At 55.4% G+C, this 115,343-nt stretch carries 107 protein-coding genes and 1 tRNA gene (2 of these 108 only partly in view); 60 read left to right on the forward strand and 48 right to left on the reverse strand.

Translation table 11 applies throughout. From position 1 onward, the window contains the following. Window positions 1-1,183, forward strand: partial view of a 4-hydroxybutyrate CoA-transferase gene (locus KJZ99_07245; protein ID MCL4305694.1) — the 3' portion only. 128 nt of this gene lie to the left of the window's left edge; the window shows 1,183 of its 1,311 coding nt (coding positions 129-1,311); the start codon falls outside the window, past its left edge; the stop codon is at window positions 1,181-1,183. Window positions 1,184-1,263: 80 nt separating this feature from the next. On the opposite strand, the gene KJZ99_07250 is transcribed toward KJZ99_07245, so the two are convergent. Beyond that, a complete protein-coding gene (locus KJZ99_07250) occupies window positions 1,264-3,024 on the reverse strand; it encodes a T9SS type A sorting domain-containing protein (protein ID MCL4305695.1) in 1,761 nt (586 codons plus the stop codon). A 242-nt stretch (window positions 3,025-3,266) separates the two neighbouring features. On the opposite strand from KJZ99_07250, the gene KJZ99_07255 reads away from it, so the two are divergent. From KJZ99_07255 to KJZ99_07350, 20 genes are all read left to right on the forward strand, one after another. Next, entirely contained in the window at window positions 3,267-3,644 is a 378-nt protein-coding gene (locus KJZ99_07255; protein MCL4305696.1) for a hypothetical protein, read from the forward strand. 270 nt (window positions 3,645-3,914) lie between these two features. After that, window positions 3,915-4,565, forward strand: a complete 651-nt coding sequence (locus KJZ99_07260; protein ID MCL4305697.1) for a DUF4159 domain-containing protein — start codon at window positions 3,915-3,917, stop codon at window positions 4,563-4,565. Between the two features lie 140 nt (window positions 4,566-4,705). Next, window positions 4,706-4,960 (forward strand): zf-TFIIB domain-containing protein, encoded by a 255-nt coding sequence (locus KJZ99_07265; protein MCL4305698.1) that lies wholly within the window; start codon window positions 4,706-4,708, stop codon window positions 4,958-4,960. Continuing rightward, window positions 4,960-5,631, forward strand: a complete 672-nt coding sequence (locus KJZ99_07270; GenBank protein MCL4305699.1) for a type 1 glutamine amidotransferase domain-containing protein — start codon at window positions 4,960-4,962, stop codon at window positions 5,629-5,631. Before KJZ99_07265 ends, KJZ99_07270 begins: the two co-directional genes overlap by 1 nt. Window positions 5,632-5,711: 80 nt before the next feature. Then, window positions 5,712-6,056, forward strand: coding sequence for a hypothetical protein (locus KJZ99_07275; protein MCL4305700.1), 345 nt, complete (start codon window positions 5,712-5,714; stop codon window positions 6,054-6,056). A 12-nt stretch (window positions 6,057-6,068) separates the two neighbouring features. Beyond that, window positions 6,069-6,293 (forward strand): hypothetical protein, encoded by a 225-nt coding sequence (locus tag KJZ99_07280; GenBank protein ID MCL4305701.1) that lies wholly within the window; start codon window positions 6,069-6,071, stop codon window positions 6,291-6,293. 17 nt (window positions 6,294-6,310) lie between these two features. Further along, window positions 6,311-9,694 (forward strand): hypothetical protein, encoded by a 3,384-nt coding sequence (locus tag KJZ99_07285; protein MCL4305702.1) that lies wholly within the window; start codon window positions 6,311-6,313, stop codon window positions 9,692-9,694. Beyond that, on the forward strand, window positions 9,669-10,874 hold the full coding sequence (locus tag KJZ99_07290) for a hypothetical protein (protein ID MCL4305703.1): 1,206 nt from the start codon (window positions 9,669-9,671) through the stop codon (window positions 10,872-10,874). The genes KJZ99_07285 and KJZ99_07290 overlap by 26 nt, the downstream gene beginning before the upstream one ends. A 5-nt stretch (window positions 10,875-10,879) precedes the next feature. Continuing rightward, the gene (locus tag KJZ99_07295; GenBank protein MCL4305704.1) at window positions 10,880-11,221 is read left to right on the forward strand and encodes a hypothetical protein; all 342 of its coding nucleotides are present in this window, start codon (window positions 10,880-10,882) and stop codon (window positions 11,219-11,221) included. Window positions 11,222-11,263: 42 nt separating this feature from the next. Continuing rightward, the gene (locus tag KJZ99_07300) at window positions 11,264-12,337 is read left to right on the forward strand and encodes a T9SS type A sorting domain-containing protein (GenBank protein MCL4305705.1); all 1,074 of its coding nucleotides are present in this window, start codon (window positions 11,264-11,266) and stop codon (window positions 12,335-12,337) included. Further along, the gene (locus KJZ99_07305; GenBank protein MCL4305706.1) at window positions 12,334-14,199 is read left to right on the forward strand and encodes a tetratricopeptide repeat protein; all 1,866 of its coding nucleotides are present in this window, start codon (window positions 12,334-12,336) and stop codon (window positions 14,197-14,199) included. Before KJZ99_07300 ends, KJZ99_07305 begins: the two co-directional genes overlap by 4 nt. Before the next feature lie 106 nt (window positions 14,200-14,305). Further along, window positions 14,306-14,845, forward strand: coding sequence for an HXXEE domain-containing protein (locus KJZ99_07310; protein MCL4305707.1), 540 nt, complete (start codon window positions 14,306-14,308; stop codon window positions 14,843-14,845). Continuing rightward, complete coding sequence (locus tag KJZ99_07315) at window positions 14,842-16,101, forward strand: asparagine synthetase B (protein ID MCL4305708.1); 1,260 nt, start codon at window positions 14,842-14,844, stop codon at window positions 16,099-16,101. The genes KJZ99_07310 and KJZ99_07315 overlap by 4 nt, the downstream gene beginning before the upstream one ends. Before the next feature lie 32 nt (window positions 16,102-16,133). Continuing rightward, window positions 16,134-16,646: a hypothetical protein gene (locus KJZ99_07320; protein MCL4305709.1), complete on the forward strand. Its 513-nt coding sequence runs from the start codon at window positions 16,134-16,136 to the stop codon at window positions 16,644-16,646. Further along, complete coding sequence (locus KJZ99_07325; protein MCL4305710.1) at window positions 16,646-17,311, forward strand: O-methyltransferase; 666 nt, start codon at window positions 16,646-16,648, stop codon at window positions 17,309-17,311. Before KJZ99_07320 ends, KJZ99_07325 begins: the two co-directional genes overlap by 1 nt. A 3-nt stretch (window positions 17,312-17,314) precedes the next feature. Then, entirely contained in the window at window positions 17,315-17,617 is a 303-nt protein-coding gene (locus tag KJZ99_07330) for a DUF1330 domain-containing protein (protein ID MCL4305711.1), read from the forward strand. 32 nt (window positions 17,618-17,649) lie between these two features. Then, on the forward strand, window positions 17,650-17,964 hold the full coding sequence (locus tag KJZ99_07335; protein MCL4305712.1) for a hypothetical protein: 315 nt from the start codon (window positions 17,650-17,652) through the stop codon (window positions 17,962-17,964). 532 nt (window positions 17,965-18,496) lie between these two features. After that, window positions 18,497-19,039, forward strand: coding sequence for a metal-dependent transcriptional regulator (locus tag KJZ99_07340; GenBank protein ID MCL4305713.1), 543 nt, complete (start codon window positions 18,497-18,499; stop codon window positions 19,037-19,039). Window positions 19,040-19,114: 75 nt separating this feature from the next. Further along, on the forward strand, window positions 19,115-20,431 hold the full coding sequence (locus KJZ99_07345; GenBank protein ID MCL4305714.1) for a glycosyltransferase family 39 protein: 1,317 nt from the start codon (window positions 19,115-19,117) through the stop codon (window positions 20,429-20,431). A 77-nt stretch (window positions 20,432-20,508) separates the two neighbouring features. Beyond that, the gene (locus KJZ99_07350; protein MCL4305715.1) at window positions 20,509-20,811 is read left to right on the forward strand and encodes a T9SS type A sorting domain-containing protein; all 303 of its coding nucleotides are present in this window, start codon (window positions 20,509-20,511) and stop codon (window positions 20,809-20,811) included. A 74-nt stretch (window positions 20,812-20,885) separates the two neighbouring features. Here KJZ99_07350 and KJZ99_07355 read toward each other — a convergent pair whose 3' ends face one another. The 5 genes from KJZ99_07355 to KJZ99_07375 form a co-directional block, all read right to left on the reverse strand. Beyond that, complete coding sequence (locus KJZ99_07355) at window positions 20,886-22,148, reverse strand: aminotransferase class I/II-fold pyridoxal phosphate-dependent enzyme (GenBank protein ID MCL4305716.1); 1,263 nt, start codon at window positions 22,146-22,148, stop codon at window positions 20,886-20,888. Between the two features lie 31 nt (window positions 22,149-22,179). Next, the gene (locus KJZ99_07360) at window positions 22,180-22,542 is read right to left on the reverse strand and encodes a carboxymuconolactone decarboxylase family protein (protein MCL4305717.1); all 363 of its coding nucleotides are present in this window, start codon (window positions 22,540-22,542) and stop codon (window positions 22,180-22,182) included. A 13-nt stretch (window positions 22,543-22,555) separates the two neighbouring features. Further along, window positions 22,556-23,575 (reverse strand): hypothetical protein, encoded by a 1,020-nt coding sequence (locus KJZ99_07365; GenBank protein ID MCL4305718.1) that lies wholly within the window; start codon window positions 23,573-23,575, stop codon window positions 22,556-22,558. A gap of 150 nt (window positions 23,576-23,725) precedes the next feature. Continuing rightward, on the reverse strand, window positions 23,726-24,370 hold the full coding sequence (locus tag KJZ99_07370) for a hypothetical protein (GenBank protein ID MCL4305719.1): 645 nt from the start codon (window positions 24,368-24,370) through the stop codon (window positions 23,726-23,728). Window positions 24,371-24,400: 30 nt separating this feature from the next. Then, entirely contained in the window at window positions 24,401-24,862 is a 462-nt protein-coding gene (locus tag KJZ99_07375; GenBank protein MCL4305720.1) for a hypothetical protein, read from the reverse strand. A gap of 105 nt (window positions 24,863-24,967) precedes the next feature. On the opposite strand from KJZ99_07375, the gene KJZ99_07380 reads away from it, so the two are divergent. Next, entirely contained in the window at window positions 24,968-25,183 is a 216-nt protein-coding gene (locus KJZ99_07380) for a hypothetical protein (GenBank protein ID MCL4305721.1), read from the forward strand. A 451-nt stretch (window positions 25,184-25,634) separates the two neighbouring features. On the opposite strand, the gene KJZ99_07385 is transcribed toward KJZ99_07380, so the two are convergent. The 11 genes from KJZ99_07385 to KJZ99_07435 form a co-directional block, all read right to left on the reverse strand. Next, window positions 25,635-26,354: an alpha/beta hydrolase gene (locus KJZ99_07385; protein ID MCL4305722.1), complete on the reverse strand. Its 720-nt coding sequence runs from the start codon at window positions 26,352-26,354 to the stop codon at window positions 25,635-25,637. Window positions 26,355-26,394: 40 nt separating this feature from the next. Then, window positions 26,395-27,360: an aldo/keto reductase gene (locus KJZ99_07390; protein MCL4305723.1), complete on the reverse strand. Its 966-nt coding sequence runs from the start codon at window positions 27,358-27,360 to the stop codon at window positions 26,395-26,397. Window positions 27,361-27,363: 3 nt separating this feature from the next. Next, entirely contained in the window at window positions 27,364-27,687 is a 324-nt protein-coding gene (locus KJZ99_07395) for a ferredoxin family protein (GenBank protein MCL4305724.1), read from the reverse strand. 211 nt (window positions 27,688-27,898) lie between these two features. After that, a complete protein-coding gene (locus KJZ99_07400; protein ID MCL4305725.1) occupies window positions 27,899-29,437 on the reverse strand; it encodes a T9SS type A sorting domain-containing protein in 1,539 nt (512 codons plus the stop codon). After that, the gene (locus KJZ99_07405; GenBank protein MCL4305726.1) at window positions 29,428-29,901 is read right to left on the reverse strand and encodes a hypothetical protein; all 474 of its coding nucleotides are present in this window, start codon (window positions 29,899-29,901) and stop codon (window positions 29,428-29,430) included. Before KJZ99_07405 ends, KJZ99_07400 begins: the two co-directional genes overlap by 10 nt. Before the next feature lie 145 nt (window positions 29,902-30,046). Further along, the gene (locus KJZ99_07410; protein MCL4305727.1) at window positions 30,047-30,541 is read right to left on the reverse strand and encodes a ferritin; all 495 of its coding nucleotides are present in this window, start codon (window positions 30,539-30,541) and stop codon (window positions 30,047-30,049) included. A gap of 71 nt (window positions 30,542-30,612) precedes the next feature. Further along, window positions 30,613-30,975 carry a hypothetical protein gene (locus KJZ99_07415; GenBank protein ID MCL4305728.1) on the reverse strand — a complete coding sequence of 121 codons (363 nt, stop codon included), beginning with the start codon at window positions 30,973-30,975 and terminating at the stop codon, window positions 30,613-30,615. A 118-nt stretch (window positions 30,976-31,093) separates the two neighbouring features. Then, complete coding sequence (locus KJZ99_07420; GenBank protein MCL4305729.1) at window positions 31,094-32,317, reverse strand: hypothetical protein; 1,224 nt, start codon at window positions 32,315-32,317, stop codon at window positions 31,094-31,096. A 19-nt stretch (window positions 32,318-32,336) separates the two neighbouring features. Then, window positions 32,337-33,440: a hypothetical protein gene (locus tag KJZ99_07425; protein ID MCL4305730.1), complete on the reverse strand. Its 1,104-nt coding sequence runs from the start codon at window positions 33,438-33,440 to the stop codon at window positions 32,337-32,339. A gap of 272 nt (window positions 33,441-33,712) precedes the next feature. Next, window positions 33,713-36,004, reverse strand: coding sequence for a T9SS type A sorting domain-containing protein (locus KJZ99_07430; GenBank protein ID MCL4305731.1), 2,292 nt, complete (start codon window positions 36,002-36,004; stop codon window positions 33,713-33,715). Window positions 36,005-36,063: 59 nt separating this feature from the next. Next, entirely contained in the window at window positions 36,064-37,371 is a 1,308-nt protein-coding gene (locus KJZ99_07435) for a DUF1015 family protein (protein MCL4305732.1), read from the reverse strand. A 226-nt stretch (window positions 37,372-37,597) separates the two neighbouring features. Here KJZ99_07435 and KJZ99_07440 point away from each other — a divergent pair, with 226 nt between their 5' ends. The 3 genes from KJZ99_07440 (at window position 37,598) to KJZ99_07450 (ending at window position 41,493) form a co-directional block, all read left to right on the forward strand. Next, window positions 37,598-38,848, forward strand: coding sequence for a CBS domain-containing protein (locus KJZ99_07440; protein ID MCL4305733.1), 1,251 nt, complete (start codon window positions 37,598-37,600; stop codon window positions 38,846-38,848). Further along, window positions 38,848-40,122: a DEAD/DEAH box helicase gene (locus KJZ99_07445; protein MCL4305734.1), complete on the forward strand. Its 1,275-nt coding sequence runs from the start codon at window positions 38,848-38,850 to the stop codon at window positions 40,120-40,122. The genes KJZ99_07440 and KJZ99_07445 overlap by 1 nt, the downstream gene beginning before the upstream one ends. A 108-nt stretch (window positions 40,123-40,230) precedes the next feature. Beyond that, window positions 40,231-41,493, forward strand: a complete 1,263-nt coding sequence (locus KJZ99_07450) for an Nramp family divalent metal transporter (GenBank protein MCL4305735.1) — start codon at window positions 40,231-40,233, stop codon at window positions 41,491-41,493. 90 nt (window positions 41,494-41,583) lie between these two features. Here the strand turns inward: KJZ99_07450 and KJZ99_07455 are convergent, their stop codons facing one another. The 7 genes from KJZ99_07455 to KJZ99_07485 form a co-directional block, all read right to left on the reverse strand. Next, window positions 41,584-42,090: a hypothetical protein gene (locus tag KJZ99_07455; protein MCL4305736.1), complete on the reverse strand. Its 507-nt coding sequence runs from the start codon at window positions 42,088-42,090 to the stop codon at window positions 41,584-41,586. Beyond that, window positions 42,087-42,974: a DMT family transporter gene (locus KJZ99_07460; protein ID MCL4305737.1), complete on the reverse strand. Its 888-nt coding sequence runs from the start codon at window positions 42,972-42,974 to the stop codon at window positions 42,087-42,089. Before KJZ99_07460 ends, KJZ99_07455 begins: the two co-directional genes overlap by 4 nt. A 70-nt stretch (window positions 42,975-43,044) precedes the next feature. Next, on the reverse strand, window positions 43,045-43,956 hold the full coding sequence (locus KJZ99_07465) for a D-2-hydroxyacid dehydrogenase (protein MCL4305738.1): 912 nt from the start codon (window positions 43,954-43,956) through the stop codon (window positions 43,045-43,047). Between the two features lie 45 nt (window positions 43,957-44,001). Further along, a complete protein-coding gene (locus tag KJZ99_07470; protein ID MCL4305739.1) occupies window positions 44,002-45,465 on the reverse strand; it encodes a T9SS type A sorting domain-containing protein in 1,464 nt (487 codons plus the stop codon). A gap of 57 nt (window positions 45,466-45,522) precedes the next feature. Beyond that, window positions 45,523-47,916, reverse strand: a complete 2,394-nt coding sequence (locus KJZ99_07475) for a TonB-dependent receptor (protein MCL4305740.1) — start codon at window positions 47,914-47,916, stop codon at window positions 45,523-45,525. Window positions 47,917-47,919: 3 nt separating this feature from the next. After that, window positions 47,920-49,380 carry a T9SS type A sorting domain-containing protein gene (locus KJZ99_07480; protein MCL4305741.1) on the reverse strand — a complete coding sequence of 487 codons (1,461 nt, stop codon included), beginning with the start codon at window positions 49,378-49,380 and terminating at the stop codon, window positions 47,920-47,922. A 254-nt stretch (window positions 49,381-49,634) separates the two neighbouring features. Continuing rightward, a complete protein-coding gene (locus KJZ99_07485) occupies window positions 49,635-50,723 on the reverse strand; it encodes an alanine--glyoxylate aminotransferase family protein (protein ID MCL4305742.1) in 1,089 nt (362 codons plus the stop codon). A gap of 537 nt (window positions 50,724-51,260) precedes the next feature. On the opposite strand from KJZ99_07485, the gene KJZ99_07490 reads away from it, so the two are divergent. From KJZ99_07490 to KJZ99_07535, 10 genes are all read left to right on the forward strand, one after another. After that, window positions 51,261-51,506, forward strand: a complete 246-nt coding sequence (locus tag KJZ99_07490; protein MCL4305743.1) for a TM0996/MTH895 family glutaredoxin-like protein — start codon at window positions 51,261-51,263, stop codon at window positions 51,504-51,506. Between the two features lie 2 nt (window positions 51,507-51,508). Continuing rightward, on the forward strand, window positions 51,509-51,940 hold the full coding sequence (locus KJZ99_07495) for a hypothetical protein (GenBank protein MCL4305744.1): 432 nt from the start codon (window positions 51,509-51,511) through the stop codon (window positions 51,938-51,940). Continuing rightward, window positions 51,941-52,636: a sulfite exporter TauE/SafE family protein gene (locus tag KJZ99_07500; GenBank protein MCL4305745.1), complete on the forward strand. Its 696-nt coding sequence runs from the start codon at window positions 51,941-51,943 to the stop codon at window positions 52,634-52,636. A gap of 136 nt (window positions 52,637-52,772) precedes the next feature. Further along, window positions 52,773-54,506, forward strand: coding sequence for a Na+:solute symporter (locus tag KJZ99_07505; GenBank protein MCL4305746.1), 1,734 nt, complete (start codon window positions 52,773-52,775; stop codon window positions 54,504-54,506). Next, the gene (locus KJZ99_07510) at window positions 54,503-55,252 is read left to right on the forward strand and encodes an RNA methyltransferase (protein ID MCL4305747.1); all 750 of its coding nucleotides are present in this window, start codon (window positions 54,503-54,505) and stop codon (window positions 55,250-55,252) included. The genes KJZ99_07505 and KJZ99_07510 overlap by 4 nt, the downstream gene beginning before the upstream one ends. A 34-nt stretch (window positions 55,253-55,286) precedes the next feature. Beyond that, on the forward strand, window positions 55,287-56,801 hold the full coding sequence (locus KJZ99_07515) for a SpoIID/LytB domain-containing protein (GenBank protein MCL4305748.1): 1,515 nt from the start codon (window positions 55,287-55,289) through the stop codon (window positions 56,799-56,801). 9 nt (window positions 56,802-56,810) lie between these two features. Continuing rightward, on the forward strand, window positions 56,811-58,073 hold the full coding sequence (locus KJZ99_07520; protein MCL4305749.1) for a cation:proton antiporter: 1,263 nt from the start codon (window positions 56,811-56,813) through the stop codon (window positions 58,071-58,073). 25 nt (window positions 58,074-58,098) lie between these two features. Beyond that, window positions 58,099-58,878, forward strand: coding sequence for a TatD family hydrolase (locus KJZ99_07525; protein ID MCL4305750.1), 780 nt, complete (start codon window positions 58,099-58,101; stop codon window positions 58,876-58,878). Window positions 58,879-59,180: 302 nt separating this feature from the next. Continuing rightward, complete coding sequence (locus KJZ99_07530; GenBank protein MCL4305751.1) at window positions 59,181-60,512, forward strand: T9SS type A sorting domain-containing protein; 1,332 nt, start codon at window positions 59,181-59,183, stop codon at window positions 60,510-60,512. A 68-nt stretch (window positions 60,513-60,580) separates the two neighbouring features. Then, entirely contained in the window at window positions 60,581-61,573 is a 993-nt protein-coding gene (locus KJZ99_07535) for a T9SS type A sorting domain-containing protein (GenBank protein ID MCL4305752.1), read from the forward strand. 79 nt (window positions 61,574-61,652) lie between these two features. Here KJZ99_07535 and KJZ99_07540 read toward each other — a convergent pair whose 3' ends face one another. Genes KJZ99_07540 through motA form a run of 3 tightly spaced genes read right to left on the reverse strand, consistent with a single transcriptional unit; the run spans window position 61,653 to window position 64,575 of the window. Further along, the gene (locus KJZ99_07540) at window positions 61,653-62,795 is read right to left on the reverse strand and encodes a hypothetical protein (GenBank protein MCL4305753.1); all 1,143 of its coding nucleotides are present in this window, start codon (window positions 62,793-62,795) and stop codon (window positions 61,653-61,655) included. Then, window positions 62,795-63,697, reverse strand: a complete 903-nt coding sequence (locus tag KJZ99_07545) for an OmpA family protein (GenBank protein ID MCL4305754.1) — start codon at window positions 63,695-63,697, stop codon at window positions 62,795-62,797. The genes KJZ99_07540 and KJZ99_07545 overlap by 1 nt, the downstream gene beginning before the upstream one ends. 11 nt (window positions 63,698-63,708) lie before the next feature. After that, window positions 63,709-64,575, reverse strand: coding sequence for a flagellar motor stator protein MotA (gene motA / locus KJZ99_07550; GenBank protein MCL4305755.1), 867 nt, complete (start codon window positions 64,573-64,575; stop codon window positions 63,709-63,711). Window positions 64,576-64,760: 185 nt separating this feature from the next. Here motA and KJZ99_07555 point away from each other — a divergent pair, with 185 nt between their 5' ends. Continuing rightward, the gene (locus KJZ99_07555) at window positions 64,761-67,799 is read left to right on the forward strand and encodes a PD-(D/E)XK nuclease family protein (GenBank protein ID MCL4305756.1); all 3,039 of its coding nucleotides are present in this window, start codon (window positions 64,761-64,763) and stop codon (window positions 67,797-67,799) included. Then, the gene (locus KJZ99_07560) at window positions 67,792-71,001 is read left to right on the forward strand and encodes a UvrD-helicase domain-containing protein (protein MCL4305757.1); all 3,210 of its coding nucleotides are present in this window, start codon (window positions 67,792-67,794) and stop codon (window positions 70,999-71,001) included. The genes KJZ99_07555 and KJZ99_07560 overlap by 8 nt, the downstream gene beginning before the upstream one ends. A gap of 58 nt (window positions 71,002-71,059) precedes the next feature. On the opposite strand, the gene KJZ99_07565 is transcribed toward KJZ99_07560, so the two are convergent. Continuing rightward, a complete protein-coding gene (locus KJZ99_07565; GenBank protein ID MCL4305758.1) occupies window positions 71,060-72,142 on the reverse strand; it encodes a T9SS type A sorting domain-containing protein in 1,083 nt (360 codons plus the stop codon). A gap of 337 nt (window positions 72,143-72,479) precedes the next feature. Continuing rightward, on the reverse strand, window positions 72,480-72,905 hold the full coding sequence (locus KJZ99_07570; GenBank protein ID MCL4305759.1) for a type II secretion system GspH family protein: 426 nt from the start codon (window positions 72,903-72,905) through the stop codon (window positions 72,480-72,482). A 222-nt stretch (window positions 72,906-73,127) separates the two neighbouring features. Here KJZ99_07570 and sthA point away from each other — a divergent pair, with 222 nt between their 5' ends. Further along, entirely contained in the window at window positions 73,128-74,564 is a 1,437-nt protein-coding gene (sthA, locus tag KJZ99_07575) for a Si-specific NAD(P)(+) transhydrogenase (GenBank protein ID MCL4305760.1), read from the forward strand. 130 nt (window positions 74,565-74,694) lie between these two features. On the opposite strand, the gene KJZ99_07580 is transcribed toward sthA, so the two are convergent. The 16 genes from KJZ99_07580 to hemW form a co-directional block, all read right to left on the reverse strand. Continuing rightward, window positions 74,695-75,177: a response regulator gene (locus tag KJZ99_07580; GenBank protein MCL4305761.1), complete on the reverse strand. Its 483-nt coding sequence runs from the start codon at window positions 75,175-75,177 to the stop codon at window positions 74,695-74,697. A gap of 304 nt (window positions 75,178-75,481) precedes the next feature. Continuing rightward, window positions 75,482-76,129 (reverse strand): methyltransferase domain-containing protein, encoded by a 648-nt coding sequence (locus tag KJZ99_07585; protein ID MCL4305762.1) that lies wholly within the window; start codon window positions 76,127-76,129, stop codon window positions 75,482-75,484. A gap of 29 nt (window positions 76,130-76,158) precedes the next feature. Then, complete coding sequence (locus KJZ99_07590; GenBank protein MCL4305763.1) at window positions 76,159-78,609, reverse strand: glycosyltransferase; 2,451 nt, start codon at window positions 78,607-78,609, stop codon at window positions 76,159-76,161. A 38-nt stretch (window positions 78,610-78,647) separates the two neighbouring features. Beyond that, entirely contained in the window at window positions 78,648-79,220 is a 573-nt protein-coding gene (locus KJZ99_07595) for a lysophospholipid acyltransferase family protein (GenBank protein ID MCL4305764.1), read from the reverse strand. A 26-nt stretch (window positions 79,221-79,246) separates the two neighbouring features. Beyond that, window positions 79,247-79,690 (reverse strand): hypothetical protein, encoded by a 444-nt coding sequence (locus KJZ99_07600; protein MCL4305765.1) that lies wholly within the window; start codon window positions 79,688-79,690, stop codon window positions 79,247-79,249. 86 nt (window positions 79,691-79,776) lie between these two features. Beyond that, the gene (lpxB, locus tag KJZ99_07605) at window positions 79,777-80,925 is read right to left on the reverse strand and encodes a lipid-A-disaccharide synthase (protein ID MCL4305766.1); all 1,149 of its coding nucleotides are present in this window, start codon (window positions 80,923-80,925) and stop codon (window positions 79,777-79,779) included. Between the two features lie 207 nt (window positions 80,926-81,132). Then, window positions 81,133-82,134, reverse strand: a complete 1,002-nt coding sequence (locus KJZ99_07610; protein MCL4305767.1) for a Gfo/Idh/MocA family oxidoreductase — start codon at window positions 82,132-82,134, stop codon at window positions 81,133-81,135. Next, a complete protein-coding gene (locus tag KJZ99_07615; GenBank protein ID MCL4305768.1) occupies window positions 82,127-82,360 on the reverse strand; it encodes a hypothetical protein in 234 nt (77 codons plus the stop codon). The genes KJZ99_07610 and KJZ99_07615 overlap by 8 nt, the downstream gene beginning before the upstream one ends. A gap of 47 nt (window positions 82,361-82,407) precedes the next feature. Beyond that, entirely contained in the window at window positions 82,408-83,874 is a 1,467-nt protein-coding gene (locus KJZ99_07620) for an oligosaccharide flippase family protein (GenBank protein ID MCL4305769.1), read from the reverse strand. A 137-nt stretch (window positions 83,875-84,011) separates the two neighbouring features. After that, entirely contained in the window at window positions 84,012-84,389 is a 378-nt protein-coding gene (locus tag KJZ99_07625) for a response regulator (protein MCL4305770.1), read from the reverse strand. A gap of 217 nt (window positions 84,390-84,606) precedes the next feature. Continuing rightward, window positions 84,607-85,461: a chemotaxis protein CheX gene (locus tag KJZ99_07630; GenBank protein MCL4305771.1), complete on the reverse strand. Its 855-nt coding sequence runs from the start codon at window positions 85,459-85,461 to the stop codon at window positions 84,607-84,609. Between the two features lie 290 nt (window positions 85,462-85,751). Further along, window positions 85,752-86,897 carry a PLP-dependent aspartate aminotransferase family protein gene (locus KJZ99_07635; GenBank protein ID MCL4305772.1) on the reverse strand — a complete coding sequence of 382 codons (1,146 nt, stop codon included), beginning with the start codon at window positions 86,895-86,897 and terminating at the stop codon, window positions 85,752-85,754. Continuing rightward, window positions 86,894-87,586, reverse strand: a complete 693-nt coding sequence (locus tag KJZ99_07640; GenBank protein MCL4305773.1) for a hypothetical protein — start codon at window positions 87,584-87,586, stop codon at window positions 86,894-86,896. Before KJZ99_07640 ends, KJZ99_07635 begins: the two co-directional genes overlap by 4 nt. Further along, window positions 87,574-89,004: a hypothetical protein gene (locus KJZ99_07645; protein MCL4305774.1), complete on the reverse strand. Its 1,431-nt coding sequence runs from the start codon at window positions 89,002-89,004 to the stop codon at window positions 87,574-87,576. Before KJZ99_07645 ends, KJZ99_07640 begins: the two co-directional genes overlap by 13 nt. Before the next feature lie 8 nt (window positions 89,005-89,012). After that, window positions 89,013-89,615: a penicillin-binding protein activator LpoB gene (locus KJZ99_07650; protein ID MCL4305775.1), complete on the reverse strand. Its 603-nt coding sequence runs from the start codon at window positions 89,613-89,615 to the stop codon at window positions 89,013-89,015. Window positions 89,616-89,726: 111 nt separating this feature from the next. Then, window positions 89,727-90,881 (reverse strand): radical SAM family heme chaperone HemW, encoded by a 1,155-nt coding sequence (gene hemW, locus KJZ99_07655; protein ID MCL4305776.1) that lies wholly within the window; start codon window positions 90,879-90,881, stop codon window positions 89,727-89,729. 147 nt (window positions 90,882-91,028) lie between these two features. On the opposite strand from hemW, the gene KJZ99_07660 reads away from it, so the two are divergent. The 10 genes from KJZ99_07660 to KJZ99_07705 all read left to right on the forward strand — a co-directional run bounded on the left by KJZ99_07660 (window position 91,029) and on the right by KJZ99_07705 (window position 100,235). Continuing rightward, a complete protein-coding gene (locus tag KJZ99_07660) occupies window positions 91,029-92,678 on the forward strand; it encodes a PAS domain-containing sensor histidine kinase (protein ID MCL4305777.1) in 1,650 nt (549 codons plus the stop codon). A gap of 168 nt (window positions 92,679-92,846) precedes the next feature. Then, entirely contained in the window at window positions 92,847-93,869 is a 1,023-nt protein-coding gene (locus tag KJZ99_07665; GenBank protein MCL4305778.1) for a 6-phosphofructokinase, read from the forward strand. Window positions 93,870-93,968: 99 nt separating this feature from the next. Beyond that, window positions 93,969-94,973: a type I glyceraldehyde-3-phosphate dehydrogenase gene (gap, locus tag KJZ99_07670; protein ID MCL4305779.1), complete on the forward strand. Its 1,005-nt coding sequence runs from the start codon at window positions 93,969-93,971 to the stop codon at window positions 94,971-94,973. Between the two features lie 84 nt (window positions 94,974-95,057). After that, on the forward strand, window positions 95,058-95,615 hold the full coding sequence (locus tag KJZ99_07675; GenBank protein MCL4305780.1) for a DUF1232 domain-containing protein: 558 nt from the start codon (window positions 95,058-95,060) through the stop codon (window positions 95,613-95,615). After that, a complete protein-coding gene (locus KJZ99_07680) occupies window positions 95,615-95,998 on the forward strand; it encodes a DUF1232 domain-containing protein (GenBank protein ID MCL4305781.1) in 384 nt (127 codons plus the stop codon). Before KJZ99_07675 ends, KJZ99_07680 begins: the two co-directional genes overlap by 1 nt. Before the next feature lie 64 nt (window positions 95,999-96,062). Further along, a complete protein-coding gene (locus KJZ99_07685; protein ID MCL4305782.1) occupies window positions 96,063-96,509 on the forward strand; it encodes a DUF4920 domain-containing protein in 447 nt (148 codons plus the stop codon). Between the two features lie 162 nt (window positions 96,510-96,671). Further along, window positions 96,672-97,187: a hypothetical protein gene (locus KJZ99_07690; protein MCL4305783.1), complete on the forward strand. Its 516-nt coding sequence runs from the start codon at window positions 96,672-96,674 to the stop codon at window positions 97,185-97,187. Window positions 97,188-97,400: 213 nt separating this feature from the next. Beyond that, complete coding sequence (locus tag KJZ99_07695) at window positions 97,401-98,594, forward strand: phosphoglycerate kinase (protein ID MCL4305784.1); 1,194 nt, start codon at window positions 97,401-97,403, stop codon at window positions 98,592-98,594. Between the two features lie 6 nt (window positions 98,595-98,600). Then, window positions 98,601-99,377, forward strand: a complete 777-nt coding sequence (tpiA, locus tag KJZ99_07700) for a triose-phosphate isomerase (GenBank protein MCL4305785.1) — start codon at window positions 98,601-98,603, stop codon at window positions 99,375-99,377. Window positions 99,378-99,380: 3 nt separating this feature from the next. Continuing rightward, window positions 99,381-100,235 carry a glycosyltransferase family 2 protein gene (locus KJZ99_07705; protein ID MCL4305786.1) on the forward strand — a complete coding sequence of 285 codons (855 nt, stop codon included), beginning with the start codon at window positions 99,381-99,383 and terminating at the stop codon, window positions 100,233-100,235. A gap of 11 nt (window positions 100,236-100,246) precedes the next feature. Here the strand turns inward: KJZ99_07705 and KJZ99_07710 are convergent, their stop codons facing one another. Next, window positions 100,247-101,233, reverse strand: coding sequence for an NAD-dependent epimerase/dehydratase family protein (locus KJZ99_07710; protein ID MCL4305787.1), 987 nt, complete (start codon window positions 101,231-101,233; stop codon window positions 100,247-100,249). A 213-nt stretch (window positions 101,234-101,446) separates the two neighbouring features. On the opposite strand from KJZ99_07710, the gene secG reads away from it, so the two are divergent. The 8 genes from secG (at window position 101,447) to KJZ99_07750 (ending at window position 108,912) form a co-directional block, all read left to right on the forward strand. Further along, complete coding sequence (gene secG / locus KJZ99_07715) at window positions 101,447-101,869, forward strand: preprotein translocase subunit SecG (GenBank protein ID MCL4305788.1); 423 nt, start codon at window positions 101,447-101,449, stop codon at window positions 101,867-101,869. A 23-nt stretch (window positions 101,870-101,892) separates the two neighbouring features. Next, window positions 101,893-101,974, forward strand: a tRNA-Leu gene (locus KJZ99_07720). A gap of 73 nt (window positions 101,975-102,047) precedes the next feature. Then, a complete protein-coding gene (locus KJZ99_07725) occupies window positions 102,048-102,761 on the forward strand; it encodes a DUF1801 domain-containing protein (GenBank protein MCL4305789.1) in 714 nt (237 codons plus the stop codon). Between the two features lie 33 nt (window positions 102,762-102,794). Next, entirely contained in the window at window positions 102,795-104,027 is a 1,233-nt protein-coding gene (locus KJZ99_07730; GenBank protein ID MCL4305790.1) for an amidohydrolase, read from the forward strand. 64 nt (window positions 104,028-104,091) lie between these two features. Then, window positions 104,092-104,454: a VOC family protein gene (locus tag KJZ99_07735; protein MCL4305791.1), complete on the forward strand. Its 363-nt coding sequence runs from the start codon at window positions 104,092-104,094 to the stop codon at window positions 104,452-104,454. A gap of 277 nt (window positions 104,455-104,731) precedes the next feature. Continuing rightward, window positions 104,732-105,592: a DMT family transporter gene (locus KJZ99_07740; GenBank protein ID MCL4305792.1), complete on the forward strand. Its 861-nt coding sequence runs from the start codon at window positions 104,732-104,734 to the stop codon at window positions 105,590-105,592. 75 nt (window positions 105,593-105,667) lie between these two features. Further along, on the forward strand, window positions 105,668-108,037 hold the full coding sequence (locus KJZ99_07745; GenBank protein MCL4305793.1) for a carboxypeptidase regulatory-like domain-containing protein: 2,370 nt from the start codon (window positions 105,668-105,670) through the stop codon (window positions 108,035-108,037). Between the two features lie 434 nt (window positions 108,038-108,471). Next, window positions 108,472-108,912, forward strand: a complete 441-nt coding sequence (locus tag KJZ99_07750) for a CBS domain-containing protein (protein MCL4305794.1) — start codon at window positions 108,472-108,474, stop codon at window positions 108,910-108,912. 100 nt (window positions 108,913-109,012) lie between these two features. On the opposite strand, the gene KJZ99_07755 is transcribed toward KJZ99_07750, so the two are convergent. After that, complete coding sequence (locus KJZ99_07755) at window positions 109,013-109,651, reverse strand: hypothetical protein (GenBank protein MCL4305795.1); 639 nt, start codon at window positions 109,649-109,651, stop codon at window positions 109,013-109,015. Window positions 109,652-110,093: 442 nt separating this feature from the next. Here KJZ99_07755 and KJZ99_07760 point away from each other — a divergent pair, with 442 nt between their 5' ends. From KJZ99_07760 to KJZ99_07775, 4 genes are all read left to right on the forward strand, one after another. Continuing rightward, complete coding sequence (locus KJZ99_07760) at window positions 110,094-111,041, forward strand: glycosyltransferase family 2 protein (GenBank protein MCL4305796.1); 948 nt, start codon at window positions 110,094-110,096, stop codon at window positions 111,039-111,041. Then, window positions 111,038-112,219: a glycosyltransferase family 4 protein gene (locus tag KJZ99_07765; protein ID MCL4305797.1), complete on the forward strand. Its 1,182-nt coding sequence runs from the start codon at window positions 111,038-111,040 to the stop codon at window positions 112,217-112,219. The genes KJZ99_07760 and KJZ99_07765 overlap by 4 nt, the downstream gene beginning before the upstream one ends. A gap of 186 nt (window positions 112,220-112,405) precedes the next feature. Then, on the forward strand, window positions 112,406-114,763 hold the full coding sequence (locus tag KJZ99_07770; GenBank protein MCL4305798.1) for a carboxypeptidase regulatory-like domain-containing protein: 2,358 nt from the start codon (window positions 112,406-112,408) through the stop codon (window positions 114,761-114,763). A gap of 103 nt (window positions 114,764-114,866) precedes the next feature. Then, window positions 114,867-115,319 carry an acyl-CoA thioesterase gene (locus KJZ99_07775; protein MCL4305799.1) on the forward strand — a complete coding sequence of 151 codons (453 nt, stop codon included), beginning with the start codon at window positions 114,867-114,869 and terminating at the stop codon, window positions 115,317-115,319. Here KJZ99_07775 and KJZ99_07780 read toward each other — a convergent pair. Further along, window positions 115,309-115,343, reverse strand: partial view of a fatty acid--CoA ligase family protein gene (locus KJZ99_07780; protein MCL4305800.1) — the final stretch only. The gene runs 1,237 nt beyond the window's last position; only the last 35 of its 1,272 coding nucleotides appear in the window; its start codon lies beyond the right edge, outside the window; its stop codon occupies window positions 115,309-115,311. The two genes, KJZ99_07775 and KJZ99_07780, sit on opposite strands and share 11 nt — an antisense overlap.

Below are 115,343 nucleotides of genomic sequence, written 5' to 3' on the forward strand. Positions count from 1 at the left end.
GTTAGTGGACGCGCTCGCGATGCGGGCGAACGAGCTGGAAGGTGTGGAAGTCACACATTTAATGACATTTGGGCCGGCACCTTATGCCGAACCCGGGATGGAGAAAAGTTTTAGGACGAATGCTTTGTTTACGGGGGCGAATGTTCGGCCGGCGGTGAATGCGGGCAGGGCAGACTATACACCGATATTCTTATCCGAAATTCCGGCCTTGATCCGCAGCGGTGCATTCAACGTGGATACTTGCCTGGTTCAGGTGACGCCTCCCGACCATCACGGCTACTGCAGTTTGGGAATTGACTGCGCGTGCACACTTGAAGCAGCGCGTCACGCCAAGAATGTGATTGCGCTCGTGAATGCCGAGATGCCGCGCGTGTATGGCGAGAACTTTTTACACAAGTCGGTGTTTCGGGCGATGGTGCAATACGATCATGAATTGCCGGAGCTGCCGCGCAAGACTCCGTCGGCACAGGAGAAGTTGATCGGATTATTCTGCGCGGAACTGGTTCCGCACGGCGCGTGTCTGCAGTTGGGAATCGGCGCGATACCGGACGCGGTGCTGGCAAGTTTGCACAACAAACGCGACTTGGGAATGCACACGGAGATGTTTTCGGACGGCGCGGTCGAGCTTGTGAATGCGGGTGTGATCACGTGTCGCGCGAAGAATCTGCATAAGGACAAGATGATCGCGAGCTTCGTGCTCGGATCAAAACTGCTCTATGATTTTGTGAAGAGCAATCCATTGGTGGAGTTTCGTCCGGTGGATCACACGAACGATCCATTTGTGATTGCGCGCAACGACAAGATGATTTCGATCAACAGCGCGCTGCAGGTGGACTTGACCGGTCAAGTGTGCGCGGATTCGATCGGGCATTCGATCTTTTCGGGATTCGGCGGACAGGTGGACTTCGTGCGCGGGGCATCGCGCTCGAACGGCGGGAAACCGATTATTGCGCTTGAGTCCACAGCCAAGGGCGGCACCGTGTCGCGCATCACACCGACGCTGTCGCCCGGAGCGGGCGTGGTGACGTCGCGCGCGGACGTGCACTATGTCGCGACGGAATACGGCGTGGCCTATCTGCACGGGAAGACGATACGTGAGCGGGCGCTGGCATTGATCCGCATCGCGCATCCGCAGTTCCGCGACGAGTTGAAGTATGCGGCACAGCAGCGACAGTTGATTTAGAGAACTTGTTTACTCCGTCGCTTATGGAAGCGGGCCGGAAATTCCGGCCCGCTTTGCTTTTTGGAAAAGAGGCCAAGCGGCTATTTGACGAGCACGAGTTTGCTGCTGGAAGTGAACGAAGGTGAAGTCACGCGCAGGAAATAGACACCGGTGCTTGCGCTCGCCGCGTTCCATTGCAGAGTGTGCGAACCGGCGGAGAATCTGGAGCGCGCGAGCGTGTTGACAAGGCGACCCTGCACGTCGAAGAGCTGCGCGGTTACCTCCGAGCTTTCCGGAACGTTCAAGCGGATGTTTGCGAGCGCATTAAACGGATTTGGAAAGATTGAAACGGAGAAGTCCTGCGGCACGGGTGCAGAGGGCGAAACGGAAATGGCTTCTTCGACTCCAACGCCGCGGCGCACGACGAGTTTGTGCTGCACATTGGCGGGAATCACGCCGGACAAGCCTTCATAGATTTCCGGCAGCATGACGTCACCGTTGGCGAAGAAGAGCCGGAGGTCGTAGGACGCGTTGCCGTTTAGAGTGAAGTAGTGATCCAATCCGTCGCGGCGTGCACCACCGTAATTGGATTCGGCGGCGGCGACAAGCGTCTCGGTGCCATGTTCGTAGACTTCGACGCGGGTCATCCAGCAGTCGCGTTCACCATCCGGGCCGACGACGCTGACAAGCAGTCTATCCTGTGAGCCGACATTGTTGCGGTAGAGCCGCGAGGGTTCGCCGTACATTCTCAGGAAGAGGTCGAGGTCGCCGTCCTGATCGTAGTCGTAGAAGTGCGGCTTGGTGTCCGCGTAAAAGTCGAGATTGAGCTCGGGTGCGATGTCGGTGAAGTAGATATTCAATCCGACGATGCTGTCGCAGCGGAAGAACTGATTGGGTTTTGCTCCCCACCATCCGCCGTCGGGCTGTCCGGCATAGATGTCGAGGTCGCCATCCATGTCGAAATCGGCAACGGCATAGTTTGCGGCGTAGGCATGCACGTCAAAGACGACGCCGGTGCCGTGCACGGTCATCTCGGTGAACGTGAGATTGCCGTTGTTATGCCAGATGGTGTGTTTCTGATTTCCGCCGGTGAGCAGGTCGAGATATTTGTCGTTATCAAAATCCGCCCACAGACAGCCGCCGCGACCCATCGCCTGACTGAGACCGGAGGAAAGCGTTCGATCTTCAAATTCTCCGGCGAAGTTGACGAAGAAGTAGTCCGTGCCATCGGTGCGGGTCATGAACAGGTCCACGTCGCCGTCGAGATCCACGTCCGATTCACAGAAGCGATGGAAACTTGAGATCGGCGGCAATCCGGTTTGTGCGGTGATGTCGGCGAACAACGAGTGTCCTGTGTTGCGATAGACTTTCCATCCGGCACTGCCGTAGCCAAGAATGATATCCATCCAGCCGTCGTGGTCGAGATCGGCGCAAGCTATGTCGCGATTGCCGGTACTGGACGAGAGTCCCCACTGCTGAGCGCGGTCGACAAGGAATCCGTCCTCGTTGATCATCAGCGCGACGCGATAGTGGTAACAGCCGATTAGCAGATCCATGTCGCCGTCATGATCGAAATCCATCGGGATGACTTTATATCCGTCTGTTGAACCGTCGGGCAGACCGATGGGCAGTTCGACGTAAACGCCGTTTTGAAACTCGAAGTAGTGTCCGGCGCCGTTGTAGCGACTGGTGAAGAGAATGTCGTTGCGGGAGTCGCTGTTGAAGTCGAGTGCGAAGACGTCGCCCCAGGGTGAGGAGACATCAATGCCGAGATCAGGTGCGACGTTGGTGAAGGGCTGTGCAGGAGAGCCGGTGGTCAGAGCGAGACAGAGCAGCGCGGAAGCAAAACCGAGGCGGCACATGGGGTGCTCCTTTCGGGACTTGCGGGACGGAAACCACCAATAACGTAATCATCAAGGTAGGTGCGCAGGTCTGGATCCACAAGCGGCGGGGAGAACAAAATCAGATTTGAGTGACGAGGGCACAAAGTACGCTCAACCACTTGCAAAGAAAGAACTTCGCTTGTTGCGTATGTGACCATGGATTTGCTATATTACATGATTCTATCTTGGGGGAGTCTGCCTTCCGGCGCGAACGCGAACAAATGCGTAAGAGCATATATATTATATTGTTGCTGATTCACATCGGGCTGGGGGTGTGGGCGGCGATGGGGCTTGCGGAATGGGTAGGATTGGCTGTGCCGTGGCCACGGGTGAGCAATCCGCTGTTTCCGCGGTGGCTGCTGTTGGTGCATTGGTTAGTCGTTGCGAGCGCGGCGGTGGTGTTTATCTGGGGATATGTGCGGAGATCGAACGGACTCTGGCGGGCGATGTTGTGGCCGTACGGGCTGATGGCCGGGGTGTGCGCGATCGAGACTTTTGGTTATCTGACGCACGGGGGGCGGTTCGGGGCGATAGCGGCGGAGTATCTGGCGTACGCGGGGATTGTGTGGTGGCTTAGGAAGCACCCAGCACGAGGCTAATATACAACAGAATTTACGCAAAGTCAAGAGATTTTTGCAAAAAGATAGATTTTATATAACCATTTGTTCAAGTTCTGGTTACAGTGTTTTGGCATTGGAGTTAGGAAGAGCTGGAGAGGCGAGGAGGCAAGAATAAGGTGCGCCCCTCGGCAACCAACTATAAATTCCAAGAGTTTAAGAGTGGATGTGGGGAACGGAGATCAGCGAGATTAGACATTGAAAATAAAGACTTTGTATAGCAACTTGCAGCGCAGAGCGGCGAGGGCGGTGATGTGCGCGCTGTTTTTGGGTGCGGCGAGTGCCTCGTTGGGTGCGGATTTGGGTCTGAAAGTGGGCCTGATGAAGTATAACGGAGGGGGCGACTGGTACTCCGGCGGGCGAGCATTGGCCAACCTTTTGCGATACGCGGAGGCCACGACGGGAACCGATTTCGACCCCGAACCCAAGGCGGTCGCTCCGAGTTCTCTGGAACTGTTCAGCTATCCGATCACTTTCATTAATGGACACGGCAATGTGTCGTTTTCGGAGAATGAAGTGAACAACCTGCGCGCCTATTTCAATGCGGGCGGCTTTCTGTTTGCCAACGACGACTACGGGATGGATGCGAGCTTCCGTCGCGAAATGAAGAAAGTGCTGCCCGACGCGGAGTGGTACGAGCTGCCGTTCAAACATCCTATTTATTCCGCGATTCATCGCTTTCCCAACGGACTGCCGAAAATTCACGAGCACGACAAAGCGCCGGCGCAGGGATACGGACTGTTCGTGAACGGCGTGATGGTGTGCTTCTACAACTATCAAAGCGATTTGTGCGACGGCTGGGAAGCCGAAGAGATTCACAACGATCCGCCGGAAAAGCGCAAGGCGGCACTGGAGATGGGAACGAACGTGCTGGTGTATGCGCTGACGCGCGGAGTTGAATAGGCGGAGCGGCGTTGTGGTTTGCGCGTGGGGCGAGAGAATCCTTTGCGTAGATCTTTTCAGGATGACGGCAAGAATCCGAATGGTTAGCACGAAAGAATTGAAATAGCGAGACAAAACAACAAAGGTGAGACAGAGAAGAGATGAATTGTCCGACTTGTAATGTGGCTCTGGTGATGTCAGAACGACAAGGGATCGAAATCGACTATTGCCCGAAGTGCCGTGGAGTCTGGCTTGATCGCGGGGAACTGGACAAGATTATCGAGCGCGCGGCGGATGACCGCGACGATCGTCCAGCACAAGCTTCCCAGCAGCATCAGCCTCAGGTCGTCGTGCAGCAGCCGTATTATCAGAAACCGTACAAGCGCAAGAGTTTCCTTTCGGAGTTATTCGACTAATGGATACGCTGATTGCAATACTGATTGTGTTGACGAATACGGCACAGTTTGACTCGGCACATCCGACGGGTGTGTGGCTCGAGGAGTTCGCGGTGCCGCATCAGATATTCATGGAAGCGGGCGCGCGCGTGACGGTGGCGAGTCCCGCGGGCGGGGTGGTGCCGATCGATCCGCGCAGTCTGACCGACGAGAGTAAAGAGAAGTTCGCCAAAGAGATAGAATTGCTGCAGCACACACGCGCGCTGTCGGGAGTGGACCTGACGCCGTATGACGCGCTGTTCTTTCCGGGCGGTCACGGGACGATGTTTGATTTGCCGGGGAATGCGCGGGTGCAGCGGGCGATTGTGGAAATGTATGAGCGCGGGGAAGTCGTAGCGGCGGTGTGTCACGGACCAGCGGCACTTGTGGACGTGAAACTTACCGACGGCAAACCGCTCGTAGAGGGTAAGACGCTGGCGGCTTTCACGGATAACGAAGAGAAGGCCGTGCAGTTGGATACGTTTATGCCGTTCCTGCTGGAGAGCAAGTTGAAAGAACAGGGTGCGACGGTTGAGACTGCGGAGAATTTCCAGCCCAAAGTGGTGGTGGACGGCAAACTGATTACGGGACAGAATCCGGCGTCGAGCGAAGGAGTGGCGAGAGCGGTGCTGGAGGCCGTGAAGGCAAAATAGAAAACAGCAAACTCAGAGTTCTGCTCTTTCTATACTTGCTTCCAATTTTCCGTTTTGAAACGAAACTTGGAGATCGCTGAATGTATCTCTATTTGGCAGCAGCGTTCTTGACGCTGGCGGCGGTGGTGGGATTTAATCCCCTGTGGTCGCTGATCCGGCAGCTTCCCGCGAAGATGAGATTTGTCTGGATCCACGGCGGGTTGGCCGTTGCGGGAGTGATATTCTTTGTCATTCACGCAACGAGTTCGCCGAATCCGACACCGTGGCTGGCGTTTTTGATCACGCTGATCACGGCGATGGGCGGGATAGGATTGTTTGCCTTGAGACGGATGAAGGCTCCGGTGCCGGCTGGAATCGCGTTGATTCATCCGCTGGCGGGAGCGGTTGCATTGGTATTGTTGTATCAGGCATTGTTTGCAAAGTAAAGGACACACGCATTGAGTCTGCTTCGCGCACGCGCACCGCGCACACGCCGGCATGTACGACATGCCGTTGAACAACTTGCGGGCTGGTATTTTGCCCGCGCGATTCTGGGATACAAGTATTTACAGACGGGGGAATTGCCGCCGTCGGTGGTGAGGGAGAGATTGAAGCACGCCGTCGCGAGATTGCGCATACAACGCGACAGAATAGCCGAACGGATGCGCGAACGCGTCAGATAACGAAGGACAAATAGCTTATGGGTGCTCGGGAAGTACTTTCGACGATTCGCAACTGGATGGCGGGGCTGCGCCGCGCCGTTCTCTTCAATACATTGAAGAGCCATGCGCTGTTCGCGCTGGCCGCGCTGGTGACCGTGACGTTATTGGTGCTGGTGTTCGAATCGCTGGGGCACTTCAGCGGCGGGACGCGTGCGGTGCTGTTTGCGCTGTGGGGATTGTCGGCACTTGCGGCGCTGGGACTGGGCGTGCTCTGGCCGATCCTCAAATATACTGTGTTCGCACCGAACGATCAGAAGCTCGCGGGGCAATATGCCGAGCGCATGCCGACGATTCGTGACCGCGTGCTGAATGCGCTGCAATTGCTTGACAAGGTTGAAAACGCAGAGCGGGACGGTGTATCACCGGAGTTGATTCTTGCGGCAGGCCGCGGAGTGGCCGAAGAGCTTGTGCCGATTGCGCCGGCGACGCTGCCGGACCAGACGCGCGTGCGGAGGAGTGCGCGTTACGCGTTATTTACTTCGGTCGCGGCGATCGCGATGTTGATTGTGTTCGGACGGCCATTGATGTCGGCGGCGGAACGTGTGATGAATCCGGATAAGGACTACTCGCTTCCGGCGGCATTCACGTTGACGATAGAGCCGGGCGATGTGGAGCTGGTGCGCGGTGATTCACTGAAGATAGTCGTAAAGGCCACAGGCGAGTATCCGAATGAAGTGACGATCACGCGTCAGGAACGCGGGCGCACGGCGGACGCACCGCTCGGAGTGGGCGGCGAGAACGGGGAATATACCGTCACGTGGAGCGGGTTGGCGACGACGTTTGACTATTGGGCATACTCAGGCAACGTCAAGACTGCGAAGTATACGGCGACCATAAAAGAACTGCCGGCAGTGCGCTATCTGTCGGTGACGCTCACGCCGCCGGCCTATACAGGTCTTGAAGCGAAGACGCTGGAAGAGAATGTGGGGGATATTTCGGCGGTCATCGGAACGAAGGCGAAAGTGACGGTTTCTGCGACCAGACCGCTGTCACGCGCGGTGTTGGAGTTTTTCGATTTAGGCGAGAACGCGGCGACTCCGCGCGAGACGCTTGCGCTGGTCTTGGACGGGAGCAAGGCATCGGGCGAATTTACGGTGTCAAAAAGCGGCACCTATCATATCCATTTGACAGGCAGCGACGGGTTGGAGAGCCGTGATCCGATAATTTATCGCATCAATGCGCGTCCGGACGAAGCTCCGGTGATCACGCTGCTTGAGCCTGCGCAGGATTTGGAAATCGCCGCGGATATAAAGGTGGCGGTGGTGGCGGGCGCTGCGGACGACTACGGGTTTTCGCGTATGAACTTGCGCTACTACCGGACGTCGCCGTGGGATCAGCCGGGCGATATTGCAGACGAGAATTTTGAAAAGCTCGCGCTGGACTATCGGATGCTTGAACCCGGGCGCTGCATTGCCGAGACGGCGTTTGACCTGACTCCGCTGCAGCTCTTGCCTGAGGATCAGGTGTTGATGTTTGTGGAAGTGTGGGACAACGACCGGATCAGCGGACCGAAGCGGGCGAAGAGCGAAACGCGGTTGCTGCGTTTCCCGTCCATGGCGGAGATATTCGAGCGGCAGGAACAGATGGAGGAACGCCGGACGATCACGCTCGAAGAATTGCTCTCTGAATCTCAAGATTTGCGCGAACAGGTTGAGAAGGCGGTCGAAGAGTTCAAGTCGAATCCCGAGATGAGCTACGAGCGCAAGCAGGAAGTCGCGGAACTGATGGAGAAGCAGGAGCAGATGACGCAAGTGCTCGAGCAGGTTTCGCAGGCAATCGAACAGCAGCAGATGGTAAATCAGATACGTTCGCTGTATTCTCCGGAAGTGATGGAGAAGATGGAACAGATCCGTGAGCTGGTGGAAGAGGTCATCAGCCCCGAGATGCGGGAGGCAATGCGGAAGCTGAACGAAGCGATGCAGCAACCGACGCCGGAGGAGATGCGCAAGGCACTGGAGAATTTCCAGAAGATGCAGGAGCAGTTCAATCTGGCACTCGATCAGACGCTCAACATGCTTAAGCAGATGCAGGCCGAGAAGAAGCTGGACGAACTTGCTCGACGACTGGACGAACTCGCACGCCAGCAGGAGCAGCTCAACGAGAAGATGGATCAGGATTCTCCGAAGAGTGCGCAGGAGAATGCAAAGCAGCAGGAGAAGCTCTCCGAGGAGATGCGGAAGATCGAGCAGGAGATGAAGAAACTTGCCGAGCAGATGAAGAAGGATCAACTGCAGGGCGAGAAGGAAGCTCAGGAGCTGAATCAGGAGATGCAGCAGGAAGAGCTTTCCGAGCAGATGGAACAGAATTCGCAGAACATGCAGATGGGCCAGAAGCAATCGGCCAAGAAGCAGGGCAAGAAGCAGCAGCGGAAGATGGCCGAGTTCGCACAGCAGATGCAGAATCTTCGTCAGCAGATGCAGAGCAATCAGGATCTGGAAACGATGATGGAGATGGAGAAGGCGCGCGACAAGATGCTCGACCTCTCCATGCGTCAGGAACAGCTTTGGCAGGAGTCGCAGAATGTTGACCCGAACAGTCCGCAGATGAACGAGCTTGCCGAAGAGCAGGAGAATCTGAAGCAGGCGATGAAGCGGATTCAGGAGGACATGCAGGAGCTTGCGAAGAAGTCAATGGCCGTGACGCCGAAACTGATGGCGTCCATGGAGGAGACGATCAAGCAAATGCAGTCGGCTTGCAACGCCACGCAGGAACGCGATTCGCGCACGGCATCGCACTATCGCAAGCAGGCGATGGCCGCTCTGAACGAGACGCTTCGCCAGCAGAACAACGCCTGCAAGCAATGCCAGAGCCAATGCAACAAGCCGAACAGCAACTCCATGTGCAACAAAGCCGGCGGGATGTCGCAGAAGCAAGGCCAGATCAATCAGCAGACCATGGGCATGATGCAGAATCAGGGGACGATTTCGCAGCAGCAGGCAGCGGCCATGCAGAGATTGGCCGCAGAGCAGGACGCGTTGGCGAAGTCGGCTGCGGAATTGCAGGCGGAAGCTGCAGCGTCGCGTCAGACGGTCGGGCGGCTTGACGGTCTGAAGGAAGACATGGAGAAGGTTGCGGAAGATCTGCGCGCGCAACGCATCACGCCAGAGACGATTGAACGGCAGAACAAGATAGAAAGCAAGCTGCTGGATTTCCAGCGTGCGAACCGCGAACGCGAGTTTTCACCGCAGCGCAAATCGAACACGGGCATTGATATGGTGCGCTCGTCGCCTCGCGAACTTCCGAAGAAACCGGGCAGCGATGAGTTGCGCGAGGATTTGCTGCGCGCGCTGGATGCGAAATTCACACCTGACTACGAAGAACTGGTGCGCAAGTATTTTGAAGCCCTATCCAAGTGGCAATAACGGTTCGGGGCAGGGCCTCCTCGGCGGACGCCCGCAAATGGTAGTGCACATCGCGGCGGCGGGTAAACAGACTTGCCCCGCGATGTTTGTTCTGACTATCCTACTGCTGATTGGCTGCGCCCGCGCTCCGGAGGCAGTGCGTTTGGATGCCGGACTTGCCGAACAGATTTTTTCTCCACGACTCGCGTGGCAGGAGAGCGGCGAGCTGTATTGTCAGTGGGTGGAGTTTCACACCGACAGCATCGGCGGCGCGGGCACGACGTGGGACGAAAATCTCAAGACGTTCTCGCGGCCCGAGAGCTTCGATTTTATGAATCGTCGGTGGGTGCAGTGTATTCCGGAGCTTGACCGTTTCCGGTTTGCGAATCACGGGACGGCGACGCTGGTCGCGCACAGCTGTATTCAAGAGAGTTTCATCGTTTTTCGTGACAGCACAGGAAAGCGCGAAGCGGCCTGGCTTGCTGCACCTGCCGTGATGACATACCCGATCGAAGTGGATACGCTTTTTCTGATTCTCTATGAGTCGTCACTGGAGCGCGGATTGATTTCCGTGTGGCTGGAACGTGCGGGCCGCGAGTTAAGCCGCGATACGCTGGAGATTCCCAGTCCCGACTTTGCGGCTGCCGGAGCAAACGGGGTGACGATGGTGAAGTCGTCCGAGCGTGCCTTTCATATCTATCAAATGGGTCGGCTGTGCAGTTGGGCGGACAGCACGACCGTTGCTCGCATGTATCCCGCCAAGCAGCAGATCGGGACGGACTATTTCGTGAGCGGGGGAGATCTGTTCATCGTGAGCGGTTATCGCCGACCCGATTCACGGGAGATTGAATTCGAAACTCACGTTTTGAACGGCACACGCCGCGAGTCGCAACACTCGGCACGCGCGAAACGCGAGTCGCTTGGTGAATATGTCGCGTTCCGTGCTGTGCCCTCGGGTGGAGAGTTTCCGTATCTGCTTGCATTGGAAAGCGAACCGGAGCACATGCGATTGGCGGTGCTTGGTTTAGGCGAGGACGGCTACTGGAGCCGCATCACCCCCCGCGCGGAAGTCAGCCCATCGATACAGGAATTCTCCGCAGTGCGGCACAACAATCAACTGTTCGCAGCATATACGGCCGCGACCTCGGAGACGCTTGCCGCAGCCAACGCCTGCTATTACCTGCAATACAGATTGGAGTAACGCGCATGAAGACCATGAAGCATGTTTCAGTATGGCTCGTGCTTGTCGCCGTGTCGGCGTTTGCGCAGCCGGAGTTTGATCCGGTGCGGCTCGATGAAGCGACCGACGAACGGTTCTTCTTTCCGACCATTGAGATTACTGCTGCAAACACAATCTACTGCACATGGGCGAGTGCCAACGAAGAATGGATCGGCGCATACGGGCGGGAAGTGGATCTTGCAGGGAATATCATCGGCGAGCTTGACACAATTGACATCGGGAGCACGAGTGTCGTAAGCTGCCCGCAACGCGTCGAGTTTCGCACGCTTTCGAGCGGCGCGTGGGCAAAGATGATCTACCATGAATGACTGCAGGAGACGGCACTCCAGTTTTTCTCCCCGGAGGGGACGATGCTGGAGGAAACACACTTGTCGCCCGCATTCTTTCCGAGATTCCTCTCGCTCGCTGACGGATACTTTGTCTCCGTGCGGAATTTCGCTCTCGGGCAGTTGGTGTTCCGGTTTCGTCCTGACGGAGGGTTGATTGACAGCGATACGCTGTCTATCGGGGAGACATACTACTCCTACTTGGTAAATGGCGAACCGCGCCTCGTGTCGCAACAGGGTCTGTTTACGGGCACGGGTTGGCGGATACGCACGGTTCTTCATGAGTTTGACGCGCAGGGGGTATATGCTGACAGTCTTGTTTTGCGCGAAGAGGACTTGAACGCGGGAGAAAGTGCGGCGGGTCACGCGTTTCATTTTGACGGGAGCGTCTTGACGTGCATCGCCGCATCCGTGCGGCCCGGCGCGACGCTGAACACCTTCCGCGTGTGGATGACCATATATGATGGCAGCAATACCACGGAGATAGATCCATGGGATCCGGGACCGTTGCCGCAGCGTTCGTATATAACGAGTTGGGAAGTGCTCCGCACGACCGACGCGCGTTTCGTGCTTGCCATGTTTGTGCGCGGCGAGGCCAATATGGCTATCTGGTTTCTGGGGCTGGAGTCGGATGGATCATTCAACTCCAATTTGCACATGCAGTCAGTCGCGTCAGACCACCTGTTGAACGGGATGATCTTGAAGGAGTATAGCGGGTCGATTTTTTGCGCGTTTACGGAGGTCACAACGGACGGGTCTTTTGGTGGCGGTGCGCAGGTTGCGGCTTTTCCTTTGACAATTCTGCTGAATTCACATGACCAACGACCCGAGCTGCCGTCCTCGCTTAGGCTTTCAGCGTTTCCCAATCCGTTCAACGCAAGCTCCGCCATCAGCTTTTCGCTGCCCGAACGCAGCCTCGTTGCACTGACAGTATTTGATCTGCTGGGACGCGAGGTGGCGACGTTGGCGGAAGGTATGTATGTCCCGGGCACGCATCAGCTATTCTGGAACGCTTCTTCCGCCGCAAGCGGGAAATATTTCTGTCGACTGACGACTCAAGACGACTCGCGGGTGATTCCGTTAATCCTAATGAAATGAAATACATTCTCTCGACACTTTTTGCCATACTCTTGCTCGGCGGCATTTCTGTTGCCCAGCAGATTATTATTCAGCCCGGGCCATCGCAGCAGATAAAACCTCCGCCGCGTTCGCCAGAACAAATGCAGGCGGATCGCGCACGACGCGAAGAGCAGCGCGGGAATTTCGACGGCGCGCTGGGAGCCTGGCACGAAGTGTTGAAGCTTGCGCCAAACGACGCGAGTGCGATTACGGGGATTCCCAAGTGCTATATGGCACTGCGCAAGTTTGACCAGGCCGAGGCGTTCTTGCAGGATCAGATCAGGAAATCTCAATTTCGCACGGCTACTCCGTGGCAGGACCCTATCAGCGAATTCCAATTGACGCTGCTCTTGGGGGAAGTGAAGCTGGCGCGTGACGACGAGTCCGCAGCGTGGGACGTGTGGAATGCGGCGCTTTCAACTCAGCAGAACAATCCGGACGCCCGGCGTTTGTTGGTGAACCTGTTACAGCGGAACCGCAGATGGGAGGCGAGTGAGAAGCTGATACGCGATTATCGCAAGGATGCGAAGATGCCGGGTTTTATGGCATTGGAGCTTGCCTCAAGTTTGCAGGCGCAGATGAATTTTGCCGGCGCGACCGAGGAGTTGCTGCTTCACGCGAAGTCGTCACCGAGCGCGTGGCAGATTTCACAGAGTTACCTCAGTCGTTTTCCGGATGACTCGACGGTGGACGCGACGGTGATGTCGGTGCTCGAACAGGCCATCAAGCGCGACAGGAAGGAGTCCGGCGTCTGGCGTATGTACGCGGGGTATGCTTTAAAGTCCGGCAGACTTGAAGAGTCGCTGTCCGCCACAATGACGGCGGATTCTCTGACGGGAAGCGGTGGTGCGTTAGTTCTCGGCAGCGCACAGCAGCTGTTGAATGACGGTGAAGTTGAGCTTGCCCGACGCGGATTTGAGAAAGTGCTGGCGCGAAACACGTCCGAGCAGCTGTCTGAACGCGCAGAACTTGGGTTAGCGCAATGTTTCGAGGCCCAGGGCAACTACACGGAAGCTAAGATTGCGTATCAGCGGTTTCTGGAGCGCCGCCCGAAATCTGCGGACGTGGAGGAAGCGCGCTTCAGGATCGCGGAAATCCTGCTCGAGCACGAACAAAATCCACAAGAAGCTCTGATTGAATATCGCGGGATCTTCCAGCGTTCGCGCACCGCTTTGAAACAGCAGGCAGCGATGCGAATCGGGGATGCGCACGCTTATCTCGGAGAATTTGCGCCTGCTATCGAGGCGTGGCAGCAGATAGCTGCGCCGCAACGCGGGCAGGTGACGGACGATGCGGCGGAAGCGCAGCTGAGGATTGCGCGAGCGAATATCTGGCGTGACTCGACTGAACTTGCGGACAAAGCACTCGAAGCAATTCTGAGCGGCAGCACACAGAACATCTCATTCAACGATGCAGTCCTCTATCAGGCGCTGTTGAGCAGCGGCGGATTTCACGGGGCCTTGCGCGCGTTTGCCGATGCCGACTACGCGTCGTTTCGTCAGAATCACGGTTTAGCTGCCGAGAAATACGGAGAAGCCGCGTCCCTTCTGAAGTATGGCAGGCTCGCGGAGTGGAGCCGCATCTCAGAGGCCGAGGCACTGCGTGAATCAGGACAGCCGGAGCGGGCGATTGCCTCTTTGGATACATTCGTGTTGTCGTTTCCCGAATCCGTGGATTTGCCGCGCGTGAAATACATGATGGCTGTGATTACGCTCGAAGACTTGCATCAGGAAGACAAGGCCCTGCAGATGCTGCAGGAATACCTGATTGAGTATCCCCGCTCGCTCTACTTGGAACAGGCACGGCGCAAAGCGCGCGTGCTTGCCAACAAGGTTTCATAAGACTGCAACTGGTTAGACATGGACCGTGTCCAATGCGGCACTCTCGCCGACGCACCTCTATTTATTATACCGGTACTGAAAACTGATAGCAACAATATTTGAATGGTTGTATAAGCATCCCGAATGGATGTTCTGGTCGGCGCTTCCCGCGCTGATGCTGCACCAATTTGAAGAGTACGTGCTTCCGGGCGGATTTCTTCGCTGGTTGAACAAGGATGTATTTAGGAGCGAGTCCGACCGTTCTCCGATTTCACCGACGACAGCATTTGTCATCAACATTGTGATTGGCTGGCCGATCTATGCGCTGGTCGGTTACGTGGGGCTGAAGCAGATGTGGTTTGTCATGCCGCTGATGGGTATCCTCTTTGTCAATGCGTGGTTTCACATCACTCTTTCAATCTCATCGTCACGCTATTCACCCGGCACCTTCACGGCGATTCTGATACTCTTGCCGCTCACGTTCTACACGTTCTACTACTATATCATGACGTGGGAGATCGGCTTTCGACTGCTCTTTCTTTCCATACTGGGCGGCCTCGTTCTGCATTTGCTTTTTCTGACCATTCCGCGTGAGCTTGCACACGCTCGCGAGAAGCGCTTCGAACGGGCCGCACCCAAGTCACCAGATTCGGATCCAATTTCATGAAACAACTGTTCGCCTTCCTGACGATAGCACTTTTTACGCTTTCCGCTTTCGCGCAGAAGCTGCTTATCCCGATGGATCTCTCGCAATCCGACCACTTGAAGGCCTATGGTGTGGCCTATGACGCGCTGGAAAAGGGGATCAAAGTGGAGTGGCTGCTGAACTACCGCGGCGGCAGCTTCATGATGGAATACGACGAAGGCATCGCGGCGGATTGCCGGCTGCGCGGTGTCAAGTCAGAGAATGCGGGGAGCGCGGGCGATATCTATCTCGAGATTGAGAATGCCAACATGGAGGTGGTGCTGCTGGAAAAGGCGACGAAGGTCGCGATCTACGCTCCCGACGAAGTGCGCGAAGGACCGTGGGACGACGCGGTCAATCTGGCGTTGACCTATGCCGAGATTCCCTTTGATGTGATCTATGACCGTGAGGTGCTGGAAGGCAAGCTGCAGAAATACGAGTGGGTACATTTGCACCACGAGGATTTCACTGGTCAATACGGCAAGTTCTATTCGATGTATCGGAACGCGGATTGGTACATGCGACAGGTACAGGAAGAGGAAGCGAGCGCCAAGTCGCTCGGTTTCAGCAAGGTATCAGAGATGAAACTCGCGGTCGCCCGCACCTTCAAAGGCTATATCGGCCGCGGCGGCTTCCTGTTTGCGATGTGCAGCGCGACAGACAGTTACGACATCGCGCTCGCAGCGGCAGCCACAGACATTTGCGCGGCAGTATTTGACGGCGACGGAATTGATCCGAATTACGCGAGCAAAATGGACTACGGGAACGCGCTGGCTTTTCAGAATTATTCATTGATCACGGACCCGATGGTCTATGAGTTTTCGTCCATTGACGTAAGTCCGACTTCCGGCATGCTGGCACAGGGCGGAGAGGGCGACTATTTCACGTTGTTTGACTTTTCTGCGAAGTTCGACCCGGTGCCGACGATGCTCACGCAATGTCACACAAATGTGGTAAAGGGTTTTCTCGGTCAGACGACCGCCTTTCACAAGGAGTTTCTGAAACCCACTGTTACAGTTTTGGGATTACGCGAAGGCACAGAGGAAACGAAGTATATTCACGGCAAGTTCGGCGATGGCTTCTGGACATTTTACGGCGGTCATGACCCCGAAGACTACCGGCATCAGGTCGGCGACCCGCCTACCAATCTTGCGCTGCATAAAAACTCGCCCGGCTACCGTTTGATTCTGAACAATGTTCTCTTTCCCGCCGCGCGGAAGAAAGACCTGAAGACGTGAGAAATTTGCGTAGTAAAGTCTGCTCGTTCGCCATGAGAAACATTTCCATTCTTGTTGCTGTCTTGTTCATTACGATCGCAGGGCAGGCGCAGCCCACAATCTCTTTTTCGGACTTGCTGGGTTTAGTCGGCGAGTGGGAGGGAACGCTGACGTATACGGATGAACTGGACGATACCACACGCGTGACCGTCCCGGCCCGCTTCTCCGCCGGCGCAGCACAGGGCAAGTTGATCACGCGCGTCGTTTACAAAAAAGCGAACGGCGAGAACGTGCTTCAGTGGGGCGAATGGCAGGTTTCCGGAGATGGCAGACGCATCCTGATCGACGACAAGACATGGTTCGTGTCGAATAAGCGTGTCACCGAGAACGGAACGACGCTGATGTTTCAAGGGGGCGGCGTGGACAATAATCGCTCTGCGCACATCATTCAGGGAATGTACATCGGTCATCAGGACTCGGTGGTCATGACCAAACAGGTGCTCTACGAGCACGCCGGCACAGAAATTTTCCGGCAGCACTTCAGATTGGGGCGGAGCAAAGAGTGATGACACAGGAACTCTGGGGCGAGGTGGACAACTATCTTGAAGCACTCTTTGTCAAACACGACGAGGTGCTTGAAGCGGTAATCCACGAACAGGAGGCGGAAGGACTTCCCGCGATTCAAGTTTCTCCGTTGGAAGGGAAGCTGCTGCAGATCATGACCGCCGCCATGAACGCCAAATATGTGCTGGAAATCGGCACGCTCGGTGGTTATAGTGCGATTCTGCTGGCCCGTGCGATTCCCGCCGACGGCCGAGTGATCACACTTGAAGTCGATGCGAAGCATGCCGAGGTTGCAAAGCGCGCCTTGGCTCGGGCGGGAGTCGAGCGCAAGGTGGAAGTGCTGATCGGCCCCGCATTGGAAACGCTGCCGAAGCTGCAGAGCGAGGGGCACGTGTTCGACGTCGTGTTCATTGATGCCGACAAGGAGAACAACGTGCATTATGTGCAATGGGCACTGCGAATGTCGCGTCCCGGCACATTGATTGTCGTGGATAATGTGATTCGTGAGGGGGACATTCTCAACGCGCAGAGTGATTCACCAATGACTCAGGGTGTGCGCCGGATGAATGATTATCTGCGCAATGAGCCGCGCCTGCAAGTGACGGCTTTGCAAACAGTCGGTTCAAAGGGCTACGACGGCATGTGCTTCATGCTGGTGAGAGAATAGGGCATGGCGTATAAGCGTATCATGGCGATGCAGATTCTTGACATCCAGCGCTATTCGGCGTATCGCGATCAAATGACGCCGATTCTCGCGGAGTACGACGGATGTTTTGAATACGACTTTACGATTCCGGAAGTGTTGAAGAAGTGCTGCGATGTCGAAATCAACCGGCTCTTCATGATTACCTTTCCCACCCGACAGCAGTCGGTGGACTTTTTCACGGATCCGCGCTATTTGGAGATTCGCAAGACCTATTTTGAAAGTTCCGTAGGAAGCGTGACGCAGATTGCGGAGTTTGAAGAGAGATAAGCACGACATCACAATAATCAGGGGAGAGCGCTATGTTTGCTTGTCAATGGCACTTCGACATTCCGTTCGGAACACAGAAAGAAGCATTGGAGATTGTCCGGCAATACGGCGAGGCGATGTCGAAGTCGCCCGGCATGCCGCAGATGCAAAACGAGCGGGTAATGGTCGGACACATCGGGCCATCACCGTCACATGTCGTGGTTGAGTCGATCGTATCGTCGCTTGCCGAGTGGGAGAAGATGATGCAGGACGTCGGGAGCGGCAAGTATCAGGAATTCGCGACCAAGATGCAGAAATTTATCGTGCCCGGCTCGCAGCGTTGGGAAGTGTACCGGATTGTGCAGTAGCGAAGAAGGACTGAAGTATGACACGCGGCCCGCCCAGTTGGACGGGCCGCTTATGCTCAACAGAATTTGGCGGAGGCACTTGCCACTACTTTGGAAGTTCGCATCTCATCAGTTGCATGCGCATATGATGTAGCGAGATTTGTTACCGTGAAAGTAAACAAAGAAAAATCAGAAAATTACCATTTCATAGTGAAAAGTCATGCTATCTCTATCACGCGGCACGTTTTTGGAAACGTAAAGCCCGCTGGACGAGGCGCGACGAGGCCGCTGATCTGAAACTTAGGCGATAGAGAAAAGGCTACAACCTTATCAGGAATGCTGAATATGCACACCACTTCAAATCAATATGACAATGCTCAACTTATGAATTATAGCTCCGTGCTCACTTCTGCACGACCGTTCCTCCACACTTTCGTAAGTCGTGATTTGTGGTCTGAAAATCCTTGCGCGCAACTCACGCGTCACTTGCCTTGACGAGAAAAATGTTGTATGTTGATTGCCCACACATGAAGTAACTATAACGATTACGGGGATGATGAACTACAACGGCAATGGAAACGGCAAGCCGTATACGAACGGCAACGGTAGCAAGCCGGGCAAGTTCTCGAAAAACAATATTGAGGGTCTGACAGCGACGCGCGAAAACTATTTGCGCACGTTGTATCAGCTTTCGCGTGGAACAGATGGCGTGCGCTTAACGGATCTTGCGCGCGCGGAGGGCGTCCGGTTGCCGACGGCACGGCACGCAGTCAACTGTTTGCGAGACCTCGGTTTAGCGTCACAAGAGAACTATGGTAAGATTCAACTTACGGCAGACGGTGAACGAATTGGCCAGCAGATTTGCGACAGGTTTGATCTGACGCGCAAGTTTCTGGTGGAGGTTTTGGGGGTTGAAGCACAGGCCGCGGAGCGCGAAGCCTCTACGATGGAGCACCACTTAGAAGAAAACACGCTGGAGCGCCTGGCCGCATTTGTGAAGCATGTGACGAACTGTAATGGCGGGGAGTATGCCAGTCCGGATTGCCTCGTAAACCTGCGCATCACAATGGAAGAACAGAACCGCATGGCGGGCTGATTATTCGGAAGTTTAGCAATTGTAAACGGAGAGGACGACCTCTCCGTTTTCTCATTTAGAGTCAAGGAGTGCCGCATGCAGCGGGTCACAATTCTGCTTGCGCTGATGGTTATCGGCGCCGGATTCAGATTGTTTGTGCTTGAGTTGCGTCCCGACGGAGCTTTGCTTCGGGCGCCGGATGAGCCGGAATATCTTGAGATTGCGCAGAATATCTGGCTCGGAGAGGGCTTTGTTTTGAACAAACAGCCGACTGCCTATCGCGATATGCTCGTGCCGTATATGGTCGCTGCTACAATGTCCGTTGGCGGTGGGGACTTCAAACTCTTCTATTACGTGCAGTTGGTTCTGAGTTTGGCGACGGGACTGCTGCTCTATCTCGTCGCCCGCAAGCGGTTCTCCGAGAATATAGCGTATCTCGTGTGTGCGGTCTGGATGCTTTATCCCGCAGCTGCGGTGTTTTCCTCGCTTCTCCTCACGGAAACTGTATTCACATTCTTCTGGGTGCTGGCCATCTGGCTGCATGACCGGATGGATGAAAGGGGCTACACGATCACCGACGCGATTATGTTGGGTGCCGTGCTGGGATTGCTGTGTCTGACCCGCGCCGCCGGCGCAATTCTATTGGCAACGGTGTTTATCTATGTGTTCCTGATTCGTCACGAGACTCCGTTCGCCTTGCGCGCGCGCGCAGTGTCCATTGTTCTGCTTGCGGCAATCGTCGTCATGCTCCCGTGGATGATTCGTAATCAGGTTGTGGCAGACCGCTTTGCCCTGAATACCAACGGCGGCATCAATCTGCTGATTGGTAATAATCCGTATGCGACTGGAGCCTACATCTTTGACGAGCGCGTCCAAAGGCTGATTCCCGATGAAGCGCGCAGCGAAGCACAGCGCGACGTCGCGGCGACAAGTGCGGCGACTGACTACGCTCGAGGCCATGTGCGCGCGACGCTGCAAAACTGGCCGACGAAGTTCGCCTATCTCTGGTCCACCGATATGGCGATGCTGGCGCACTTTGCTCCCGTGCGCGGGGCGACGCTTGCCGAAACACTGCACAAGCAGCCTCTTGGTGCATTGGTTCTAATGTCAATTCCGTTTGCGATTCTGGTTTTGCTGGGTTTATCCGGCTTCTATTTGGTCAAGAAATTTCCCGCACGCGGATTCTTCATTCTGCAGCTTTGGCTCACAGCGCTCGCAGCATTCGTGAGCTATGGTTTGCCGCGCTATCACTTTCCCGTTATGCCCGCAGTGATTCTGGGTATGGCCGCTTATGTCGAACATCAACCATGGAACAGTGCTCCGCAATGGCGCAGACTTTCGCTTCTGCTCGCAATCGGAATCTTCATGGGAATCTGGATGTTTGAGTCAGTAAAAATCATCGGATGGATGTGAAACAACGGCCTCCACAGTAGCAAAGTTGCAGATAGCCCACTTATCCAGACTTTTCAAAGCGACTGAATTCTTTAAAGTTGGAAACAACTGACAAAATTGAACCGCGCTCGACCGACCACAGTTTCATCGGAAATGCCTACCCGAATCCGTTTAACAGCGTGGTGACAATTGAATTTGTCGTGCGGCTTGAACAGGAGATTGCGCTGGAGATTTTTGATTTAACGGGCCGGTTGGTGGCATCAGTATTTAACGGCAGAATCAACGCGGGTGTGCACATTCGAGACTGGCACCCGCAGTCGCTTTCAAGCGGATTGTATTTTGCGCGACTACGAGGAGCGGACGGCGCGAGGTCTACAGCGAAACTCATGTATCTGAAGTAGTCTTTCGCAAAACCGATAAAGAAGAGCCGCATCTTTCAATGCGGCTCTTTTGTTACACGTTCTTGTGACGACTATCAAATCTTGGACAGCGCGTGATCCAGATCATTGATCAGATCGTCGACCTCCTCGATGCCGACGGACAATCTGATCAGATTGTCGGTGATACCGGCATGCGCGCGGGCTTCTGGGGTCATCGAGGCGTGTGTCATGGAAGCCGGATGCTGAATCAACGAGTCCACGCAGCCCAGACTCACCGCCAGCGTGTGGACGTGCACGCTGTTCAGCAAACGCTTGGACGCCTCGTAGTCGCCTGCAATCTCAAACGAAATCATCCCGCCGGGCAGACGCATCTGCTTCTGCGCAAGACGATACTGCGGAAACCCCGGCAGTCCGGGATAATAGACGTGTGAAACTTTCGGATGACGCTGCAGCCATTCGGCAATCGCCTGCGCGTTGGCGCAGTGTCTGTCCATGCGCAACGGCAACGTTTTCATACCCATATTGAGCAGCCACGTGTCGAACGGCGACGGACACGCGCCGGTGTCTTTCATCGTGTGATAGAGTTCCTCCTTGATCCACTCGTGCTTGGTGGTCAGCGACCCGCCGATCAGCGCGCCATGACCGGAAAGATACTTTGTGGTGCTGTGCATGACGACGTCTGCGCCGAGCGACAGCGGTTGCTGCAAGTAGGGAGTCGCAAACGTGTTGTCCACCGTGACCACAATTTCCGGGTTGACTTCGCGTACGACTCGAATAGCTTCTTCGATATCGGTTAGCTCGAGCAGCGGGTTGGTCGGCGTCTCAAAGAACAGCATCTTCGCCTGCGGATACTTCTCGATTGCCGCTTTCAGTTCGTCGAGTTTTCCGGTATCCACGATTATCGACTGCACACCGAATTTCGGCAGCATCGTTTGAAAGAAATCGTCGGTCGAACCGTACAGCGTTTCGCCGCGCAGCAGCACGTCACCCGGATGCAGTAGTGCGAAGGATAGTCCGGCAATTGCGCCCATTCCCGAGGAGTAAAGAAGCGAAGCGATGCAGCTCTCAGGGTTAGCAAGTTTGACGTCGCGGCCTTCCAAGGCATTTAACTTCGCTTCGGCGACCACCACGGTCGGATTGCCCAGCCGCGTGTACACATATCCGGACGTGCGACGCGCGAACAAATCCGCCCCCTCTTCGGCGTTGTCGAAGGTGAAGGTGGACGTCGCAAATATGGCGTTGGTGTGACTCTTTAGTTTTGGCTGCCCGACCTTCTCGCCCGCATGCAGACAGCGAGTGCCGAACCCATAACGTAAATAGAACTGTTCAATAGCGTCTCGTAATTTAGAATCTTCCATAGTCGTTCAAAGGTTAAAATAGATAGTAGGGTTATACAGTATTTTGGTTTTCCCCCGCGATGACCTCATCGAGAAATTCAACGCCGCGCCGCATGTGCGGAATGACAATCGAACCGCCCACCACCAAGCCCACGGAGAAGATATCAAAAAACTCGGGCACGGAGACTCCAAGCTTGCGGCATTCGAGAATGTGATAGCGCACGCAGTCGTCGCAGCGCAGCACCAGCGACGAGACGAGTCCGAGCATCTCTTTTGTTCTGCGGTCCAGCGCGCCGTCCTGATAGGTAAGCGTGTCCACACCGAAAAAGCGTTTGACTGCCTGATGGTCTTCACCGAGGATGCGCTGATTCATCCGCGCGCGGTAGGCTTCGAAGTCTGCGACGAGAGTAGACATGGAAGGAAGTTAGTTAGTGACAGATGCTGCGCACTCTGTAAAATCGGCGCGCTAAGGCAAACCCGTTGAAATCCTGCCAGTAGCTTTCAATGGTCGTGGTAATTCCTTCAAACGGACCCTCGCCATTCAACGCACCCTCAATCAGGTAGTAATCGGCCTCCGCAACGTCCGGCCAATCGAGAAATGGCACGTTCCCGACCGAAAAGATGAGGAGATTCGGCACCGGCGGACACTCGCCCAGCGCGGGACTGATTTCAATTGAAAACTCACCGAACTGATTCGCCGTCGTTCCTTCCACCATAATCAAATAGTCCCGTGCCGTTAAGCCGTAGGAGTAAAGGTCCGCTCCAAGCAGACAGCTTCCCGTGTCCGCGTCATCAAGATAGCCGGAAACGCATTGTGACAAAATCTGCACCCGCGCGTTGAAGAACTCCGAACAAACCTGAATATATAGATCGGCCGGTGTCGCCAGCGAGAGTCTGTAGAACACGTCCGGCGCCGCCGTTCCGCCCTCTGAACCTGCTCCAAACGTTGTGGATTCGTCGTAGTACGGGAAGAATGTGACGGGCCGCGCATTCGCGCACAAATCATGCGGCCCGCTGAACATATGCTGACATTGGAGAGCGAGCGAGTACGTTCCTGTGGATTGTCCTGAGGGATCGAGCACCTGCAAGTAGCACATCTGCGTCGTCAGTGGAAACAGAGCAATCGTCGAAAATGCTCCCGGACCGCTGTTGTCGTCCACGCCAATTAGAGTATTCAGACTGTCGTAGAGCAGAATCATCGTATTCTCAGGAGTCTCGCACGAGAACGTCCGGATATATACCGAGTCTCCGGCGGGCAATTGAAAGCGGAAGAAGTCCGCTCCGTGTCCGTCGAGATGAGCACAGAGCACCGTATCTCCGCATTGTATCGGATTCGCCTGCTGAAATGTGTTGTTCGGCTCACTTTCACCGAGAATACGAGCTTCGGCAACTTCATACTCCAGCAGAAGCAGCCCGAACATGACGCAGAGTAAGCGGGTCAGAATCATAAATCAGGAGATAGCCCACACCATTCAGAAATGCACTATCCTTAAGATAAGCTAACCTCCGCTACTCTTCAAGTCCGATTTTCGAAAGCAACAGAGCGGCCCCCGCGAGCCGCTCTGCTTGAACATGCGAACAGTGTTCGCCTGCTGAACCTACCGCCTGTCGCGTGGACGCGTCTTTCGGTCGTTACGACCCGGGTTGCGATCCCTGTCTCTATCCCGATCTCGGTCCCGATCGCGATTTCTGTCCCTGTCCCAGTTGTGATCCCGATCGCGATCTCTGTTCCTGTCCCTATCCCAGTTGTAGTCCCGTCCTCGATCTCTGTCACCACCATGCCGATCGTGGCTCTGCCACGTGCGATGATGACTGTGCGGTCGTGGCGAGCTGATGAAAAAGTGAACGTCGAAAAACGACCGGCGCGGAACCCAATTGTGATCACAATAACTGCGATCCGTCCAGCGCGGATAACCTCGGCTGTCGCACAAGTCATAACAGAAATCACGTCCGCGAATCTGACCTGCATAACAGTAGTCGTCATAGCGATCGCGCCACGCGACAATTGTCACCCACGAGCCGCTGCGCAGATAGTAGTTGCATTCATCCCAATACCATTGCGGGCCGAGATGCACGCGAAACGTCGTGCCGCAGTCGCTGAGCACGTAAGCAATCTGTCCGCGAATCGATTGAATGCGGCCTTCTATTCGGATACGTTCAAGATCATCGCGGCGGCTCGCTTCGGCACTGCCCGCAATCAATAGAGCGCCCAGTATGGCGGCAAGTGCAAGGGTTCTCTTCATAGTTGTGCTCCCTCAAGAGTTGTTCATCCGTTAATTTGCGCGGCAGCGCGACTTGTCACATTTGCGTCTGGGCGGCGGGCCATTTCGCTGCATGCCGTGCGGCCCCAGTCCGTCCATTTGCGGTCCCTGTCCTTCTGGCCCTCGTCGCATCATCGGATCCAGCCCTCCATGCGGACCCACGCCGTCAAACCTCGGCGAAAAGTCCGGACGGTGCATAAATGGTATCCCGCCCATTGCCTGTGGTCCAAGACCAAGGCGCTCATGCCGAAATGCACGTCCCTGCATCCGCGCCATCTCTTTGTGGCGCATGGCTTTCTGCTGATACTTCAATGCCAAATTTCTGTGTTTCATTGATTTGCGTAGGTACTTCCGTTCCTGCTTGCTTAGTTCCCTCGGTGCAGGCACGCCTTCCGGCGGTCCCGGTTGGGCGAACAACGGTGCTGCAGCCAGCAGACTGGCAATCGCAATGATGACAAGTATTCGGGGTCTCATGGTCCCTCTCCGGTTTTATCGGGTTTCTGTAGGTTGGACAACCGCAAGCCGCCCGAGGTTTAAGCCCCTTTTGCCCTTCAGGATAACCGGTCCATCTCAGGGCACATGGACGAAGCGATGGATCAATTCCGTCGAACCTATGTAGCCATGAGTCTCGCCGCGCACAATGGCAATGTCACCAAGACGGCCCGCGCCCTCGGTGTGTCGCGCCGCACCATCCATCTCTGCATGAGCAAGTACGGCATTGATGTCAACGGCATTCGGCTGGGTGCCCCCTGGGCGCTCGAAACACTCACCAAAGAGCTGGACATGAAGCAGTAGAGCGAAGAACTTCAATTCCTGCTAATGACCTGAAAGGTCGGAGACTGGGGGAAGGGAAATGCGCTGTCACTCTGTGATGGCCCGTTTTCATCTTGCCTCACACCTGCTAACTCAAACTTGCCCAAATGTTTACAACATTTTTACGAAAACCACTTGACTTTCACAAAATATTGTATTATATTAGCACCAGTCAACCAAGAATCAGTTCGGAGGAATTGGGCAGACTGTCCAATTTTTACCCCGCATCGCCTTCCCACTTTATCATTCTGAACGAAGTGAAGAATCTGCTCAAGTGGGTCCTTCAAAACGCAAACCCCATCAACAAGTGTAAGTCGTCATCCTGAAGCCGCCACGGCTGAAGGATCCCTCCGCTTCCCTTGCAAAACACCCGCAAAAAAAATGCGGCGACCCGTTGCCGAGCCGCCGCGTCAAATCCTGCTTCGCTATTCTACTAATCCAATCGGTTCAGAAAATCCTTGAGCACCGGAATCAAGACATGATCGCGCGCGGACTGTATCGGATGATTCGTGTCCGCAAATACGGCCAACTGTCCCTTCGGCAAAGCTTCCGCCAGATCTGCGGCTTCCGCAACCGGCACCAGTTCATCGCGATCTCCGACCGTCACCAGCACCGGAATCTTGAAGTCTTCAAGCTCAAGTTCCGTCAGTCCGGTGTCAGGCAGATTCGTCACCATCTTCGACAGCCACGGCATCAGCTCATCCAACCCCTCGCCGTGAATCGCGCGCAGCTTCTCCAAACGCTCGGGTTTATTCTCTTCCAGCCACTCAATGTCAAGCTCTGCGGCCATGTTCTCTGCTTCTTCGCCGGACCAATAGAACTTCGTCCCGTGCATCCAGATTGCCACCACGCGATTCGCGTTCTTCAACGCATAATGCAGCGCCGCATAGCCTCCCATCGAATACCCGAAAATAAGAGCAGGCTCGGTCTTCAAATGCTTAAAGAGCGCGTCAAGTTCTTCAACCAGTACGCGGAACGTGAACGATTTCGTCAAGTCGGATTGCGCGTGACCTGGCCAGTCAACGGTTAAAACCGAATGGCCCATATCGACGAATGTCTTGACGTGCGGACCCCATTCGGACTCTGACGTGCCGAGCATGGAGGGCAGCAGCACGATGGGCGGGCCGTTGCCGATGGAAGTGTGTTTTAACATGGAAGGTTCTTATGTGAAATTAAAAAAGCCCGTGAACGGATTACAATCCTTCGCTGATCTGATCCAACAACTCCAGCTCTTCAAGCGAGAGTCTCTTGCCCGCCGCACCAAGTGAATCCATCAACTGCTCGACCGACGTCGCACCGACAATCGGACTGGTGACGAACTCTTTGGAAAGCATCCACACCAACGCCGTCTGCGTCATGGATTCTCCGCGTTGCGTTGCCACCTGTGCCAGCGCTTCCAGCGTGCGAATCACCTGCGGAGTCAGCTTCTCCTGCGCCCGCCCGTTGACCGTGTGCCGCGCGCCGTCCGGTCCCACTTCATTCGGCCGATACTTGCCCGTCAGCAGTCCGCCTTCCAGCGGCGAATAGGGAATCACACCGACTTCCGCGTCTTGACAATACGCGGCGAGTTCTCTCTCGACGTCGCGTCTGCATATCAAATTGTATTTCGGTTGAGTCGAAACAAACTGCGGAAGTCCGTGCATCGCCGCGTATCCGTTGGCCTTCGCATGCAGCCACGCCGGAAAATTCGAAACTCCGAGATAACGCACCTTGCCCTGCTTCACTAATTCGCCCAGCGCTTCGACTGTCTCTTCGACCGGCGTGTCTTCGTCGGGATAGTGACACTGATAGAGATCGATGTGATCCGTTTTGAGCCGCCGCAGCGAGTCTTCGCAGGCTTTGATGATGTGCATGCGCGACAACCCTTCGCCCGAAGGCCCGTCCCACATCCGCCCGCGCACCTTGGTGGCAATCACCACGTCGTAGCGCGACTTCGTCTTCAGCCACTTGCCGATATACTCTTCAGACACTCCGCCCGGGTTTCCTTCCACCCACCGCGAATAAACATCCGCCGTATCAATCAGAGTAATGCCGTTGTCGAATGCAACGTCGAGAATACGATGCGATTCGTTCTCGTCGTTGCGCCAGCCCATCGTCATCGTGCCGAGCGCAAGTTCGGAAACATGCAGCCCGGATTTGCCTAAGCGACGCGTCTCCATGGACTACTTCTTTCTCGGATCGTTGTAGACGTTCCCCTTGCGAGGAGGATCGGTCGCAGGCCGCACTTCCGGCATCGGACTGTCTTTGAACTGTGGCGCGAGCTCTTCGTTGATCCTCGCCCACTCGGGCGCCAGATCCGGATCATCGACGATCGCTTCCACCGGACATTCCGGCACGCACGCGCCGCAGTCAATGCAAAGTTCGGGATCAATCACGGCAAACACTTCGCCGTTATACTCCGCCGGATAGATACAATACACCGGACAGACCTGCATGCAGGAGGCGTAGCGTTCGCCGATACACTTTTCGGTAATGACGAAAGTCACGAGGCAATCTCCATCGTGCACGCAGCGGGCAAACGACCCGCCGAACGCACAAAGTTCGCGCCGCCACAGCCCGTCGGAGCCTGGTAGCGACAACCTAAGCTATTGATTATTAAAGAAAAGCGGCCAGTTTCCTGTCCGCTTTGCGGTGGCCCATTGGCCGCGTAAAATATGGGTAATTTGGAGTTAAGATGCAAGGCGGAGGAGAGGCATCCTACTTAATCAGCACGATTTTTTGAGTTTGTGTGACGGATCGGCGGATGACGTCGGAGACGCGAACAAAATACAGACCGCTGGCAAGTTCATTGGCGTTGAGAAGTATTGTCTCCCTGCCGTAGACGGGTCCGCGATGAAGCTCACGCACGCGCTGACCGAGGATGTTGGTTAACTCGATTGACGCGATGAAAGGTTGCGGGACAGAAAGTTCAATCCGCGCGGTCGAGTTGAACGGATTTGGAAAGACGGAGAGTGAAAACTCCATCGGCAATTCAGCCCGTTCGTCAGCACTCTCAATCACAAAACTGGTATCCGGATACCACGGCTCAAAGAGCACAGAATCGGACACTTCGTCGCCAAGTCCGCTTGGATTAAGCGTCGGGTGATAGGGACCGGTGGAATCTCCCCAGTAGTTGAACCGTGCATCCACGAGCCGTTCCGCCCTGACCGCGTAGTCGGTATCAATGAAGATGTTACTGCGCAGAGTTGTTGAGTCCTGATTTACGTGCACGGCGGCGATAGTATTCTGACCGTCGAGAGAGCGAAACGAATTTTGTTCGATCGTCGCGTCGCCAGCATACACGGAGACTCCGCGCGAATGAGCAGGGCTGACCGAGCAGGACTCAAATAGATTACCGGTCATCAGCACGGGTTGCAGCGGTTCGCACACTTCGTTTACAGCGACCAGATAATTATTGCAATCTATATCTCGAAACACGTTGTTCGAGAAGCGGATCGAACCATTGCAGGAGGATTGAAGGTGAACTGTCCCATGGGACTCATCAGCAAATTGTTCAAACGAGCAATTGGCAATCCGTCCGGTTGCGTCATAAAAGTATAATCGAATGAAGTCACCGCGGTCAAAAGGTCCAAAAAGGCACCCCGAAATCTCGATCTGGCCGCTGGCATGGATGAGATACTGTGTTCCATCACCCCCGAAGGTGCAGCGGTCTGCAACGAGACTCTGCCGGGATGTGAGCAGCGAGAAGGCGACACCGCTCAGGGTAGACTCAGCGACGTGAAGCGATGACGTTGATGAGATGCAGCCTCTCCACAACGTGTGAAAACTGCAGTTTGCAATCGTCATGGTTCCACTGGTCAAGACGCACGAGTAGACGGAATCGAACTTGCAGTGTCTGAGCACAACCCCATCCGCTGACGCGACGATTCCGCCGCAGGGGAACCCCGTTCTTCTGGGAAACATGGCGGGTGCATTTCGGAATCGAATGGAGTCAATTTGCATCGGTGCGTCATGAATGGCCAGACACGAAATCGAATCCGGAGCGGGCAATGTGGAGGGATCAATGGTGACGGGAAAGTTGTCAAATGCCGAAACTGCGCCAATCAACGTAACGGGAACGACCGGTGCATTCAGGGATTCATTGTAGACGCCCGGTTGAACCAGAACTGTATCCAACACTTCGCACAAGTTGAGCGCGGCCTGAATGCTCGGCGCTTCCGCCGGAACATTCCATACTCTGGCGAAGGTCACCGCCTGAACGGTTAAACACGCAAGTCCCAATAAGGCTACTCGCATAGTGTTGCATTGGCTTGGTGAAGTTCGGCAATCGCAACACACTCGTCCGGGCATTCATCGCACCCCACGTTGTCGCATTCGTTCTTGCAGACGTAGAGTTTGTACTCGCGGTCTCTCTCAAGATAGAAGACGTTTTGATGCGTACCCTCGCAACAATCCACCGAACATTGTGACCCACTTAGGCAGTCCGGGTTGTGGCAATTGGAGGTCGAGATGCGAGACCCCCCGTCATAGACATTAGCACAAACTCGACAATACTTGCACTTCTCTTCTCCGCATTCAAAGCGCACTTTCAGGCAGTAGCAACCCGAACAGGGGACGGTGAAGACTTTGACTTCGCAGTCGATGACACTCAAGCAGTCATTCGCCTCGCTGCACGTCGCATCGCTGGCGGACACATCAAACTCGCACTGTCCGAACGCAGTCGAAACAGCAACGGCTAAGCAGAAAACAAAAAGTTTCATGGCAGCACCACCTTTCCTGGATATGCCCGAAAGCACATCAATAGTATAGCTTGCTGTCAGCACTAAGTCAATAAGCAAGTGCCATCCCACAAAAAAAGAGCCGTGAAAGATTCACAGCTCTTTGAATAATTGTTAGTTAGAGAAGCTACTCTTTGCCGCGCTTCTTGAGTTCCTTGTCGATCCAGTAGATGGCGGACGGGCTGTCCTTCAAGTTCTCGAGCTTCTCAAGAATAGATGATGCCGTCGCTTCTTCCTCGAGCTGCTCTTCAATGAACCAGTGCAGCATCACCTGAGAGCGATAGCACTTTTCAGCCAAAGCCGCAGTGTAGCAATCGTGAATGTTCTTGGAAATCTTCTGCTCGTGCTTGAGCGACGCTTTGAAGACGTCAATTGGAGTTTTGATATTCAGTTTGGGCTTTTCGATTCCCGTAAGCTCGACTTCATGACCGTTGTCAATCAGGAAGTCGTGGATCTTCATCGCGTGTTCGCGCTCTTCCTCGGCCTGATGCTTCATCCAGCTTGAGAAGCCTTCGAGGTTCTGTGCCTTGGACCACGCGGCGAGCTGCAGATAGACATACTCGCTTTCGAGTTCGTGATTAACTTGTGCATTCAGCACATCGTACATTTTCTTGGAAAGCATATCGGCTCCATGTTATGAACGGTGGACGCCGCCAGACGATGAAACTCGTCGCGGCGCGACGGATGAATCTATTAATCAGGTGAAGGAAGTCTGTGCTTCCGCCACGTCAGGAACAGCAAAGTAACTCCGGCGAGCAGCACAGCGGCACTGCCAAGCACTTCGCCAGCGTGTTTGAAGTCATCAGCCACGAAGCCGAAGCCTAGAATTCCAAACAGTGTCAGAACAATTCCCGACCAAAGGCTCCGGCTTTCGGGGATCATGTAGTGCCTGCGTTTCGCGCGCAATGCGATCCCGGTCATGACCGCGCCGAGGGCGAAAATGGCAGCCACCGCAGCCAGTTCATTCAGATGCCGGAAGTCATCGGCTACGGTCGCGAATCCCAGAAATGCACTAAGACAGAGCAAAGTTCCAAACCACAAGAGTTTGTCTTTCATGGTTCTCCTCCCCGGTTTCTTTTGAACGCATAAAGCTATCAGATGTTCCGGAAAAACAACAGGGTGAGCCTTTAGACTCACCCCGTAACTTACAAGGAATAACCGTGAAAGGCAACCGCTACCGGTGCACAGGCGTTCCGCCGGGCTGCTGAATCGAGATCGAATCATCGCTGAAGGTCACGTAGTAAAATCCGCGATCCTGTCCGGAGATGACACCGGGATCCGTGTAGGTGCGTGCGACCGTAGAGTCAATCACACTGTAAGGTCCGGTGCTGACGTTGGCGCGATGAATGTAATACTGATCAATGCCGTCGGGAAACTGCCAGTTCAACACGACATCGTTGCCGACTGCACTGATGACGAGAATCGGGCCGACGAGTAATGAATCATATTCTGCCTGCGACCAGCGTCCAAGATCGTCCTGCGTGCGGAACCCGACACGATAATTTCCAACGGGAAATCCGGTGTAAACTTCGAGAAAATCTTCGGTGCCTTCATCAAAGGCTCCATCCTGCGGAAGCGGAATTGCGATCCCGTTGCCGACACCCGGGTCTGCTCCGAGGAAGACTTCCGCCGCGACAATCGTGCGCGCTTCGCCGCCGATAAACGGTGAACTGACAATCAGGAATGCACGATGCACGGGACCGACGCGTCCAAGGTCATCAAAGGAACGCACATCCACCACATGCAGGCCAAGCTCCAGAGCATTGGTCGCGATGACGTCGGCGAGGTTCATGATTGGCGCATCGGGATTGTCAATCGTGGTGAACGGGCCGCCGTCAATGCGATACTGCATCTGCGTGACGACGCGCGATTCAATACCTGCGGGATTGTAGATGACAAAGAAACCGTCATGAATCATACCGGTGCGGCCGAGATCGTCGGTGGCACGCACACGCAGGCGATGCAAACCGTCGGTCAGACCGATTGTTGCAACCACGTCATTGAGCGTCGTGAGCGGAGCATCGGTGACGTCAATGTTTGTAAAGCTGCTGTTGTCCACTTGATAAGACATGGACGTAATGACGCGAACGCTGCCCAATGCGGGCGAGAGCGCCACGACGGCATCGGTAACAGGACCCCAGACGTTGGTTGCACCGGAGCGCAGACTGTCGGCTCGGCAACGAAGCTGTACGCGCACGAGATCTCCGGCGTTAAAGGAACCGGTGCCGAACGAGAAGCTCAGATCTTCGATAGCTTCGGGGGTTCCGATAGAGATCGCGTTGCCGTTGCCGAGGCCCGGGTCGGCGCCGATAAACCATTCGCATTGCGTGACCACAGCGGATTGCGCGAACGCGCAGGAGCACGCGGCCAGCATTACGAGCAGAAGAATCTTCTTCATAATGAGATTCTCCTTTGGTTTAGTATTGCGGTCCGACGCGACCTACTGCGGTGGCGTTGACGGGAGTGCCGACTCCGACGAGGTTGGGATTAAGCACGATGTTCACAGCCCACGGATAGTTGGGCATGCCGTTGTCCACGAGCGGCTTGGGTCCGCCATAGACACCGCGATCAGATTGCGAACCGTCGAGGAAGTCAAGCAGGCTCGGATGTCCGCTGTTAATCAGACTGACGCCGTTAACCGGGTCAAGTCGTAGATCGGTGATGCCGAATTCGTAGTTATTGGCGGTGTTATAATTGGCGAAGGGATTGGAGGTAATGACAGTCGTGTTGGAACCCGGTGCGGCAGGTGAAGCAGTCGAGGAGTTATAATCCCAGACGCTGGCTCCCGTGTTGTATGAACCGAAGCTCGGCGAAGCCAGCCAATCGTAGAAGATATTGTTGACTGCGATCACCGGACCGCCCGCAGCGCTCAACGCAAGTACAGTTGAGAAATTCAAGAACACCGAGTTGTACACTTCGACTGTCCCCGAAGTGGCAGCCCCGCCGATGGCGCGGCAAGAGGTGTGCCCACCACGATTGACGAAAACACAATTACGGAAGGTCGTCGGATAATTAGCGGTCGTGATATCGATCATCGGGGCACCCGTCGTCGTCAGATTGCCCAACAGAATGCAGTCTTCCACCGTAAGACTGCGGCCAGCTTGGCCGTCAATCAACCGACTGCCGACGGATGTCCCACCGATAATACAGCGGCGAAAGGAAATGGAGTCCGCGGAATTGGCCATTAAGAACATTTGGCCGGAACCATTGACCTGCATGCCTTCCCACGAGGTGCCATTCTGACCGGAGGTGTTGGCGTACCACACTGCGGATAGTGCAATGATTGTCTGATCCCATCCTGCACCGATATAGGTCAGACGCTTGTTGAAGACATTGATGTTGCCATCGGAGTAGTTGCCCGGCCCGATCAGGATCGTGTCACCGGAGACTGCGGCGCTGGCGGCGGCTGAGATAGTGGTAAAGGCACCCGCACCCGAAGCAGAGACATAACGGATAGTTGCAGAGGCAGACGATGCGAGTACAAACATGAGGGCGAGTAGCCCAATCACAAACTTTTTCATGCTGTGTCCTTTGTGAGTTATCAGAGGCTGTGAAGTTTCCAAGTGTTATGTAATATAACCACAACCAAGCAAAATTCATATAATCGAACTGCACAAAAATCAATCAGGTAGAACATGACATAACTTGTAATATATAAACTTAAGTGACACAATCTCATTGACCCACCCCGGCACGCCTCTCCTCGAAAAACAGGCGAGCCGAACGGCTCGCCTGCACGATAAACTTTGGTGAAAAAGCGGAGGAACGACCGTCCCCACGCAGCAAGTTACAACTACTTCACAAGCATAAGTTTACTTGTGACGGAAGTATGCGCGGAAGTCAACGAGACAATATAGACGCCGCTGGGTTGCGAGTCAGCATTCCACAACACTCGGTGCGTTCCAACAGAATGAGTCGCATTGATTAAGGTGGCGACTTTGCGGCCGGTGACATCATATATATCGAGAGCGACAGGCGCGGAACGCGGAACGTCGTACTCGATGGCGACGCTCGAGTTGAACGGATTGGGATAGGTACTCGTGATGGAGAAGTTGGTCGGTAACGCGTCAGGAAGCGGGTCTGCGGAAATTTCACCGAAAAAGATATTCACAGAATCGGCGGCATCAGGCACCAGCGGCAGACCATCGTTATCCACCAGCCTCAGAATCACGCGGTGTTCGTACATGCACTCGAGCGTCACCTCCACAGGATTCGCGCTGAAATGCTCGAAAGCAAACGGCGGGCATTGCGGAATATCCGGTTGAACTTCCACGCGCAGATGACCGTCTCCCAGAGAATCAGAGATGATAAAGTCTTCAACATCAAAGTAAATGGTCACCGGATTGTGAAAGACTACGGTATCAGTGGCGGGAGAGGTAATCACAATACTCGGATTTCGCGGCTGATAGATGACATGCACGGAATCCATCACCGGCGGTTCAAGCGGAAGAAAATTAAGGTCGAGGATTTCAAGCGTGACGAGATTCTCGCCGGGGGACATCGTGACGGGATACGGTGCGACAATGTTTGTCAAGGCCGGATCCTGATCATTGACCGTGACCGAGACGAAACCGTCGCCGAAGTCGGGATCAATAAGAAAGTTCTCGACTTCAAAGATGATGTTGACCGCCGCGCTGTGAACAATCTCAAAATCCTGCGGCGAGACAATGTGAATTTCCGGAGGAAGCTGCGTATTCGGTCCGAGGGATCCGTTAGAATTTACGTTCTGCAGATAGATGTCCATCGTCGCGGTGCGCGAATCGGGCCACGCGGCGATGATTTGCCCGAAGGGATTGACGGTGGTATACGGCCGCCCTTTTTCGCTGACAACAGTGCAGAGGTCGGTGATCGGCGGTGTCCACGTCGGCTGACCGGCGGGATTCAACTGACTTGCGCGCAATAATGTGTTGAGCGCGCTGCCGGGAGCATATTGTGAATAGAACACGCCGAAATTATTGCCCTGCATATGTGCACGCACGTTGAAGCACGGCTCGGGAGAAAGTTGAGCGATGGTCGCACCGTTCACATTCCACAGGATGTCGCCCGCACCGCTCAGCAATTGCGCGTCCAAGCCGCCCATCGACTGATTGCTGTTGGCCGTTTGATAGAAGACGGCAATGCCGTTTCCGGCCAGCACTGCCGAAGGTGACATCTGCAATTCGTTTGCCGTGAGGTCAACCTGCACACCATTGGCCGTCCACATGACGCTGCCCGCAGCGTTGACGCGCTGCGCAAAGACGTGATGCACGTTATTGCGCGTGTCATACCAGAAAGAGTAGGCTCCGCCCGCACCGTCATAAATCACATCGGGCCGCATCTGAATTCCGATACCGTTGGTGGTCATGACTGCCACGCCGCCGGCCGGCCACATTGCGGCACCGGAATGCGAATATTTTTGCAGGTAGATATGGCGCGGCGAGGTGAACTGCGACCCTTGATGCACAAGATAAGAGAGAATCACACTGCTGCTGTCCGCAGCGGCGACGCGCGGTATTGAGACGCCGTTGGTGGCGGTAATCGTAATCACGGCGGGCGTAAAAACATCCTGACCTTGCATGTTCAGTCTGCGCAGGTGAATCATGTTTTCCTCCTGCCATGCGAAGACGACATCTCCGTTGTCCATTGGAGCGATGCGCGGGTCTGGTTCGAATCCGTCGTTGTTCGAGAGCGCGATCCCGTCAGGTCCCCAGAGAAATTCCTGCTGCGGACCGATACTGTAGACCGTGATGTCGCGGTCGCCGCCGCTGCGAATGTCGTTCACGGCGATGATACAGTTGTCGCTCGCATCAACAGCCATATCCCAGTCGGTGAGCCACGTGTCCTGCGGATGGTTGGAAATCAAAATTCCGCAGGGAGTAGCCCACTGCGGCACGCCGTTCGCATCCAAACGCTGCAGGTAAACATCGTAATTCCCAGAGGCCTGATCCTGCCATGTGATGTAGCAGCCGCCTTCCGAGAGCGCGGCGATTTTAGGGATGGCCTGTTCACCGCTGTGATTGCAGATCAAGAGATTCTGCGCGGGATCGGTTGGCCATTGAGCAAGTGCGGAGAGGGAGAAAAGTAGTGTGAGCAAAACGCGTTTCATGGGAGCACCTCTACAAAATGCAGTGGGGCACTCAGACTGAGTGCCCCACTAACGAACAGTTACTTCTGTATTCCGAGTTTCATCATCACCAATCCTGCGAGCAGTTTGGGATAGAAGTCGGTGGATTTTTGCGGCATGCGTTCACCGAGCGCGGCGACGGCCTTCACGTCATGGACACTTGTGGGGTTCAGCAGGAAAGCGGCTTGAATGCCGTCTTTGCCAACGGCATCCACAGCTTCCTGACGGCTGCGGACGTAATCCACATGCGTTCCCGCGGAAAGCACTTTGGCATCGATACCAAGCTCTTGTTCGAGAATGAGAGAATGCAGAATTGTGACGCCAAGCTTGCGGGAGGCTTCGGAGATTCCGGTCAAGTTATCCCGCGATACCATGACGGTCGTGTGCTTCGGCTGCAGGAAGTAAAACTCTTCGCGTGAACCGATCGCCTTCATGCCGAAGACCTGATCTGTGCCGACGGTGTCCATCTGTGCGAAGAGCGCGTCCGCGCTGGAGAGCGGAGTGATCGTGAAACTTGCGTTCAAGGCAGCAAGAAGTTTCTGCGCAGAGAAGTTCTGCACATTGCGAATCAAACGATGGGTGGGCAGAATCACAAGTCCCGGGTCTTCCATCGGGAAGAGCGCCATCATGCGATGATCAAAGCCTTGTGGCCCGAGCGGCTTCCAACCTTTTTCGAGGGCTTCACGTTTGAAGTTGCAGGCGGTTTCGTAGCGATGATGTCCGTCGGCGATATAGAGGTCGCAGGGTTCGAGCAGCTTCTGCATACTGGTGACAAATTCCGGATCGTCGGCCACCCAGACTTGATGCAATTCGCCGTAGTCGTCGCGGCATTCGAGAGCGGGCTTGTGCGACTTCGCCACCGAATCCATGAGTTTCACGGTGTCGTTGGCGGGATCGGTATAGAGCATGAAGATGCACTCGTCATTGGTCTCGAGCGCGCGCAACAGCCGCAGGCGGTCCGCTTTGGGTCCGGCCAGAGTATGTTCGTGAGACTTGACGCGCTCTTCTTCGAGCGCCACGGACGCCATGAAGCCTTTGCGGACGTAGGTCTTGTCGAGGAACTTGAACGTTTGATAGTAAAGATAGAAGGCGGGTTTTTGAGCTTCTACGAGTTTTCCTTCCGCGATCCACTTGGCCAGCGTAGCGGCCGCGCCGGGATAAGTTGACTCCGGATCTGCGACCGTTTCATCGGACTTGATAACACGGATGACATTGTAGGGATCGCGCGCGTAGTATTTCTCCTGCAGGGCGCGGTCGATCTTATCGTAGGGTTGCGTCACGAGTTTGTCAAGCTTGGCGGACAAATCGGGGGAATAGGTTAAGCCGCGAAAGGGGTGAATACGTGCCATCAGTAACTCCGGATAACGAAGGGTAGTTTGCGAAAAGATACACAAACTACGGTAAAACCGCAAGTCTGACAGTTTGACTAAGTTCCTCAAAATGCGTATTTTGTAGACTTATTGGCGAGCACGCAACGCAGTGTCCGCAAGTTCCTACTCCCCTCTTTGTCCTATTCTGTCACCCAAGAATTGGGCTAACCCGACTTCCATGCGTCTACCTGATGAACTGATATACATGTCCGCTATTCTGGGCCGGCCAGCCTATTCCCGGACGTTGGGGACAGGTATGGGGAAGGTGTGGGACGTGGTGGCGCAGGTGACGGAGCTGTTTCCCGAGGTGAAGGGGCTGGTGCTGCGGCATCGCGGCCGGTTGGTGCTCTATCCGGCAGCGGGGCAAGAATACCTCGACTTATTGAAGCACGGTCAGCTGAAGGTGGACGAGCACAAGATTTTGCCGCTGGAGCCGGGTCCTGACGATATTTCGATCCGCGATACGCTGTGGGACAAACAGATTGTGGATGTGGAAGGGGCGAAAGTCGTGCGGGTGAATGATGTTCAGCTCCTGGTGGGAGAGCGGCAGTGGGTGGTGCATGTGGACGTGGGCGTGTCGGGTCTGGTGCGTCGTCTGGGCTACGAAAGTGCCATGCGCAAAGCCGCACAAGCGTTCGGCAAGAAATTTGAAGACGAGTTGATATCGTGGAAGTATGTGCAGCCGGTGAGCCATACTCAAGACACTCCCGGACCGGTGCGTCTGAAAGTCGGCGCGCAGCGACTGCGGGAGCTGCATCCGGGAGAGCTTGCGGACATTCTGGAAGATCTCGATCATTCGCAACGGCAAGTGGTGTTGGCGTCGATGGATGCGGAGACGGCTGCGGAAGCACTCGAAGAGACGGACTACGATGTACAGAAGGCGATTCTCGAGAGCCTCGAGCCGGAGCGCGCTGCGGAGATTATCGAGGAGATGGAGCCTTCAATCGCTGCGGACCTGCTTTCGGACTTGGATGTAACGGCTTCCGAGCAGATTATTCAGAAGTTCGAGTTTGAAGACGAGCGGGCCGAAGTCACCGAACTGATGACGTATGAGGAAGAGACCGCCGGCGGCTTGATGACGACGGACTTTCTCGAGATTTCCGAAGAGCAGACGGTGGAAGACGCGATCGAATTGCTGCGCGCGAACGCCGAAGAGATTGAAGCTTATTACTATGTGTATGTGCACGACGAGGACGGCAAGCTGCTGGGCGCATTGTCGCTCAGGCATTTGCTGTTGACCGATCCGGCACTGCAGGTGGGGAACATCCTCTCGGGGCGGCTGATCACCGTTTCGCTGGATGCGGGACTGAAGGAAATCGCGGAGATCTTCCTGACATATAACTTTTTATTCATCCCGGTAGTGGATGACGACGGAGTACAAAAGGGCGTAATAAGCTTTAAGGATTCGCTGGACGACCTTATGCCGACGCTTTACAAAACGTGGAAGAAGGATTAGTGACGAAAGAAAAGGAAAAGATCGTCGAGCATACTGCTTTTGAGCAATTCGACCTCGACGAGCGTCTGGTTCGCGCAGTGATTGCACTGGGATATGAGCGTCCGACGCCGATCCAGAACCAGTCGATTCCGCTGGCGCTGGCGGGAGAAGATGTGATGGGTGCGGCGCAGACCGGTACGGGCAAGACGGCGGCATTCGGTTTGCCGATTCTGCATCACGTGCTGAACAGCAAACATGGAAAGCCCGCAGCGCTGGTGCTGTCGCCTACGCGTGAATTGGCCGTGCAGATTGAGGATTCGCTGAAGAAGTATGCCAAGCATACGAAGATAAAGATACTCGCGATCTACGGCGGCGTGGGCTATGGTCCGCAGCTCGAAGGATTGAAGAAGGGTGCGGACGTGCTGGTAGCAACTCCGGGCCGGCTGCTCGATCATCTGTCGCGCGGGACCTTGAAGCTTGACTCGCTGCAGGTCCTCGTGCTGGACGAAGCGGATCGCATGCTGGACATGGGATTCCTGCCGGATGTCAGGCGGATCATCGCGCGCGTGCCGAAGGAGCGGCAGACGATGCTCTTCTCGGCGACGTTTCCCGATGAGGTGATGAAACTTGCCAACGAGATATTGACCAAGCCGAAGCTGGTTCAAATCGGCGCACGGTCGTCTGCGGCGCGCGGCTTGACGCACACGGCGTATCCAGTGCCCGCGCACTTGAAGCCTGACTTGCTGCTGGAGATTCTCTTGGAAATCAATTCGCCTGCGGTGCTGATATTCACGCGCACCAAGCATCGGGCGGATAAGGTGCAGAAGCTATTAGCGAAGAGCAACATCGAAGTCACGAGTCTGCACAGCGACCGCACGCAGCGGCAGCGCACGGCGGCTCTGGACGGATTCAAGCGGGGCAAGTTCAGTGTGATGGTGGCGACGGATATCGCTGCGCGCGGTATCGACATCAGCGGCATCACGCACGTAGTGAACTATGATCTGCCGGCGACGGCGGAGGATTACGTGCATCGCACGGGCCGCACGGCACGCGCAGAGCGGCTGGGAGATGCGATTACGCTCGTCGCACCCGACGAAGAGATTCTGTTGCGCGAGATCGAGAAGCATCTGGGCACGACCATGACGCGCAGCGCACTCGCGCACTTCAATTATGAAGTTCCCGCACCGGAAAAGGCCACGAGTCTGCAAAAGACGAGCGGCTCCATCGGCCCGCAGAAGAAGACGTTTACGTCATCGCATCGCAGACCGAAGATTCCGCGCAGAACCGGAAGGTAATACAAGGGTTTTTCGACGGCGTTTCTCTTAAAGGAGCATAGCGCAGCCGCTCAGCACGAACGCAGTATTTGCTTTTCAATATTCAATCTCACTTTTTGATTTTTCAAAATGGCCGCACTGTTCTCAAGATTGACTTACCGCGCCTCGCCCGCCTGGACGAGGTTTTTGCTGTTTCTGTCAATCATGGGACCGGGTCTGATCACGGCGAACGTGGACAACGATGCCGGCGGAATCACGACCTATTCGCAGGCGGGTGCGCACTTCGGGCTGACGGTGCTGTGGATCTTCATTCCGATGACGATAGTCCTGATCATGATTCAGGAGATGTCAAACCGGATGGGGGTTGTGACAGGGAAGGGGCTCTCGGATTTGATCCGCGAGACGTTCGGGGTACGGTGGACTTTCTATTTGATGATGGCGTTGCTGGTGACGAATTTCGGGAACGTGGTAGCGGAATTTTCGGGGATAGCGGCGGCGGGGGAATTGTTCGGTGTCTCCAAATGGATTTCCGTGCCGATCGCCGCGCTGCTGGTGTGGGTGCTGGTATTGAAGGCAAGCTATACAATGATTGAGCGGGTGTTTCTGATTGCAGTGGTGTTTTACGCGGCATACGTGATTGCCGGTGTGCAGGCCAAACCCGATTGGGAGCGCGTGGGTTTGGCGCTGGTGACTCCGACATTCACGGGGAATCGCGAGTATCTGCTGATGATTATCGGCGTAATCGGGACGACGATCGCCCCGTGGATGCAGTTTTATCAGCAGGCGAGCGTAGTTGAGAAGGAAATTCCGCTCAAGCATTACAAATATTCGCGGATAGACACGATTGTCGGCGGTGTCGCCGTCAGCATCGTCGCGCTGTTTATCGTGATTGTCTGTGCGGAAACTCTCTATCCGACGGGTATGCGAATTGAAGAAGCCTCACAGGCCGCCGCCGCCTTGAAGCCGTTGGCCGGAGAATTCAGCGCGCTGCTGTTTGGACTGGGGCTATTGAACGCGAGCCTCTTTGCGGCGTCGGTGCTGCCGATTTCGACGTCGTATACAATCTGCGAAGCGATGGGCTGGGAGTCCGGTGTGAATTACCGTTGGGATGAGGCCAAACAGTTTTATGTAATCTACACGGCGCTGATCGTGCTCGGCGCGCTGTTTGTGCTGATACCGGGACTACCGTTGATCCGCGTGATGTTTCTTTCACAGGTGGTTAACGGGGTGCTGCTGCCGTTCATCCTGATTCCGATGCTGATTATGGTGAATCGAACGCGGTTGATGGGCAAGTATGTCAACGGTCCTATCTACAACGTCCTGTGCTGGGGGATGGTGATTGTGTTGAGCGGATTGTCGCTGGTCTACTTTGGAAGTCTGTTGTTTGAATGAGCGCACTGTTCGGGCGGATTCCACCGCTCGCGGATTCACAAAAAAGGCGCAGACTTATCTGCGCCTTTCTAATTTAGCCAAGATAACGGGTTAACGTTCAGTATGCTCGTAGAGCATTTTTAGTTCTTTGGCAATGCGCTTGTCGAGGTTGAGCAGTTCATACTCCAACTGTGGGTTGGCCTTCAGGAGTTCCTGCAATCCGACCTGCATGCCCATGAGCAGGAGCGTGTCGCGCAGGGAGATTGCTCGCTCAATCTGTAAGTCGAGCAGCGCCATTTGCTGATCCATGACAATCGTGCCGATGACCCGACCGACTTTTTCCTCGAATTCGGGGTTGTCGAAATTCCTCTCGAGCGCAATGATTTGTTCGCGGATTTTTTCTTCCGCGACGGTGTTGATAGAATCCACCTTCATTTGATAGACCATTTCGCCCGGGTCGATGACCAGACGCGGTCCGGTCGAATCCGTAGGCGGGAAGTAGCTCGGATTGGTGAGCTGCTTGCTTGACGTGGAGTCGCGCTCGACGATGACACGCGGACGCTCAGCTTGAGCTATCAGCGCGGTTATGAGCAGGATGAAAGTCAGACGGAAAATCATGTCCGGGTGATTTCGGGTTCGTGAATGGTTGAAGCGATCAGCATAGCGACCAGAATCAAGGCGGCTCCGAAGAGCGTCACGGTCGGCGGAACGTGGTTTTGCATGATCCACGCCGCGAGGCCGGCCATGACCGGCTCCATCGAATAAATTATCGCGGCGCCCGTCACCGGCACGCGCGGTTGAAAGCGCATCATGGCCCAGATGGCTATGACTGAGGCAAGAATCGACGTAAAGAGCAGCGAGCCAAGCAAACCACCGCTGAAGGTGAAATGCACCGATTCAAACGGCATCAGGAGAAAGGCGAAGACACCGGTTGCGGAGAGTTGGAGCCACGTCAATGGCAATTCGCTGTCTGACGAAGACCAGCGATTGATAAACAGAATGTGCAGTGCATAACAAATCGCGCAGAGTAGGACGAACTGATCACCGAGATTCAGCGCAAGCTGCGACCAGATTGCCTGTCCCTGCGCGAGCGTTTCCGGCAGCGACAGTGTCACGATTCCGGCACAAGCGAGCGCAGCAGCCAACCACATGCGTTTGCGGATACGCGCTTTGAAAAAGAGCCAGCCGAAAACCGGCGTCAGCGGAACATACAGGGCAGTTATGAATCCCGCGCGGGCGGAAGTGGTATACTGCAAGCCGATGGTCTGAAAAACGTAGCCGCCGCACAGGAAGAAGCCGAGCACGGCTCCGCGCTTCAGCAGGAGCTTATTGAAGCGCAGCGACTTGCGGCCGAAGATCAGAGGGAAGAGCAGACCAGCCAGCGAAAAGCGCAACGCGACGAACAGAATCGGCGAACAGTCGTCTAATGACCACTGCACGATGGGGAAGGTGAATCCCCAAAAAACCGTCACCCCGAGCAGGGCCAGATAGGCGGTCAGCACGGGGTGAAGGTACGAACATTTGCACAGATTTGCAAGTGCAAATCACCTTGCGCAAGACATGACAGGCAGTCTACTTTTTGAAGAAGTCAATCAGAATTTCAGCGACTTCATCACCGACGCGGCCTTGTGCTTCGACGGTAGCGGCACCAATATGCGGCAGCGCGACGACTTTAGGATGCTCAACCAAGTCGCGGCGCGGCTTGGGTTCATTCACCCACACGTCAATTCCTGCACCGTACACGTGACCGGAGTTGAGTCCGGCGAGCAGCGCTTCCTCATCAATCACGCCGCCACGCGCGGTGTTGATCAGGATCACTCCCTTCTTCATCTTGGCGATTTCCGCAGCGCCGATTAACGCAGGCTCGTCCTTGCTCTTGGGAATATGCATCGAGATGATGTCGGCCTGCTCAAACACTTCATCAAGTTCGCGCAGTTGGAAACCTTTAGCCTTGACTTGCTCGGGGAACTTGTCGTAACCCATGATGACCGTCATTCCGAGGCTTGCGGCCTTTTGCGCGACCTGTGTGCCGATGCGTCCCATGCCGATAATACCGAGCACTTTGCCTTCAAGCTCGATGCCCTTCGAGAATGACTTCTTGTCCCATTCTCCGGACTTCATGGATGCGTTGGCGGCAGGAATAGCGCGCGAAATGGCAAACATCAGTCCGATGGCGCATTCGGCAACAGAAATCGAAGATGCGCCGGGCGTATTGCGCACGGCAATGCCTTTGGACTCGGCGTAGGCTACGTCGATATTGTCGACGCCGACGCCACCGCGCACGATAATCTTCAGTTTCTTGGCGGCGTCAATTACTTCTTTAGTTACTTTTGTCGCGGAGCGGACGGTGAGCGCTTCGACGTCGGCGGCCTTGGCAAGCAAGTCTGCGCCATCATAGTGATTGGTGTCAATGTTGAAGCCCGCGCTGATGAGAGCTTCGGCGGCCAGTGCGTCAATACCGTCATTGAGTAGGATTTTTGGCATGATAGGAAAAGAGAATAGAAAATGGAAAATTGAAAGGAGATGAATCTATCTAATGTACAAAACCTTTTGCGTAGTCACAAACGCGCCGCATTCGAGTCTGATGAAATACACACCTCCGGCAATTGCCTCCGGCGTCCAATTCTGCGTATAAACTCCGGCGCCTGCGCGGCCGTCGAAAAGTGTGGCGATGCCCTGACCCAGCGTGTTGAAAACTCTTAAGCGCACCTTGTCCGCTCGCGGCATCTCATACTTGATCTGTACAGACGAGTTGAACGGGTTTGGAAAAGCGGACAGGGAAACGGATTGCGGCAGCGGCGCAGGAGCATCGCGACTGTCGAGAGCCGCATCCCAATGCAGTGTCGCATACTGATAGCGATGGAGCAACGCCTGTCCGGGAATAAACTCGCGCCAGACGATGTGAATTGTGCCGTCATCAGCAATCAGAGCCTCAACTTCATCAACCTGATAGGCGCCGTCCCACCAAAACACCGTTCCACGAGGTTCGGCCAAGTCACCATTCGCCGCAATCCTCACGAGATCAATGAATCGGCTGGTGTAGAATAGAGCAGCCCAGCCGAAGTCCCGATGCCAGACAATCTTCTCGTAGTTGAGGGGAACGGGGTGCGGCTCTGCCTGCCACAGCATTCCCGAAGAGTCAAAGGCAGTCACCCAGTAACGCAAATCTCCACCGACCACAGGACAAGAACGCTGCAACGCCAATAAAGTTCCGTCACGGCCGCGGCGAATATCCATAGCACAGCCTTCAAGATACCGCTCGACGCTTTCTTCCTGCGCAGGGCACGAATCAGTAGAAGCAATCAGGAAGTTCGGTTCTTCCAAACTGTTATCGTAGGACGATGCAAGGACAAATTCCGTTTGACTCTCAGCGGGCAGAGTGAACAGTTGTGGAAAGACGTTCGGCCAATACGAAGAGAAGTCACTCCAGACACAGGAATCAACTGGTGACGCAGCATCCAATTCATAACTGATCCCGCACAAAGCCTGTTCCTCCCATGGACCCGCCAAATACCAGTTTAGATAGGAGACAAGCCATCGACCATTGTCGAGAGAATTAACCTGGAAGCCATAGAGCGAAGCGTAGGGATTTAACGGATCGAAACACTGTATTGGAGCGAAGAAGTTCGACGTATCTCCCTGAGTTTCCCACCTTACCCAATGCTGGCTGTTTCGTCTCTGAACGATGAGCCAATCACCGTTAGGTTTTGCAGCGACCACTTCAATGGCAGAAGTCCCGCTCGGCGCGAAGTAGACAACTTGCGAATCTGTCGCAAGTGTGTCGGAAGCAAAGAGCAAATCCCGTTTCTGAATCATGCGCTCGCCGCCGTGCGATCGTTGGAAGAAAAGCACAGCTTTCGTGCTGTCTCCCGGCGCGATGCGCATCTGTGAAAGATAACTTGACGAATCGCTCGCGAGAATCACAAACGGTCCGTGAACGGGTTGCGCAACGCAGAGACTCGAACAAATCAGAGCAAATATGATCCAAACCATGACACCATCTCCTTTCGGGACCCACCGAGGGTGAAAGTAAACAACAGGCAAAACTGGCTACAATGCCGCTCTCAAACTGACGATCAGATTTCTTCCCGGCGCGCTGATGCCGGAACCGTAGGGTCGGTAGTGCAGATCAAAAATATTTTCCAAACCGGCGGTAACCTCGAGATGAGTGACAGGACGGACGCTGCCGCGCAAGTTGAGCGTCCACCACGAGGGGATGCCGTCGTCGGTGTAGGCATCGTCATCGGGAGCGAGATCATGGAGTTGCTTCCAATTGTTATAGCGGCTCCAGAGTTCGGCGTTCCAAATCGCTGCTTCGTACATCAGGCTGGTCTGTCCGAACAGGGGCGGTATGTGGCGCAGCGGCACATCGTCTTCAGTGTCGCGTCCGGATGTATAAGTAAGCGACGTGCGGGCCGACCACTGCTGAGTCAACTTAATCTCGCCGAACAGGTCAAAACCCGTAATGTATCCTTCGCCCGCGTTTACGATTGCCTGCACACGGGACATCGTGCCGTCGTAAAGAATCGAATCCTGTCCGTTAAACTGAAAGTCGCGCCGCACCATCGCATCTTGAAGAATTGAAAAGTACGCATTACCTCCCACGCGCGATGCTCCGAGTCTGCGTTCAATGCCGAGTTCCGCGTTGTAGGAAAGTTCAGATTTCAAGTCAGGGTTAGGCACGACCACAAGTCCAGGCTCGCTGTCAAACACCTTTGCAGCGTCGTCCACATTCGGTGCGCGGAATCCACTCGAGAGCGTTCCGCGCAAGGTCCACTGATTCGGACTCCAAACCGCGCCGCCGCTGTAAGTCTGCGCGCTGGAGTTGACTTCCAGCTCGTCAAACGGGAACGCGAAGAAATCCTTGTTCACGAATTTCGAGTTCAACATATTGGCCGTCGCGCGCGCGCCGACGGTGACGGTCAGATGTTCGGCGACTGGCTTGCGCCCGCCGATATATGCCGCAAGCGAAGTGACGGTGCTGCCGCCGTCGGGATAGCGGGTGGAAATGACGCTCTTCTCTCCCGTGACGATGTTGCGCCCTTCGGCGGTCGAGGTGACGTCGTTGTAAACCGCTTCGGCGCCGTAATAGAGCACGGCGTCTTTCAGCTCTTTGTCAAAATCGAGATTCAACGAGTAAACATCCACCTGCTCGGTGCGCGAATTCAATCTGTCGTTGCCGAAGCTGCGGTCATGCCGGCTCTCTTCGACGTTCTGCACGGCCAGAATCGCGTTGAGATGATCAAAGAAGTGATGATCGGACGTGTGCAGAATCGACAGACGGTTCAACAGCCAGTCCTGCGGGCCGTAATACCACTCGGCATAGCGCAAGTTCCCGTTTCGGTATTGCGTAAGACGGTCGTAGCGCGGAATTTTCGAACTGGTCGTGTGCAGAAGCGAGTAGTTGACGTTCCAATTCGTGCTTGCCCAATAGCGCAGCTTGAAGAGCGTGTTGGCCTGCGAATAGCCGGTTGGGGTCTGCACGCGGTCGTTGTCATTGACGCGGACAACGTCTTCTTCACCTTCCCGCACGACGTACTCTGGCCGCACACCGAAGTCGGGATAGGCGTCACTTCGCCGTGCCCCGCTGCGCATGTCGCCGAATTCGCTGTAGGTGCTGGTAATCAGCAGTGCGACGCGCCTGAAGCCAATCTCCGCTGTGCCGGTGACGGTTCGTTCGTTATTGGTCGTTGCGTAGCGGGTCGCGGCATTGGCGCCCAAACGTGTTTCCTTGCCCAATGACGGGAGAATCTCGCGGGTATTAAAGAGCATCACACCGCCGAGCGCGTCGCTGCCGTATTGAACCGAGCCGGGGCCGAACAAGACTTCGGCCGAGCCGAGCGAATTGGCATCCACCGAAATTGAATTCTGCAAATTGCCGCCGCGATAGATTGCGTTGTTCATCCGTACGCCGTCAATCACCATCAGCACAGAGTTCGCCGCAAAGCCGCGAATCATCGGTGAGCCTCCGCCCTGCTGACTCTTCTGCACAAACACATTTCCGTTCTGTGCCAGCGCGTCGGCGGTCGTGGGAGGATTTCCGAACCGGATTTGCCTCGGCGTAACCGTTGTGACAACTTGCGGCACGTCCTTGCGCTCGCCTCCAAATCGATGACCGTGCACAACCACTTCCTGAGAGGTGAAGCGCACGCGCTCGAGTGCGACTGTGAAGTTCTCCTGCTCAATCTGCCGTCTAGTCAGCACGCGGCGCACGTAGTCGGGATGAAAAAAGACGATGTGGTGCTTATCCGAGAAACGAGCGTAGTCAAAATAGCCCGACGAATCCGTCTGCAGAAGAATTGTCTCGGCTTCATCGAACACCCAGACTTTCGGCAGTGGTGTGAGTGAACCCGCCTCGACGACCGTGACCGGTTTGGCCTGACCGAAGGCGTGCGTGAAAAAGAGAAGGACTGCGATCAAGGCAAACAGGCGAATTGTGGACATAGATTATTTCAGGTAAAGCAGTTTACGTATCGTGTGTACGCGCGGCGCATCAAGCGATAGAAAGAAAACACCGCTGCTGAAAACTTCCGGCGACCATTGTATTTCGTTCTTTCCGGCGGAGGTGAAATCGTCAATAAGAGTTTCAACCAGTCTTCCGTGCAAGTCATATACCTTCAGTGTGACCGGTCCCGCCTGTGGCAGCTCATAGCGAATCGTGACGGTGCTGTTAAACGGATTGGGATGAACGGAAATTGTGTGTTCGCGAGGAATCGTGGGAATGGAGTGCTCGGGCGCCGCAAGGTAGGTCATCCAATCCACCCATGCGAGTTGCAGCACGCGCGGTCCTTCTCCCCATTCATCGTATTCACTCCAGACGGCGACAACTTTTCCATCATCTGTAATAGCAAGGTCCGCATCCACGACAAAAGGAGGACCGTCCGCTCCGTACAGCATGCCAATTGGATGGACAGCGTTTCCTGCGGTATCAATTCGGGCGAGCAACACGCTTCCGGGGTTTGCTTGCAGTGCTGCGAATCCGAATGACGGGTGAAAAGCCCACGCGCTCACATTGTCCAATCCCGAAGCCGCAAACGCGACACACTCCGCCGTATTATCTTCGCCCGGAATGAACTGTCTGAGCGTCGCGTCGTCGAAAGCTCCGATGATTCTTCCCGCGTCGGTCAGAAAGGATTCCTGTAAATTTAGATACTCACACGTTGCTGTGAAACTGCAATTGTAGCCCTCAACTTCCGTCCAAGGACCCAGAAACATCCTAACGCCGGACGGCGGCCATGCCGACCATGCAAGGAGGCTATCCCCCGGTAGACCTGTCGCAATGACTCGGTTCCCGCGTTCGACATACGGACCGCCGAGATAGTCAATCATCGACGTGCTGTTCACTTCATTCAGTTCGGCATCATACTCGTGCGCGCCGGCAGTATACCATACATCAAACGGCCCGATGTCCGCAATGTAGTAGGAGACGTCGATTCGACCTTCGTTGAGCTGTAAAGCATGTCCCTCTGTCCAACTACCTTGATGATAATTCGGAGAGTCAACGTAGCTGCTTGTCTCGACGTTAATCATCTCGGACTCGGAGCTATGGCCAAAGAGCAGGTCGGTCGTGAAATAGAACGACCCATACGTACTTCCATCTTCTCGTGTATTCCGATGCAGAAGACAGACCCACCTTTCCGGAGACGCCGCAGTCATATCAAGCAGCTGCCTGACGGGATAGTCACCCGGAATCAGCACGGCGAAACTGCTCAGCGGTTCGGTATCGCGCAAGCTATAACCAAAATAGTACGACGAGAAACGGAGCAGACTTAACACGTCAACCGTGTCGCCGCGCACACAGACTTCGAATTCCTTGATCTCGTCATCCGCAGTTGCAACCACATACGGCCCATGCACCGGCTGTGCAACCGCACTGGTCGCCATAAGAAACAGAATAAACGCAATCATAATCTTCTCCCTTTTATTGGTTGCGGGACCCACCATCGGAACAAGCGGAGACAAATGGTCGCGGGGGGGCGGGGGGGGCGCCGCCCCCGCCGCCCCCGCCATCGCCACCGCCATCAAATAAGGGGACCAAACCAGAACAAAAAACCCAAAAAAAATCCTCACATTTTTTTTTGGTGGCGCCCCCCCCCATGTCCCACCGCTCACCATCGGGGGGGGGGCCCCGGGGGCCCCCCCGCGACCACACGGAACGAGAATTACGCCGGAACTTTCATCTCGGCCAGAATCGCATCAATCCAACCGAACAGGATCTTCATTTCGCTGACCGTCGTGTCGGCCATGTGCGCAATGCGGAACGTCTGCTCTTTGATGTCGCCGTAGCCGTTCGAGATGATGCAATGATGTCTCTTCGAGAGCTGCCCGTTCAGCGTCTTGAAATCGAAGCCTTCCGGCTTCTTGATGCAAGACAGCGTGACCGACTCATAACCCTTCTCAGGGAAGAGCTCGAAGCCCGCCTTCTTCACCCACTCGTGAGTCAGCTTCTGCATGTCGAGATGCCGCTTCCAGCGATTGTCGAGTCCTTCGACGTTTAGAATGTGTTCGCACTGCGCATGCAACCCAAAAAGAATGGGAATGCCGGGCGTGTGTGGCGTCTGATGCTTGTCATTGGATTTCTTCGCGTCCACAAAGTTCACGTAGTAACCGGGTGCCTTCGCCTGTTCGGCGCGCTTCATTGCCTTATTACTAATCATGGTGACACACAATCCCGTCGGCAATCCCCAGCACTTCTGCGTTCCGGCCAGGCAAACGTCGAGACCGAGCTTGTCGGTTTCAATCTTATCGCCGGCCATGGCGGACACGGCATCCACACAAAACATCACATCGGGGTATTTCTTCAGAACCTCGGCATACTCTTCCAGCGGCGCACGCACGCCCGTCGAAGTCTCATTGAAAACCGCGCAGAACACATCATATTGTCCGGTTGCGAGAGCCTTGTCTACGGCTTCGGGCCGGACGGCCTGACCCATCGGCACTTCCAACGCATCGGCTGGAATACCATTGAAGCCCGCAATTTTGAACCAGCGCTTGGAAAACGCGCCGTTGACCGTGTTGAGCACTTTCTTTTGACAGAGATTGCGAATAGACCCTTCCATAACACCGGTCGCCGAGCAGGTGAAGAACAGCACTTCCTGTTCGGTATAGAGAATTTTCTTAAGCATCGGGATCGTCGCAGCGTGAACGTCCATATAAGCCTGTGTGCGGTGGCCAACCTGTGGCCTGGCAATGGCTTGCAGAAGTTCGGGGCGAACCTCCACGGGACCCGGAATAAAGAGGCGATCATGCATGACAGGACTCCAATCGGTAGTCTATTGATAATAATAATTTTAGGAAAGAGTATCTCTTTCACGGTCTGACACCTAAAAGGTAGCAAAATCCAGTCTGAGAGGCAATGACACAGAATAACGCATTCTGCACAATAGTGAACACACAGGACCTAAATCAGCATCCTGTGACTTACTTACTCAACGCAATGTTTCTCCATCGCGAAGGATGGAAATCAACCAACTATTTTGTATTCTTACGAATAATCTTAAAATTAGAATTTACAAATAGAAAGAATATATGTCACCTGAAAAATGAGGACCCGCAGCGCGACAAGACTTCTCGCAACCAGAGTATAAAATTCAATTCCACCAAGGCGGGAGAAAAATGGAGCAAAGAGTAGTTTATTCAGCAACGGATGGCCACGGTGCTTGCCGGTCTAAGAGTGGACGGTCGGATCGCATTTCCCGGGTGGTAAACTGTTGCTCAAAATTCCTAAATTATGTTGTTCACATATCAAGGCAAGTGCATTTTAAGCTGAAAAGAAGAGAAGGTGTAAATTGAAAATTCAAGTTCTGGGCACAGGCTGCCCCAAATGCAACAAGTTATCCGAGTTGACTGAGAGGGTCGCCAGCGACCTCGGCCTGGATTCGAAGGTCGAGAAAGTCACAGATATCAATGCGATTGTCACTGCGGGAGTCATGATGACGCCTGCGCTGCTTGTCGACGGTCAAGTCAAGGTGTCGGGCAGAATACCGAGCGAACAGGAACTCAGATCATTTCTTACTGAAGCTGCCGGAGAATAAGCATGAGAATTATTAGTCTTACCCTGCTTGCCGTATTCTTGTGCCTGACTCGCCCTTCCCTTGCGGAAGAGCCCGCCGCGGCGACAGAAACGCAGCCTCAGGTCGCCAATGTCGCCTACTATTTCTATAGTTCGATTCGTTGCGCGAGCTGTTTGAAGATTGAGAAGTACTCGCACGAAGCCATAGAGCAGGCGTTCGCGGACAGATTGTCGAACGGGGAATTAGTGTGGATGATGAAGAACATCGACGAGGAAGAGAACGCGCACTTCATCGACGACTATAATCTCTTCACCAAGGCGCTCGTGCTGGTTCGCTATCAGGACGGCCAGCAGGTGAAGTGGAAGAACTGCGACAAAATCTGGGAGCTGCTCAACAACGAAACGGCTTTCAAGAAGTATGTGGAAACCGAAGTCGCGGCCTTCTTGAGCGAATAAATGAATGAATACCTGATTGGCTTGGCCTCGGCGCTCTGGTTGGGGATTCTGACCTCGATCAGCCCGTGCCCATTGGCCACAAACATCGCGGCCGTTTCTTTTGTTGCGCGGCGTGCGCACGCTCCCAGACAAGCACTATGGGTGGGGGTGCTGTATACCGTGGGACGGATGCTCGCCTATATGATCATCGGCGCGCTGGTGGTTTGGAGTGTGCTGTCGCTTTCCAAACTTTCCTTCGGCTTACAGAAACATCTGAATCAATGGCTCGGGCCACTATTGATTGTTATCGGTATCGTGCTCACCGGTTGGTTAAAACTCTCCTGGGGCAGCGGCAGCGCGTGGAGGGAGCGGCTGGCCAAGCGCGCGGAGTTGTGGGGTGGAGCAGGTGCGTTGCTGCTCGGGTTGTTGTTCGCGCTTTCGTTTTGTCCGGTCTCGGCGGCGCTGTTCTTTGGCAGTCTGGTTCCGCTGGCCGTGAAGTTCAACTCTATTGGAATGTTTCCCTCCGTTTATGGCGTCGGGACAGCCCTTCCTGTGCTGGCCTTTGCAGCGGTGATAGTCTTCAGCACTCAGGCAACCGGCGCGCTTTTCAACCGTCTGACACACTTCGAGAAGTGGGCGCGCATAGCGACGGGAATCGTGTTTATCCTCGTCGGCGTCTATATGACGATGAGGTATACGCTCCGCTGGATATCCTGACGGGCAAATATATGTAGAAAAGCCTGGGCAGAAGCTCAGGCTTTTTTATTGCAGGGGTTTTGCGCTTCTAAATCAAAATCCCTACCTTTCAGCTTGACCCGCAGCCTCCCGAAGCCATCACGCAGGCCCCCATCGCATGCTTTCCTCGCTTGACTGGACCATTATCATCGGATATAATCTCCTGAGCCTTGCGGTCGGCATTGCGATGACGCGCCGTGCGCACCGGTCCACCGAGGAGTATTTTCTGGCCGGCCGGGCGTTGCCATGGTGGATTGCGGGGACCTCGATGGTGGCCACAAGTTTCAGCTGCGACACTCCATTATATGTAACCAAACTGGTGCGCACAATCGGCATCTACGAGAACTGGCAGTGGTGGTGCTTCGGGATCGGCTCGCTGTTCTCGGCATTCTTTCTGGCTCCCTTGTGGAGGCGCGCCAAGGTTTTGACCGACGTGGAGTTGACAGAGCTGCGCTATGGGCACACCCCGATCACGCGCGGCCTCCGCGGGTTTCGCGCGCTCTGGCTCGCACTGCCGATTAATGTCATTGCTATGGGCTGGGTATTTCTGGCACTTGCGAAAATCATGAACGCGGCCATCGGCTGGGACAAGGTTGAGACGATTGCGCTGTTTGCAGGGCTGGCCTTTGTCTATACAATGCTCTCGGGACTCTGGGGCGTCGCACTAACCGATATGGTGCAGTATATCCTTGCGCAGATTGGCGCGATCGCCTTCGCGGTGTTTGCCGTGCGCGAGGTCGGCGGTCTTGCGGTCTTGCACACGACTCTGATTGAGCGCGGCGAAGCGGCCAAACTCGCACTGGTTCCCGACCCGGGCACCTCGGCGCTGGCGTCTGCGGATTTCTGGACGCCTGCGTTCCTGGGTTTTCTCGTGTATTCTGGTGTCACTTGGTGGGCCAACGTCAACAGCGACGGCGGCGGCAAAATCATTCAAAGACAAAACGCGTGCAAGAACGAGCAGCATGCGTTTCTCGCCACATTGTGGTATAGCCTCACAAATCTGGCCTTTCGCACGTGGCCGTGGGTGCTCGTCGCACTCTGCACTCTCATTGCCTATCCTGTGCTCGATGATCACGAAATGGCCTATCCCAAATTGATGATGGAGGTCATGCCCTCGGGCTGGCTGGGGCTGATGGTCGCGTCGCTGCTGGCCGCATTTATGAGCACGGTTTCGACGCAGTTGAATTGGGGTGCGAGCTATCTGGTGCATGACTTTTACCGGCACTTTGTGGTCAAGGGCCGCGATGATAAGCACTATTTGCGTGCGGGGAAATTCGCTACGGTGCTGGTGTTGATTGCCTCGGGACTTGCAGCTTACTTTACCACGAGCGTCACCGAGGCCTTCAAGTTTGTCATCGCTTTCGGCGCGGGAACCGGACCCGTGTATATACTGAGATGGTTCTGGTGGCGCATCAACGCATGGAGCGAAATCTCCGCGATGATTGCCTCGAGCGTGATTACGGTCGCGCTCTTCAGCGCGGGGCCGATCTATTTCGGGTTGAAGCTCTTGATCATTACCTTCGGCTCAATGGCGATTTGGCTTACGGCAACCTTCCTGACGAAACCCGCCCCGATGGGCCAACTGATAGAGTTTTATCGCCGCACGTCGCCGCCGGGCTTCTGGGGTCCTGTCGCGCAGCATTGCCGCGAGCACGGCTTGCTGCTGCCGAAAACCCTGTCATTGAAAACTCCCGCGCGCGGATTTGTGTGGGGCTTTCTGTTCGTTTTCGGAATGACACTTGGGCTGGGTTATCTTCTGATGCTCAACACTCTCGGGGCCGTAGTGTGGTTCGTGCTGATGATCGCAGGCTTCTGGGGGCTGAGGAAAGACGGGTATTTGAGAACATCATGACCGACCTCCTTGCTCCCACGCGCAAACAAGTTGCCGAATGGGCAAAACTTTCGCAGAAGAAGTTTCGCCGCGAATCGGGCCTGTTCCTGATTGAGGGCGAAGTTTGTGTGCGCGAAGCGCTCGCTGCGAAGGCGGTGGACTGTCTGATCGTGCTGACTGGAGAGGAGGAACGCTGGGAGGACATCTCGCGTGCGCATCCGAAGACTCTCTCGTATAAACTGAATACGGACGCGTTTCGCCGTGTTTCGCAGGTTGAAGCCGCGCAGGGGATAGCGGCCATCGGCAAGCAATTCAAACTGCGTCCACGCGCGAGCGGCGTCACTCTACTCTGTGAACAGGTCAGCGATCCGGGCAACTGCGGCGCGCTTCTGCGCGTGGCGGACTTCTTCGGCGTTTCGGAACTGATTCTCGGATCAGGGTCAGCAGATGTATGGAATGAGAAAGTCGTGCGCGGCTCGATGGGCTCGCTGTTTCATCAACCGGTTCGCGAAGTCGCGGATCTGGCCGGGTTCATCAGGAAATGGAAAGGCGACTCGCTCGCACTCGTCGCACACGGCGGAACCGAGATCAACGCGCCATATGAATACAAGTCCCCAAGACTGTTGGTGTTGGGCAATGAAACGCGCGGGCTGTCGCCGGAACTTGAGAAGCTTTGCACACACCGACTAACCCTGAAGCCTCGTGGACAGGCCGAGAGTTTGAATCTCGTCACAGCGGCAGCCGTGTTCTGTTATGCGCTGAGTTAGTTCCACAGTCATCACTATTACTCTACTCTCTTCGATGCTCTCCGTCTCTATTGGCCTACTCTGGAATGAACCCGAAATCGCTGGCACGCTGAACGGCAGCTTTTCGGCGCAATGTTTCACCGATTGCAATCGCTGGCTGGACTTGCCGGACGTGTCGGGGGAATTGCGAGCGCGTGAAGGGCGTTCGCAGCCACAGCCATTGCGGTGGGCAATCAGGTTGGGAGAGTGCTTCACGCAAACGGATGCGGAACGACTCCTCGCAAAAGTGGAAAGCGCGGAACTGAGTGCGCGTGGCGAGATACTCGAAGCGGGAATGCAGTGGGAGACACGACTTGGCATGCTCGACAATCGCGTCTGGTGGCCCGTCATCAGACTGGATTCGCGCGACGATACGCGGGATGTGATGACAGAATTGCGCGCGTTTCAGGCGATCGGCCTGACGCTCGTTCGATTGACGCGGCCGGAAATGAAGACGCGCGTTGCGCTGACGCTCGGTGACTTCTCGAGTGACTGCGTTCGCCTGAAGCTGACTCCGCGCAGCGCGTCTGCGACCTTCACCCTCAATCATGTGCCGATCGGACGGGGCTTTCATTGGGAACGCCGCGAACCGCTGACCTATCGAGGTGAGTTGGAACTCTTCGCAACGCCGGACGGCGGACTTAGCGCCGCGAATCGCCTGCCGCTCGAGCAATATGTCGAAACGGCTGTTGGCAGCGAGATGCGTCATGATTTGCCGGCGGCATTTTCACAGGCGCAAGCCGTAGCCGCGCGTTCGACGGTGCTTGCGACCGCAAACCGTCATCACTACAGCGACGGTTTTGATTTATGTCACGATGATCATTGTCAATGTTATCAGGGGACGATCCGCGAAGCGAACGCAGTCATCGAGCCGATTCGTGCAACCAGCGGCGCGGTGCTCATCTATTCCAATCGAGTTGCCGACGCGCGCTATGCAAAATCGTGCGGCGGCGTGAGTGACTATTACAGTGAAGTATGGGGTGAAGCCGAACCGGGCTATTTTGCTGTTCGGCCCTGCGGAGAATTTCCGTTGCCGGACTTGAGCGATGAGACAAACGTGGAAGAGTTCTTGTTCGCGCCGCCGCACGCCTATTGCAATCCGGATGACTATCCCTATCCGCATCCATGGAATGAAGATAAGTTGTTTCGTTGGACGCGTGAATATAGTAAGCCTGCGCTCGGTGAGCTTTTCGCACGGAAAACAGGTATTTCTGTTGGCGCAATTCGAACGCTTCACGTGGAACATCGCAGCCCGTCCGGACGTATCACCATCCTTGAAGTGCACGGAGATGCGGGCCATGCAACGCTTTACGGAGAATTGGAAATTCGTCGCGCGCTTTCCGACTCGCATTTGCCGTCCTCCTGCTTCGTTGCGAAAGTTTCCGAAGAAACAATTACATTGCACGGCGGAGGCTGGGGACACGGCGTCGGATTATGCCAGTTAGGCGCGGTGGCCATGGCTAAAGCCGGTTGGACTGTCGAGAAGATTCTTGCCCATTACTACCCAAACACGCAACTTCAGAAGATTTAGTCCGAACACATGAATACCGCACTCGTCATAGCCTTTGTCGGTGCGCTGGTGTTTCTGGCGCATCTGTTTGTAGGGCTGTTCCGTCGCACTCGTGTGCCGGATGTGCTCTTGTTGACGGTAATCGGGCTGGTCATCGGGCCGTGGCTGAAGATCGTTTCAGTGGATGACTTTGGGAATGTCGGTCCGGTCTTCACGGTTGTTGCGCTGATCGTGATGCTGTTTGAAGGCGGCATCGGGATGCATCTGCACGACTTGCGGCGCTCGCTGCGTGGAGCAACGAACCTCACGTTTGCGGCCTTTCTGACCAGCATGACCGTTGCCTCGCTGTGCGGAATCTTCTGGATGAAACTCGGGATTCTGGAAGGAATCATGTTTGGATCCATCGTGGCGGGAACGGCGTCCGCGGTGGTGATTCCGCTGGCACGCAGTTTGGACCTGCATCAGGAGACGCGAGCGATGCTCGTGCTCGAGTCAGCTTTGACGGACGTGCTCTGCATCGTTGTGATGCTTGGAATTCTGAAGGCTTACAGCACAGGCGCGGTGAATCCGGTGGAGATTATCCTGCGCATCGCTTTGGGTTTCGGGCCGTCAATCATCTTCGGCGTCATCGCGGGAGTCGTCTGGTCCTATCTGCTGAGCTGGACACGGGAGATTCACAACTCGATATTCATGACACCCGCCTTCGTGTTTGTGGTATACGGCTTAGCGGAACTCGCTCAAATGTCCGGCGCGATTTCCGCGCTGGCGTTTGGTGTGACGCTTGGGAACATCGAAGGGCTCAAGCTTGGGTGGCTCACAAAGCGGCTGCCCTCAGAGCCGATTGCGCTGACCGAGAAGGAGAAGAGTTTCTTCAGCGATGTCGTTTTCTTGGTCAAGACCTTCTTCTTTGTATACATTGGCTTGGCGATACGATTTGATAATTTCGAACACACCTTGATCGGGGCTGGCCTCACCGTATTGATCTTTGTTGTCCGTCTGCCTGTGGTTCGGATAGTAGCGCCGAAAACGATGGTTCCGCATGACGCGGCCTTAGTGAGCACAATGGCACCACGCGGGCTGGCCGCCGCTGCGCTTGCTTCCATTCCGCTGCAGGCGGGAGTCCCCGGCGGTGAAATGATTCAGAATGTGGTGTATTCGCTCGTGCTGAGCAGCATTTTGCTGAACGCGGTGATGGTGCTGCTCGTCGAACGCACCCCCTTCGGGAAAGTTCTTGATTGGATCTTTACGACGCGGGCAAACAAATCGGTAGGAAACACTCAGCCCGGTCCATAATTCAGCGGCCGACACGCTGTTTCACATGATAGACACACACTGCCATCTCTATTACGAACATTTCGCCGACGATCTTGATGATGTGCTGGCGCGCGCACGCGCCGCAGGCGTGTCTCGCGCCATCACCATCGCTGTCGATCGCGAAACAGGCGAACAGTGCCTCGACATTGTGAATCGTTTTCCCGGACAGGTCTACTGCGCGATTGGAGTTCATCCAAGCGAAACGGACCGGATCTTCGAACCGGATCTCGATTGGATTGAGGCAGCGGTCGGAGATCCTGCAGTGGTTGCGGTCGGTGAAATCGGACTTGACATCTATCGCGGTGAGACAAATTTACGAGAGCAGGAGTTGCTTTTCGAACGCATGCTCGATCTGGCGAAGCGCGTGAGCCTGCCGGTAGTGATTCATCACCGCTCTGCGGGCACCCGCACCATTGAGATGGTCGAGGCAGCAGGTATGGAGCGTGGCGTTTTCCATTGTTTTTCTGAAGATTACACATATGCGCGACGTGTGCTTGATCAGGGACTTCTGATTTCGTTTACAGGAAATATTACCTACAAGAACTCCGCGCTGCCGGAGCTTGCGAGACGCCTTCCACTCGATAAACTACTGCTGGAAACGGATGCTCCGTTCATGGCTCCTGTTCCTTTTAGAGGGAAACGGGCTGAACCTGCGCACGTGCGAGAAATAGCCATAAAACTGTCAGAAATACATGGGGTTACACTGGAAACAGTCATTCGACAGACTACACAGACCGCAGAAGAGCTGTTTTTCCGGGATCCGAGAGTCAGAATTGGGACATAGAGGCCCCACTTGGAGGCATCGAGCGTTGCAGACCCGCAACCTGCGGTGAAGCACATGAAAAACTCCACCGAGTCAGTCAAACAGGCATTTTTAGTTAATAATATTACTACACTTAACATTAGCGGAATTAAGAGTCGACCATTAGACTAAGTCCCTCAAAAAATTTCATTTCGTCGCAAAATGGTTGACATGAACAAGTGAAGGCGAGTATATTAAGCACAGTAATTGGAAACCAAGGAAGGTTCAGAGGGCGGAATGCGTCCTCTGGGCAACGTCAATTGACCATAGCAGAGAGGTGCGGGATGAAGAAAATGAGATTTGTTTTGATGTGTATGATGGCGATGCTTTTCGCGAGCAACGCCCTCGCTTTGGATGTTGCGACACTGGCTTTCGATGAAGAAAACCAGAAAATGCACTTGATCTTCAGCGATGCGACGCCGTTTAACGCGATCGTTTCGTTCGTTCACCTGCCGGCCGCCTGTGGCATGCCGCAGCGTTATGACGAAGAAACCAATCAGTACATTGACGGTATCGTGGCTGAGAATCAGACGTTCCACTGGTGCGAATTGGACATGTACGTCGGCGAACTGCCGCAGTACACGCCCGTTTCGGTCGGTGCGAACATTGAGATCTACTCTGCGGACTGGAGCCAGTTGGTTGAGACCATTGACATTTTTGACTGGAACCAGCTTCAGACTCCGAACGGCGTCACGCTTGAGTACATGAACGACGGCTGCACCCCGGTGCTTCCGGCCTCGATTCCCATTAACTCGTCTTTCTGCGCGACCATTTGCCACGGTACGTACACGATTCCCATCGAGTGCGAAGACCCGGGCTACACGCCGCAGACGCTCGAAGTGACCGTTTCGAACCGCTGCCATCCGGACGAAACCGAATGTGACAATCCGGACTGCGCCGGCGTTGACTGGTCGCTGTTCAATTGGAATATTCGCGTCTTCCCGAATTGCTTCCTGTTCTTGACGATGTCTTACTGCGGCTACGATCCGGGCTGCATTTGCATCTGGCGTTCGGACTTCATTCTTCCGGTTGAGATCAACGGCTTCAGCGCTGTGGCCGGAGACCGTCAGGTCCGCCTGAACTGGAGCACCTCGAGCGAAAGCGAACTGAAGAACTTCCGCGTGACCCGCAGCACCGATCGCGATGGCGTCTATGCTGAGATCTCGCGCACCAACGCGACCAACAGCGCGGCTGGTTTTAGCTACAACTTCGTTGACAATCAGGTTCAGAACGGCACGACGTATTATTACAAGCTGCACGTCGAAGACCTGAGCGGCAATGTTTCCGTGTATAACATCGACGGTCAGTCCGTTGTGGTTGAAGCTACCCCGACAGCGGGAGCCGAAATTGCCACTGAGTATGTGCTTGCTCAGAACTACCCGAACCCGTTCAACTCGCAGACCAACTTCAACTTCACGTTGCCGATCGCTTCCGACGTCACGCTGAAGGTTTATGACATGTTGGGCCGCGAAGTTGCCACGGTTGCCAAGGGTGCGATGGAAGCTGGTTCACACACCGTGAACTGGTCTGCCGAAGGTCTCGCGACGGGTGTCTACATGTACACCTTGACGGCTGGCGAGTTTTCGCAGTCCAAGAAGCTTGTATATCTGAAGTAAGCCAGCAGGCGTTCAGCCTCTCTCTCTCAGAAAACGACGGATGACTAAAAACCACGGAGATTGACCGCATGAAGAAAATAATTGCTACCATGATGGTGCTGGCCGCACTGATGATAGCCTTACCGACAACGGTGCAGGCCCAGTGTGTACCCAGCTACCCGGCGGAATTGCAGTTGGGCCAGTCCGCCTGCATTCAGCTTTGCGCATTTCAACTAATCAACTTCTTCCTGGTCGGCGCCGACCTTGACGAAGCTGGTGTTCCCGTAATCAGTGCACTGCCGGGCTGCAGCCCGACCGCCACACCGTGTGATGTTCCCAATTGCACAGCGATCGTGCCCCCGACGTTTTTCACGCTGGGTGGTGGAATCTTCTTCCCGAGTCCCAATGACTGGGGCGGATACAGCGAATGCATGGAAATTGCCTATCGCTGGAACCACGACGGATTCTGGGAAATTGAAATCTTCCCGCTCTGCACGGGTTGCTTCTGCCTGAGCTTTGATGATCAGTTGGCCGCGGAGCTTTCGAGCTTCGGCGCTGTTGCCGGTGATAATCAGGTGACCGTGAACTGGACGACCGCGAGCGAGACCAATATGGATCGCTTCGACGTTCTGCGCAACGGTGCGAAGGTCCATCAGGCCTCCGCTACCAACAGCGCCACGGGCCACAGCTATTCGTGGGTTGATGGTGATGTCCTGAACGGCACCACCTATCGCTACACGCTGGTTGGTGTGGACCTGAACGGACATTCCGAAGAGTATGCCAGCGTCAATGCGACGCCGGGCGTTCAGGGTGTTGTCAGCGATTACGCACTGTTCCAGAACTACCCGAACCCGTTCAACCCCGAGACCAACATCAGCTTCTCGCTGCCTGTGGCCTCGAACGTCAGCCTGCGCGTTTTCAACCTGCTCGGTCAGGAAGTGGCCCTGCTGGTGAATGGCGCACAGGAAGCCGGAACACATGTGGTGAAGTTTGATGGCACGAATTTGACGAGCGGTGTATACATCTATCGTCTCGAAGCTGAAGGCTTCAGTGCCACGCGCAAGATGATTCTGATGAAGTAAATCCCCCACCTCCATTAGAATAAGAAAGCCCCTCGGTGTCATGCCGAGGGGCTTTTCGATACTCTAAGCCAGCGGCCGATTAATTCTCGCGCTGAATCTCCACCGACTCGATGGCCATATTCAGAGGCAACGTCATCAGTATTCGCAGAATATGCTCATTCAGTCTTGTGCCCGCTCCGACAATCTTCACTCCGGTTCGGCCCCAGATGTCTTCAGCGAGGATCATGCCTTCATGCAGGTCCGACAACCGCACACGGCGCGTCGCTCTTCCATTCTTCTGCGGTGACGTTGCAAGGGTCGCATAGTTTTCCACCAATCCGACCAGCATCGGATCATAGAGCGAGCCTCTGCCGCGGCCCAGTATGTGCACGACTTCCTCGCGTCCCCGCACTCCGGCATCGCTGGCAATCATCTCAAATGCGCTTGCCACGCGGAGGATTCGCGAGCCGAGTGGAATCTGATGCGCGCCCAATCGCATCATTCCGGAGCCGTCAAAGTTTTCCAGCTGATTCTCGACCACCTTAGCCGCACCGGCAAACATCGGGAACTGCTTCAGCACGCGCGCTCCCAATGTCGGATATTGATCATATAACGCCTGATCATCGGGCGAGCGCTCATTACGTGCGGCGAATAGAATTTCATCCGGCAATCCGAGTTTGCCGATTTCCCGCATTCTTGCCGCGAGTGAAAGAGTATTCAGTTCTTCGCCACCCATCCCGAGATGTGAGGCGATCCAGAGGCAAGCTTGCAGCACGCGTTCCGCACGCTCCTTGTAATCAGGTATTCTCAGCGACAACAGATGTTCGATCATCTGTGCGAAATCTTCCGCGGAATGCCTGAGCCATGTTCCCAGGCCGTTCGTGGATTGTCCCGCAGGTAATGCACTGAGCACGGCGGGGCTGGAGACGACCTGCAGGATAGCACGCAGATCGAGCATTGAAATCGCCGCGGTGACATTGCAAATCGTTCTCTCGGAAGGTCCCGTGCCAAATCCAACCACAGGAAGCATCAGAGTCGCCACTCGGTCGAGTGCGATCTGTGCTTCGTGATCCAGCGGCGCGCCGATGATGACTGCGGTTGGATCAAACTGTTTTATGGAGAGATCCGGTTCATGACCGCGTCGAATTGATCGCACATCCGCCGCTTGCAGGATGACATCCGGCGGGCGTTTCTCCTCTGGACCCAGCAGGTAGACGACGCGAGCGTAAAAGCTGGAACTCACTACTCACCCCCTTTGCCCGAGGCGAACAGCGAAACTCTGTTTCGCTTCGTTTTTCCGCCGTCCGGACCTTGCTGCTCGCTGAGTGTTTCCGTATCTTGAACACCGGTGAAACTGAGTTTGCCCAGCGCAATGTCCATCCCCTGATTCGACACGAGCAGCAGCGAGATACGGCGATTGCGCGGATCCATCGGATCTTCGTATTTTGGTCGACGGTCGGCATAGCCGCGCACCATCAGCACCTGATCGGACGGCAATCCTGAAAGTTCCATGACTCGGCGGGCTTCATTTGCGCGCTGAGTCGAGAGTTCCCAGTTACTCATTCCGCTGCCGCTCGCAAACTGCTTGGCGTCCGTGTGACCTTCAAGGATCAGTTTGTTCGGCAGCTTCCCGTATTCATGCGCCAAAGCCTGAAGCGCATTGATCAACTTTGGAGAAAGCTTCGCGCTGCCGGATTCGAAGAGCGGTTCTTTGTCGCCCTCTGTAATTTCCAATCTCAGACCTTCGTGCGTCACTTCAATGGTAATCTGCCCTTCGAGTGCCTGCAGCGCTTCGGTCTCGTCAATGAGTTCCTGCAGCTTTTCGGCCTCATTCTCGAGAGCGGGATCCGGCATCGCGTGGCTTTGAGTGACGGCGGGAAGTTTGATAATCGACTTTCCGGGTGCGTTGCTGATGGCTTGATTGGGCCCTGCGCCGAGCAGCGCCTTGCCGGTCGGATCGCGGAAGTATCCGCCGACGCCGCGCTTAATATCTTCCGACTGACCGAGAATCCAAAGCACAATGAAAAGCGCCATCATCGCCGTCACGAAGTCAGCAAAGGCCACCTTCCACGCGCCACCGTGGTGGCCGTGCGCGTGTCCTTTCTTGACAATTCGTATGATTGGTGGTTCGTTGTACTCGGCCATGATGACTCAGGCTATGCGTTCGCCTTTTTTGCTTCCTTGAGCATTTTTTCCGTTTCTTCGAAGCTCGGACGATCCGCGTGGAAGATTGCGCGGCGCGCAAACTCGACGGATACGGAAGGCGCCATTCCCTTAGCGAAAGCGCTGATGCCCGCCTTGATGACATGGAGCATGCGCGCGTCATTTCGATTTCGCGCTTCAAGATTCGAAGCCATCGGAGAGAAGAATCCGTAGGCCATCAGCACGCCCATGAACGTTCCTACGAGTGCCGCAGCAACGTGTTTACCTACTACTGCGGGGTCTCCGTCGATGTGGCCCATCGTAATGATGATACCCAGGACTGCTGCGACGATTCCGAGTCCCGGCAGAGCGTCGGCAACTTTCGCGATTACGTTGGCGGTTATTCCCGCTTCCTCATGATGTGAGTCAATTTCGGCGTCCATCAGCATTTCAATCTCGTGCGGCGGCACCGAACCCGCGAGGAACAGCTTGATCGTGTCGCATAGGTAGGCCAGCGCCGCGTGGTTGTGCGTGACCATCGGATACTTCTCGAAAATCTTGCTGACGTGCGGGTCGTTAACGTGTGACTCCAGCGCGATGATGCCGTCTTTGCGGGCCATTTGAAACAGCTCGTTGAGCAAAAGCAGCGTCTGCGTGTAGGCTTCCTTCGACGGCCCAGACTTGCCTGTCATGATCCCGATAGCGTCGCTGATGAGCTTCTTCAGTGTCGCCACGGGCACCGAAATCAGCAGGCCGCCGATGGCCGCGCCGAAGATCACGACAAGCTCAGCAGGCTGATACAATACGCCAAGATCGCCGCCGGCCATCAAAAAGCCGCCGATGACCCCGCCAATCACCACCAGTAATCCAACTATTGCCATAGCGTCTTTAGATCAACGTTCAAGTTGCAAGCATTGAGGTCTTTTTATTCGGAGTTCTACTTCGCAAGGGATGTGCCCCACTACAACTGCCCCTCGTAAGTCAGCATAGAGTCCATATCGTGTCTTCAGTAGGCAACAGTTCAAACACTCTTTTTACGGGTCAGCTTCCTTCATTGGAGGCGCATTTGCCCGTGCGCATTCGCGAACTTCAGGGCGAAGACCCGTTCGCGGAAGTCTGGGTGATTATCCCCAATCAACTGACGCGCTTGCACCTGCGCCGCCGAGTTGCGGAAAGTCTCGGTGTCGTGGCAAATTTGCGTTTCATAACCGTGCACGAACTTGCCCGCACACTTGCGGAACCGATCACGATGCGCGATGGCTGGCGGACGCTCGGCGAAGCGGCCGTGGACCCGCTGTTGACGCAGATTGTAAGTCGCCTCAAACCCTCCCTCGGTTATGTCGCAGATATCAGCACTACTCCCGGCTTTCGGCGGGCACTGCTGCGCACGCGGCAGGAGCTTATACTGCACGAAGTGTCCCCGCATCGTCTTCTTTCAGTGACGCGTGAGGAACATGATCAAGACAGAAAGCTTCGAGATCTTGCGGAACTGCTCATAGCAATTGATACAGAGCTTGATCGACTCCGCTGGCATGATTCTCCGGGACTGCTTCGTTTGGCGGCGGAGGCAACCCGGGACGGAAAGCTTAAACTTCCGCCGATCATTTTCTACGCGCTGTACGACCTGCCCCCGCTTGCGCGCCGCGTGCTTGCACGAAGTTTCATTGCAACTCATGTGACGGGCTACTTGACGTTTGACAAGGAAAGTGCGGAGTATGAGTTCACACGCGGTCTTTACGAGTGGTTTCTTGCCCACGAATTCTCGCACTTGACTCTCCCGAGTGCAGACCTTCAGCAGCAGCACTACTTCATTTCGGCACCTGACAACACTCGCGCAGCTTCTGAAGTTGTAAGAAGCGTGCTAATGCCCGCTGAGGACTGTGACGGTGAAATCGGAATAGTGCTTCAGCAGAGATCGGGAGCCTTTACTGGCGCACTGCGCAGTCGCTGTCGCGAGGCTGGACTCGCGCCGTTCATTTATGAAGCACAAACTTTGGGAGATACGGCCGCAGGTCGTGGACTGCGTGCATTCAGCAGACTTCTTGGAACGGAATTCGCGATCGAGGACGTCACGGAATATCTTCTAACCGCACCGTTCCAATCCGGATATGCCGGATTAGCGGGGGAATGGGTTCGATTAGCCCAGGAGGCGATGATCGTTGACGGCGCGGAGGAGTGGCAGGCTCGACTTACCCGCTTGCGCGACCAGCTCGGTTATCGCGTGGAACGTCTTGCTCAGATTGAAGACGAGAATGAAGAAACACTTGCGGTTTTGCAGCAGGCAATTTCAAATGTGGATCAGCTGAAAGCCTTCCTTCAGGAGTTGTTCACGGTTGCACAAAATGTCGTCAATGCGGCGAGTTGGCAGGAGGCAATCAATAGTCTGTGGTCCTACTACTCGCAAGTGACAGTGGTCAACGATGAATTCTCGGATATCGTGCTGCAGCTGAGTCAGGCAAGCCTGCTGGACACCGCCGGGATTCCTATCTCAGCCACTGGATTGCGCGAGTTCATGGAAATCACGCTCTCCACGCCGGGTTCGCGCACAGGAAGATTCCTGCAGAACCGTCCGGTCATAGCCACTCGGGAGCAATGCTACGGCGTAACGTTTGCGTCCTTGCATTTACCGGGCTGCAATGAAGGAACGTTGCCGAGAATAGATTCGCAGGATCCCTTACTGCTCGATTCAGACCGAATGACTTTGAACAAGAGCTTGAACTGCGCGTTGCCCCTCAGGCGCGACTGGCAGGCACGCGAGCGGTTCTGGTTTTCTGTCTTGAGGGAATCCGCACAGCAGATTTATTACTATACCTCCCGCGCCGATGACGAAGGTCGCCCCCAGCTTGTTTCGCCCTACCTTTCGGAACTGATGGAACAACAATGTCGTGGTGACAACGATACTCGCACGCTCGACGAGATCTTCAAGGATCATCCGCTTTGTCGCTATGCTGCGGCACACCCGCTCGCAGGCCCGCCGGAACAAGCAATCAGCGCGATGGAGTATCATCGCAGATCACTCTCCCGGGCCATCGAACAACACTCTACCCACGCACTTGATCAGCTTTGGAACATTTCGGATTTCAGCCGCGCATTTGACGCTGAATACAAACGTTTCTCAGCTTCGGAATTCTCACAATTTGAAGGGCGATTTACTGACAGCGAAGTGCTGCGCAACATAGCCGAGAAATACGATGCGTCACGACCAGTATCTGTGACTGCGCTTGAGGACTATTGGAAGTGTCCGTTTCGTTTCTCCGTGAATCGGGAGCTCGAGGCGTACGCACCGGAAGCCTGCGATCTTCTGCAGCCGGTTAGCGGTCGCGAGCGCGGATCGCTCCTGCATCGCATTCTGCAAAAGTATCATGCCGCGCGAATTGGCAAGCCGTATAGCGAGGAGCACTTCAAGTGGGCAGATTTGCAGCAGCTTGCGGAGCAAACTCTGGCCGACTTCAAGCAAAAGTATCCCGTCGGACCTGCTCACATTTATCAGAGGATGCGCGAAGACTTACTTGAGACGCTTGAGAAATACCATGACCACTTGCTCAGTGTGGAATTCGCATGGCAGGCCGAACATGTCGAGGTTAGCTTCGGGCAAGGAGAAAAACCGTATCCGGATCCACTTCAATTAGTGTCAGAGACCGGCGAACACGCACAATTCAGGGGCCGTATTGACCGTTGGGACGTTGACTCCAGCAAGAGTCAGTGTATGCTGATAGATTATAAGAGCGGCAGAATACAGAAGAACTCACGCGGAACCAGCAGACGCATCCAGCTCGGCATCTATCGCGAGCTCATTGCGCAGAAACACCCGGACTCGACAGTAGAGACCCAATATCTGCACATAAACTCAAGTGAAGTAGTCTCTGCTTATGAAGCTCTTGATGTGGATGCGAAGGAAACGGCGCTGTCGTTATTGCACGACATACGGCGGGGAGTTTTTGTGCCCGATCCCGATGCAGATGACGGCGCGGTGTGCAGGCACTGCAACGTAAAGTTGGCCTGCGGCGCAATGCGTCACAGCAGCAAACCCCTGACCGGGAAGTCAGTTCCCGGCATGCGGGCGATTCGCGACGAGGAAGCGAGGGAGGAGGGTGACGATGAGTGATCAAATCGCGCGCGATCGTGCTGTGTCAGTTCATGACAAGACATTTCTCGTAGAGGCCGGAGCAGGGACAGGAAAGACGACATTGCTGATCGATCGGATATGCTCTCTCGTCGAGAGTGGTGTACCGATAGAAAAGATAATGGCAGTCACCTTCACCGTCAAAGCGGCCGGCCAATTAAAGGAGCGGCTGCGGCTTGCCTTTCAGGAGAAACAGACCTCACCGCACGCACGGAGAGCGCTGCTGGAACTCGATCGCATGGCCGTGAACACGATTCACGGTTTGGCAACGGATATGCTGCGCACGCTTCCCGTCGAGGCAAATCTCCCGCCCGAATTCACGCTGCTTGACGAATTGCAGGCGCAGGCCGCGCAGAGCGAGTTTCTCACCAACTGGCTCAGACGAGCCTTGGACGAGCCTGTGCCGCTCGCACTCGATCTGGCGGAAGACATCGGACTGAAACTGCTCGGAGACAGCAAGAAAAGTCTTGAGAAACTATTCACAACATTGACAGGCATCTCTGATGGACTTGATCGAATAGACGTTGGAGAAGGAAGCGACGCCGTGATCGAGCAGATGACTCAACAAGTCCGATCACTTGCTCAACAGGCACTGTCCTACGCGCCTTACTGTAAGGATCCCGAAGATACGCTTGGGAAGACGATTCAAAGACTTGACCTCTGGATTCGCGCAATGCCGGACGAACTTTACTCGCGCGAGGGCATTCGCTGGTTGTCATCCCATCCGTTATCTGGCCGCAAGGGAAACAAAGCAAAGTGGACAAGTGCAGAAGCTCTCAATGAGTCGCGAGTGATTGTCGAGGCGATCTCTGCGGCTGTTGCCGAATTAATGAGTCTCTTCTCAAGCCGTATCTGCGCGGAGCTGATTCGGTGGTTCGCACCCGCCGTCCGCGAATATCGGGAATCCCTGCGTACTGCGGCGCGCATCGGCTTCGACGATCTCCTGCTGCTCTGCCGCGATATGCTGCGCCGGTCAAAGATTGCACGGCACTATTTCAAATCTCGATTCTCTTATCTGCATATTGACGAGTTTCAGGACACCGATCCGATCCAGGTTGAGATTCTTTACTATCTGGCGGAGGAAGACAACGATTTCGCTCAAGACTGGCAATCGTTGCGGCTAAAGCCCGGTAAGCTGTTCGTGGTTGGTGATCCCAAACAGGCGATCTACGCGTTTCGCGGAGCGGATGTCCGTGTCTATAATCTTGTCGCAGCGTCGATTGAAGAATCCGGGGAAAAGCTCAGTATCACTCGCAACTTTCGCAGTCTCCAGACGATAATTGATGAAGTGAATGGGATGTTTACCCCTCTCATGCTTGGGGATGCGGACGATGCGCCGAGGTATGAACCGCTGGTCGCCACACGCCGGGAGGAGAATGCTCTTCCGGCCGTTGAACTTCTCCTGCCGCACTCCGATTACGAACCCATAGATCAGAATGCCGACAGCGCGGCGAAGGCGGAAGCCCAGGCGATTGCCGCACACATTCGCGCGCTCAGAGATCGCGAAGAGTTGAAGAAGTATGGTGATGCCGCAATTTTGCTCCGCACCGGCACGAAGCTGGAAATACTGTTGGATGCGCTCAGCGCGCGCGATATTCCATTTATTAGTTTCATGAACAGTGCGTTTGCCGGCCGCGTTGAAATAGAGGCGGTGCTTACGGCCCTTGCAGCGATCGCCAACCCGCAGCACACTGTGGCGACAATTGGCGTGCTTCGTTCTCCCTGGTTTGCGCTCTCCGATGACGAGATTTTCGCTCACAAATTTTCCGGCGGAAACTTTATCTACACTGAAGAACAGCCCAAGGATACTTTCGTCGGAACCGCACTCCGCACACTCGCAGAATGGCATCGACAAAGCAAGCGGCTGCCCGTCTCGGAGCTGCTTGAACTCATGCTTTCTGAGCGGCCGGTTGCCATCCACTTCGGCATGAAGTCGGATGGTGTCCAGCGCGTGCAAAACATCGCAACTCTCGTGGATCTGATCCGCAAACTTGAGTCGGGAGGATTGCTGACATTTCAATCCATTGTGGATCGACTGTTCGATATGGAGAAGCTGGTTCAAAGCACAGAACTCGAGGCGATAGATCAGAATCGTGACGCTGTCCAGATCCTGACGCTGCACAAAGCCAAAGGTTTGGAGTTTCCTGTGGTCTACATTTATCGGTTGAACGACGATATCCGCGATCGCGGCGAGTGGCTGCTTCGGAAGTCGCTTACCGAAGCGCCGCATGACCTTGCAGTCACGCTGCAGGGAGATTGGAAAACAAGGAGCTATACGGGCATTCTAAAAGCCGTTCAAGCAGCGCAAAAGAACGAGGAACTTCGCCTCCAGTATGTATGCATGACGCGGGCCAAAGACCGGCTGATTGCGCCGCTCGGGTTTCTGTATGGCAAGGATAAGAAGAACGAGTCGGTTGGAAAGGCTGAGAAGCAGACGGCTCTCTCTTTGTATAAACGCTATTATGACGAGCAAACGGCGCGATTTTCTGCTCAAGACACGCTGGCGGTGGAAACGACTCTTGATCGCGGCGAGCAGCGCGAGCATGCACCCTATCGCCCACGCATGGCGAGTCCGACACAAGTTAACGAAGACTCAACCGCACTGCGCGAATGGAACAATTGGCAGTCGCTGCATGTCGCACGACTGCAAAACCTTGTTGCCGAACCTCGATTGTCTGGCGAAGAGCCTGACCCGCAGCCGGTGGATTGGAACCGAATACGCGCACTGCGCGTTGGAACAGCAGTTCATGCGGTGTTGGAGCAGATGGCGAAGGGGCGAACGGCAGCGAACGCTCTTGCAGTCGCCCGCATGCAGCAAAACCTTGATGAGTCTGAAGTTGAGGAAGTAACGGAACTCGTGAATACCGTCGCGAAGTCCGAACTCTTTACGCAGCAGATTCCGCAAGCTCGCCGTATCTTCACAGAATTGCCGATAACTGAAAGCACCGTCAGAACAGTTCAATCACGTTTCATTGATCTAATCTTCGAGGACGCGCACGGTGCGTGGACGATCTTGGACTACAAAACAGATCAGGTTGCGGAGGAGACGCTGCCAAGACTGGTTGAAGAACATTACAAGCCGCAGGTTAACGGATATGCAGTGCTGATAGAGCGCCTGACCGGAAAACCTCCCGCTCACAAATTACTCTATTTCATCAGGCGGAATCAACTGATCGAGCTGTAACGAAACGCAAGAGGCCGATGCGCTGCACCGGCCCCTTGAAAGCCCATGAACTCACGAACTACCTCATGAGAACCATCTTCATTACGTCGCTGCCAAAACTTCCGCTTAACTGCGCAAAGTATACACCAGAAGTCAAACCGGTGGCGTCAAAGGCGAGCTCATGAGCACCCGCATTCATTGAGCCACTGAAAAGCTCGGCAACAAGCCTTCCTTGAACATCGTACACGCTCAAAGCGACCTCAGAGGCGGATGCCAGCGAGAACCGGATGTTCGTAGTCGGGTTGAACGGATTGGGGTAGTTATCAATCAGCTTGAACTCGTCTGCCACGGGAGTCACGTGCGTTCCCGATTCCACGATGGCGTGGCCGAACACCTGCATGTTTCCGTTCACATCGAATGCGGCTAACTGATACTCGTAACCAACCTCGCCCGCAGAGCGATCAACGAACTGATAGTTCTGCTGCGACGACGTGGTGCCGTGTCCGGCGACCACTCCAACCAGCACATTATCATCCGTGCCAAGTTCGCGGCGGGTAATTTCAAACCGGTCGTTCTCCGTCTCAGAGGCAGTGCTCCAGCGCAAGTCAACGCCTTCCGCGCTGCGCGTTGCCGAGAACGAAATCAGCTCGACATCAAACGGATAGTCGCCGCAGAAGATTCGCAACGTATATGCAATGGTCGTATCACGACGGCTGTCAACAATGATCCAGAATCCATTGCTGTCGTCATTTGGGAGACGATTTCCGTTCTGTGTTGAGAACTCAAGGTAGTGCGGATCTGCGCCCATGCACTTGTTCGCGTCGCAGTCTTCGAGCAGGACGAGAATCAAGTCATCGCGGGTAGTCGTTGGATTATCATTCCAATCCAGCGTAATCCACAGCGGGTCGTAGTTGCCGCGAATACGGTAGACATGCGCTTTGCCGCGCCAGCGATCGTCAGTTCCACCCGGCGTACAATACGGACCCGAGCTTCCGGAGCGGTAGCGCTCCACGTCATCATGTCCAAATCGGACCGTCGTGTCAATCACCGTTCCACAATAAATGTCACCCGGGTCACACCAGGCATGCGCCTTCGAGGCGCCCAAACCAGCGAGCAAGATAACCGCCGCGAATGTAACAAAGAGGGTCTTCAAAATCTTCATACTATCTCCAAGGTAGTTGACAATAATTCGTTGGTAATGACGTTTCAAATATATGTTTGAAAAGCGCCACAGCGCAAGTACTTATCTGCTCGTGCGCAAAGTTATCATCCCATAAAGCAAAGTAAATACATCGTTCACTCTTAAACCGTTGATAGGGTGATCTTAAGAAAATATTGACCCGTCAACGAAGACAACATACGGCCGTTCTTTTGACAGGCTCGCCATGATTTTCTATGGGTCAGTAAAAGTCCAATGCCTCTCACAAGAATCTGATTTGCAGAATGCAAACGGCCGACATTCTCGTGTCGGCCGTCCAAAAAAGCACAGCTCTCGTCCATTAATTTGGACCTAATCGAACATAGTCTACCTTCGAATCCCAGTGCACCGTAACCTGCGTTCGGAAGTGGTCATTACAGACGACGGTTAAATCATAATCCGCATAGAGGTCTCCCGGATCCGGTGCCTCATATTCAAAAGAACTCCAGTTCCTGCCGGAGGGTGGCGTCAAGTAGGGCTGACCATCTGGATCACGGAGCTGTGCGACGAGCGCAGGCAGCGTATTCGCATCGTTGGGTGGAAAGTAACCCCACTCCGCATCGTGCATCGAGATCGCCTGACGGAGCACCTGCAGGTCCGACAATGCGGCGCCGACGTATGCACGATTATGTACCTTGAAGAACTCCGTCATCGTGATCATGGTAAGGATACTGATAATCACAATGACAAGCAGTAGCTCAAGGGTGGTGACGCCGCGCTGATTCATAAAGGTTACCTGTATTTTCCGTGCTCCTGATGTGCAAGCACAAGGCCACTCGTCCTCTTGCGGTCAAAGCATTGAAACGACGGAGATTGAAGATCCGTGACAATGTTGAAGGTTGCCTCGATGATGGCAGGCTGCAACATGTCGTGGAGTGGAAGTTGCAATACTGCTGCCGGTTCTGTAATTTCATGGGTCACTTCTAATTCCTAACCAAAGCAACTCCTTATGTCAACGCCTCGATATGATATGATTGTGCTCGGCAGCGGACCGGGTGGTCAGCGTGCGGCGATTTCCGCCGCGAAGCTTGGCAAGAAAGTGGCGATTGTCGAGCGCATGCGCGAACTTGGCGGAGTCTGCGTGGCAACTGGGACTATACCGTCCAAAACGATGCGCGAGGCGGCGATTCACCTGTCCGGTATTCAACAGCGCGCGTTCTACGGCGCGGCATACCGCAACAAGGAGAATGTCACAGCGGATGACTTGCGACATCGCACCCAAATGGTCATGATGCGGGAATGGGAAGTTATCCGCAATCAGCTGACGCGGAACAACGTGGATATCATCGTAGGCAGTGGTCGCTTCAAGGACCCGCACACGATTACGGTCGAATATCACGGAGAGATACAGGAGTTGCAAGGCGATTTCATCGTCGTGGCCGTCGGCACGAGGCCCTACATGCCTGTGGGCGTTGAACACGACGGCGAAGTGATCATGAACGCCGATTCGATCATTGAACTGAAGCGGCTGCCGCGTACCATGACATGCATCGGCGGCGGCGTGATTGGTTTGGAATACGCCAGCATCTTCGCCGCACTGGGTGTGCAAGTGACCGTGATTGATCAGGCAACAGAACTCCTGAGCTTCGTGGACACGGAAATTGTGGATGCGCTGATCTATCAACTCCGGCAGTTAAACGTCGTCTTTCGACTCGGTGAGAAGGTGGAACAGGTCGCCATTGAGCGCAGCGGGGATACTCCGCGCGCCGTGATGACGCTTGCCTCCGGTAAGATTGTTGTGACAGATGTTGCTCTCTATTCGGCGGGCAGACAGGCCAATGCCGACACGATTGACGCCGCTAACGCAGGGTTGGAAGTTGACCAACGAGGCAGAATCAATGCCAACTCCCGATACCGCACGAACGTGGATCACATCTTCGCGGTCGGTGATGTGGTCGGATTTCCTGCGCTTGCTTCGACTTCGATGGAGCAGGGCAGACTCGCTGCACTCGAAGCCTTCGGAATGCGCGACGACCGCCAGGTCCCCGACATATATCCCTATGGCATCTACACAATTCCTGAAATCTCGACCGTCGGAGCGACGGAAGCTCTGCTGACGCAGGAGTCCATCCCCTACGAAATCGGCGTCGCGCGCTATCGTGAGATTGCCCGTGGTCAGATTCTCGGAGACGACACCGGTGTGGTCAAGCTCATCGTTGATCAACGCTCACGACGACTTCTCGGTGTGCACGCCATCGGCACCGGAGCGACGGAACTGATTCACATTGGTCAAGCCGTCATCGCGCACAACGGAACCATCGACTACCTGATTCACGCGGTATTCAATTATCCGACGCTTGCGGAGTGCTACAAGACCGCCGCCCTCGACGCGCATAATCGCCTCGCAGCCATCAACGCAGTTCGTCCTGCTCCACGCCCTGCTTGAGAAAATCGAAACACATTCCAGAACTGTTCAAAAAGAAATTCCCCCCAGAAACATCAACGCCCGCCGAGTCATCGGCGGGCGTTCCTGTTCATCGTATCGCTGAGCCTCTTCGCATCCAATCAGGTAATCATCAATTCGCGCAGGGAGCGGCCCACAACAGGTTCCAGTGATCCTCAACGTCGCGCACAACTTTTCTTAGCTGTGTCGGGTCCATCGGCTTCAGAAAGTAACCGGTGACACCGTGCGAAATTGTGTACGCCAGATCGGATTCTTGCAGATTGTCGGTCAGAACGACCACCGGAATCGTCATCAGTTTCGGGTCAGTGCGAATCTCATGCAGCACCTCGAACCCTTGCTGTCCGTTCATGTTGATGTCCAGCAAAATCAATCCCGGTTTGGTCATGCCATGATCGAGGTCGAAAGGTCCGAAAGAGACGGTGTGCCGCAGATAATGAAGCGCTTCCAAGTGCGTTCTGGCCACCACCATGCGATTGCGGAGTCGCGTCTCCTGTATCGCACCTTCCACCATCTCGATGGCTTCATCCCGATCCTCAATCAGCAAGATGTCCATTGGCACCCGCTCATCGGAGACGTTCCCGCCGTTCATATTCATCGTCAATTCTCTTTTACATCATCGTAACTCGATTCCCCTTATGGCAAAGCTTGGACCTGACCAAAATTAAATCGCCGCTCCGCATAAACGGAACGGCGATCTTCTTCATACCTCTGTACTTAGTCTACAGACCCGCGCAAAAAACGCGGATCAATAATCGTGGCTTGTGCGAACTCTCGTCGGGCTAACTCAACAACTCCGTGCGTCTAATCAACCTATAGCATCTGCCGCATGCAATCTGCAATCGCACTTCATCTCGCGTGCGCGTCGAATTGCTCGCGTGCGCGCTCTCGAATAAGTTGAATTACACCGGCTTATTGTGATGCTTGGGACGGACGTCCACCAAACCGATCTGGTAAACGGTCGTGCGCTCCCACGCGTGCAGCTTACCCGCGCGTCGCAGGAACCTCCGAAAATCGGCGGGTCGCCAGTGATTCACGTGGCCCGGATCTCCGCCCAATCCCAACGTCACCGAAAACCATGTCAGTGTTCTGAACAGCGGTTCGTAGGGAACAGACACCAGCAGCCAGTGTTCGGCAACTCGGTCCAACTCGGTCAGCACGAGGTCCGGATTTGGCAAATGCTCGAGCACTTGCGAACAGAAAACTACGTCGAACTGTTCGTCCTTGAACGGAATCTCATACGCGCTCGCCGTATGCCACTCGGCTTCCGGTGACGCGATGCGTGCGAATTCCACGGCTTCTTCGCTGTAATCGAAGCCGGTCCACTTGCCGTTGTAACCCCGTTCCTGCATGGCGCGGTAAACGATGCCTTCACCGCAGCCTGCGTCGAGAACGTTCTTTGCACCCGTGAACTCGAGCAGCTTGTGCATATGGTCGAGATAAAGCTCGAGGTGCTTTTGGTAAAAGGAGTTGTTAAACTCCCACTTTCGATGATTGTCGGAGGTATAGCCCTGCGGTCGGGCCTTGCGTGCATGCTCAATGACGGGCAATTCAAACTCTCCTTGGAGATGCGGTCGGGTTATGCGATAACTACTGCGCGAACTTCCTCATCAGGTCGCGGATAGGGATCTTCATCCCAGAACTCTTTGAAGGCGGTCGTCCAGTCTCTGGTCGCGGCGCGCGCGCGAGCTGCCGCCGCCATGCGATGGCGTAACTCATCAGACTCGACCAATGAACGCATTGCGTCACGCCACGCCTTCGTGTCGTAGCCCGCAAGCACGAATCCGCTTTCGCCGGGAAGAATAATTTCTTTGGGTCCCCCCTCGTTGGAGACCAGTGCGGGCAATCCTGAGGCCTGAGCCTCCAGCACGGAATTACCGTACGTGTCCGTCGTGGACGGAAACACGAACACGTCGCCCGATGCGTAGGCTTTCGCAAGCTGTTTGCCTTTCACAAATCCCGGAAAGACGATCATCGGCGGCAGGTTACGGCGGATCAGCTCTTCGCGGTATGGTCCGTCTCCCACAATGGCCAGCGCGGCCTTTTCCTTCAGCAAATCGTCCTGCACAAAGGCGTCAATCACCACGTCGAGATTCTTCTCTCGTGATACCCGCCCCGTATAGACGAAGATAACTCGCCCCTGAATGCCCTGAGGTTTGTAGAACTCCTCATCGCGATGCCGCGGATTGTAGAAGTCGAGGTCTGTCCCGCGGTTATAGAGAAACAGTCTGCGCGGATTAAAGCCGTGCTCGATGAGCTGCTTGCGGTAATGATCGCTGGGCGAATACACCGCGTCGGAAAGTCCGTAGAACCAGCGCATGTATTTCCATGTAGTATCTTCCAGACCCTCGTCGCCGGTGATCTGACGCACATGCTGCGGAAAGTCGCTGTGATAAATTGAGCGCACCCGCACCTTGAACAGCTTCGCGCAGTAGATCGCGATCAGCCCGATCGGACCCGGCGTCGAAATAATGTATTCATCAAAAGGCTGCGACTCAAGGTAGCGAATGATCCGCAGAATCGGCGGAACCGACAGCTTCTGCAACTCGTAATCAGGGATGGAGATCTCTCCCACCGGTGCGAAGTTGTGGAATTTGCTGCCTTGCGGAGCGCGAGATGCGGCGACAGAGCAGATGATTTCCAGGTCTTCGTCGAGGCTCTCCGCCACTTCCGACATGCGGGCCAGCGTCATGGAGACGCCGTTCACATCGGACACCGTATCCGAAAACCACGCGACCTTTTTTCGCGGCGACTTCTTGGGAAGCTCAAGCACTCCCTGCGTTCGCTCCTCGATCTGCCGGATCAGAATGCGATCGCGATTGAGTTTGTCGAATGAATACAGATACGGAGCCATGACACTTTGAATAGGCAGCAACGCAGCCGCATACTGGACACCGTTCCCGATTTCACCTTTTTCAAAATCGTCCACTGCTTCCTTCAGCAAACTGTAACTTAGCTGGCTCAGGATGCGGTCCGCCATTCCGAACAACCTCGCGTCAAAAGTTCCAAGATCGTCGCGCCCGATGCCGGAAAGCCGCTCTTCTTTGGGAAGTTCGCGGTAAGCGTGATAGATTTCCGTAATAATCTTTCGCTCGATCGGCGAGAGCGGCTTCTTGACTTTGAATAAGCCTTTGAAACTGCTCCACAGGGAACGCGCGATGCGGCGCGGCTTCTGCCGCTCAGGTGTGAGCACATGATTGACGATCAAGTCAAGCATGCCGTGCACCGCGCCCTGCCGCTTGAACACGTTGTGTGCGTAAAGCTCGGCGCCGACCCGATACATCGAGTGCGCCGATGCGATGGTCGAACCGTGCATGCCGTTCGGCGAACCGGCGCGCAAACGCAAGTGAGTGAGCAACTCTTTGACGGAGGTCGCGGGTGGAGTTTCCGTCCACGTCAGCCCGATGTATTGCGCGCAGTAGTCGTTGGAACCGCCGACTTGACCCTTTTGCCACGGTCGCTCCGACGCCGGCTCAATCTTCCACTTGCGCTGCAGCTGATCGAGATACTCCGGCGTCAATGCGTCGAGCAGTGCGGCGGTGAATTCGTTTGTCCGCTGCTGTCTACCCGTGCTTCGCGATTCAAAGTGATCAAAGAGCAACAGCAGTCGCTCGACGTGATCCGCATTCAGTTTTCGGTCATGCGGTTCGAGCGGCTGCGCGACGACGTGATACAGGTCCTCCGCAAGCAGGTAATCCCGCACCGCATAGAGTTGTCCGCGAAACGAGAGAATCTTGGCAAGTTCAGATTCGGTCAATCCGTAAATCAGCAGACGCACCGGACAGCCGTCCTCCGGAAACATGACGGTCGTCTCGCACGCCGGTATGACATCGGGGAACTGCGCGACCTGAGCAAATCCTTCGAGCGTATCCGTGTCCGTGAAGGCGACGAAATCCATCCCTCGCCGCTTGGCCAACTCGTAAGCAGCCCGCGGTTCGGTCATGGATTCCGGAGCGGACAACTTCCTAAGAAAGAAGTTTGTCGCCCGATCCGAGAATTTCGTATGGATGTGGAGGTCGGTTCGTGACATGTATTTGTCTGCGTCTGCGGCAGGAAAAAACGAAGTCGCTATGACTGCTTGAGTGCTTCGACGTCCGCTTCGGCCTTCAGCCGCAACTCTTCCAAAGCTGCTTCAATCGTACGCGTGAACTCGCGCACGTCTGCATCTGCGCCGGGATTCGGAATAGTCTCTCCGTAATACAAAAAAACCCGTGAGAACGGTTTGGGTACTGTAAACCGGTCCCACGAGCGAAACACCCACGCGCGATCTGCCGCGAACATGGCGGGGATGACATCCGCACCGCTGGCCAGAGCGATGTAAGCTGCTCCGGGTTTAAGTTTGTAGATCGGTCCGCGCGGGCCGTCTCCGATCATTGCCGCCGTCTGTCCTGCGCGAACCTTGCTGATCATAGCCAGCGCAGCGGCCGACCCGCCTCGAGTCGAACTGCCGCGCACGGTTTCGTATCCGATATGCTCGACAACCTGCGATACCATTTCACCGTCGCGATGCTGTGAAATCATCGCCACAACGTTTCGTCGCCGGCAATGATACGTCGACCCCAGCAGCCGTCCGTGCCACGTCACCATCACCAGCGGCTTCCGCATGCGCATGTAGGACAGAACTCTGTCAAAGCCCGTCACGCGCATCCGCCACGTGGCCCCGAGTATCAGAAGGGCCAGATGGCCGAAGCGAGTGCCGAGAGTGAAGAGGAAACGATTCGTAGGATTCCGGCGGTAAGAGAATACAGAACGGCTAACGCCGAGTCGGTTGTCCGAACGGATTCGTTGCCTAAATTGCGAATAGAGTTGGCAGTGGCCGAGATGCTTTCGCGCGTGTGCCTCGGCACTTGCGAAAGTTCCTCAACCGCGAAACGGGTCGTAGCAACAGACGCGTTGATACCGTGCCGCAGTCCGAACGTCGCGGATGTTTTCATGCGTCCGCACGGATTGCAACCCGCACCCGCATCCACCGACGGCGTCGAAAGTTGAATCGTCAGATGCTTCGGAGTGTTCAAATTGCCCGGAGCATCCTCTTCGATGCGCTCGAAGGCGTAAACCGCCGATACGCACCACATAATTCCCATCAAGGTCAGCAGTCTCAGTAAGCTCATCACGGTTCCCCTTCTGGATACTTTCTGCGAGACTCTTACTCAAGGCGGGGTGCACTGCCTGCACCCGAAGTTCAATATTGGAACGTCTACTCTCTAAGCATTTCCATGACCATCTCCGCGACACGTTCTCCCGCACCGGGGTCTCCCATCTGCGCGCGCACTTTGACGAGTTTTTCGCGCGCCGCGCGAATCGCATCGGGAATGGTCAACAGCGGCAGCAGTGCGCCGGCAAGTTGATCGGGGTTGGCATCATTCTGCACAAACTCCGGCACAACTTCTTCGCCTGCAAGCAGATTCGCCATCGCGATATGCGGCACTTTCACAACACGTTTGCCGATGGCGAAACTTAGAGCCGAAGTTTTATAGAACACGACAAACGGATTCCCGAAGAACGCGGCTTCGATGGTCGAAGAACCTGACTTCACGAGCGACGCATTGGCGTGAGCCAACAGCGCGTGTGAGACACCGCGCGCACGCGCGATACCGCTGCCGGTCAAGTAGGAATCATAGAACGTTGGGGCGATGGTTGGCGACTCGGCCAGAACCGGCTGCAAGTCGGGAAGGACTTTTCGCAACAGTTTTACCGTCTCGATGACAAGCGGCAGATGACGGCGCAATTCCTGTTTGCGGGAGCCCGGGAGGAGGCCGAGAACGCGGGAATCCGGCTCAATTCCCAGAGTTTTTAGAAATTCACCTCTCGGAGGCAAACCCCGCGCTTCATCGAGAAGCGGGTGTCCAACGAACTTTGCGTTCCCGCCAAGCCCTTGAAAAAGCTGTTCTTCAAATGGAAAGATGACAGCAATTCGGTCGGCCAGTCGGGCTAATTCCGGCCCTCGGGAGGCTTTCCACGCCCAAACCTGAGGTGCAATATAATATAAGATTCGCGGTTTGTAAACAGTTCGCTTTGATTCGAGATATCTGAGCAGGCTGAAATGCAGACCTGGGTAATCTATTAACACGATCAGTTCGGGTTGGCGGGAGAGGATTTCGCGCAGGACGGTTTTGCGCACGTGCATTATATATGGAAGGTGGCGGATGACCTCGGCGAAGCCCATGAAGGCAAGTTTACGCGCGTGAAAGAGGAGTTCAACTCCTTGATCCCTCATCCGGTCGCCTCCCAGCCCGAAGAAGTTCGATCCGGGGAGCTGTTTTTTCAGGCTTTGCACGACATGAGAGCCGTGCAGGTCACCGGAGGCCTCACCTGCGGAAATGAAGATAGTGGGATAGACTACCACGATTTCGTCCGGAAAACTATGGAAAGGATGGAGTTAACCGAGAGGAGGGGAGACATGCCAGTGGGTGGGTATAATATTTGAACGTATGAACACGGAAAAAGTTCCACGGGATTTTGGATTATTGGATAGGACTATCCAGAATTAGTGAAAGTCCTGAATCAATTTGTGAGAGCGTTTAAGCATAGGCAAACCGTGATTGCAGGAGTCTCATTCCCTTCCCGTAGCGATTTCCGTTGTTCCGATTTTTTCGAGAATCTGGACGGCGACCTTGAGCGCATTCAAGCCGTCCTCGCCCGTGACGGGCGGTTCGGTGTTGTGATGAATCGCATCGAAGAAGGCGCGCTGTTCCATGTCAATTGCGTTACCTTCCGGCGCGCTGGGTGCACCCATCAGAATCTTGCGCTTGATGGCACCCTTTTCAATCTCGCCAAGCATGAGCGTTCCGGCAACGTGCGCTTCGTCGGCATGCGCGAGGCGGAACTGCTGCACTTCACCCTTGGCGAAATCGAGCGAGATGTAACTATCCTCGGAAAACATTCTGAGCTTACGCATGGGATTCGCGCTGATGCGGGAAGCGGTGACGTTGGCAACGCCGCCGGAGGGAAAAGTCAGACGCGCATTGGCGATGTCCGCCGCTTCACTGATGACGGCCACGCCGGACGCGTCAATCTGCGAGGGGAATTCCCCCATCAGCTTCAGAATCAAATCCAGATCGTGAATCATCAAATCGAGCACGACGGCCACGTCGGTTCCACGCGGCTTGAACTGTGCGAGACGGTGAGCCTCGATGAACTTCGGGTGCGGATACTCGCTGCCGAGCGCGCGGAAAGCGCGATTGAAACGCTCGACATGGCCGACCTGCAGCTTGAGGTTTTTCGCGCGCGCGAGTGAGACGAGTTCTTCGCCTTCGGCGACGGTCGTAGTCACGGGTTTTTCGAGAAAGACATGTTTGCCCGCCGCGAGCGCGGCTTTGGCGACGGAATGATGCGACGAAGTCGCCGAGACAACGAGCACGGCGTCGCTTTGAACGAAGACCTGTTCCAAGGAAGGAGCGGCCAATCCGCCGAACTGTTCGGCGATGGATTGCGACTTCTCGAAGTCCACATCGAAGACGGTCGTCCAGACGACGTCCTGATTCTGCGAGAGCAGGCGGGCGTGGATGGTTCCCAGATAGCCTGCACCGACGATACCGACACGCAATTTAGTCACGGGTGATATACCTCATGTGAAAGAAGACCGTCAGTCCGGCAAAGAGAAAGCAGATGAAGCTGACAATCAGCAGGGGCATGGCCAGCAATTGTCCTTTAGAAACAATCGGGTCAAACCAGAGCACCGTGGCAATCACGGCACAGATGCCGGCGATGACGGCGGAGTTGTTGCGCAGCTTGCGATTGCGGCGCGTGGCCTGAAGACGATCGAAGGATGGAGTTTCCAATAGGCACCTCAAGTCGAGGAATGAGCGAATGAGAGCGGGTCTGCCGATTAACGGCGGAACTTGCTGCGCAGGAGAGCAAGGTCTTCCTGTGAGACCATGCGCAGAGTCAGCGTAACGGCGGCATAGAGCACGAGCAGTGTCAAGGCATAAGTCGCAAAACTAAGCAACAGCGGAGCGCCGTCCAAGAGCGAGAGCACAGGCAGTGCAAGTGCGCCGCTGCCGACGGCAACGACGAGCAGTTTGAGCAGATACGCCCACGGCATCACCAGTGACAGCGGGGTATCGGTTCTGCGGGCGATACGTGCGACGACCCAAGTGTTGATGAGATATTCCGAAATGGCGACTGCGAGCGCGGGACCCCACATCCCGAACGCGTAGAGGAACACGAAGCTCAAGGCGACAATCGAAATGAGCATGGCAATCGAGGCCGACATGACTTCGCGCGACCCGTTGAGGTTCAAAAGCATCTGATAGTAGGACGTGACGCGCATCGGAATAATGCAGCCGATAATCAGGAGCGGGAGCGCGCCTTCGAGATACTCGGAGGTATAAAGTATCGTGATGATTTCGCGATGTTGAAAGAGCACGAGCGCAAACACGGGATACATGAGCAGGGCGGTGCGCTTCATCCAGCGGTGCCACAGTTCCCGCAGTTCGGAGAATTTCTGCTGCACGGAGAGGCGGCTGATTTCGGGCGAGATGGAGTCCGAGATGCTGTAGGGAATCATCGGAATCAGCGGCAGTTCGCGTGCGCCGACGGAATAGGAAGCAAATCGCGCCGGAGGAAAGTAGGAGGAGACAATCAGCTTGTCGGCTTCGACGGCAATCTGTCCGGCAATCGAGGTGGCGGTGACGTCCGCGGAGAAGCGCATCTGCTCGCGCACATTTGCCCAGAGCGGCACGTGCGCGGGACCTGCAACTTTCAGATAGAGGGCAACGAGCACAACGAATTGCACAAGCGCGAACACGTTCAAGCTGATCAGCAGAGTCTGTAGATCCGCATTGAACCACACGAGTCCGATCAGCGCGGCGATTCTGAGCAGTGCGAGCGTTACTTTAGTGACTGCCATCAGCGTCCGGCGATTCGCGGAGAGCAGGAGCGGATTGATGATAAGAGTCGGAAAGCAGAGCAGCAGAAAGGAGGAAAAGAGCAAAGCTTCATCGGCAAGGCCCGGACTGTCAAACTGTTTGGCGGCAAGGTCGAGTCCGAAGTAGAACAGGATGGACGCAGCGCAGCCGAAACTCAGCGTCAGCCACAATGTGCGTCGTGCGATAGCGCCCTGTGCCCGCTCATCCGCAGTGCTATAGAAGTAAATCAGACTTCGCGGCAACCCGAACACGGCGATATTCCAGACGATGCTGGCCAGCACCATGAATTGCCGCCACGCCCCGAAATCAGCGGGCGTAATCAGCCTCACGAGCACCATCGTGAAGGCCATGCTGAACACGCCCTCGGCAAGGCTGCCCAGCAGATAGACGGTCGTTCCTCCGCCGGCCGACGTTCTATGAGCCATGATTCGCCGAATCGCAGGATACTTGCATCTTAGAATGTAACAAACCCTGCGCGAACCCGCAAGCCGGAGCGAAAATGGCCGGGCAAGCACCCGGCCGTCGCAAGTTTCCCGTCAGACAGGCTGCGGGGCCGCGCCGTTCAGGCGTTGACCATGTAGGTGCTTTCCAGAATTTTCAGGGTGAGAGCCTGCTGACTGAAGGGCTTGGTGAGATAGTTCTGCGCGCCGGCTGCGAGGGCCTCGGAAACATAGTTCATATCGGCTTCCGAAGTCAGCATCATGACGACGATATGCCTAGTCGCAGGATCACTCTTAATCACTTTCAGGACGTCCAGCCCGCTCATTCCGGGCATATTCCAGTCAAGGACTACCAGCGAAATATCTTGAGATTGCTCGGCCAGCACGGCCAGCGCCGTAATGCCGTCGGGAGCTTCAAGCACAAAGTGACCAAGCTCTTCACAGCTTCGCCGGACGATTCTGCGGATAGTGGTGGAGTCATCAACGGACAGTATGGTCATGTCATCCTCTGGCGAATAAAGTCTAAAGTATGAATTGAGAGTTGCGCGCACTTAGTCGGAATCCACAAGAGTGTGAGCAAATAGCAGACCAGCGGAGCAGAAATTAGCAGTCGAAAACGGGAAGTGGTGGATACAAAACTACGCAGCGAAGCAATCTGCAGTTTCAAGAACAAGGTGGTGGCGGGATGACAACGCGCACGGGGTGCGGTGTTGAGGATCAGGCGGCCTTGCGACGGAGGCAGATGAGCAGCGAGAAGATCTCACTGGCCGCACGAAACTCAAAGACAAAGACCGGTTCCCCTCGCAGCTGCGCGACGATGTGCGGGCCTCCGGCGAAGACCTGCGGCGGGGAAATCCGCAGCTGTTCGCGCAGGTCGCTGACGTTGGCTTTGGCCGCATGCGCAATTGATTCGATTAACTCGCCGATGCTTGCGCTGATTTCGATGTCTGTCACATATTCACCGCGCGCGGACATGGTGGAGCAGGCGATTTTCGCGGCAAGATTACGCGGAAACGAGACGGTGATGAAGCCTTCGGCGCCGCCGCTGAACGCAACGGTTCCTGAGACGTGTCCGGTGGTCATGGCCTCGGTGGAGAGCTGCATGTTCGACCGTTCGCATTCCAAACCGGTCAGCTTCTCGAGCGTGTGCAGCGTGTTACCCAGCAGTGAATTGACATAATCCACACTGACAGCCTTACGCGCCTTGCTGTTGCTTAATCCGCCATACTTGGCGAGGGTATCGATGATTTCATTCGGACGCAGCGGTGTGAGCAGGACGGCTTTCACGCAGGTTCCGACAGCCTGCTGCGCAGCGAGCTCGCCGATTGGATTGGCCACAACGATCACGGGACAGAGCTTCTCGTCTCTTTGTGAAACAAGCTGTTTCAGTCGCTGGCAGCCCTGGTCGCCTTTGTCCGGCCAGAAGAAGAAGGCAAGAGTGAGATTCTTCATCACAGGCGCGGCGCGCTCCACATCCAAGCGCTCAATCTGCACCTCATAGTCCGCGAGGATTCGCGAGACCATGTGGTCCAGCAGCGTTGGAAACCCGATTAACCCGATTGTGCCGTCCATCAATTGTTCTCCCCGACCTGTGAACGTGGATGCAGACTGACTAACCCAATCTTAAAGCGCCGAACGAATGATGTGCAATTCAACTTGCGAGGTCAAACGATGCTGACACAGGAACGCTTTGCCCGCACGGCAATGCGTGACTTAGAAAGCAGAATAGGTTTGAACAAGTAAAGACAATTTTCCGAATTTCAAGGACCTGCGAGGCGAAATGAATTGCAAAGCACAGACCGTTTTACAAAAAAATTCCCGAGGGTTCGCGCCATCGGGAATTTTCTTTCGCAGGCAAAGGGCTATCTAAGCTTTTGAAATCCATTGGCTAAGTCCTGCCTTAAATCATCCACATCTTCGAGTCCAACGGAGAGCCGAATCAGGCCGTCGGTGACGCCCAGTTTTTCCCTCAGGTCGCGCGGAATGGTCGCATGGGTCATGATAGCAGGATGATCGCAAAGCGACTCGACGCCACCGAGCGACTCGGCCAAGGTGAAGAGTTTAAGACCGGACACAAACTTGCGAGCCGCCTCGAGTCCGCCTTTAAGTTCGAAGCTGATCATACCTGCGAAGCCGGTCATTTGCCGCATCGCGAGATCCTGTTGCGGATGTGATTTCAGTCCGGGATAACGGACCCAACTGATGTGCGGGGAAGTTTCGAGATCTTTGGCGAGCATCGCGGCATTGGCCTGATGCCGCTCCATCCGCACCGCGAGGGTCTTGATGCCGCGCAGCGTCAGGAAACAATCCATCGGACCCGGCACGGCACCGCAGGCGTTCTGGATGTACTTCAACTGTTGATAGAGTTCCTGATCGTTCAGCACAATTGAACCCATAACGACGTCGCTGTGGCCATTGAGGTATTTCGTCACGCTGTGCATGACGAGATCCGCGCCAAGCGCGAGAGGTTTCTGAAAATATGGAGTGGCAAAGGTGTTGTCGACAGCGACTTTGACGCCCTTTGCACGTGCTATCTTCACGACGGCTTGGATGTCCACGAGCTTCAAGAGCGGATTGGTCGGTGTCTCCAGCCAAATCCATTTCGTTTTTGGCGTGATGCTCTGCTCGAGCAGGTCGAGGTTAGTCAGATCGATGAAGTCTGAGGTAATCCCCTGCTTCTCGCGCACATATTTGAAGATGCGGAAGGTGCCGCCGTAGACGTCGTCGCCGGCAATTACATGATCTCCGCTGGAAAGCGTCGCAATCAAGCAATCGATTGCGCCCATTCCGCTGGAAAAGCACAATCCATATTGCCCGCCTTCGAGCGCGGCGATGGATTCCTGCAGAGCAACGCGGGTCGGATTGTCCGTGCGTGAATACTCGTAGCCGAGGTGCTTCCCGAGTTCCGGCTGCGCGTAGGTGGACGTTTGAAAAATCGGCGTCATGATGGCGCCAGTCGTCGGGTCGGGATGCACTCCCGCATGAATGCAAAGTGTGGAGAATTTCATGAATGACTGTTGACTGTGAATGCGGCGGGTTCGCCGCTGGGATCTTTCAGGAAGACATAGTTTGTGATCGCAAAGAGCAGCAGCGAGGCTCCGGCCATTTCACACAGCTCCTCCGCAATGTGCAGCGGATGGCACAACGTGTTTTCGAAGAGGATCAACGCACCCGGCCGGCTCGAGTCGGCCAACTCGAATCCAATCGTTCCCATCCAGAGAAGCAACCCCGCAGTACCGCTCCAGAAACTCCAACCGGACACTGCCCTGAAGCGCGCGATGAGCATCGCCAAAATAGCCGCCCCCGCCGCAATCGGCAGCGAGAAGACATAGACCCAATCCGAATAACCGTAGTCTTCCGAAATCAGATCTTTGTAGATCGCCGCGCCGAAGGACTCGTGCAGCATGGCGGTTTCGTCCACAGAGAGAAACAGGAATCCGGCGGCGAGCAGCAGCCAAGACTTCGAGTGATCGCGCCGAAAGGCAAGATAGGTTGTGACGGCCAGAGCCAATAATTGCGAACTGGTGAACCAGACGGGAATCGTGTTTTCACCGTTCAGATTCACCGCACGGTTGATGGTCACTGAGTCCGTCGGCCAAACATTTAGAGCTGCAAACACCAACTCAACTGCGAGCAAAGCGACCAGTGCTTGCGTCAGAAGCCGTGTCTTGTCCGGCTGCCCGCCTACTTCCAGCACCTCGCACGAAGCACCGTCAACTCGCCCGCACGAACTTTGACGGTGGGCAAATCGTAGCGCATTACCGTTTCGCCGCTTGAGCCTTCATACATCACCCGCAAGCTGTGTTCGCCCGGCGGCAATTGAAAGTCGGCGACAAAAATTCTATCCGGAAGAGTTTCCCACGAACGTGTGTCGGCAGCTTCGGTGGCCGCGCCGAGCAGATTCACTCCCATCCCGAGAATGGTTCCCAATGTTTTGCTGTCCTTATTGCCGGCATCTTCGGCGGCTTTCGACGCGGCATACTTGACGATGGCACGCGTGATAGCACGAACGGTAATTGCGGGCATCCGGTCGGAGAGGTCCTGCATCAGAATCCGTCCCACTGGTGCGGCAAACTCCGCCAGCCGGTCGAGCTTATCACCCCGCACGGAGACGCGCTGCACGTCCGTACCGCGATAGTCGCTCGGATAGTAAGGCAGCGCGACACGCAGAAAGTAATCGAGCTGCGCTTCTTCATAGCGATAATCGTGGCCGCGCAGATACACTTCCTGAGCGTAGCGTTCCCGCTCTTCATCGCTGCCAAATCTGCGCTGGTCGTACTTCATAATCGGGAACATGATGTTCGTCTCGAGGATCTGCGGCGCGATGCCCGCTTCGCATAAGACGACCACGCGTCCCCAATTCGGATCATAGTCCTTGTCCACGTCGGGGCAACGTTCCAACAGCTCCGCTTCCTGCTCGCTTGCTCCCACTTTCTTCAGAGAAGCATAGGTCGCGCGGCACAAATAGCCCGGCTCGTCCATGCCATAAAATGGATAGAGCGTCTGCGCGCGTTTGTAGGCAATCCACGCGTCGTTATATTGACGGTAGGACTCATACATCACTCCCGCAAACCACTGCAGGAACGGGTCGTTGGTGTAGCTGTGTTTGGATTCGCGCGCGTTGACTTCAAGATAGCTTGCGATGCGCCGTCCCTCGACAGTCGCGGAGTTCGGATCACCCTTCATCAGGTAAGCCAGAGCCTGATAGTAGTGGAGCATCGCCTTGTCGTAGACGGTGCCCTGATAGGCGCGCACGCGGTCGGAGGTGGTCAGCGCGGCGGCTTCACGGGACAGGCTCTTGGTCAGGCGCTCTTCGGCCAGCCGGTCGGCCTCTTTAAGAGCTTTCAGCGCGTCGTCGTATTTGCCCGCTTCCAATGCGAGCAGACCAAGATTCAGCAGCTCGTCCACACGTTCGGTGTTGGGTTTGACGCCCTTCCGATAGGCTTCGAGCGCCTTTTCCGTGGAGGTCGCGCGCAACTCCGTCCGCACCTGCTCCATCAACAGTGTCCGCTTTCCCGCGCACCCGAAGAGCAGCAGGGCGAGCAAAATGACCATCAGAAATGTATAACCGCGGCGGCAGGAAACCTTACCTGCGCCGCATACCGGAGAGTTCATGCGAGAAATCAGGGCTTGTAGTTCTTTCTCGCGATATACTTCTTAATTTTCTTCTGGCCGATCCACACCTTCTCATTCGTCTGCATGTCGGTCAAAGTCAGGTCCACCTGATAAAAGGCGATCTTTTCCTTGCCTTCCTGATCGAGAATCTTGTTAATCGTGCCGATCAGCATATAGTCCGCGCCGAGTTCCATGCCGAATTCCTTCATGGTTTCGAGCGAGGCGTTGGCCTGCTGATCTTCGCGCTCTTCGCGTACGCCGTCACGTTCGTCACGGCTCGCTACAACACGGACGCTACCCGAGTTCACAAACGCGCGCTCGATATCGCCAACAAACGTGCCGGTCGCAATGTGCTCATCCGAAAGGTTGCGCATGTTGCCGACGATCACCGCCGGGTTCTTTCCTTTGTCCCGCAGGAAGTTGGAGAGCCACGGCCGCGACATCGCATCGCTAATCATCTCGTCGGCCACCAGCCGGCTATCGGTATCATTCCAGTTGCCCGACAGGTCTACGGTCTCTTCGACGTCAATACGGGAGACCTTCTTCCCGCTTGAACAGCTCATCAGGGTTACGCTGGCCAGCGCGAGCACCAGAATCCACAGGGTCTTCATCTACAACTCCAGAAATTTGTTGAATTTAGAAAAATTCTATTAAAACGAAAAGAGTTTGTGAATATACATTCTCTTGGACACCAATTCAACCCGGAGGTTGAATCCGCAAATTCAGCAGATTAAGGCATCTTCGTATAGCTTCAGTAGCACCTCGTTTTCGACGAACCAACCTTCGGGCGTCAAGCGAAAGACGCTCTCTCCCACTTCGCGCAGGTGTTGCGGCAACCTTTCTGCCGCCTCCCAGAGTTCGCGCGTCTTCTTCAGCCCCCACGCATCTTCGCAGTCATCGCGGAGGATTCCCTCTTTGCGTCTCAGCCGAACCGAAATCCACTCTTCCCACTGCTCGCGCTCGCTGTTTTGCCACTCGCGCTCGATGCACGACTCGCCCGAGGCTACTCTGCGTTCGTATTCGTGCAAATCCGCCACGTTGGCAAACCGTCTGGCCACTCCGTCAAACGAATGCGCCGAAGGTCCGAGTCCAAGATAGGGCTTGCCCTCCCAATAGACTTGATTGTGCACCGAGCGGAAGCCGGGCCGTGCGAAGTTTGAAACCTCATAATGCTCGAATCCCGCTTGCTCGAGTTTTTCGTGAGTCATCAGATAGAGTTCCGCTTCGAAGTCCTGTTCGAGCGGATCGAGTTTGCCTTCCGCGAGCCACTTGCCATAAGGGGTTTGTTCGTGATACTCAAGATTGTAGAGCGACACGTGATCCGGCTCGCAGGCCAAGAGCTGTTCGATATCCGACAGCCACTCTTCGCGCGTTTCACCCGGCAAACCGAAAATCAAATCCATCGAGAGGTTCGTGAATCCGGCCTGTCGCGCGTGCTTCACCGTTTCGCGGGTTTCGTCTGCGGTGTGGTCGCGGTAGAGCAGGTGCAGCTTGCGGTGCGAAAAAGATTGCGCACCCAGCGAAAGCCGGTTAACTCCGGCGTGGCGCAGATGCGATAGTCCGTTTGGTGTAAGCGTGCCCGGGTTGGCTTCCAATGTGACTTCGCAGGAATGAACATCGCCCAGCAACGAAACAGCGTTCAACAGTCTCTCAATTTGCTCCGGTGGATGCAGTGAAGGTGTCCCGCCGCCAAAATAAACAGAGGTTAAGGGTCCGACTGCGAAACTCTTTTCGCGCACGAGAGTTGCCGATAACTCAGAAAGCAGCAAGCTTGTGATGCGAGCCAAATCGCCTGTCCTTGGCACTTTCTTGAAGAAGTCGCAGTAGGGGCAGAGCCTCCGACAGAATGGCAGATGTAGATAGACCGCAACTGGCACTTAGATTGCCCTATATGACATTTGCAATGCAGGGTTCCGCATGACCTTAAGCTAAACCATTGATTCTATTGGCTAACACTTTACGCTTTCGAAGGGTGGGGCAAATCGCACAACCTAACAGGCAAAGTGTGCCCAAACTGAGCAAGTATGAGCCCTGATCCCAAGACCACTGCGCAGCAGCAAACCGAGACTCCTGACGGTCAGCCGAACGGGGGTTCACCTGCTCCGGACCTTGGGTCAACGAACAGTGCCACGCGCGCGCGGGGCTTAGCCGGCCTGCTGCAGAATTTCATTCACCGCACCAAGTCCGCTGAAGCGCCCGCCCCGAACGAAGAACAGCCTCCTGAACTGCTGGATCTGCTGCTGGAAGGTCCGGACGGTTTGGTGGTGGTGCACTGCAAGCGCGGCGAGATCATTGAAGCATCGAAGCGGTTCTGCGAGTGGATGGGCCGTTCTCGCGACGAGTTATTGGATAAGCCGTTGCTGCTGTTCTTCCCGGAAAGCGAACGCAAGATTGTGCGCACGCTGTATGAAGACGCCGGTGTGGGCGGAGTGCATGTAGTGGAGTTGACTCCGGCCGACCCGTCGGCCAATCCGCGTCTGATTGAGTTTACGACTCGCCGCTCCGTCTCGGGGAAGGGCGAGTTTGCTTTGTTAGTGGGCCGCGACGTCGGAGAGCGAGCGATATCCGAGCGCTATCTGCGCATTGAACGTGACCGGTTGAATACTTTTATTCGGGCGATGCGCGACGGGCTGGTGCTGATGGATGTCAGCGGAGATGTCCGCTACGCGAATCCCACGATGGAAACACTGTTCGAGCCATACGAATTGGCGGTCGTCTGTCACCGTTGGCTGAAAGAATTCTCGAAGGAAGACCGCACGGACTTGCAGGGACTGACTTCGGCTTACGGCGGGAAGACTCTCAAGCTGGAAGCGGGCGACGGGCGCATGTTTCTGGTGACGCGCAGCTTCCTGTTCGAGACGGGCCATTCGAGTCAGGTGATGCTGATGTGCAAGGACATCACAGAGCAATCACTGATAGAAAAACAGAACCACATGCTCGAGCTGGAGCTGACGCGGGAATCCAAACTTGCTGAGTTCGGCATGCTCGTCGCGGGAATCGCGCACAACCTGAACGGCCCATTGACGGGCATTCTGGGCATTTGTGATTTGCTCAAGCTTAAGGATCTGGCCACACGCGAAATCGAACAGGTGCGCAAACAGGCTCTGATCATGCGCGATCTGATTGCCAATCTGATGCACAAGTCGCGCAACGAGCGGGAAACCGAACCGCGCGAACTCGACGTGCGGGACATCATCGAAACGGAACTGCGTTTTCTTGAGGGCAACTTGTTCTTCAAGCACAATATCGAAACCAAGCTGCTGATTGCCGACGAGCTGCCGACCATTTTCGGAGTCTACATTGACCTCTCGCAGGTTATCGGCAACCTGTTGCGCAATGCGATTGACGCGATGCACGACACACCCAAGAAGGTGTTGACGGTCAAGGCCTATGTGCGTGAGCGGCAATTGGTGCTGGAGGTGGCGGACACCGGAATGGGCATGACCGAGGAGGTCAAGGCGCGCATCTTCGAGCCGTTCTTCACGACGAAACCCAAGAAGCAGGACGCACCGGAAGGGACTCCGGTCGGGACAGGTCTTGGATTGTCGTCGTCTCGCGGGATTCTGTCGCGCTATGGTGCGGCACTGGACGTCTTCTCGACACCGGGCGACGGCAGCACGTTTGTATTGCGCTTCCCCATCGGGAGAAAACCCGACCTGCTGCCCAGAAGTTAGCCAAAGAAAAGCAGAAAGACACTACCGCCGGCCTCTGGGTCGGCGTTTTTGGTTGTGGGAGGCGAGGAACCTGAGCAATCCGGCTTGCGTGAGAAGATAGCTTGGTTGACTCTCGGCTCGCAAAGCCGTAAATTCTATATTCAACAGCCTCCTGAACCCCTGTAATATATGAAATTAGGCTTACTTACCAGCGGTGGGGACTGCCCCGGTCTGAATGCAGCCATTCGCGCTGTCGTCCGCACCGCCAATAATCGCTTCGGTTATGAAACCGTCGGCATCCGAAACGGATGGAAAGGATTGCACGATGGTGACATTATTCCTCTGCCGCCCAAGTCGGTTTCGGGAATCCTGAACCGAGGCGGAACCATCCTCGGCACATCCCGTTTCAATCCGGTTCACGATGTGGACACGGTGGCCCACTGCCTGGAGAATAGCGCACTGCACCGACTGGACTGCATTGTGATAATCGGCGGGGACGGCAGCCTCTCGGCGGCCTACGAGCTTTCGAAGCACGGCGCCAAAATCATCGGCATTCCCAAGACGATTGACAACGATATTGCGGGCACCGACGCGACCTTCGGTTTCTATACAGCGGTGCAAACGGTGACGAACGCGATTGACAGCCTGCACGCGACGGCGGAGTCTCACCACCGGATCATGGTGATTGAGACGATGGGCCGGAACTCGGGCTGGATAGCCGTGACGGCGGGGATTGCCGGCGGTGCGGATTTGGTGCTGATTCCCGAGCGCCCGTTCAACTGGGACAGAGTCTGCCGGCAACTGGTGACGCGCCACGAAGTGAAACGTTTTTCCATCGTGGTGGTGGCGGAGGGAGCAACGGCAGAGGGCGAAGAGATCGTCACGTCGGGGGAAATGGACAGCTTTGGCCGCCCGCGCTACGGCGGTATCGGCTACGTGGTTGCGCGCGAAATCGAACAGCGCACGGGTATCTCATCACGCGTGACGGTGCTCGGGCACGTGCAGCGCAGCGGCACTCCGGTGGCGGAAGACAGGCTGCTGGCGACGCGCATGGGCGTTTGTGCGATTGAGGCCATTGCGCAAGGGCAGTTCGGCCACTTTGTCGCGCTGCGCGACGGTCACTTAATGATGGTGCCGCTTTCCGAAATGAAAGGCAAGACGAGATTTGTCGACGATCGGACGTATGAGATAGCGGAGATCTTTTTCGGATAAGGTATGAACTCCGGCGGGAAACTGTGCCGGCGCATGAGATTGCCTCGCAATTCTAAATTTTCAACTTTCCATTTTCAATAATTCCTGTTTATTCCTCTCATGGCTATTCGCATTGCAATTAACGGATTCGGCCGCATCGGCCGTTTGGTGTTTCGCGGAATTTACAACGACCCCCGCTTTGAGGTGGTCGCCATCAACGACCTGACCGATTCGAAGACGCTCGCGCACCTGCTGAAGTATGATTCGACGCAGGGCAAGTTCAACGAGACTGTGACGGTCACGGCGACGGGGCTGCAAATCGGCAAGAATCATATCGAAGTGACGGCCGAAAAGGACCCGAAGAAACTGAACTGGGCGGACAATAAGACGGATATCGTGGTCGAGTCCACCGGCGCGAAGTCGTTCCGCGACCGCGCGGGGATTCAACAGCATATCGACGCGGGTGCGAAGAAGGTGCTTTTGACGGTGCCCTCGAAGGACGAGATTGACGCAACGATTGTGCTGGGCATCAACGACAAGGACTTGAAGCCGGAACACAAGCTGGTGTCGAATGCGAGCTGCACGACCAACTGCGTCGCACCGATGGCCAAAGTATTGTTGGACAATTTCGGCATCGAGCACGCGTTCATGACGACAATTCACAGCTATACAAACGACCAGAACATTCTCGACGCACCGCACAGCGATTTGCGCCGCGCGCGTTCGGCCGCGGTGAGCATCATTCCAACGACGACGGGTGCCGCCCGCACGGTGGGAAAGATTATCAAGGAATTGAAAGGCAAGATCGATGGCACGGCGCTGCGCGTGCCGACGCCGACGGGTTCCATTACGGATTTGGTCGCCGTGACCAGCAAGCCGGTCACGATTGAAGCCGTGAACGCGGCGTTCAAAGCCGCAGCGAACGGACCCATGAAGGGCGTGCTCGAATACACGGAAGACGAAATCGTTTCAGCGGACATCATCGGCAATCCGCACTCATGCATCTTCGACGCGAAGTCGACGATGGTGATGGGCGAGAAGATGGTGAAGATTTTCGGCTGGTACGACAACGAGTGGGGCTACTCAATGCGCTGTGTGGACCTGCTCGCGAAAATGGGAGCATAGGCGGAAACTCGCAGGCGCGCCGACCCAAGCGCGTTGTGTTGTTGCGTTCTCTCAGGAGCAGAGACTTAACAAAGGATGGCAATGATGAGTGACACCGAAAAGGGACAGGGCGAGCTTAAAGAGAGCCTCGAGGAAGCGAAGAGCTCAGTGACGAAACTCTGGGGCAACGTCACGTCGGAGACGCATTCGGCACTTGAAAAAGTCGCCGACAAGACCGGCAAGTGGTTTGAAGAGAAGAAGAATACGGTCACGAAGGAAGACGTCTCAAAGGCCGTTGACAAGGCCGAGAGCGGGATTGAGAAGCTGCTGAATTCCGGCAAGGGTTTCGTCGTCAAACTCGGGAAGCAGGCAAAGCTGCTGTGGGAGATGCTGCGCGACAGCACAAAGAAGGAGTTCGACGTTCCGTGGGCGACGGTGGCGGCGCTGACGGCAACATTGCTTTATTTAATCTCGCCGATAGACGTCGTGCCCGACTTTATTCCGGCGCTGGGTTTCGCGGACGACGCGCTCGTGATCGCGCTCTGCATTTCGCTGGTCCGGATAGACCTCAAGCGTTACGCCGCGCACCGCAATTTGAATCTGGCGGATTACGGTCTGAGTCCGGAAGCGAAGCCGCTGGACGACGACAAGCCTTCTGCGTAATGCCGAAACGCCGGCCAGGGTTCGGCGCCGCCTTTCTCGCCTTTTTCGCAATTCTGCCGAAGACTCGAAGCGGATGGAAGTTTCTCTATCGCCGCTTCAAGTTATGGCGGCAGATGATGGTTGCTGTCCTGCACCGTCATGCGAAAACTCCGTGGGCGACCATTGTCGCGGTGATTGCGATTGTGCTTTATGTGCTGATGCCGTTTGACTTGATCCCTGATTTTCTATTGTTCTTTGGTTGGTTGGATGACGCGTTCATAATCGCGAAACTGTTCTCCATGATCAAGATAGATTTAAGGCGGTTTTTGAGACAACAGAACATGGATCCCGAGCCTTATGATCTGCAAGACGAACCAAGCGCGTCGGACGAGCAAGCCCCATAGCGTTTCTCCGCAATCAATTCACCTCCGGTTTCCATTTTTCTTGAAGCAAGAGATAAAACCTAACATGAAAATGAAAGTTCTCTTTACTCTCCTCATCACGACGATCTTCGTGATCTCCTGTTCCTCCGGCAAGCAGATGCGCACGTTTGGCGAAGAGCCGAGCCTCAAGAGGCCGGCGAAGATTGCCGAACTGAACGCGAATCCCGCAAATTATGTCGATCACGACGTGCTGATTACGGGTACGGTGGTGGACATGTGCCGTCACGCGGGCTGCTGGGTGGAGATTGAGCAGAAGGACAAGTCTACAATTCTGTGTAAGAGTATCGGCGACGTGGTGACCTTCCCGCCGGATGCTTTGGGCAAGGAGATTGAGTTGCAGGGAACTTTGATGTATGACCCGAACGCACCGGGCTATGTTGAAGAGCAGCATGAAGGCGAAGAGGACAGTCACGCGTGTCCTGCTCCCGTGATTATGGTGAGCATCAAGGGCGCGCGCGTTAAGGGAATATAGTTCGGGAAAAGAGTGTCTGTCGGTGCGGGTCAATGGATTTGCACGGACGGGGATAGCAGAGAGTCGAGTGTTTTGCGCAACGTTTATCGGCGCTGCGAAGAGAGATGAAGTCTTCGCAAGTGGGGGCGTATGTGCTCAAATTTTTTTCAAGGAGTGCCCGAAGTGGCCACAGCCCCCAAGCGTTACAGATTGAAAGACCGCGACCATAAGCACGTGAAACCGAAACCGCCGCGTGCGGCCACAGCGGGTCCGCGAGGAGCAAAACCGAAATGGGAGGGTGACGACCGACCTGCGCGCGCGCCGCGTTCGCGTGCCGCGGGAGACGACCGTCCGCCTCCGCGTAAGCGTTACGACAGCGACGACCGTCCGCCGCCTCGCGGTCCACGCAAGGAATATGGCGACAGTCCGCGCGCACCTCGCCGCGAGTTTGACGGCCCGCCGCGTGGTCCGCGCCGCACGGGAGACGCTCCGCCACGCGGCCGTTCGTTCGGCGGTCCGAAGAAAGAGTGGGGCGACCGCCCGCCGCGCCGCGAGTTTGGCGACCGCGCTCCGCGCGCAGCCGGCGGCGGTGCGGAAGTGATGGAAGCTCTCGCGCGCATCGAAGCGTCGCTCAAGGACCTCACCAAGCGGATGACCTTGATTGAGAATCAGCTCGACGAGATTTTCGGCGAAGAGTAGGCGGGAGCACGACCCCCTCTTGTTATCCTGAACGAAGGCTCGGCGAAGTGAAGGACCTTGGTGCAAACCGACAACTCAAAAGACGTTAAGCAAAGCTGATGCTTCGAATAGATTCTGCCACAAGATGACCGATGCGGTGCGCCCGCAACGGGCGCCGTTGCGAAGACGAAGTCTTAACTATCTCAAAATATCAATTCCATTTTTCATCTATCGATGAACAAACTCACGATTGATCAGGTTGACTTAAGCGGCAAGCGCGTGTTGGTGCGCGTGGATTTCAATGTGCCGCTTGACGAGGGCAAAGTGACCGACGACACGCGCATCCGCGAGTCGCTGCCCACGATTAAGAAGATTATCGCATCCGGCGGCAAGGCGATTTTGATGAGCCACCTCGGACGTCCGAAAGGCAAGAAGAATCCCGATATGTCGCTGGCTCCGGCGGCGGTGAGATTGGCGGAGCTGCTGAATCGACCCGTGACGATGGCTACGGACTGCATTGGCGAAGAGGTCGAGAAGGTGGTTGCGTCACTGGTGCCGGGTCAAGTGGTGCTGCTGGAAAATCTGCGCTTCTATAACGAAGAAGAGAAGAACGATCCCGAATTTGCCAAGAAGCTTGCGAAGCTCGGCGACCTCTATGTCAACGATGCGTTCGGCTCGGCGCATCGCGCGCACGCTTCCACGGAAGGTGTGACACAATTCATCAAGCCGTGCGTCGCGGGCTATCTGATGCAGAAAGAGCTTGACTACTTGGGCAAAGCGCTGGCTGAACCCAAGCGCCCGTTTGTGGCGGTCTTGGGCGGCTCGAAAATTTCGGGCAAGATTGACGTCATCGAGAATCTCATCGGCAAGGTGGATACGATTCTGGTCGGCGGCGGGATGGCCTATACCTTCTATAAGGCGCAGGGCGGCGAAATCGGCGAGTCCATTCTGGAATCCGACAAGATGGATCTGGCCCTCGAATTGATGAAGAAGGCCGCAGGATCTTCAACCAAGCTCGTATTGCCTCCCGATTCACGGATTGCCTCCGAATTGAAGTCGGGTGAGGCGACCTCGGTGGCCAAGTCCGACCGGATTCCGGAGGACAAGCTGGCTGCCGACATCGGACCGGAAACCGAAAAGCTCTACACGGAGATTATTCTGAAGGCCCGCACAGTGGTCTGGAATGGCCCGATGGGAGTTTTTGAAATTGATGAATTTGCCAGTGGAACGAAAGCTGTAGCCGAAGCACTGGTCAAGGCTACTCAGGCCGGAGCAATCACGGTTGTCGGCGGCGGGGATTCGGCGGCGGCGATGGAGAAATTCGAGCTGGCAGATAAGGTTTCTCATGTATCTACGGGCGGCGGAGCGAGCCTCGAATTCCTCGAAGGCAAGGTTCTGCCGGGTGTTGCAGCATTGACAAACGCATAGAAAACAATGAGTCGCACGATTCTGCTGGCAGCAAACTGGAAAATGAACAAGCTTTCGGGCGAGGCCGGAGAGTTTGTGATGGAGTATGCCGCCAAATTGGCAGACTCGGCAGTTCAGTCGGTTATATTGCCGCCCAACACGGCCTTAGGGGCTGTTGCAAGTGCTTGTAAAGCGAGTGGTAAGAGCCCGGAAACGCTTGCATTTGGAGCGCAAAATTGCTACTTTCAGCGTTCCGGTGCATTTACCGGCGAGATTTCGCCGGAGATGCTGGTGGATTTGGGTTGCCGCTTTGTCGTGCTGGGCCACAGCGAGCGGCGGGCGATCTTTGGCGAGAGTGACGAGTTGATTGGCCTGAAAGTGCAGGCCGCGCTCGCAGCCGGACTGACTCCGATCTTTTGTATCGGTGAAACGCTGGATGAGCGCAATTCAGGCCAACTCGAATCAGTGCTGAAGCGGCAGGTTGAAACGGGTTTGTCGCGCGTCAACGATGCGGACTTGAGCAAAGTAGTGGTGGCCTACGAACCGGTCTGGGCGATCGGCACGGGAGTGGTGGCCACACCCGCGCAGGCGCAGGACGCGCATAAGTTTGTGCGCAGTTTGCTTGCACAGCGAAGCGCGGAAGCGGCCAGACGAATGAAGATTCTATACGGGGGGAGCGTCAAGCCGGACAACTGCTTCGAGCTGATGTCGCAGCCGGATATTGACGGCGCGTTAGTCGGCGGGGCGAGTTTGCAGGTGGAGAGTCTGCTGGCGCTGCACGCGGAGTGTGTGCGAGCGTCCTGATAGATGAAGCCTTCGGTCTATCTGCTGATTCTGACGTGGAACGCGAAGAAGGTTCTGCTCGAATGCCTTGAGTCGGTCTTCAAGCTGGACTATCCGAATCTGAAGATTGTGGTGATGGATAACGGGGGGACGGACGGCACACCGGCGGCGGTGCGCGAGCGATACGGCGAGCGCGTGACGCTCATTGAAAACGGCGAGAATCTGCATTTTGCGCGGGGCAACAATCCGGGGATTGAGTTTGCGCTGCGGGAGAGAGCGGATTACCTGATGCTCTTGAACGACGACGTGATTGTCGACCCGAAGATGGTCACGACGCTGGTGGAGTCGATTGAGCGGGATTCCAGTATCGGAGTGATTGGCCCGAAGGTGTATTACGAACATCCGCCCGACCAAATCTGGTTTGCGGGGGGACTGGTACACCTCTACAAGGGAACTTCCGAGCATATCGGCATCCGCGAGAAAGACGCGGGCCAGTATGATCAGTCGCGCGACGTGGACTATATCACGGGCTGCGCGCTGATGATTCGGCGCGAAGTGGTGGAGCAGATCGGGCCGCTGGATCCGGCGTTTCTGATCTACTGGGAAGACACGGACTGGTGCATGAAGGCGAAGCGCGCGGGCTATCGGGTGGTTTATGAACCCGCAGCGAAGATGTGGCACAAGATTTCAGCGAGCCGCGGCGGCCAGCTCAGCAAATACAAAATTCGAAACAAGCTGCGCAGCGCGTGGATATTTCACAAGCGCTACGCGCGCTGGTATCACTGGTTGACGATTCCGTTCTTTTTCGCGCTGGACACGCTGCGTATCTTATGGATGATGGCAACGGGCGGATTCAAGCGCGGGTATAAAGGCTCGTAGTTCGGGAAGCGTTATCGCTTCCAATACGAATAGACTCCGACTTCGAGTTCGTATTGCGTCCACTCAAACTGATGGCGCTTGGGTTGCGTCTGCGCCCACTCCCACATCTTGGTCAGACCTTCTTCGAGATTGGTGCGGTGCTCAAATCCGAGCAGGTCAATGGATTTTTGATAGGTGGACCAGGCGTGTTTGACTTCGTGTCGCGCTTCAAGATGCACCTTCTGGCCGTGACCGACGACTTTGATGAGCGTGTCCGCAGCTTCGTTGATCGTGCATTCATGTATGCCGCCGAGATTGATAATCTGGCCTGAGGCTTCGGGGCGGACCGCGGCATTCCACAGCGGCTCTGTGATATCATCGATGTAGGAAAACGCGCGCTTTTGTTCGCCGTCTCCGAAAATCGAGACCGGTTCTCCGCACATCAGGCGAAACATCCAGATGCCGAGCACATTGCGGTATTTGTCCCAGATGTTTTGCTTCGCGCCGTAGACGTTGTGCGGGCGGATGATGCAGAAGTCGAGTCCATGCTGTTCATGGGCAATCTGCACGTCCATTTCGGCGGCGTATTTGGCAACACCATAGGGATCAATCGGCGCCTGCTGGTCGCGTTCGTCGAAGGGCACCTTGCCGCGTCCGTAGACGGACATGGACGACGTATAGACGAGCCGCTTGACGCGATGCTTGATGCATTGGGTGATGACGCGGGTGGTGGCGATCAGATTGTTCTGATAGTTGAAGACGCGCACGAAGGGGCTCAGGCCTTCGGCGGCGTAGGCGGCCAGATGGTAGACGATGTCGGGTTTTTCTTTTTCGAAAATCGCGCTGATGTCGTCGGCCAGATTCTGCTTGTAGAATTGGACTTTGGGGTTGATGTTTTCGAGATATCCGCCCGACAAGTCATCAATGCCGACGATTTCAATTTCGGGCTTGTGGTCGGCAATCCAATCGGCGAGTCTGGCCCCAATCATGCCTGCGACGCCGGTAATCAGGACTTTCACGACGAACTCCTGGCTTGTGGAAGTGTGAAGGTGCGGGGTCCGCACATTGCGAATTAACGCACAAAGGTAGGGCTTTCGGGCGGAAGTTTCAAGCCCTGCGGTGGAAATCGGGCCGTAATTCGCGCGGAAGCGGCGAAAAAACCAGATGTGTAATGACGGGCTTGGCGCAGGCCGAGGCTCGGATGTGAGTTTGTAACCAACGAGAAGGCAGATATGCTTTACGGATTCCTAATCGCGCTGCAGATCATCGTTTCAATTCTGCTGGTGGTGGTAATACTTCTGCAGAACGCCAAGGGCGGCGGGCTGGCGGGCATCGCCGGCAGCATGGGTTCATCGACGGTGTTTGGCGGTCGTCAGGCAGCGAATTTCCTACAGCGCGCGACGACGATATTGGCGACGGTGTTCATGCTCAACTGTCTGGTGATGGCGTTGATGTCCGGCGCGTCTGCTCCGCAGACTTCGGTGACTCAGCAGGCGGTGCAGGCGAGTGGAGAGCCAAGTCCTGTGCCGTCCATTCCGGGTGGAGCGCAGGTGAGTCCTGTGCAGCCCTCTCAGACGGCGACACAGACGACAACTCCGGCGGAGACTCCGGCTTCGACGAACGGGCAGCAGCAGCCCGCCAACGGGGGAAATTAGCGACAGATCTGGCTTAACCAGCCGCCCGAGTGGTGAAATTGGTAGACACACTATCTTGAGGGGGTAGCGCCGCAAGGCATCTCGGTTCGAATCCGAGCTCGGGCACCCGACAAACATGAGGCCCTGCGTTGAGAAGCGTGGGGCTTTTTTTCGACCTCTGATTATTTAGGGGAGAATCATGAACAAAGAGATTTCAGCATATCATCGCGCTTTATCGGCGGGCGACCGCGCGATATGCGATAAGTTGCGAGCTGAAATCGAGCGCGGGCTGCCGGATGCGGAGAGCAAGATTTGGCACGGTGCTCCGGTGTGGTTTCTGGACGGCAATCCGATTGTCGGCTATCACAAGTTGAAAGACTGCGTGCGACTGCTGTTTTGGAGCGGTCAGTCGTTCGAGGAAGCGGGATTGCAGCCGGAGGGGAAGTTCAAAGCGGCGGAGGTTCGCTACATGGCTGCGGAACAGGTTGTTTCAAAGCATTTGCAGCGGTGGCTGAAGAAATCGCGCGCAATCCAGTGGGATTATAAGAACATCGTCAAGCGCAGAGGCAGGCTTGTCAAACTTGCGGCGGACGAGCCGCCGAAAGCCAAGAAGACTGCAGCGAAAACCGCGCAAGCGCCGGGCAATAGCTATAAGAACGGTCAGTTGATTTCCGAGCAAAAAGGGAATACGCTGACCTACTACTTCAAGACGGGGGAAATCAAGGCGCAGGGAAGGTTCGTAAACGGGATGATGCAGGGGAAGTGGATATTCAACCGCGAGTCGGGGCAGTTGTGGCAAATCGGCCACTTCAAAGACAATATGAAGCACGGGACGTTCGTGCGCTATGACAGAAACGGCGAGGAAGAGTATCACGCCGAATTTTCCGACGGCAGATTAACTGTGAAGAAATAAAGTTACGGACGCTATCGTAATCACCGGACAGACATGACTCGACTCTTGACCCTTTTATTGCTCTTCCTCGTCGTCTGCAGCGCGCAGGCCGACACGCGCGCGCTCGTGCGCTCAACCTACGAGCATCTGCACGCTCATCCCGAATTGGGTCACAAGGAGTTTGAGACGTCGAAGCTGATTCGCACGGAACTCGAGCGGGCGGGCTACAAGGAGTTTGTCGATTCGCGGTCATTGAAGACGGAAGTCATCACGGTTCTACGCACGGGACGGCCGGGCCGGACGATTTGTCTGCGTGCGGATTTGGACGCGCTGGAAATCGAAGAGAATAGCGGACTCGAGTGTGTGTCCAAGATTTCAGGACTGATGCACGCGTGCGGTCACGACGCGCACTCCGCGATGCTGCTGGGCGCGGCGGTGGAATTAAAGCGTGACCCGCGGGTCAAGGGTACAATTGTTTTTCTGTTTCAGCCGGCGGAAGAAGTCAAGGGCGGCGCGGACGACATTATCGAAGACAGCACGCTGCACAAACTCGGAGTCGAGCGCGTGTTCGGTCAGCATGTGTTTCCCGGACTGCCCGTAGGAACCATTCGGATTGCGCCCGGGCCGGTGTTGGCGGGCAGCAATTACTACAGTGTGGTGGTGAAGGGACGCGGTTCGCACGCGGCGTATCCGCATCAGGGCGACGACGTGCCGACCTGTTTGGCGAACATCGTGAGCGGTCTGACAAGTTTGCCCGCGCGCAAGCTGAATGTGCTTGAAGAGCCGTGCATCATCAGCGTGGGTTGGATAGAATGCGACACGGCGAAAGTTTACAACGCACTGCCGGAGGAGTGTTCGTTCGGAGGGACAGTGCGGGCGTATATGGACATTGGTGATTCACTGCAGAACGGCGGCACGATTGAGAGCATGATGGAGAATTTCATTACGCACACGGCGCAGGCTACGGGCTGCACAGCGACTCTTAAGCTTAGACGCGGCGCTCCGCCGACGCTCAATGATCCGCAGTTGACCGAAGCGGTGCTGGCGGCGGCGCGCGACTTTCCGGCGTTGCGGCCCGACGGGCAAAGCATCAAACGCATGACGGCGGAGGACTTTTCGTATTACACGCAGGAGTTTCCGAGTCTCTATTTCAGTTTGGGGATTGCCAAGGACGGATTGGGCGAAGCGGGACTGCACACGAGCGAGTTTACGATTCATCCGGACGCGCTGGACGTGGGCACGGACTTTTTGGTTTGGCTGGCGAAGTGGGGCACGCAAAAGCCGTAAGAAACCTTGACAGAAAAGCCGATAGTTTGGAATAACAGAACCACACCTCGGGAAAGGGGAGCAGATGGGACAACCAGTTGTGCATTTTGAAATCACCGGTTCGGACGGCGGCGCGCTGCAGTCGTTTTACAGCAAGCTGTTCGGCTGGAAGATTGACGCAAGCAATCCGATGCAATATGGATTAGTCGCGGCGGAGGAAGGGAGCATCGGCGGCGGAATCAGCGGCATCGAGCCGGGTGGGTCACCGCGAGTAACGGTTTACATCGGGGTGGACAAGATTGATCCGGTGCTGGCGGATGTAGCGAAGCTGGGTGGAAAAACAGTACTGCCCCGCACGGTGATTCCGGGGATGGTTACCATGGCGTTGTTTACGGATCCATCCGGCAACGTGATTGGTTTGGTCGAGAATACGATGCCTCCGGCGTAAACGCATAAGAAGATTTGCTGTTCAAGCCTTGTGCCGCAGCACGAGGCTTGTTTTTTGCGGACAGTTCATGTGAAATCTTGCACATCGTGCAAAGTGTGTAAAACAAATTGCGCACATTGTGCGGAACAAAGGCGTCGGCACCGAAATGTAAAGTCAATGTTTCGATAGGCATGGAAATGAGTTGCGAACGGGCGTTCAGGATGTTATCTTATAGGTCTGAGGGTAAGAGAACGCGCAACAAAAGACGGGCAAGAGAAGGGCAATAAGGGGAGAAAACGTGCGGCAGTGGCTCGTGTTTCTGTACTTGGGCTGCTTGGCTTGGGGGACATCGTTTTTGTGGATCAAATACGCGCTGCGCGAGATTGGTCCGATTACGATGGTGAGTTGGCGACTGATCTTTGGAGCGGTGATTACGTTTGCGGTGCTCAGATGGAACAAGTTTGAGCTGAAGTGGTCGGGCAAGGAGTTCTGGCTTCCGGTTGTGCTGGGAGTGACGAGTCTGGCGATGCCGATTAGCTTAATCGGATTTGCGGAGACGCGGATTGATTCGGGGCTTGCGGGGGTGCTGAACGCGACGATGCCGCTGTGGACGATGGTGATTGCGCATTTCGCTTTGCATGACGAGTCGTTTACGGTTCCGAAGTTCATCGGGCTGTTGTCGGGCATCGGTGGAATCTACTTGCTGATGAATCCGGAAATCGGGAAAGAGCGCGACGTGCTGGGACAAGGGGCGATGATTACGGCGACGCTGCTCTATGCACTCAGCACGGTTGCGCAACGGAAGTATTTGCGTGGGGTGCATCCGTTTCAAACGAGTCTGCCGCTGATTCTGGGCGGGCTGGTGTTCGGCGTGACGGCGGCCTCGATAGTCGAAGGTCCGTTTCACGTGCCGCAGCAGCCGTTGACGTGGATCGCCTGTGCGTGGATGGGAATATTGGGGATGGGACTATCGACGCTGGCGTGGTTCTATCTGATCAATCACTGGGGGGCGACGCGCACGTCGCTGGTGACGTTTGTTTTTCCGCCGACGGCGGTGCTGCTGGGTGTGGTGTTTCTCGGAGAGCCGCTGCATTGGGATATCGTGCTGGGCGGCGGATTGATTATCGCAGGGATTGCCTTGGTGAACTGGAGAAAGTAACAACCTTCGCCTGGACGGCAGGTATGCCGGTCGAAGCGATTCAACGATATTTATCGCCAACTTGGAGAAGATACGATGAGACGGTCCCCATTAATAATTTGTTTAGCAGGATTGCTGGTGCTTTCGGTGTCGGCGTTCGCGCAGGTGTCGCAAGGCGGAACGCCTGCAAGTTTGAGTGTCGCGTTGAATCTGCAGGCGCAGACGGTGAGTCTGCCGCCGGTGGATCATGCGTTAATGCTGGCGGAAGACGAGCAGGAGAGCAAGGATGTTCCGCTGCGCTTCGGCTATCCGCACGAAGTGAACTACAATTTGGAGAACAGCGGCACGTGGGAAGAGACGAAAGAGGGTCGGGTTTGGCGGCTGCGGATTCAATCGCGCGGAGCCTACTCGATCAATTTGGTGTTCGACCGGTTTGATTTGCCGGCGGGCGGTCAGTTGTTCATTTACAATGATGATTATGACTACGTGATCGGCGGATTCACGGAAGCGAACGAGTTTCCGTCGGGAGAATTTTCGACGCAGCCGGTGCCGGGCGACGCGATTACGCTGGAATATCTGGAGCCGCTTGAGGCACAGGGCCAGAGTGTGATATCGGTGATGCGCGTGGTGCACGCCTATCGCAATCTGTTCGGGCGGGTGAATAATCCGTTGGACGCGTTCGGCGACAGCGGGACGTGCAACAACAACGTGAATTGTCCGGAAGGCGCGCCGTGGCAGAACGAGAAGCGCGGCGTGGTGATGCTTCTGACGTCGGGCGGTTCGCGGTTCTGTTCGGGTTCCTTGATCAACAACACGAACAACGACGCGACGCCGTTCGTGCTGACGGCGAATCATTGCGGGCCTTCGACGACGACGGTGTTCATGTTCAACTATGAGAGTCCGGGCTGTCCGAACGTGAACGGGCCGACGAATCAGACGGTAGCGGGTTGCCAGTTGTTGAGCAACAGCACGCCGTCGGACGTATTTCTGGTGCGGTTGAACAGCGCGGTGCCGTTGAGCTATAATCCGTTTTTCAGCGGTTGGAACGCGAACGACGTGGCGGCGACGAACTCGGTGTGTATCCACCATCCGCGCGGCGATATCAAGAAGATTACGTTTGATTACCATGCTCCGGTGTCGGATACGTGGTCGGGCACACCGGCGAATTCGCATTGGAGAATTCTGACATGGGAAGACGGGACGACGGAGCCGGGATCTTCGGGTTCACCGCTGTTTGATCAGAATCACCGGATCACGGGGCAGTTGCACGGCGGGACGGCGAGCTGCACAAACAACATAGACGATTATTACGGGAAGTTTTCGCTGTCGATGCTGAACGGACTGCGTCCGCATCTCGATCCGAGCAACAGCGGCGCGATGACGTTGGACGGCTATGATCCGCAGTCGGGCGGCGCATTGACGGGCGTGGTGAGGAATGCGACGACGAATAATCCGATAGAGGGAGCGACGGTCAGCATCATCGGCGGCACACAGACCGCGACGACGAACGCGAGCGGTGTGTATTTCATGAATGTTCCGGACAGCGCGACCTACAATCTGGCATTCAGCGCGTTCGCGTATGTGTCGGATACGGTCAGCGGACTTTACGTAGGTGCGGAAGATACGGTGACGGCGGACATGAGTCTGATTCCGCTGCCGATCATCACGGTGTTGAATGAGGACTTTGAGACGGGCGCACCGGGCTGGACGCACGAGAGCGCAGGCGGGACGTGGGTGGACGACTGGCATGTTTCGACGGAACGCGCGCGTTCCGCAACGCACAGCTACAAGTGCGGTTCGACGACGACGGGAACGTATCGCGCATTGAATGATGCGCGGTTGACATCACCGGTGCTGACGAATCTTCCGGCGAACGCGCAGCTTTCATTCTGGATGCAGATGGAAGGTGAAGTGTCGGGCGTGTATGCAGACTCCGCATACGACGGCGGCATCTTTGAAATTTCCGAGAACGGCGGTCCGTTTTTGCGCGTGGCGACGGCAGAAGGCTACACGCATACGTTCCGTTACACGGTAGGCGGCGGGACACCGGCGCAAGGGCCGATGCTCGGTCAGCCGTGCTGGTCGGGAACGGTGACGACGTGGACGCAGAAGACGATGGATTTGTCGGCGTATGAAGGGTCTAACGTGCAACTGCGTTTCCGTTTCGGTTCGGACAATAGCGTGCAGCGCGAAGGCTGGTATGTGGATGACGTGCTGGTGCAGGCGGTGGGAGAATTGTCGAACGTGACAACACCGCTGGAATTGACGATCATGGTGGAAGGCGAAGACGTGATACTGCGCTGGGCGGCGGACGATAATCCGTCATATCGAGTTTACACATCGTTGGACGCGGATGATCCGCTGCAGACGCTGGTGGGACAGACGGAACAGAATACGTATACGATAGTCGGCGGCGCGAGTAATGAGAGTCAGCGCTACTATACAGTCGTGGGCTATCGTCCGTAAGCGTTGAGGTAGTCAAGTCATGTGCGCGGCGGCCCAAGGGTCGCCGCGTTTTGTTGGTGGGTGCAGAGAGGCGGGCGGCTGTTGCAGAAACAGATGCTAATATAATACAATAACTACAAAAAGTCAAGTGATTTTCGTAAAAATGTTGTAAACATTTGGGCAATAAGTAGTTAGAGCGGGGCAAACATGGTTTTTGGAGGTGGCGGGGAGCAAATAGGACAGAGGTCAAGGGGGACAAAGGTTGACGTATGGCATGACATAGATAGGGGAAAGTCGATTATTCTTGAGAAAGAGTTCACAATCGTTGTGGTAATGGGTTGTTTATCAACTGCTTCCTGAGCGCGAGGAAGGAAATAAAAATCCCCTTTGAAAACTCTTGACAATCGGTGCATTCGCAAATTATATTGTGCAAGGGTCCACTACGGGAGGCAAGAATGAAACTTTCGGAAATCCTGGCCGAAAAGGGCACACAAATCTACAGCGCGCAAGCGAGTGATCCAGTGCTTTCGGCGGTAGAGACGTTGGTGACGCATAACGTCGGCGCACTGGCTGTCTTGGATACAGACGGGGAGTTGTGCGGGATATTTTCGGAACGGGATATTCTGCGTCTTGTGTCCAAGACGGCAGGGGAACTCCGGGACTTAAAGGTCGGTGCATTCATGACACGTGAAGTGATCACGGGCACGCCGGACGATGACTTGGAGGACTCCATGGCGCGGATGACGATGAAACATATTCGCCATTTGCCGGTGGTGCAGCGAGGACGGCTGCTGGGGATGATTTCGATCGGCGACTTGGTGAAAGCGCGCTTGATCGAGACGGAGTTTTTGAATCAGCAGATGGAAAATCTGGTATTGGGAAGATACCCTGCGTGAGCGGCGCAGAATCACGGCGCACACAAATTGAAAACGCCGGACGAAGAGTCCGGCGTTTTCGTGTTTATGCATCGCGGAAGCAGAAGCGACAGGCAGGGATTTAGGCATCGCCGCCGAGCTTGGCACGCTTGAGAAAGGCGCGCAACTTTGCCTCGTGCGCGGCAACGGTATTTTTAGGTCCGGTGACTTTGACGAAGTAGTTGCCTGCGGGAGTTTCGAGGACGGAGGCAATCATGCGCGAATTCGGCATTGCGGAGGTTGGACCCATACCCATTCCCGAGGGGAGTTGCGTGCCGGTGATATCGACAGTAATCACTCTGATCCCGTTGTCCAGTTTCATAGTGTCTTTTCTGGCGACGGAAGCACCCGGTTCACCGTTGGGACCTTCCATCTGACCTTCCCAGCGTTCCAGATTGGCCGCTGCGCTGCCTCCGGTTCCGGGGAAATGGAAGATAGCAAGTTCAGCATCCATTGTATCGCCCTGCGCGCGCGCGAGTGCGGCCTGCCCAAGACGCATGCTGGACGCGGGAGTGGTCTTGGTCCAGCCTTCAGGCAGATCAGACATGAAGGTCGTGAGGTCGAGACCGGGACCGGTGTTCATCTTGCCGTGGGGATTCTCAGGGCGTTCTCCCATCGGCGAATCCATAGGAGCCTTTTGGGTTTGCTTCTTTTCAGGCTTTTGCGGGACGCAACCCATTACCCAAAGCACACAGCTTAGCACCAAAAACACACGAATCATTAGAGAGAAGCCCTCAGTGAAGTTTAAGTGAGGGCCAAAGTAAGGGATTCTATGCAGAATCGCAAGTGACATACGACGCATATTTTCAGGCAATGGTGGAGTGCGGCAGATGAAATGTATTTGAACAGTCGAGAGCGAAGACGGCAGTAAGTGAATGGGATGCTTTTCATGGTGGAGGGGTTTTGGGGATATGAAGGTCAAGGTATTGTCCTGAGTGTTTTGTGATGGACGTTAATCACCGGAGTCTGCGAGTGGAAGTCTTGCGGGTATTGCGACGGCAGCGCGGCACTTCTTCTATACGTATATTTGTCATGTAGTTAGAGGAGGTTTGGTGTGACGTATTGGCAAGCACGCTCCGGTTATTTTCCGGCTTGCAAGGTGCAGGGGAATTGCCTACCTTACCTTCTTCATAAACAAAGCGCCAAGTCAAGATAAATCAAACATGTCAGCAGCAACTTCTCCAACGCCATTGGTGTCAGTCATTATCGTGAACACGAACAACGGCAAAGACATTCTGCCGTGTCTGGCGGCCCTCGCAGAGCGGGATCAGGGAATTCCGTTCGAAGTGGTTGTAGCGGATAACGGTTCGACGGACGGTTCACTCGAAGCGATTGCCGAGCGGTTTCCGTGGGTGAAAGTGATTGCAACGGGGGAAAATCGGGGATTCGGCGCGGCCTGTAACGTGGGTATCAAGCACAGCACGGCGACGACATACCTGCTGTTGAATCCGGACACGGAAGTGCGGCCGTTCGCGCTGGGGAGAATGTATGAGCAGTTGAGTTCGCATCCGAGTTGGGGGATTGTTGGCGCGCGAATGCTGAACAGCAAGGGCGTGCCCTATCGCGCGGCGCGGCGTTTTCCGACAGTGCGTGACCTGATGCTGGAATGTCTTGCGCTGCCGAAGCTGTTTCCGCGTTCGAAGCGGTTCAATGGATATCTCTACGGTGAATCCGAGATTGGAGAGTTGGACAAAGTGGATCAGGTGGAAGGGAGCTGTCTGATGATTTCGCCGGCGGCCTATGCGAAAGTTGGCTTGCTCGACGAGCGGTTCTTTGTCTACTTCGAGGAGGTGGATTGGTGCAGACGGGTCAGGGAAGCGGGATTTGAGAATCACATCGTGCAGGATGCGGAAGTTCAGCATCACCTGTCCACGACGATGAGCCGCAACCTGCCTCGCACGCGGCGCATTCACGCACAGAGCGCGATGAAGTATTATCTAAAATATGACGGAGCGCGCGGGTTGGCGGAGGTTCGGAGCAAACTGCGCACAGCGCTGGTGGTGCGGATGCTGCTGCTGGCGCCGCTCAGTGTTTTGAGCACGCGCAATAGGATTCGACTGCGCGCGGCCTATGCCGAGTGGCGCACCTACGGAGAAGGACTCGCGTCGTGAAGGTGCTGCACGTCATGAATGGTCCGAACTGGGGCGGTTCGTATGCGCTGGCCACGCGACTGTGCGTGCAACAGCGCAAAGCGGGAGTCGACGCGACGGTCTGTCATTTGGAAGGCGGCAACTCAAAGGAGCGGGTGACAGCGATGGGCGCTCCGCTGCTCAGTTACGATCCGGAGACGACATTCACCTCGAAGCTGGCGCGGTGGAGCGACCTCGAAAGAGGCTACGAGCGGATTCTGCGCGAGTGGCGTCCCGATATCATTCACACTCACGTCTCGCTTTCGCATCTGCTGACAGGGCGGATACTGTCGCGTCTGAAGGGGCCAAAGTGGGTCGCGCTGTTTCATCAGTCGTGGAGACAGTTCGGCTACGACTATGGGATGCAGGGGAAGCCGTGGATGAAGTATTACATGATGCTGCGTCACGGTTTCGGAGATGTCTGGTCAACGAGGCGATGTGATCAAATTGTGACGGTCTCGGAGGCGATACGGCGCGACTGTCTGCGATTCGGTATGCGCGGTTCGCGCGTGAAGACGATCTACAACGGGGTTATTCCGCAAGTTGTGGAGCACGTGCCTCCGCTGCGGGACGAGTGGGGGATTCCCGCCGAGCATCGGGTGATTTGCAGTTTGGGCTACTTCGATCCGCGCAAGGGATTCGACCTGCTGGTTGCGGCGTTCGAGCAGTTTGGCGGAAGGCATCCGGACGTGCATCTGGTGATTGCGGGCGGGAATATCGGGAATGAGACACAGTATCGGGAAAAGATACTCCAGATGAAAGCGAGTTCCCGCTATAAAGAACGCATCCATATTCTCGGAGAGCAGAATTCGGGCGCGGTGTTTCTGTTGAACGGGGATATCTGTGTTGTACCATCGCGGCAAGAACCTGCCTCGACAGTGCTGATTGAGGCGATGCATTTAGGGATGCCGTGCGTGGTGACTTCTGCCGGGGGGGGCAATGAGCTTGCCCGTCACGAAGAGGAGTCGCTGGTGTTTGAAAACGGCAACGTGGGAGATCTTGCGGCACAGATCGAACGGCTCTTGAATGATCCGGTATTTGCCTCAAGGCTTGGAAAAGCGGCAGCTACGAAAGCGCGGACGCAACTGACCCTTGAGCGCTGTGCGAAGGATTACATTGAATTATATAAGGAAATCTTGGAGGAGCGCGGTAAAGGGTAGTTTGGAGAGATAGTTGCATTCCTTCTGGTCAATGCGAGGGTCTGCTTTGGTTTAAGCTTCGGCAAGAGTTTGCCGATACCTTAATGAAAAGCCTCGGCGCGGACACTCCGCAAGCGATTGCGGGGTTGAAAGACGACCATATAGAGGGCGATTAAGCCCATAGCCTGCTTAGACCAGGAGGATAAATTGAAGAGCGCAACAGTTATTACCCGCATAGCCGTATGGACGGCATTCCTGATGGTGTCGACGGCCTTTGCCGCAACATCGACGACAGTCAAGGAATTGTGGCAACAAGCCGAACAAGGTGTGCTGCTGACCGCAGACCAGAAGGCGGAACTTGAACCATTTCTCAAGGAATTCGAGCGACGCGGAAACGAGAGTATTGATGCGGTGGGAGGACCGGACGGTTACGGTTATTATTATGTGGACAATCAGAGCGGCGATACGGCGAGCTACAACTGGCTTGAGTTGCGGGGCGATCCGCTTGCGACGTGGGTGAACTTCAGTTCGGCGGACGATGCGAGCGAGTATGTTCCGCTGGCATTTCCGTTTCCGTTTTACGGGATTCTGTATTACGGGGTCTATGTCAGCACGAACGGCTTCCTGACCTTCGAGGACAATCGCTTTGCCTCGGCGAATCAGTGTTTGCCGACGGCGGCTCTGGGTGGTCCGGCGATTTGCGCTTTTTGGGACGACCTGCATCTGCATCACGGCAGCAATCAGGTGAACAACAACACGGTGGTGTGGCGCGACTTCGGTGAGTATGTAGTCATTCAGTTTGACAACATCGGCCATTACGGATTTCCAGCGCCTCCGGAAGACAACTTCACGTTTGAGATTCTGCTCTTCCCGAACGGGAGCATCAAGCTTCAGTATCAGGAGTGCAATTACAGCACATATCCCAATTCGCAGACTATCGGCATTCAGCAGAACGTAGGCGGGACGGCGCTGCAGTACGTGTGCAATAACAGTTCTCCGACGAACGGCCGCGCGGTGTGGTTCTATCAGGGCGGATTCGGCTCGATCGGAGGACACGTGACGGCGAACGGCCAACCGGTTTATCAGGCGACGGTGCTGATTGAAGGGACGAATCAGGTGACGTCGACGGACGGATCGGGATTCTTCTACTTCCCGACGGCGCCGATCGGGACACATTCCGTGACGGCGCGCAGTTTTGGATATTCAACTGTCACGCACAGCAATATCACGGTTACGACGAATCAGATGACGACGCGGGACTTCGGCCTCGCAACGGTGGCGGTTCACGATTTCAATTGGAATCACGCTCCGATGGCGATTCCGGATCGCGACACGGTATATGCGCAGATCATGATGGACGACAATTTCGCGATCAGCGGCATGGCGGTGCAGATTAACAACCTGACGCACACGTATATCGGTGACATCGTCATGTGGCTGCAGAGTCCGTGGGGTTCGCGGATCCTGCTTTCGGACCGCAACGGCGGCAGCGGCGACAATATGATGAACTGTCAGCTTGACGACTTGGCGGGAGTTTCGGTTGCCAACGGCATCGCACCGTTCAGCAATCGTTATCTGCCGGAGCAGGCTCTGGCAGCATTTAATTCCCATCCTTGTCGCGGCACGTGGACATTAATACTTTTTGACGCTGCCAATCAGGATCAGGGAACGCTCGTAGATTGGACGCTGCGGGTGACGGGGACGGAGATTCCGGAAGGGCGCGTGTTCGGTTACGTCACCGACATGAACAGCACTCCGATTGCCAACGCGGTTGTGACTTTTGAGACATTGGGGACGACGGCGGTCACCAACGCGAACGGATACTACAGCATGTGGCTGCCGGTCGGACAGTGGACTCTGGATTACAGCGCGCCGGGATACTGCGAGCAGAGCGTAACTGAGATTCTGGTGAACAACAACGCCGAACTTCAGTATGACGTGATGCTGGGCGCGCCGGCGGGCACTCCCTCCACGACGTTAATCATGCAGGAAGCCGGAAGTGAAGGCATATACACTTCGGACTTCGTGTTGATGTCGTCGGGAACGTGCACGTGGGATTATACGATTTCGGTCAATGCGGACGGCTGGCTTTCGGTTTCGCCTATGCAAGGCAGCATTGCCGCAGGCTGGACGGACCTTGTGACGTTGACCTTCAACACGACGGGCTTGGCCGCAGGTCGCCATACCGGAGAGCTTGAGATTTCGCACAACGGTATCAGCGGGCGGATTGTCATTTCGGTTGTGCTGGATTTGGCAATGAGCGCGGAAGAGGAATCTGCCTTGCCCGAGCAGTTTGCGCTGCGGGGCAACTATCCGAATCCCTTTAACGGTCAGACGGAAATCGCATTCGATTTGCCGACGGCAAGCCCCGTGAATCTGACGGTGCATAACCTGCTGGGTCAGGAAGTCGTGACGATTCTCAATGAGACGCGCACGGCGGGTTACCACAGTGTAAAATGGACGGCTCAGGCCGCAAACGGCACGGCACTGCCAACGGGACTGTATTTCCTTCGATTGAATGCAGGCGAGAAGGTGTTCGTGAGCAAGCTCGTTCTGACTCGCTGAGATCGGGACTCAAGAAACAGCGCGGGCCGCAAGACTTCTTGCGGCCCGTTGCATTTACGGCAGCAACTGGTTATCTTAGAAAAACTCACTTACAGAGTTCAGAATGCCTGCAAGACCATTTCACTATTCCTACACAGTTTCCCTGCACGACAGCGACGCGGCGGGAATCATTTTCTCGGCGAATCTGTTTCGCATCTGTCATTTAGCCTATGAGGCAATGATGGCGAAGATAGGTTACAGCATCGGGTATCTTTTGAAGCACCGGCCGTTCGGTGTGCCGCTTGTGCATCTGGACGGAGACTTCATACAGCCCTCGCGCGTGGGAGACGTGCTGAATATAGAGGTGGTGGTCGCGGAACTCAACAACAGTTCTTATCGCGTAGAGTATCAACTGCGGACTCCCGAAGGAGCGGTCTGCGCGCGCGCGGCGACTGTGCATGTGGTGGTTGATGTCAAGACATACAAGTCCATTCCCATCCCCGATGAATTCCGCAGAGCATTGGCGCGGCACTATCTGCGGGGCTCGGATGGCATTCCGGATGACATTATTGATTGAGAAACAACTCTCTGACGGCGCGAT

This window comes from bacterium, from assembly GCA_023382385.1.
Classification (GTDB): domain Bacteria; phylum Electryoneota; class RPQS01; order RPQS01; family RPQS01; genus JABWCQ01.

Coding starts and splice junctions, on each gene's coding strand:
- gap (MCL4305779.1), top strand. CDS start 93,969: ATGGCTATTCGCATTGCAATTAACGGATTCGGCCGCATCGGCCGTTTG.
- KJZ99_07705 (MCL4305786.1), top strand. CDS start 99,381: ATGAAGCCTTCGGTCTATCTGCTGATTCTGACGTGGAACGCGAAGAAG.
- KJZ99_07485 (MCL4305742.1), bottom strand. CDS start 50,723: ATGCATGATCGCCTCTTTATTCCGGGTCCCGTGGAGGTTCGCCCCGAA.
- secG (MCL4305788.1), top strand. CDS start 101,447: ATGCTTTACGGATTCCTAATCGCGCTGCAGATCATCGTTTCAATTCTG.
- KJZ99_07430 (MCL4305731.1), bottom strand. CDS start 36,004: ATGAAACGCGTTTTGCTCACACTACTTTTCTCCCTCTCCGCACTTGCT.
- KJZ99_07330 (MCL4305711.1), top strand. CDS start 17,315: ATGGCGTATAAGCGTATCATGGCGATGCAGATTCTTGACATCCAGCGC.
- tpiA (MCL4305785.1), top strand. CDS start 98,601: ATGAGTCGCACGATTCTGCTGGCAGCAAACTGGAAAATGAACAAGCTT.
- KJZ99_07675 (MCL4305780.1), top strand. CDS start 95,058: ATGAGTGACACCGAAAAGGGACAGGGCGAGCTTAAAGAGAGCCTCGAG.
- KJZ99_07465 (MCL4305738.1), bottom strand. CDS start 43,956: ATGCCAAAAATCCTACTCAATGACGGTATTGACGCACTGGCCGCCGAA.
- KJZ99_07560 (MCL4305757.1), top strand. CDS start 67,792: ATGAGTGATCAAATCGCGCGCGATCGTGCTGTGTCAGTTCATGACAAG.
- KJZ99_07410 (MCL4305727.1), bottom strand. CDS start 30,541: ATGCTTTCCAAGAAAATGTACGATGTGCTGAATGCACAAGTTAATCAC.
- KJZ99_07695 (MCL4305784.1), top strand. CDS start 97,401: ATGAACAAACTCACGATTGATCAGGTTGACTTAAGCGGCAAGCGCGTG.
- KJZ99_07365 (MCL4305718.1), bottom strand. CDS start 23,575: ATGATTCTGACCCGCTTACTCTGCGTCATGTTCGGGCTGCTTCTGCTG.
- KJZ99_07600 (MCL4305765.1), bottom strand. CDS start 79,690: ATGAGCTTACTGAGACTGCTGACCTTGATGGGAATTATGTGGTGCGTA.
- KJZ99_07680 (MCL4305781.1), top strand. CDS start 95,615: ATGCCGAAACGCCGGCCAGGGTTCGGCGCCGCCTTTCTCGCCTTTTTC.
- KJZ99_07650 (MCL4305775.1), bottom strand. CDS start 89,615: ATGAAGACCCTGTGGATTCTGGTGCTCGCGCTGGCCAGCGTAACCCTG.
- KJZ99_07325 (MCL4305710.1), top strand. CDS start 16,646: ATGACACAGGAACTCTGGGGCGAGGTGGACAACTATCTTGAAGCACTC.
- KJZ99_07645 (MCL4305774.1), bottom strand. CDS start 89,004: ATGAACTCTCCGGTATGCGGCGCAGGTAAGGTTTCCTGCCGCCGCGGT.
- KJZ99_07425 (MCL4305730.1), bottom strand. CDS start 33,440: ATGAAAAAGTTTGTGATTGGGCTACTCGCCCTCATGTTTGTACTCGCA.
- KJZ99_07660 (MCL4305777.1), top strand. CDS start 91,029: ATGAGCCCTGATCCCAAGACCACTGCGCAGCAGCAAACCGAGACTCCT.
- KJZ99_07355 (MCL4305716.1), bottom strand. CDS start 22,148: ATGGAAGATTCTAAATTACGAGACGCTATTGAACAGTTCTATTTACGT.
- KJZ99_07730 (MCL4305790.1), top strand. CDS start 102,795: ATGACTCGACTCTTGACCCTTTTATTGCTCTTCCTCGTCGTCTGCAGC.
- KJZ99_07475 (MCL4305740.1), bottom strand. CDS start 47,916: ATGTCCACAATTCGCCTGTTTGCCTTGATCGCAGTCCTTCTCTTTTTC.
- KJZ99_07375 (MCL4305720.1), bottom strand. CDS start 24,862: ATGAGACCCCGAATACTTGTCATCATTGCGATTGCCAGTCTGCTGGCT.
- KJZ99_07295 (MCL4305704.1), top strand. CDS start 10,880: ATGAAGACCATGAAGCATGTTTCAGTATGGCTCGTGCTTGTCGCCGTG.
- KJZ99_07440 (MCL4305733.1), top strand. CDS start 37,598: ATGTCCGCTATTCTGGGCCGGCCAGCCTATTCCCGGACGTTGGGGACA.
- KJZ99_07470 (MCL4305739.1), bottom strand. CDS start 45,465: ATGGTTTGGATCATATTTGCTCTGATTTGTTCGAGTCTCTGCGTTGCG.
- KJZ99_07340 (MCL4305713.1), top strand. CDS start 18,497: ATGATGAACTACAACGGCAATGGAAACGGCAAGCCGTATACGAACGGC.
- KJZ99_07435 (MCL4305732.1), bottom strand. CDS start 37,371: ATGGCACGTATTCACCCCTTTCGCGGCTTAACCTATTCCCCCGATTTG.
- KJZ99_07415 (MCL4305728.1), bottom strand. CDS start 30,975: ATGAAAGACAAACTCTTGTGGTTTGGAACTTTGCTCTGTCTTAGTGCA.
- KJZ99_07480 (MCL4305741.1), bottom strand. CDS start 49,380: ATGATTGCGTTTATTCTGTTTCTTATGGCGACCAGTGCGGTTGCACAG.
- KJZ99_07580 (MCL4305761.1), bottom strand. CDS start 75,177: ATGAATATGAACGGCGGGAACGTCTCCGATGAGCGGGTGCCAATGGAC.
- KJZ99_07745 (MCL4305793.1), top strand. CDS start 105,668: ATGAGACGGTCCCCATTAATAATTTGTTTAGCAGGATTGCTGGTGCTT.
- KJZ99_07535 (MCL4305752.1), top strand. CDS start 60,581: ATGAAGAAAATAATTGCTACCATGATGGTGCTGGCCGCACTGATGATA.
- KJZ99_07570 (MCL4305759.1), bottom strand. CDS start 72,905: ATGAATCAGCGCGGCGTCACCACCCTTGAGCTACTGCTTGTCATTGTG.
- KJZ99_07505 (MCL4305746.1), top strand. CDS start 52,773: ATGCTTTCCTCGCTTGACTGGACCATTATCATCGGATATAATCTCCTG.
- KJZ99_07270 (MCL4305699.1), top strand. CDS start 4,960: ATGGATACGCTGATTGCAATACTGATTGTGTTGACGAATACGGCACAG.
- KJZ99_07635 (MCL4305772.1), bottom strand. CDS start 86,897: ATGAAATTCTCCACACTTTGCATTCATGCGGGAGTGCATCCCGACCCG.
- KJZ99_07285 (MCL4305702.1), top strand. CDS start 6,311: ATGGGTGCTCGGGAAGTACTTTCGACGATTCGCAACTGGATGGCGGGG.
- KJZ99_07275 (MCL4305700.1), top strand. CDS start 5,712: ATGTATCTCTATTTGGCAGCAGCGTTCTTGACGCTGGCGGCGGTGGTG.
- KJZ99_07685 (MCL4305782.1), top strand. CDS start 96,063: ATGAAAATGAAAGTTCTCTTTACTCTCCTCATCACGACGATCTTCGTG.
- KJZ99_07515 (MCL4305748.1), top strand. CDS start 55,287: ATGCTCTCCGTCTCTATTGGCCTACTCTGGAATGAACCCGAAATCGCT.
- KJZ99_07300 (MCL4305705.1), top strand. CDS start 11,264: ATGCTGGAGGAAACACACTTGTCGCCCGCATTCTTTCCGAGATTCCTC.
- KJZ99_07250 (MCL4305695.1), bottom strand. CDS start 3,024: ATGTGCCGCCTCGGTTTTGCTTCCGCGCTGCTCTGTCTCGCTCTGACC.
- KJZ99_07775 (MCL4305799.1), top strand. CDS start 114,867: ATGCCTGCAAGACCATTTCACTATTCCTACACAGTTTCCCTGCACGAC.
- sthA (MCL4305760.1), top strand. CDS start 73,128: ATGTCAACGCCTCGATATGATATGATTGTGCTCGGCAGCGGACCGGGT.
- KJZ99_07510 (MCL4305747.1), top strand. CDS start 54,503: ATGACCGACCTCCTTGCTCCCACGCGCAAACAAGTTGCCGAATGGGCA.
- KJZ99_07590 (MCL4305763.1), bottom strand. CDS start 78,609: ATGTCACGAACCGACCTCCACATCCATACGAAATTCTCGGATCGGGCG.
- KJZ99_07520 (MCL4305749.1), top strand. CDS start 56,811: ATGAATACCGCACTCGTCATAGCCTTTGTCGGTGCGCTGGTGTTTCTG.
- KJZ99_07455 (MCL4305736.1), bottom strand. CDS start 42,090: ATGATTTTCCGTCTGACTTTCATCCTGCTCATAACCGCGCTGATAGCT.
- KJZ99_07260 (MCL4305697.1), top strand. CDS start 3,915: ATGTGCGCGCTGTTTTTGGGTGCGGCGAGTGCCTCGTTGGGTGCGGAT.
- KJZ99_07735 (MCL4305791.1), top strand. CDS start 104,092: ATGGGACAACCAGTTGTGCATTTTGAAATCACCGGTTCGGACGGCGGC.
- KJZ99_07405 (MCL4305726.1), bottom strand. CDS start 29,901: ATGAAACTTTTTGTTTTCTGCTTAGCCGTTGCTGTTTCGACTGCGTTC.
- KJZ99_07545 (MCL4305754.1), bottom strand. CDS start 63,697: ATGGCCGAGTACAACGAACCACCAATCATACGAATTGTCAAGAAAGGA.
- KJZ99_07725 (MCL4305789.1), top strand. CDS start 102,048: ATGAACAAAGAGATTTCAGCATATCATCGCGCTTTATCGGCGGGCGAC.
- KJZ99_07665 (MCL4305778.1), top strand. CDS start 92,847: ATGAAATTAGGCTTACTTACCAGCGGTGGGGACTGCCCCGGTCTGAAT.
- KJZ99_07305 (MCL4305706.1), top strand. CDS start 12,334: ATGAAATACATTCTCTCGACACTTTTTGCCATACTCTTGCTCGGCGGC.
- KJZ99_07530 (MCL4305751.1), top strand. CDS start 59,181: ATGAAGAAAATGAGATTTGTTTTGATGTGTATGATGGCGATGCTTTTC.
- KJZ99_07370 (MCL4305719.1), bottom strand. CDS start 24,370: ATGAAGAGAACCCTTGCACTTGCCGCCATACTGGGCGCTCTATTGATT.
- KJZ99_07320 (MCL4305709.1), top strand. CDS start 16,134: ATGAGAAACATTTCCATTCTTGTTGCTGTCTTGTTCATTACGATCGCA.
- KJZ99_07400 (MCL4305725.1), bottom strand. CDS start 29,437: ATGCGAGTAGCCTTATTGGGACTTGCGTGTTTAACCGTTCAGGCGGTG.
- KJZ99_07265 (MCL4305698.1), top strand. CDS start 4,706: ATGAATTGTCCGACTTGTAATGTGGCTCTGGTGATGTCAGAACGACAA.
- KJZ99_07380 (MCL4305721.1), top strand. CDS start 24,968: ATGGACGAAGCGATGGATCAATTCCGTCGAACCTATGTAGCCATGAGT.
- KJZ99_07385 (MCL4305722.1), bottom strand. CDS start 26,354: ATGTTAAAACACACTTCCATCGGCAACGGCCCGCCCATCGTGCTGCTG.
- KJZ99_07565 (MCL4305758.1), bottom strand. CDS start 72,142: ATGAAGATTTTGAAGACCCTCTTTGTTACATTCGCGGCGGTTATCTTG.
- KJZ99_07420 (MCL4305729.1), bottom strand. CDS start 32,317: ATGAAGAAGATTCTTCTGCTCGTAATGCTGGCCGCGTGCTCCTGCGCG.
- KJZ99_07525 (MCL4305750.1), top strand. CDS start 58,099: ATGATAGACACACACTGCCATCTCTATTACGAACATTTCGCCGACGAT.
- motA (MCL4305755.1), bottom strand. CDS start 64,575: ATGGCAATAGTTGGATTACTGGTGGTGATTGGCGGGGTCATCGGCGGC.
- KJZ99_07255 (MCL4305696.1), top strand. CDS start 3,267: ATGCGTAAGAGCATATATATTATATTGTTGCTGATTCACATCGGGCTG.
- KJZ99_07450 (MCL4305735.1), top strand. CDS start 40,231: ATGGCCGCACTGTTCTCAAGATTGACTTACCGCGCCTCGCCCGCCTGG.
- KJZ99_07630 (MCL4305771.1), bottom strand. CDS start 85,461: ATGGACGGCACAATCGGGTTAATCGGGTTTCCAACGCTGCTGGACCAC.
- KJZ99_07625 (MCL4305770.1), bottom strand. CDS start 84,389: ATGACCATACTGTCCGTTGATGACTCCACCACTATCCGCAGAATCGTC.
- KJZ99_07335 (MCL4305712.1), top strand. CDS start 17,650: ATGTTTGCTTGTCAATGGCACTTCGACATTCCGTTCGGAACACAGAAA.
- KJZ99_07315 (MCL4305708.1), top strand. CDS start 14,842: ATGAAACAACTGTTCGCCTTCCTGACGATAGCACTTTTTACGCTTTCC.
- KJZ99_07760 (MCL4305796.1), top strand. CDS start 110,094: ATGTCAGCAGCAACTTCTCCAACGCCATTGGTGTCAGTCATTATCGTG.
- KJZ99_07390 (MCL4305723.1), bottom strand. CDS start 27,360: ATGGAGACGCGTCGCTTAGGCAAATCCGGGCTGCATGTTTCCGAACTT.
- KJZ99_07360 (MCL4305717.1), bottom strand. CDS start 22,542: ATGTCTACTCTCGTCGCAGACTTCGAAGCCTACCGCGCGCGGATGAAT.
- KJZ99_07500 (MCL4305745.1), top strand. CDS start 51,941: ATGAATGAATACCTGATTGGCTTGGCCTCGGCGCTCTGGTTGGGGATT.
- KJZ99_07345 (MCL4305714.1), top strand. CDS start 19,115: ATGCAGCGGGTCACAATTCTGCTTGCGCTGATGGTTATCGGCGCCGGA.
- KJZ99_07620 (MCL4305769.1), bottom strand. CDS start 83,874: ATGGCTCATAGAACGTCGGCCGGCGGAGGAACGACCGTCTATCTGCTG.
- KJZ99_07495 (MCL4305744.1), top strand. CDS start 51,509: ATGAGAATTATTAGTCTTACCCTGCTTGCCGTATTCTTGTGCCTGACT.
- KJZ99_07750 (MCL4305794.1), top strand. CDS start 108,472: ATGAAACTTTCGGAAATCCTGGCCGAAAAGGGCACACAAATCTACAGC.
- KJZ99_07755 (MCL4305795.1), bottom strand. CDS start 109,651: ATGATTCGTGTGTTTTTGGTGCTAAGCTGTGTGCTTTGGGTAATGGGT.